At 64.2% G+C, this 111,200-nt stretch carries 115 protein-coding genes and 1 tRNA gene (2 of these 116 running past the window's edge); 55 read left to right on the top strand and 61 right to left on the bottom strand.

The genetic code is table 11. The features are described 5' to 3' along the window. The 6 genes from RX331_RS31225 to RX331_RS31200 form a co-directional block, all read right to left on the bottom strand. On the bottom strand, positions 1-1,985 hold the 5' portion of the coding sequence (locus RX331_RS31225; protein WP_317253436.1) for a TonB-dependent receptor. The gene continues 400 nt to the left of window position 1, outside the view; the window shows 1,985 of its 2,385 coding nt (coding positions 1-1,985); its start codon is at positions 1,983-1,985; its stop codon lies beyond the left edge, outside the window. 106 nt (positions 1,986-2,091) lie between these two features. Continuing rightward, positions 2,092-2,520, bottom strand: a complete 429-nt coding sequence (locus RX331_RS31220; RefSeq protein WP_317253435.1) for a DUF2946 family protein — start codon at positions 2,518-2,520, stop codon at positions 2,092-2,094. Between the two features lie 113 nt (positions 2,521-2,633). Further along, entirely contained in the window at positions 2,634-4,697 is a 2,064-nt protein-coding gene (locus RX331_RS31215) for a hypothetical protein (RefSeq protein WP_317253434.1), read from the bottom strand. A 3-nt stretch (positions 4,698-4,700) separates the two neighbouring features. Then, positions 4,701-7,511, bottom strand: a complete 2,811-nt coding sequence (locus RX331_RS31210) for a DUF4159 domain-containing protein (protein ID WP_317258278.1) — start codon at positions 7,509-7,511, stop codon at positions 4,701-4,703. After that, positions 7,511-8,455 carry a DUF58 domain-containing protein gene (locus RX331_RS31205; protein ID WP_317253433.1) on the bottom strand — a complete coding sequence of 315 codons (945 nt, stop codon included), beginning with the start codon at positions 8,453-8,455 and terminating at the stop codon, positions 7,511-7,513. Before RX331_RS31205 ends, RX331_RS31210 begins: the two co-directional genes overlap by 1 nt. Then, on the bottom strand, positions 8,455-9,456 hold the full coding sequence (locus RX331_RS31200; protein WP_317253432.1) for a MoxR family ATPase: 1,002 nt from the start codon (positions 9,454-9,456) through the stop codon (positions 8,455-8,457). Before RX331_RS31200 ends, RX331_RS31205 begins: the two co-directional genes overlap by 1 nt. A 306-nt stretch (positions 9,457-9,762) precedes the next feature. Between RX331_RS31200 and RX331_RS31195 the strand changes: the two genes are divergently transcribed. The 5 genes from RX331_RS31195 to RX331_RS31175 are packed head-to-tail and all read left to right on the top strand — an operon-like array spanning position 9,763 to position 13,328. Beyond that, complete coding sequence (locus RX331_RS31195) at positions 9,763-10,383, top strand: DUF1285 domain-containing protein (protein ID WP_317253431.1); 621 nt, start codon at positions 9,763-9,765, stop codon at positions 10,381-10,383. Between the two features lie 20 nt (positions 10,384-10,403). After that, a complete protein-coding gene (locus RX331_RS31190; protein WP_410708332.1) occupies positions 10,404-11,054 on the top strand; it encodes a CoA pyrophosphatase in 651 nt (216 codons plus the stop codon). After that, positions 11,051-11,314: a DUF6111 family protein gene (locus RX331_RS31185; protein ID WP_317253429.1), complete on the top strand. Its 264-nt coding sequence runs from the start codon at positions 11,051-11,053 to the stop codon at positions 11,312-11,314. The genes RX331_RS31190 and RX331_RS31185 overlap by 4 nt, the downstream gene beginning before the upstream one ends. Continuing rightward, complete coding sequence (locus RX331_RS31180) at positions 11,311-12,570, top strand: CCA tRNA nucleotidyltransferase (protein WP_317253428.1); 1,260 nt, start codon at positions 11,311-11,313, stop codon at positions 12,568-12,570. Before RX331_RS31185 ends, RX331_RS31180 begins: the two co-directional genes overlap by 4 nt. Beyond that, the gene (locus RX331_RS31175; protein ID WP_317253427.1) at positions 12,567-13,328 is read left to right on the top strand and encodes a sulfite exporter TauE/SafE family protein; all 762 of its coding nucleotides are present in this window, start codon (positions 12,567-12,569) and stop codon (positions 13,326-13,328) included. The genes RX331_RS31180 and RX331_RS31175 overlap by 4 nt, the downstream gene beginning before the upstream one ends. A 6-nt stretch (positions 13,329-13,334) precedes the next feature. Here RX331_RS31175 and RX331_RS31170 read toward each other — a convergent pair whose 3' ends face one another. From RX331_RS31170 to RX331_RS31140, 7 genes are all read right to left on the bottom strand, one after another. Continuing rightward, positions 13,335-14,288 carry a hypothetical protein gene (locus RX331_RS31170; RefSeq protein WP_317253426.1) on the bottom strand — a complete coding sequence of 318 codons (954 nt, stop codon included), beginning with the start codon at positions 14,286-14,288 and terminating at the stop codon, positions 13,335-13,337. Positions 14,289-14,541: 253 nt separating this feature from the next. After that, the gene (locus RX331_RS31165) at positions 14,542-15,270 is read right to left on the bottom strand and encodes an HAD family hydrolase (protein ID WP_317253425.1); all 729 of its coding nucleotides are present in this window, start codon (positions 15,268-15,270) and stop codon (positions 14,542-14,544) included. 175 nt (positions 15,271-15,445) lie between these two features. Continuing rightward, on the bottom strand, positions 15,446-15,664 hold the full coding sequence (locus RX331_RS31160) for a YodC family protein (protein WP_317253424.1): 219 nt from the start codon (positions 15,662-15,664) through the stop codon (positions 15,446-15,448). A gap of 66 nt (positions 15,665-15,730) precedes the next feature. Continuing rightward, positions 15,731-16,618, bottom strand: a complete 888-nt coding sequence (hemF, locus tag RX331_RS31155; RefSeq protein WP_317253423.1) for an oxygen-dependent coproporphyrinogen oxidase — start codon at positions 16,616-16,618, stop codon at positions 15,731-15,733. Positions 16,619-16,733: 115 nt separating this feature from the next. Next, positions 16,734-17,099, bottom strand: coding sequence for a 6-carboxytetrahydropterin synthase (locus tag RX331_RS31150; RefSeq protein WP_317253422.1), 366 nt, complete (start codon positions 17,097-17,099; stop codon positions 16,734-16,736). 15 nt (positions 17,100-17,114) lie between these two features. After that, positions 17,115-17,747, bottom strand: coding sequence for a 7-carboxy-7-deazaguanine synthase (gene queE / locus RX331_RS31145; RefSeq protein WP_317253421.1), 633 nt, complete (start codon positions 17,745-17,747; stop codon positions 17,115-17,117). Positions 17,748-17,756: 9 nt separating this feature from the next. After that, entirely contained in the window at positions 17,757-18,230 is a 474-nt protein-coding gene (locus tag RX331_RS31140; RefSeq protein WP_317253420.1) for a tRNA (cytidine(34)-2'-O)-methyltransferase, read from the bottom strand. A 277-nt stretch (positions 18,231-18,507) separates the two neighbouring features. Here RX331_RS31140 and petA point away from each other — a divergent pair, with 277 nt between their 5' ends. The 6 genes from petA to RX331_RS31110 all read left to right on the top strand — a co-directional run bounded on the left by petA (position 18,508) and on the right by RX331_RS31110 (position 23,717). Beyond that, complete coding sequence (petA, locus tag RX331_RS31135) at positions 18,508-19,038, top strand: ubiquinol-cytochrome c reductase iron-sulfur subunit (protein ID WP_283029675.1); 531 nt, start codon at positions 18,508-18,510, stop codon at positions 19,036-19,038. 67 nt (positions 19,039-19,105) lie between these two features. Then, positions 19,106-21,178, top strand: a complete 2,073-nt coding sequence (locus RX331_RS31130; RefSeq protein WP_317253419.1) for a cytochrome c1 — start codon at positions 19,106-19,108, stop codon at positions 21,176-21,178. Positions 21,179-21,476: 298 nt separating this feature from the next. Continuing rightward, positions 21,477-22,151, top strand: a complete 675-nt coding sequence (locus tag RX331_RS31125; protein ID WP_317253418.1) for a dienelactone hydrolase family protein — start codon at positions 21,477-21,479, stop codon at positions 22,149-22,151. Positions 22,152-22,190: 39 nt separating this feature from the next. Next, on the top strand, positions 22,191-23,093 hold the full coding sequence (locus tag RX331_RS31120) for an NAD-dependent epimerase/dehydratase family protein (RefSeq protein WP_317253417.1): 903 nt from the start codon (positions 22,191-22,193) through the stop codon (positions 23,091-23,093). A gap of 74 nt (positions 23,094-23,167) precedes the next feature. After that, positions 23,168-23,395 (top strand): hypothetical protein, encoded by a 228-nt coding sequence (locus RX331_RS31115; protein ID WP_317253416.1) that lies wholly within the window; start codon positions 23,168-23,170, stop codon positions 23,393-23,395. Further along, positions 23,346-23,717: a type II toxin-antitoxin system RelE/ParE family toxin gene (locus tag RX331_RS31110; RefSeq protein WP_317253415.1), complete on the top strand. Its 372-nt coding sequence runs from the start codon at positions 23,346-23,348 to the stop codon at positions 23,715-23,717. Before RX331_RS31115 ends, RX331_RS31110 begins: the two co-directional genes overlap by 50 nt. Here the strand turns inward: RX331_RS31110 and RX331_RS31105 are convergent. Next, positions 23,701-24,702, bottom strand: coding sequence for a VOC family protein (locus tag RX331_RS31105; protein WP_317253414.1), 1,002 nt, complete (start codon positions 24,700-24,702; stop codon positions 23,701-23,703). The genes RX331_RS31110 and RX331_RS31105 overlap by 17 nt on opposite strands. Positions 24,703-25,025: 323 nt before the next feature. On the opposite strand from RX331_RS31105, the gene RX331_RS31100 reads away from it, so the two are divergent. After that, complete coding sequence (locus RX331_RS31100; protein WP_317253413.1) at positions 25,026-27,182, top strand: anthranilate synthase component I; 2,157 nt, start codon at positions 25,026-25,028, stop codon at positions 27,180-27,182. Positions 27,183-27,317: 135 nt separating this feature from the next. Then, positions 27,318-27,857 (top strand): adenine phosphoribosyltransferase, encoded by a 540-nt coding sequence (locus tag RX331_RS31095; protein WP_317253412.1) that lies wholly within the window; start codon positions 27,318-27,320, stop codon positions 27,855-27,857. Positions 27,858-27,887: 30 nt separating this feature from the next. Here RX331_RS31095 and RX331_RS31090 read toward each other — a convergent pair whose 3' ends face one another. The 9 genes from RX331_RS31090 to RX331_RS31050 all read right to left on the bottom strand — a co-directional run bounded on the left by RX331_RS31090 (position 27,888) and on the right by RX331_RS31050 (position 38,230). Beyond that, a complete protein-coding gene (locus tag RX331_RS31090) occupies positions 27,888-28,220 on the bottom strand; it encodes a GIY-YIG nuclease family protein (RefSeq protein WP_317253411.1) in 333 nt (110 codons plus the stop codon). A gap of 96 nt (positions 28,221-28,316) precedes the next feature. Beyond that, positions 28,317-28,985: a hypothetical protein gene (locus tag RX331_RS31085; RefSeq protein WP_317253410.1), complete on the bottom strand. Its 669-nt coding sequence runs from the start codon at positions 28,983-28,985 to the stop codon at positions 28,317-28,319. A gap of 58 nt (positions 28,986-29,043) precedes the next feature. After that, the gene (locus tag RX331_RS31080; RefSeq protein ID WP_283029663.1) at positions 29,044-29,793 is read right to left on the bottom strand and encodes a hypothetical protein; all 750 of its coding nucleotides are present in this window, start codon (positions 29,791-29,793) and stop codon (positions 29,044-29,046) included. A gap of 161 nt (positions 29,794-29,954) precedes the next feature. Further along, complete coding sequence (locus tag RX331_RS31075; protein WP_317253409.1) at positions 29,955-31,142, bottom strand: M48 family metallopeptidase; 1,188 nt, start codon at positions 31,140-31,142, stop codon at positions 29,955-29,957. 144 nt (positions 31,143-31,286) lie between these two features. Continuing rightward, the gene (locus RX331_RS31070) at positions 31,287-31,847 is read right to left on the bottom strand and encodes a LemA family protein (RefSeq protein WP_317253408.1); all 561 of its coding nucleotides are present in this window, start codon (positions 31,845-31,847) and stop codon (positions 31,287-31,289) included. Between the two features lie 310 nt (positions 31,848-32,157). Next, positions 32,158-33,138, bottom strand: coding sequence for a small ribosomal subunit Rsm22 family protein (locus RX331_RS31065; RefSeq protein ID WP_317253407.1), 981 nt, complete (start codon positions 33,136-33,138; stop codon positions 32,158-32,160). Between the two features lie 136 nt (positions 33,139-33,274). After that, the gene (locus tag RX331_RS31060; protein ID WP_317253406.1) at positions 33,275-36,739 is read right to left on the bottom strand and encodes a chromosome segregation SMC family protein; all 3,465 of its coding nucleotides are present in this window, start codon (positions 36,737-36,739) and stop codon (positions 33,275-33,277) included. A 240-nt stretch (positions 36,740-36,979) separates the two neighbouring features. Next, the gene (locus RX331_RS31055) at positions 36,980-37,636 is read right to left on the bottom strand and encodes a DsbA family protein (RefSeq protein ID WP_317253405.1); all 657 of its coding nucleotides are present in this window, start codon (positions 37,634-37,636) and stop codon (positions 36,980-36,982) included. 114 nt (positions 37,637-37,750) lie between these two features. Beyond that, the gene (locus RX331_RS31050) at positions 37,751-38,230 is read right to left on the bottom strand and encodes a DUF721 domain-containing protein (protein ID WP_317253404.1); all 480 of its coding nucleotides are present in this window, start codon (positions 38,228-38,230) and stop codon (positions 37,751-37,753) included. Between the two features lie 136 nt (positions 38,231-38,366). Here RX331_RS31050 and mutY point away from each other — a divergent pair, with 136 nt between their 5' ends. Beyond that, positions 38,367-39,467: an A/G-specific adenine glycosylase gene (gene mutY / locus RX331_RS31045; protein WP_317253403.1), complete on the top strand. Its 1,101-nt coding sequence runs from the start codon at positions 38,367-38,369 to the stop codon at positions 39,465-39,467. A gap of 81 nt (positions 39,468-39,548) precedes the next feature. Here the strand turns inward: mutY and RX331_RS31040 are convergent, their stop codons facing one another. Together RX331_RS31040 and RX331_RS31035 are read right to left on the bottom strand one after the other, a co-directional pair. Next, entirely contained in the window at positions 39,549-39,929 is a 381-nt protein-coding gene (locus tag RX331_RS31040) for a hypothetical protein (protein ID WP_317253402.1), read from the bottom strand. Between the two features lie 313 nt (positions 39,930-40,242). Beyond that, complete coding sequence (locus tag RX331_RS31035; protein ID WP_317253401.1) at positions 40,243-40,512, bottom strand: DUF2798 domain-containing protein; 270 nt, start codon at positions 40,510-40,512, stop codon at positions 40,243-40,245. A 267-nt stretch (positions 40,513-40,779) separates the two neighbouring features. Between RX331_RS31035 and RX331_RS31030 the strand changes: the two genes are divergently transcribed. After that, positions 40,780-41,235, top strand: a complete 456-nt coding sequence (locus RX331_RS31030; RefSeq protein ID WP_317253400.1) for a PaaI family thioesterase — start codon at positions 40,780-40,782, stop codon at positions 41,233-41,235. On the opposite strand, the gene RX331_RS31025 is transcribed toward RX331_RS31030, so the two are convergent. Next, the gene (locus tag RX331_RS31025; RefSeq protein ID WP_317253399.1) at positions 41,204-42,490 is read right to left on the bottom strand and encodes a flavin-dependent oxidoreductase; all 1,287 of its coding nucleotides are present in this window, start codon (positions 42,488-42,490) and stop codon (positions 41,204-41,206) included. The genes RX331_RS31030 and RX331_RS31025 overlap by 32 nt on opposite strands. Positions 42,491-42,582: 92 nt before the next feature. After that, the gene (locus tag RX331_RS31020) at positions 42,583-42,957 is read right to left on the bottom strand and encodes a nuclear transport factor 2 family protein (protein WP_317253398.1); all 375 of its coding nucleotides are present in this window, start codon (positions 42,955-42,957) and stop codon (positions 42,583-42,585) included. A gap of 114 nt (positions 42,958-43,071) precedes the next feature. Here RX331_RS31020 and RX331_RS31015 point away from each other — a divergent pair, with 114 nt between their 5' ends. From RX331_RS31015 to RX331_RS31005, 3 genes are all read left to right on the top strand, one after another. Then, the gene (locus RX331_RS31015) at positions 43,072-43,893 is read left to right on the top strand and encodes a helix-turn-helix transcriptional regulator (RefSeq protein ID WP_317253397.1); all 822 of its coding nucleotides are present in this window, start codon (positions 43,072-43,074) and stop codon (positions 43,891-43,893) included. A gap of 19 nt (positions 43,894-43,912) precedes the next feature. Further along, the gene (locus RX331_RS31010) at positions 43,913-44,389 is read left to right on the top strand and encodes a nuclear transport factor 2 family protein (RefSeq protein WP_317253396.1); all 477 of its coding nucleotides are present in this window, start codon (positions 43,913-43,915) and stop codon (positions 44,387-44,389) included. 83 nt (positions 44,390-44,472) lie between these two features. Beyond that, positions 44,473-45,090: a glutathione S-transferase gene (locus RX331_RS31005; protein WP_317253395.1), complete on the top strand. Its 618-nt coding sequence runs from the start codon at positions 44,473-44,475 to the stop codon at positions 45,088-45,090. Between the two features lie 185 nt (positions 45,091-45,275). Here RX331_RS31005 and RX331_RS31000 read toward each other — a convergent pair whose 3' ends face one another. Then, entirely contained in the window at positions 45,276-46,199 is a 924-nt protein-coding gene (locus RX331_RS31000; protein WP_317253394.1) for a LysR family transcriptional regulator, read from the bottom strand. A 92-nt stretch (positions 46,200-46,291) separates the two neighbouring features. Between RX331_RS31000 and RX331_RS30995 the strand changes: the two genes are divergently transcribed. Together RX331_RS30995 and RX331_RS30990 are read left to right on the top strand one after the other, a co-directional pair. Further along, a complete protein-coding gene (locus tag RX331_RS30995) occupies positions 46,292-46,849 on the top strand; it encodes a carboxymuconolactone decarboxylase family protein (RefSeq protein WP_317253393.1) in 558 nt (185 codons plus the stop codon). Positions 46,850-46,902: 53 nt separating this feature from the next. Beyond that, entirely contained in the window at positions 46,903-47,334 is a 432-nt protein-coding gene (locus RX331_RS30990) for a nuclear transport factor 2 family protein (protein ID WP_317253392.1), read from the top strand. 210 nt (positions 47,335-47,544) lie between these two features. Here RX331_RS30990 and RX331_RS30985 read toward each other — a convergent pair whose 3' ends face one another. From RX331_RS30985 to RX331_RS30975, 3 genes are all read right to left on the bottom strand, one after another. Beyond that, complete coding sequence (locus RX331_RS30985) at positions 47,545-48,237, bottom strand: glutathione S-transferase family protein (protein WP_317253391.1); 693 nt, start codon at positions 48,235-48,237, stop codon at positions 47,545-47,547. Positions 48,238-48,391: 154 nt separating this feature from the next. Next, positions 48,392-48,718, bottom strand: coding sequence for a hypothetical protein (locus RX331_RS30980; RefSeq protein ID WP_317253390.1), 327 nt, complete (start codon positions 48,716-48,718; stop codon positions 48,392-48,394). A 241-nt stretch (positions 48,719-48,959) separates the two neighbouring features. Then, on the bottom strand, positions 48,960-50,093 hold the full coding sequence (locus RX331_RS30975; RefSeq protein ID WP_317253389.1) for a site-specific DNA-methyltransferase: 1,134 nt from the start codon (positions 50,091-50,093) through the stop codon (positions 48,960-48,962). A 279-nt stretch (positions 50,094-50,372) separates the two neighbouring features. On the opposite strand from RX331_RS30975, the gene RX331_RS30970 reads away from it, so the two are divergent. The 4 genes from RX331_RS30970 (at position 50,373) to moaB (ending at position 55,095) form a co-directional block, all read left to right on the top strand. Further along, complete coding sequence (locus tag RX331_RS30970) at positions 50,373-51,314, top strand: neutral zinc metallopeptidase (protein WP_317253388.1); 942 nt, start codon at positions 50,373-50,375, stop codon at positions 51,312-51,314. A gap of 251 nt (positions 51,315-51,565) precedes the next feature. Further along, on the top strand, positions 51,566-52,870 hold the full coding sequence (locus RX331_RS30965) for an adenylate/guanylate cyclase domain-containing protein (protein WP_317253387.1): 1,305 nt from the start codon (positions 51,566-51,568) through the stop codon (positions 52,868-52,870). Between the two features lie 53 nt (positions 52,871-52,923). Next, entirely contained in the window at positions 52,924-54,324 is a 1,401-nt protein-coding gene (locus tag RX331_RS30960; RefSeq protein WP_317253386.1) for a serine hydrolase, read from the top strand. A 207-nt stretch (positions 54,325-54,531) separates the two neighbouring features. Further along, positions 54,532-55,095 (top strand): molybdenum cofactor biosynthesis protein B, encoded by a 564-nt coding sequence (moaB, locus tag RX331_RS30955; RefSeq protein WP_317253385.1) that lies wholly within the window; start codon positions 54,532-54,534, stop codon positions 55,093-55,095. Here the strand turns inward: moaB and RX331_RS30950 are convergent. From RX331_RS30950 to RX331_RS30940, 3 genes are all read right to left on the bottom strand, one after another. Beyond that, complete coding sequence (locus RX331_RS30950) at positions 55,070-55,225, bottom strand: hypothetical protein (protein ID WP_317253384.1); 156 nt, start codon at positions 55,223-55,225, stop codon at positions 55,070-55,072. The two genes, moaB and RX331_RS30950, sit on opposite strands and share 26 nt — an antisense overlap. Further along, positions 55,222-56,151 (bottom strand): helix-turn-helix domain-containing GNAT family N-acetyltransferase, encoded by a 930-nt coding sequence (locus RX331_RS30945; RefSeq protein WP_317253383.1) that lies wholly within the window; start codon positions 56,149-56,151, stop codon positions 55,222-55,224. Before RX331_RS30945 ends, RX331_RS30950 begins: the two co-directional genes overlap by 4 nt. Before the next feature lie 142 nt (positions 56,152-56,293). Then, positions 56,294-56,866 carry a glycosyl transferase gene (locus RX331_RS30940; RefSeq protein ID WP_317258277.1) on the bottom strand — a complete coding sequence of 191 codons (573 nt, stop codon included), beginning with the start codon at positions 56,864-56,866 and terminating at the stop codon, positions 56,294-56,296. 189 nt (positions 56,867-57,055) lie between these two features. On the opposite strand from RX331_RS30940, the gene RX331_RS30935 reads away from it, so the two are divergent. From RX331_RS30935 to RX331_RS30920, 4 genes are all read left to right on the top strand, one after another. Further along, positions 57,056-58,216: a PA0069 family radical SAM protein gene (locus tag RX331_RS30935; RefSeq protein WP_317253382.1), complete on the top strand. Its 1,161-nt coding sequence runs from the start codon at positions 57,056-57,058 to the stop codon at positions 58,214-58,216. 45 nt (positions 58,217-58,261) lie between these two features. Next, positions 58,262-58,711, top strand: a complete 450-nt coding sequence (locus RX331_RS30930; protein ID WP_317253381.1) for a VOC family protein — start codon at positions 58,262-58,264, stop codon at positions 58,709-58,711. A gap of 81 nt (positions 58,712-58,792) precedes the next feature. Then, on the top strand, positions 58,793-59,578 hold the full coding sequence (locus RX331_RS30925) for a ribonuclease HII (RefSeq protein ID WP_317253380.1): 786 nt from the start codon (positions 58,793-58,795) through the stop codon (positions 59,576-59,578). An 81-nt stretch (positions 59,579-59,659) separates the two neighbouring features. Continuing rightward, positions 59,660-61,168: a glycosyltransferase family 39 protein gene (locus RX331_RS30920; RefSeq protein WP_317253379.1), complete on the top strand. Its 1,509-nt coding sequence runs from the start codon at positions 59,660-59,662 to the stop codon at positions 61,166-61,168. 70 nt (positions 61,169-61,238) lie between these two features. Here the strand turns inward: RX331_RS30920 and RX331_RS30915 are convergent, their stop codons facing one another. Both RX331_RS30915 and RX331_RS30910 read right to left on the bottom strand, forming a co-directional pair. Next, on the bottom strand, positions 61,239-61,988 hold the full coding sequence (locus RX331_RS30915; RefSeq protein WP_317253378.1) for a hypothetical protein: 750 nt from the start codon (positions 61,986-61,988) through the stop codon (positions 61,239-61,241). Then, positions 61,985-62,812: a uracil-DNA glycosylase gene (locus RX331_RS30910; protein ID WP_317258276.1), complete on the bottom strand. Its 828-nt coding sequence runs from the start codon at positions 62,810-62,812 to the stop codon at positions 61,985-61,987. The genes RX331_RS30915 and RX331_RS30910 overlap by 4 nt, the downstream gene beginning before the upstream one ends. Positions 62,813-62,946: 134 nt before the next feature. Here RX331_RS30910 and RX331_RS30905 point away from each other — a divergent pair, with 134 nt between their 5' ends. From RX331_RS30905 to RX331_RS30895, 3 genes are all read left to right on the top strand, one after another. Then, on the top strand, positions 62,947-64,605 hold the full coding sequence (locus RX331_RS30905; RefSeq protein ID WP_317253377.1) for an electron transfer flavoprotein-ubiquinone oxidoreductase: 1,659 nt from the start codon (positions 62,947-62,949) through the stop codon (positions 64,603-64,605). 291 nt (positions 64,606-64,896) lie between these two features. Next, positions 64,897-66,678: a tetratricopeptide repeat protein gene (locus RX331_RS30900; protein ID WP_317253376.1), complete on the top strand. Its 1,782-nt coding sequence runs from the start codon at positions 64,897-64,899 to the stop codon at positions 66,676-66,678. A 26-nt stretch (positions 66,679-66,704) separates the two neighbouring features. Then, positions 66,705-67,589, top strand: a complete 885-nt coding sequence (locus RX331_RS30895) for a 4-(cytidine 5'-diphospho)-2-C-methyl-D-erythritol kinase (protein ID WP_317253375.1) — start codon at positions 66,705-66,707, stop codon at positions 67,587-67,589. Positions 67,590-67,609: 20 nt separating this feature from the next. Here the strand turns inward: RX331_RS30895 and RX331_RS30890 are convergent, their stop codons facing one another. Together RX331_RS30890 and RX331_RS30885 are read right to left on the bottom strand one after the other, a co-directional pair. Beyond that, the gene (locus RX331_RS30890; RefSeq protein WP_317253374.1) at positions 67,610-68,239 is read right to left on the bottom strand and encodes a LysE family translocator; all 630 of its coding nucleotides are present in this window, start codon (positions 68,237-68,239) and stop codon (positions 67,610-67,612) included. 152 nt (positions 68,240-68,391) lie between these two features. After that, positions 68,392-69,402 carry a polyprenyl synthetase family protein gene (locus RX331_RS30885; RefSeq protein ID WP_317253373.1) on the bottom strand — a complete coding sequence of 337 codons (1,011 nt, stop codon included), beginning with the start codon at positions 69,400-69,402 and terminating at the stop codon, positions 68,392-68,394. A 133-nt stretch (positions 69,403-69,535) separates the two neighbouring features. Between RX331_RS30885 and RX331_RS30880 the strand changes: the two genes are divergently transcribed. From RX331_RS30880 to RX331_RS30850, 7 genes are all read left to right on the top strand, one after another. Continuing rightward, the gene (locus RX331_RS30880; protein ID WP_317253372.1) at positions 69,536-69,763 is read left to right on the top strand and encodes a DUF2007 domain-containing protein; all 228 of its coding nucleotides are present in this window, start codon (positions 69,536-69,538) and stop codon (positions 69,761-69,763) included. Then, positions 69,756-70,523 (top strand): tRNA1(Val) (adenine(37)-N6)-methyltransferase, encoded by a 768-nt coding sequence (locus tag RX331_RS30875; protein WP_317253371.1) that lies wholly within the window; start codon positions 69,756-69,758, stop codon positions 70,521-70,523. Before RX331_RS30880 ends, RX331_RS30875 begins: the two co-directional genes overlap by 8 nt. Positions 70,524-70,781: 258 nt before the next feature. Beyond that, positions 70,782-71,693 carry a S49 family peptidase gene (locus RX331_RS30870; protein WP_317253370.1) on the top strand — a complete coding sequence of 304 codons (912 nt, stop codon included), beginning with the start codon at positions 70,782-70,784 and terminating at the stop codon, positions 71,691-71,693. 109 nt (positions 71,694-71,802) lie between these two features. Further along, complete coding sequence (locus RX331_RS30865; protein ID WP_283034990.1) at positions 71,803-71,994, top strand: hypothetical protein; 192 nt, start codon at positions 71,803-71,805, stop codon at positions 71,992-71,994. Between the two features lie 217 nt (positions 71,995-72,211). Next, complete coding sequence (locus tag RX331_RS30860; RefSeq protein WP_317253369.1) at positions 72,212-73,147, top strand: glycine--tRNA ligase subunit alpha; 936 nt, start codon at positions 72,212-72,214, stop codon at positions 73,145-73,147. Then, positions 73,147-75,243, top strand: coding sequence for a glycine--tRNA ligase subunit beta (gene glyS, locus RX331_RS30855; protein WP_317253368.1), 2,097 nt, complete (start codon positions 73,147-73,149; stop codon positions 75,241-75,243). Before RX331_RS30860 ends, glyS begins: the two co-directional genes overlap by 1 nt. A 3-nt stretch (positions 75,244-75,246) precedes the next feature. Further along, positions 75,247-75,849, top strand: a complete 603-nt coding sequence (locus RX331_RS30850) for a class I SAM-dependent methyltransferase (RefSeq protein WP_317253367.1) — start codon at positions 75,247-75,249, stop codon at positions 75,847-75,849. 268 nt (positions 75,850-76,117) lie between these two features. On the opposite strand, the gene RX331_RS30845 is transcribed toward RX331_RS30850, so the two are convergent. Continuing rightward, complete coding sequence (locus RX331_RS30845; protein WP_317253366.1) at positions 76,118-76,480, bottom strand: DUF1236 domain-containing protein; 363 nt, start codon at positions 76,478-76,480, stop codon at positions 76,118-76,120. Positions 76,481-76,713: 233 nt separating this feature from the next. Between RX331_RS30845 and RX331_RS30840 the strand changes: the two genes are divergently transcribed. The 9 genes from RX331_RS30840 to RX331_RS30800 all read left to right on the top strand — a co-directional run bounded on the left by RX331_RS30840 (position 76,714) and on the right by RX331_RS30800 (position 87,364). Then, positions 76,714-76,869, top strand: a complete 156-nt coding sequence (locus RX331_RS30840) for a DUF3096 domain-containing protein (protein ID WP_082649707.1) — start codon at positions 76,714-76,716, stop codon at positions 76,867-76,869. A gap of 150 nt (positions 76,870-77,019) precedes the next feature. After that, on the top strand, positions 77,020-79,881 hold the full coding sequence (gene ppdK, locus RX331_RS30835; RefSeq protein WP_317253365.1) for a pyruvate, phosphate dikinase: 2,862 nt from the start codon (positions 77,020-77,022) through the stop codon (positions 79,879-79,881). 220 nt (positions 79,882-80,101) lie between these two features. After that, entirely contained in the window at positions 80,102-80,296 is a 195-nt protein-coding gene (locus RX331_RS30830) for a hypothetical protein (RefSeq protein WP_317253364.1), read from the top strand. A 34-nt stretch (positions 80,297-80,330) separates the two neighbouring features. Further along, positions 80,331-81,755, top strand: coding sequence for a cell wall hydrolase (locus tag RX331_RS30825; protein WP_317253363.1), 1,425 nt, complete (start codon positions 80,331-80,333; stop codon positions 81,753-81,755). 308 nt (positions 81,756-82,063) lie between these two features. Beyond that, the gene (locus tag RX331_RS30820; protein WP_317253362.1) at positions 82,064-83,329 is read left to right on the top strand and encodes an MFS transporter; all 1,266 of its coding nucleotides are present in this window, start codon (positions 82,064-82,066) and stop codon (positions 83,327-83,329) included. Positions 83,330-83,372: 43 nt separating this feature from the next. Further along, complete coding sequence (locus RX331_RS30815; RefSeq protein ID WP_317253361.1) at positions 83,373-84,359, top strand: MDR family oxidoreductase; 987 nt, start codon at positions 83,373-83,375, stop codon at positions 84,357-84,359. A 160-nt stretch (positions 84,360-84,519) separates the two neighbouring features. After that, on the top strand, positions 84,520-85,107 hold the full coding sequence (locus RX331_RS30810; RefSeq protein WP_317253360.1) for a hypothetical protein: 588 nt from the start codon (positions 84,520-84,522) through the stop codon (positions 85,105-85,107). A gap of 168 nt (positions 85,108-85,275) precedes the next feature. After that, positions 85,276-85,509 (top strand): DUF6894 family protein, encoded by a 234-nt coding sequence (locus RX331_RS30805; RefSeq protein WP_317253359.1) that lies wholly within the window; start codon positions 85,276-85,278, stop codon positions 85,507-85,509. Between the two features lie 166 nt (positions 85,510-85,675). Next, positions 85,676-87,364 carry a methyl-accepting chemotaxis protein gene (locus RX331_RS30800; RefSeq protein ID WP_317253358.1) on the top strand — a complete coding sequence of 563 codons (1,689 nt, stop codon included), beginning with the start codon at positions 85,676-85,678 and terminating at the stop codon, positions 87,362-87,364. A gap of 3 nt (positions 87,365-87,367) precedes the next feature. Here the strand turns inward: RX331_RS30800 and RX331_RS30795 are convergent, their stop codons facing one another. The 5 genes from RX331_RS30795 to RX331_RS30775 all read right to left on the bottom strand — a co-directional run bounded on the left by RX331_RS30795 (position 87,368) and on the right by RX331_RS30775 (position 92,972). Next, the gene (locus RX331_RS30795; protein WP_317253357.1) at positions 87,368-90,088 is read right to left on the bottom strand and encodes a DUF2339 domain-containing protein; all 2,721 of its coding nucleotides are present in this window, start codon (positions 90,086-90,088) and stop codon (positions 87,368-87,370) included. A 173-nt stretch (positions 90,089-90,261) separates the two neighbouring features. Continuing rightward, positions 90,262-90,768, bottom strand: coding sequence for a tyrosine phosphatase family protein (locus tag RX331_RS30790; RefSeq protein ID WP_317253356.1), 507 nt, complete (start codon positions 90,766-90,768; stop codon positions 90,262-90,264). Between the two features lie 91 nt (positions 90,769-90,859). After that, the gene (locus tag RX331_RS30785; RefSeq protein ID WP_317253355.1) at positions 90,860-91,471 is read right to left on the bottom strand and encodes an HD family hydrolase; all 612 of its coding nucleotides are present in this window, start codon (positions 91,469-91,471) and stop codon (positions 90,860-90,862) included. Continuing rightward, the gene (locus RX331_RS30780; RefSeq protein WP_317253354.1) at positions 91,468-92,094 is read right to left on the bottom strand and encodes a DNA-3-methyladenine glycosylase I; all 627 of its coding nucleotides are present in this window, start codon (positions 92,092-92,094) and stop codon (positions 91,468-91,470) included. The genes RX331_RS30785 and RX331_RS30780 overlap by 4 nt, the downstream gene beginning before the upstream one ends. Then, complete coding sequence (locus RX331_RS30775; RefSeq protein WP_317253353.1) at positions 92,091-92,972, bottom strand: folate-binding protein; 882 nt, start codon at positions 92,970-92,972, stop codon at positions 92,091-92,093. The genes RX331_RS30780 and RX331_RS30775 overlap by 4 nt, the downstream gene beginning before the upstream one ends. A gap of 138 nt (positions 92,973-93,110) precedes the next feature. Here RX331_RS30775 and RX331_RS30770 point away from each other — a divergent pair, with 138 nt between their 5' ends. Continuing rightward, the gene (locus tag RX331_RS30770) at positions 93,111-94,445 is read left to right on the top strand and encodes a dihydroorotase (RefSeq protein WP_317253352.1); all 1,335 of its coding nucleotides are present in this window, start codon (positions 93,111-93,113) and stop codon (positions 94,443-94,445) included. Positions 94,446-94,614: 169 nt separating this feature from the next. On the opposite strand, the gene RX331_RS30765 is transcribed toward RX331_RS30770, so the two are convergent. The 5 genes from RX331_RS30765 to RX331_RS30745 form a co-directional block, all read right to left on the bottom strand. Next, on the bottom strand, positions 94,615-94,881 hold the full coding sequence (locus RX331_RS30765) for a hypothetical protein (RefSeq protein ID WP_317253351.1): 267 nt from the start codon (positions 94,879-94,881) through the stop codon (positions 94,615-94,617). A 140-nt stretch (positions 94,882-95,021) separates the two neighbouring features. Continuing rightward, a complete protein-coding gene (locus RX331_RS30760) occupies positions 95,022-95,660 on the bottom strand; it encodes an HAD family hydrolase (protein ID WP_317253350.1) in 639 nt (212 codons plus the stop codon). A 6-nt stretch (positions 95,661-95,666) separates the two neighbouring features. Beyond that, positions 95,667-96,044 (bottom strand): TIGR02301 family protein, encoded by a 378-nt coding sequence (locus RX331_RS30755; RefSeq protein ID WP_283029594.1) that lies wholly within the window; start codon positions 96,042-96,044, stop codon positions 95,667-95,669. 52 nt (positions 96,045-96,096) lie between these two features. Beyond that, positions 96,097-96,516, bottom strand: coding sequence for an NUDIX hydrolase (locus tag RX331_RS30750; RefSeq protein WP_317253349.1), 420 nt, complete (start codon positions 96,514-96,516; stop codon positions 96,097-96,099). 95 nt (positions 96,517-96,611) lie between these two features. After that, the gene (locus RX331_RS30745) at positions 96,612-97,082 is read right to left on the bottom strand and encodes a hypothetical protein (RefSeq protein WP_317258275.1); all 471 of its coding nucleotides are present in this window, start codon (positions 97,080-97,082) and stop codon (positions 96,612-96,614) included. Positions 97,083-97,186: 104 nt separating this feature from the next. Between RX331_RS30745 and RX331_RS30740 the strand changes: the two genes are divergently transcribed. After that, entirely contained in the window at positions 97,187-97,948 is a 762-nt protein-coding gene (locus RX331_RS30740) for an SOS response-associated peptidase (protein ID WP_317253348.1), read from the top strand. Between the two features lie 148 nt (positions 97,949-98,096). On the opposite strand, the gene RX331_RS30735 is transcribed toward RX331_RS30740, so the two are convergent. Genes RX331_RS30735 through RX331_RS30720 form a run of 4 tightly spaced genes read right to left on the bottom strand, consistent with a single transcriptional unit; the run spans position 98,097 to position 101,589 of the window. Next, positions 98,097-98,678, bottom strand: a complete 582-nt coding sequence (locus tag RX331_RS30735; RefSeq protein ID WP_317253347.1) for a GDP-mannose pyrophosphatase — start codon at positions 98,676-98,678, stop codon at positions 98,097-98,099. Between the two features lie 8 nt (positions 98,679-98,686). Further along, positions 98,687-99,136, bottom strand: a complete 450-nt coding sequence (locus tag RX331_RS30730) for a GNAT family acetyltransferase (RefSeq protein WP_317253346.1) — start codon at positions 99,134-99,136, stop codon at positions 98,687-98,689. Between the two features lie 8 nt (positions 99,137-99,144). Further along, complete coding sequence (locus RX331_RS30725; RefSeq protein ID WP_317253345.1) at positions 99,145-100,572, bottom strand: FAD-binding oxidoreductase; 1,428 nt, start codon at positions 100,570-100,572, stop codon at positions 99,145-99,147. 24 nt (positions 100,573-100,596) lie between these two features. Continuing rightward, the gene (locus RX331_RS30720; RefSeq protein WP_317253344.1) at positions 100,597-101,589 is read right to left on the bottom strand and encodes an L-threonylcarbamoyladenylate synthase; all 993 of its coding nucleotides are present in this window, start codon (positions 101,587-101,589) and stop codon (positions 100,597-100,599) included. Between the two features lie 69 nt (positions 101,590-101,658). On the opposite strand from RX331_RS30720, the gene RX331_RS30715 reads away from it, so the two are divergent. Next, a tRNA-Pro gene (locus tag RX331_RS30715) sits at positions 101,659-101,735 on the top strand. A 263-nt stretch (positions 101,736-101,998) separates the two neighbouring features. Here RX331_RS30715 and RX331_RS30710 read toward each other — a convergent pair. Next, entirely contained in the window at positions 101,999-102,202 is a 204-nt protein-coding gene (locus RX331_RS30710; protein ID WP_317253343.1) for a hypothetical protein, read from the bottom strand. A gap of 344 nt (positions 102,203-102,546) precedes the next feature. On the opposite strand from RX331_RS30710, the gene RX331_RS39110 reads away from it, so the two are divergent. The 3 genes from RX331_RS39110 to RX331_RS30700 are packed head-to-tail and all read left to right on the top strand — an operon-like array spanning position 102,547 to position 104,353. Beyond that, positions 102,547-102,780 (top strand): DUF6894 family protein, encoded by a 234-nt coding sequence (locus tag RX331_RS39110; protein ID WP_410708028.1) that lies wholly within the window; start codon positions 102,547-102,549, stop codon positions 102,778-102,780. Beyond that, the gene (locus RX331_RS30705) at positions 102,780-103,025 is read left to right on the top strand and encodes a DUF6894 family protein (protein WP_317253342.1); all 246 of its coding nucleotides are present in this window, start codon (positions 102,780-102,782) and stop codon (positions 103,023-103,025) included. The genes RX331_RS39110 and RX331_RS30705 overlap by 1 nt, the downstream gene beginning before the upstream one ends. Next, a complete protein-coding gene (locus tag RX331_RS30700; protein ID WP_317253341.1) occupies positions 102,998-104,353 on the top strand; it encodes a hypothetical protein in 1,356 nt (451 codons plus the stop codon). The genes RX331_RS30705 and RX331_RS30700 overlap by 28 nt, the downstream gene beginning before the upstream one ends. Before the next feature lie 9 nt (positions 104,354-104,362). Here the strand turns inward: RX331_RS30700 and RX331_RS30695 are convergent, their stop codons facing one another. Then, a complete protein-coding gene (locus tag RX331_RS30695) occupies positions 104,363-105,103 on the bottom strand; it encodes a DUF3750 domain-containing protein (RefSeq protein ID WP_317253340.1) in 741 nt (246 codons plus the stop codon). Between the two features lie 273 nt (positions 105,104-105,376). Then, the gene (locus tag RX331_RS30690; RefSeq protein WP_317253339.1) at positions 105,377-105,682 is read right to left on the bottom strand and encodes a hypothetical protein; all 306 of its coding nucleotides are present in this window, start codon (positions 105,680-105,682) and stop codon (positions 105,377-105,379) included. 228 nt (positions 105,683-105,910) lie between these two features. Here RX331_RS30690 and RX331_RS30685 point away from each other — a divergent pair, with 228 nt between their 5' ends. Both RX331_RS30685 and RX331_RS30680 read left to right on the top strand, forming a co-directional pair. Continuing rightward, entirely contained in the window at positions 105,911-106,111 is a 201-nt protein-coding gene (locus RX331_RS30685; RefSeq protein ID WP_317253338.1) for a hypothetical protein, read from the top strand. 808 nt (positions 106,112-106,919) lie between these two features. Then, the gene (locus RX331_RS30680; protein WP_283029577.1) at positions 106,920-107,162 is read left to right on the top strand and encodes a hypothetical protein; all 243 of its coding nucleotides are present in this window, start codon (positions 106,920-106,922) and stop codon (positions 107,160-107,162) included. 159 nt (positions 107,163-107,321) lie between these two features. Here RX331_RS30680 and RX331_RS30675 read toward each other — a convergent pair whose 3' ends face one another. The 5 genes in view from RX331_RS30675 to RX331_RS30655 are tightly spaced (at most 22 nt apart) and all read right to left on the bottom strand, a layout consistent with a single transcriptional unit that may run on beyond the window. Beyond that, positions 107,322-108,290: a dipeptide ABC transporter ATP-binding protein gene (locus tag RX331_RS30675; protein WP_317253337.1), complete on the bottom strand. Its 969-nt coding sequence runs from the start codon at positions 108,288-108,290 to the stop codon at positions 107,322-107,324. Next, on the bottom strand, positions 108,287-109,279 hold the full coding sequence (locus tag RX331_RS30670) for an ABC transporter ATP-binding protein (protein WP_317253336.1): 993 nt from the start codon (positions 109,277-109,279) through the stop codon (positions 108,287-108,289). Before RX331_RS30670 ends, RX331_RS30675 begins: the two co-directional genes overlap by 4 nt. Next, positions 109,279-110,196, bottom strand: coding sequence for an ABC transporter permease (locus RX331_RS30665; RefSeq protein ID WP_317253335.1), 918 nt, complete (start codon positions 110,194-110,196; stop codon positions 109,279-109,281). Before RX331_RS30665 ends, RX331_RS30670 begins: the two co-directional genes overlap by 1 nt. Then, positions 110,162-111,121, bottom strand: a complete 960-nt coding sequence (locus tag RX331_RS30660; protein ID WP_317253334.1) for an ABC transporter permease — start codon at positions 111,119-111,121, stop codon at positions 110,162-110,164. Before RX331_RS30660 ends, RX331_RS30665 begins: the two co-directional genes overlap by 35 nt. Before the next feature lie 22 nt (positions 111,122-111,143). Next, on the bottom strand, positions 111,144-111,200 hold the 3' end of the coding sequence (locus RX331_RS30655; protein WP_317253333.1) for a peptide ABC transporter substrate-binding protein. Its footprint extends 1,740 nt past the window's final position; only the last 57 of its 1,797 coding nucleotides appear in the window; its start codon lies beyond the right edge, outside the window; the stop codon is at positions 111,144-111,146.

Genomic DNA, 111,200 nt, shown 5'->3' with positions numbered 1-111,200 from the left:
AGCGGACCAATGTCGAGCTGGCTCTGGAACTCGCCGCCGCGAAACGTGGCGTCGCGCTGCGAATAGATCGCCTGGTTCAGTTCGAGCGGACCCGCCGGATCGGCCGGGCCGACGCAGGCAACGTCCTCGCAGGTGTTGCCGGTGAGGCGGCGGTAAATGAAGCCGTTGAATTTCGTGTAGTAGGCGGTTGCTTCGAACCTGAACGGTCCCGTCGCCTTTCGCAGCCCGATCTCGACCGTCTTGGCGGTCTCTAAGCCGAGATTGGGATTGCCGATGTCGAAGGTGGCGGTGGCGTCATGCGCGCCGCGCGAAAACAATTCGGCGGGCTTTGGCGCGCGCTCGACGTACTGCGCGGTGAGGCTGGCGACCAGTTCGCCCGGCAGGTTCTGGATCAGGCCGATGCTCGCGCTCTTCGGCGTGAAGTTCAGGTTGCGCGCGACCGGCGGCCCGATGTCGCCGGGATTGGCGTTAAGGTCGAACAGATCAGGAATGAACGAGGGCGTCGTTCCGCTGAGGCTGACATGCTCGATGCGGCCGGCGATCTGCGCCTTCGTGGCGTCGCTGAACTTGAACTCGTTGAAGAGATAGCCGGCGACCTTCGTATTTCGGTTCGGGTCCCACAATCCATTGAGCGGGCTGCCGGGATCATCGGGGCTTGGCGCCGTCAGTTGCTGGTGGCTTGCCTGCAGGCCGAACGCCGTCGTGACAGCGGCAAAGCGGGCGTTGAACGGCGCCATCTGCACCTCGACGCGGCCTTCCTGCTCCTTGTTGGTAAAGGTCTGCCGCACGCCGGAGGATGAAAGGTCGGCAGGGTCCGCGAGTCCGATCTCGTTGTGCTTGTAGTCGGTCGCAGCGGCCCAGAACCTGATCGCATCGATCGCCGCCGCGTCCGGCCGGTATTCGCCCTTGGCGGAAAACTTGGTCTGGTGCGCATCGATGCGGGTCTGGTGATCGGCGCCGTCGATACCGGGGATGCGGTAAAGCGAATCGTTCTGCGTGATCGCAGCGCCGATGAATCCGCCATGGAAGATGTAGGAGCCGCCGATCGAGGCGCCATCGGCTTGCGCGGCCGAGTTCGGCTGCCTGCCGTTCACCGGCCGCGTCTGGTCGAACAGGTATGGGTAGCCGGGAATGCTGTAGTCGCCCGCCTTGCGGCCATAGGCGTCGGCATGAACGGCGAAATTGCCGCCGCCGGCATCGAGCAGGATGCCGCCTTCGACGCCGCGATCGACCGAACTGACCGCTGTCCGCGTCTCGACATTGATGCAGGATGCGGACTGCGCGGTCGCCAGCGGCGCTTTCGCCGGTAGCCCATAAGTCTGGAACGGTGCCGCCGGGCAGGACGGCAGGGCCTCCGGAATCCGATTGTTGGTGGCGCTGACGACGCCGCCGATCGAGGTCGAGCCGTAGCGCAGAGCGGCGGGCCCGCGCACGACCTCGACCTGGTTGGTGGCGAGAGGATCTATCGGCACGAAATGGTCCTCGCCGAGGTCGGAGACGCCGCCGCCTCCGGTACCGTTCTCGACAATGCCGACGCGGTTGACGTCCAGCCCCCTGATGATCGGCCGGCTCGAGGCGCCGGGCGCGAAGCTCGAGCCGGTGATGCCTGGTTTCGAGAACAGAAGATCGCCGAGCGTTGCGCCGCCGGAACGGCGGATTTCCTCGTTCGGCAGGACGGTGACGGTGGCGAACTGGTCGGTCACCACGGGCAGCACACCCTGCTGGGGCGCGGGCGCAGCGGGTGCTGCTTGTGGCTCCGGCGCAGGTTGCCGGTTCTGGCCGGACGTGGCGCGGGCGACGCGCGGCGGCGTCCGCGATGGTACCGGCTTGCGCCGCACGATCGGGCTTGGCGCCGTCACCGTGATTTCGGGCAGTTGCGTCGATGCCGGCGGCGTGGTCTGGGCAAGCGCCCCGTCGGCCGTCGCGCATAGCAACAGCCAGCTTGCTCCACCGAAATGGAACACTCGTTTCTTATTGAATGTCATTGTCCCGATCCTGATCCCGTCGATGTGCGACGGATCGATTCCGATTTCCCCTCGGCGGACTAGCCACGTGCCGCGGCGTTCCCCTTGGGAAGTGCATCAATCGAGGTCAGGAGACGGGAGGCGCGCGCGAACGGAACGATGGATGGAGTGAGCCAAGATGCGCGAACTCAGCGCCGGTGGTGAGGTGCAGAAGCTCGACGGCTTGCGGGAGCTCGAGCAGCGGTGGTGTGGCGAACAGAATATTCTTGGCTACCGACAGGACGACGCAGATCGCGCAGTCGGTGGCGTGCTGATCGCTGTCGGGCCCGGAAGGCTGCTGCGCTGCCTCTGACCGCGCCTCTTGCGCAGCGAACGTCGCAGCAATAGCGAGACGAGCATCGGATTGCCCAGCCTGAATGGCCGGCGCAGCGCGGGCGATCTCCGCATGGAAATGGCCGAACGACAGCGCGAACTGGATCGCGAGCGCAAACAGCGCCAGCCGCGAGCCGGTTTTCACGTGTTTTCGAAACCAGTTCATCCGGTCGTCGTCCCCCAATGTTATATTATAACATCGAAGGGTCCTGACGAAGTCAATCCCGGCCCGAGTGGACCGCAGCGAGAACGGCGCATGTTGTGTGATTGATGCAACAATCGGAGGCGAGGCAGCGCCTACCGCCCCTCGCGTATCCAGGTTGCCGCGAAAGCGCCGAGCAGCAGGAGCAGCCCGACCAGCCCGGCGAACATCGGGAGCACGCCGACGCCCTTGACGACGCTGGCGTCGCGCATCTTCACGCCCATCCAGCCGTCGCCGTGGAAGATGCCGGACGAGCGAACCGGCACCACGCGGGGCAGGTCGATGCTTCCGCCGTCGGCCACGCGGCGCGCGTCGCCGCCGGTCGCCTGCGCCAGCGGTTTCAGCATCTCGGTGGTGGAAGTGACTTCGGAAAATTCCTTCGGGTTGGTCGGTCCGACGTTGATCAGCGCTTTCAGCGCGCCATCGGTTGCCTGCCACAGCCCGAGCTCGTCGGCGGGCAGGGTGGAGCGCCAGGTGCCGGGTTCGCTTGCCGTCAGCGTGAGTTCTTTGGTCGCCCCGCTCGGCGAGGTCACGGTCACCGGCGGCACGTTGTCCGCCATGGTCTGGCGCAGCACCACCAGGTCCTTGCCCTGGATCTGCAGGCGCAGTGCTTCCTCGTCGAGGTCAGGCTGCTTCATCAGCCAGTGCGACATCCGCCGCAGAAGGTCCAGGTGCGGTCCGCCGCCTTCATAGCCGCGCGCCCACAGCCAGATATGATCCGTCAGCAGCAGCGCGACGCGGCCTTCGCCAAAGCGCGACAGCAGCAGCAGCGGCTTGCCGTCGGTGCCGGTCATGACAGGCGCGCCGATCGCATTGCGCGTATCGACGGTTCGAAAAAAGCGGCTCCAGTGCGGTGGCTCGCTCGCGGAGCCTTCGAGGCCGCGCGTCACAGGATGGCGCTTACCGGCGTCGCTCAAGTGTGCATAGAACGGTTTTTCGGTGACGCCGACGGGTTCTGCCGGCAGCACCGTATCCAGCGGCGTCCGCCAGATGCTGGTGGTGGAGGCGTAGTCGGGCCCGGCTGACACCAGCATCGCGCCGCCGCCGCGGACGTAGCGCGCGATATTGTCAAAATAGGCGATCGGCAGCACCCCCTGGCGGGCGTAACGGTCGAAGATGATCAACTGGAAATCGTTGATCCTCTGCTGGAACAGTTCGCGGGTCGGAAATGCGATCAGCGACAATTCGTTGATTGGCGTGCCGTCCTGTTTCTCCGGTGGCCGCAGGATCGTGAAATGCACGAGGTCGATGCTGGCGTCGGACTTCAACAGGTTGCGCCAGGTGCGCTCGCCGGCATGCGGCTCGCCCGAGACCAGGAGCACGCGCAGCCTGTCGCGGACACCCTCGATCGCGACCACCGCGCGGTTGTTGACCGGCGTCAGTTCGTTCTCGAGCGGCGAGGCTTCAATCTCGACGATGTTGGGGCCGGCATGCTTGATGTCGACGTCGACATTGGCGGTCTGGCCGCTGACCATATTGCGCTCACTGATCACCTCGCCGTCGCGGCGCACGACGATCTTGGCGCGCTGGTTGGTGACCCCTTGGTCGTCCAGCCGGTAGGTGATGGTCTGCGGCTGCCCGACAATGCCGAAACGCGGCGCAGCCGTGATCGCGATGCGGCGATCGCGCTCGTCCTTGCGGCCGGTGACGAGCGCGTGCACCGGCGCCTGGAAGCCGACGGCGGCGGCATTGGCGGGGATGTCATGAACGCGACCATCCGTGATCAGGAACGCGCCGGCGACGCGGTCGACCGGAACGTCCGACAGCACCGAGGACAGCGCGCCGAACAGCTTGGTGCCGTCGGTCTCGCCGTCGGCCTGCCCGGCCTCGACGACGCGGACCTCCAGTCCCTTGATCTTCTTCAGCGTGTCGACCAGCGCCTCCTGCGCCTTGGCCGTCTCTGCGTTGCGCGTGCCGAAATTCTGGCTCGGGCTCTTGTCGACCACGACGGCAGCGACCGAGGACAACGGCTCGCGGTCCTCGCGCGTGAAGGAGGGGTTGGCGAGCGCCAGGAGGATCAGCGCCAGTGCTGCGACGCGCACGGCGGCGCCGCGCGAGCGTCCAAGCAGCAGCAGCGCCGCGATGACGACGATCGCGGCAAGTGCGATCCAGAGCACGATGCTTGGAACGAGGGGAGTGAACGCGATGCCGTACTGCATGGTCTATTGCCCCAACCGCTCGATCAAAGCGGGCGCGTGCACCTGGTCGGCCTTGTAATTGCCGGTCAGGGTGTACATCACGATGTTGACGCCGGAGCGGAAGGCGAATTCGCGCTGGCGCGGTTCGCCCGGCGTCAGCGGCAGCATCGGCTGTCCGTCGGGGCGGTGCGCCCAGGCGCCGGCAAGATCGTTCGAGGTGATGATGATGGGTGAGACGCCGTCGCCACCGCGCGCCGGCCGCGAGGCCGCGTCGTCGTCATCCTCGCGCGGCAGGGTCTCGACCCAGGTCTGGCCAGTGTTGAAGCGGCCCGGGAAGTCGCGCAGCAGATAAAACGTCTTGGTCAGCACGTGCTCGCGCGGCACCGGCTCGAGCTCGGGCACGTCGAGGGAGGAGAGAATCTCGCGCAAGGTACGCATGCCCGGCGTCTGCGATGCGCCGTTCTCGCCTGGCGGCGCCTCGATCGCGTCGCGGGTATCGAACAGCACCGTGCCGCCCTGTTTCATGTAGGCGTCGATGCGGTTGATGGCGTCCTGCGGTGGCTTCGGCGCGCCCGGCACCACCGGCCAGTAGATCAGCGGAAAGAACGCCAGCTCGTCGCGCGCAGGATCGACGCCGACGGGATCGCCGGCCTCCAGCGCGGTGCGCTGCGCCAGGAACAGCGTCAGCCCGGCCATGCCGGCCTTGACGATGGAATCGACGTCGGCATTTCCGGTGACGACGTAAGCGAGGCGCGTCTGCGACACCGACTTGATGGCGAAATCGTCGTTGTTCTGTGCCCGCGTCGGCGATGGCGTGATTGTCGTCGCTGCGAGGATCAGCGCGAGCAGAGCCGCCGCCGTCGCTGTCCGGCGGCGCCAGAGTGCAGCAAGGCCGGCGCCCAGCATCGCGACCACGACGGCGTCGATCAGGAACAGCGCCAGCGACGACGACAGCAGGATGCCGCGCAGGTCACGCGGTTCGGCATTGGTGTAGCTGGCCCGTTGCGCGCGCAAGGATGACGTATCGAGCGGCGCGATGCGATCGGCCGCAGCCAGCGTGTTGACGGCGATCGGGCCGTCGGCGGGGCCATAGAAGCCCGGCGGATGTTCCGCGGTGCCGCGGTCGCGATAATCCGCCGGCATCGGCTTGGCGGTCGAGGGCGGCGGCCCGAAGGCGCCGGAACCATCGAGGGTGCGCAGCGGCGGCACGGTCTCGACATTCGCCGCTTCGCTCGCAACGCCCGCACCGGGTTTTGATGTGTAACCGGACATATCGACCAGCCGGCGCAGCATTTCGACAAAACTGCCGGACATCGGCAGATCCGACCAGCGCGAGTCGGCGCCGACATGGAACAGACTGACAATACCTCTGCCGCGATGTTCACCTGTTACCAGCGGCGTGCCGTCTTCCAGCGACGCCCAGGTCTTGGTGGCGAGCACGGCGTCCGGCTCGGCCAGCACCTGCCGGTTCACGGTGATGTCCTTCGGCACGGTGAGGCCCGCGAACGGGCCGTCGGCGGCAAACGACGACAGGTGCTGCGGCTTTTCCCAGGTCAGGCTGCCGCCGAGTACGCGGCCGCCACGGCGCAGCTTGACCGGCACCAGATCGTCATCGGCCTGCGCCAGACGCGGGCCGGCAAAGCGTACCAGCACGCCGCCCTGATCGATCCATGCATTCAGCCGGTCGCGGATTTCCGGCGACAGCGTGCCGACATCGGCGAGCACGATCATCGGCAGCCGCTGATCGAGGAACTGGGCGATCACCTGCTGCGGCGCGCCGCGGTCGCCGAGCCGCACGTCGGCAAAAGGTGAAAGGGCGCGGGTCAGATAGAAGGTCGATGCCAATAGCGGCTGGGCGGTATCGCTGGTCGCCCCGGTGACGACGCCGACGGCGCGCCGCCGCCATCGCTTGTCGAGCAGCTGCACCGCGCCGGCCGACCGTTCGCCTGATATTTCCAGCCGCGCAATGTCGTTGCGCAGTTCGACCGGCAGCTCGAATGATGCTTCGCTCTCACGGTCCTGCATGCCGAACGCATAGCGCGCCTCGCCGATCGGCGAGCCCTTGGCGTCGATCGCGCGAACCACGCCGGCGGCGACGCCGCCGGTGGTGCGCAGCACCTTGACCGTCATCTTCGCCGCGGCATTTTCAGCGGCGACCAGCGCCTGCGCCGGGGCCGCGCCGCCCTCGAACACCGTCAGCTTGCGGTCGCCGATGGTCTTGGCGAGATTTTCGACGAATTCGCTGCCGCGCCCGGTGTCGACACCGTCGGACAGCCAGGCAACCTCAGCATCGCCGGTGGACTTGAGGAAACGGTCGATCGCGCTGAGCGTGTCGACGCGGTCGACCGAATAAGGTTTTGGCGAAATCTGGCGCAGTGCGACGCGCGCCGTGCCGGCCGGCATCAGCGTGATGTCGCGCGCCGTCTCGGAGAGCGGAACCAGCGCCACGCCGCGGCGGTCATTGTCGGCGTCGGCGATCAACTCATCGGCGGCCTTGATCCGCGTCTCCCAGCTTGCGGCGGCGCTCCAGCCGTCGTCGAGCAAAATGACCAGCGGCGCATTGCTGCCGCCGACGCCGGTCTGCGGATTCCAGATCGGGCCTGCGGCGGCAAGAATGACCAGCGCCGCGGCGGCGAGCCGCAACAGGGTCAGCCACCACGGTGTCCGCGATGGGGTCTCTTCCTTCGGCCGGATGTCGAACAACAGCCGCGTTGGCGGGAACTCGATGCGCCGGGGCCGCGGCGGCATGACGCGGAGCAGCCACCACAATACCGGCAGGCTGAGCAGGCCGAGCAGGAGCAGTGGCTGCGCGAAGGTGAGGGGGATCCCTGCGATCATGCGCTACGCCCCGCCTTGACGGTTGATCCCCGCACGTTGCCCTTGGCTGCCATCATGCCTGAATGCAGGAACAGGAGCAGTTCGGCGGCGGAACGGCTGGTGGTGTGGGTCGAGAACAGCCAGTCGAGCCGGTTGGTCTCGGCGCGGATCTGGTCGCGATGCAGCGCGACGCGCTCGACGTAGTCGCTGGCCCAGCTTTCGGCGCGGCCGGCGGTGATGACGCCAAAGCCCTCCGGCTCGACGAATTCGACGCGGCCGGCATAGGGGAAGGTTTCTTCGGCGGGATCGACGATCTGAATCAGCGTGCCATGCGCGCCGGAGGCGGAGAGGCCAGCCAGCATCGTCGTGATTTCGCTCATCGGCGACCAGAAGTCGGACAGCACGACGATCTCGGCCAGCGCCGAGGGGACAAACGACGGCGGCAGGCTCGCGCGCACCGCATCGTCATGCAGCATCGCCTGCGCCATCTTGTCGATCACGCTGCGGCTGGCGGTCGGGTTCATCAGGCCGGGAATACCAACACGTTCGCCGCCCGACACCAGCAGTTCAGCGAGCGCGAAAGTCACGATCAGGCCGCGCTCCAGCTTGGAGTCGCGCGCGCCCTTGGAGGCAAACGCCATTGACGGCGAACGGTCGGGCCAAACCCACACCGTATGGGCGGCCTCCCACTCCTGCTCGCGGACATAGAGATGATCGTCCCGTGCCGAACGCCGCCAATCGACGTTCTGCGACGGCTCGCCGGAGACGAAGCGGCGGTATTGCCAAAAGCTCTCGCCGGCGCCGGCGCGGCGCCTGCCATGCAGGCCGTGGATGACGTTGGCGGCGATCCGGCGGGCTTCGAGCACGAGACGCGGCAGCGATGCGGCGAGCGTTCGGCTTTCGCCATCGGCACGTCGGATTGCTAGAATCTCCCTGGTCTCGTGGCTGGTCTCTGCGGCCATCAACCGATCCGGGTCTTCAACTGTCTGATCACATCGGGAATGGTGCGGCCCTCCGCGCGCGCCGAGAAGGTCAGCGCCATGCGGTGCTTGAGGATGGGCTCGGCGAGATCGAGCACGTCATCGACCGAGGGGGCGAGGCGGCCGTCGAGCAGCGCGCGGGCGCGGACCGCCAGCATCAGCGATTGGCTGGCGCGCGGGCCCGGCCCCCAGGCAATCAGCTTGTCGCTGCCGCCTTCGGAACTCGGGCGCGCGGCGCGCACCAGTGACAGGATCGCCTCGACGACGCTGTCGCCGACCGGCAGGCGGCGAACCAGCCGCTGCGCGGCGATCAGGATTTCAGCATTCATCGAGGCCTTGGCGAGCGTCTCGTCTGCGCCGGTCGTTTCGAACAGGATGCGGCGCTCGGCCTCGCGATCCGGATAATCGACGTCGATCTCCATCAGGAAGCGGTCGAGCTGCGCTTCGGGCAGCGGGTAGGTGCCTTCCTGCTCCAGCGGGTTTTGCGTGGCCAGCACGTGGAACGGCTTAGGCAGGTCATGCCGCGCGCCTGCAACGGTGATGTGCTGTTCCTGCATGGCTTGCAGCAGCGCCGATTGCGTGCGCGGGCTGGCGCGGTTGATTTCGTCGGCCATCAGGAGTTGCGCGAATACCGGCCCGGAGATGAAACGGAACGACCGCTTGCCGGATTGGCTTTCATCCAGCACCTCGGCGCCGAGAATGTCCGACGGCATCAGGTCCGGCGTGAACTGGATGCGCTTGGCGTCGAGCCCGAGCGTGATGCCCAGCGTTTCCACGAGCTTGGTCTTGGCGAGGCCGGGAACCCCGATCAGCAGCGCGTGGCCGCCGGACAGGATCGTCACCAGGGTGTTTTCGATCACCCGGTCCTGGCCGAAAATGACGGTGGAGATCGCTTCCTTCGCGGCGCGAATCTGGCCGGACACCTGCTCGGCGGACCGGACGATCGCGTCCTCGAGTTTTTCGACACCGTCTGCACTCGCCATGTCTTTCTCCTTCAACCACCTAAACCCTTCATGACACCGCTGGTTGCGTCGGGCCCGCGTCGTCATGCCACGAGCCTCATGCTAAACCCGTGCAAGAGGCATGTATTCGTTGAATTAAACTATCCCCACATTATCGGTGTTTCGGGGTATGAACGGCATCACGATATGGCGACCTGATCCGCATTATTACGGACCGAGTTCGTCAGGAACACATCGCGTTACCTATCGGTACATCAAGAGTTACCTATCGGTAATGTACAGGTGCACCTATCGTGCCAATCGAGGCGCCAAGAGTCAGGGCAAACAATGGCGAAGCAAGGGCAGACCAAGAATCTTGACGACAAGGGGCTCGAAGGTCTGACGGTGGCTGCGAGGGAGGCCGCGAATCGTGCCCCGGCCAGCAAGGGGCTGCCGCCGGTCCATCTGTGGAATCCGCCGTTCTGCGGCGATCTCGACATGCGAATCGCCAGCGATGGTACGTGGTTCTACTTGGGCACGCCAATCGGCCGGCCGGCGCTGGTGCGGCTGTTTTCGACGATTCTGAAGCGTGAGGACGGCAAGCACTTTCTCGTGACCCCCGTCGAGAAGGTTGGCATCCGCGTCGATGATGCGCCGTTTCTGGCGGTCGAGATGCAGAACGAAGCCGGTGAGCGCGGGCGGCTGCTGCGCTTTCGCACCAATGTCGACGACTGGGTGCCATGCGATTCCGACCATCGCCTGCGCTTCGAGATGGCCGCCGACGGCGGGCTGACGCCCTATCTGCACGTCCGCGCCGATCTCTGGGCAAAGGTGACCCGCGCGCTCTATTACGATCTGGTTGACATGGGGGAAGAGCGGGTGGTCGATGGTCAGCCGATGTTTGGAATCGAATCCGGCGGCGAGTTCTTTGCGATGGCGGACGCCGAGCAGGTGAGGGGCGCGGTTTGAACGAGCCGATACTGAAGAAGATGGAGGCGGCTCCGATCAGTGCGACGGAGTTCTTCGCGCGGAGCAAGACCCGGCTGAACTTCGACGTGCCGCCCGGCCTGATCGATCCCAATATCATTCCGAAGACAGGCGACTCCGGCAATGACCGCATGCTCGAAATCGTGGCGCGCGAGCAGCCAGTGCGCCCGGCAGCGGTGCTGATCCCGGTGGTCGATCACCGCGAGCCGACCGTGCTGCTCACCCAGCGCTCGCCGCATCTGTCGAGCCACGCCGGCCAGATCTCCTTTCCAGGCGGCAAGATCGACTCAACCGACGCGTCCCCGCTCGATGCCGCCCTGCGCGAGGCGGAGGAGGAAGTCGGCCTCAAGCGCGAGTTCATCGAGCCGATCGGCTATCTCGACCTCTACGGCACCGCCTTCGGGTTTCGCATCCTGCCGACCGTGGCGCGCGTGAAGCCCGGCTTCAAGCTTGCGATCAACGAGGGCGAGGTGGTCGATGCCTTTGAGGTGCCGCTGGCGTTTCTGATGAATCCCGAGAACCATCAGATCCACTCCAAGGATTTCCGCGGCATCGAGCGCTCCTATTACGCCATGCCGTTTGCCGAGCGTTACATCTGGGGCGCGACCGCGGGAATTCTGCGCGTGCTGTATGAGCGGATTTATCTCGCATGATCCGTCCGGTTCTGACCGAAATCGGAATTTTCCTGATCCCGTTTGCGGTCTATGCGCTGTTCCTGATTGCCACCCGTTCCGGTGTGCTGTCGTCCGCCTCGTGGCCGACGCATCTGGTGGCCAAGCTGGTGCTGGGATCGCTGCTGCTCGTCATCATCAGCTTCGTCATGCTCGCGCAGTTCTCCGGCGCGCCGCCGAATTCGACCTATGTTCCCGCCCATCTCGAAAACGGCAAGCTGGTCGACGGAGTTGAGAAATGAGCGAGGCACGCGTGCTGGCGGATGCGCCATGGCTCCGATCGGGTCCGGCCGCGCGCGTGCTTGCCCTGCTCAATGGCGATGGCGAGGAAGCCCGCGTGATCGGCGGCGCCGTGCGCAATGCCCTGCTGAAGATTCCGCTCGGCGACATCGATATCGCAACCACCGCGCTGCCTGACGAGGTGGTCCGCCGCGCCAAAGCGGCCGGCGTCAAATGCGTGCCGACGGGAATTGACCATGGCACGGTCACGCTGGTGGTGGAATCGCATCCGTACGAAGTCACAACGCTGCGCGAGGATACCGAGACCTTTGGCCGCAAGGCCAAGGTTGCGTTCGGGCGCGACTGGGTTCGCGACGCCGAACGGCGCGACTTCACCATCAACGGGCTTTCCGTCGACGCCGACGGCATCGTGCATGACCATGTCGGCGGTCTGGCCGATATCGCAGCCAGGCGCGTGCGCTTCATCGGTGATCCCACCCAACGCATCGCCGAGGATTATTTGCGCATCCTGCGCTTCTTCCGCATGCACGCCGCCTATGGCGCGGGCGAGCCGGATCGCGCCGGCTATCTCGCCTGCATCGCCGGACGCGCTGGATTTTCCGGACTTTCCGCCGAGCGCGTGCGGATGGAAATGCTCAAGCTGCTGATCGCCGATGGCGCTGTCGTCGCGGTGCAGGCGATGGCCGATGCCGGCTTCCTGCTGCTGATCTCCGGCGGCGTCGCCTACACAGGAACGTTCGCCGCGATGATCGCGGCCGAACGCGAGCTGGGGCTCGCGCCGAACGCCGTGCGCCGGCTTGCCGCGCTCACCGTCGCGGTCACCGAGGACGCAAAGCGCGTTGCGGCACGGCTTCGTCTCTCCAACGCGGAAGTCAAGGCGCTGGACTCGATGGGGCATCGCTGGTGGCGGTTCGCCAGCAAGGACGAGGCGCGGGCGCGGCAACTGCTCTACCGGCTCGGCGAGGATCCTTATCGAGACCGCCTGATGCTGGCATGGGCGCGCGCCGGCGGCGTCGGCAATGGCGCCACGCGCTGGCGCGATCTCGCAACCTTGCCGCAGCGCTGGAGCGCGCCGAAATTTCCGCTGAAGGCCGCCGACTTCATCTCGCGCGGCATCGCCCAGGGACCCGCGCTCGGTCACGTGCTGACGCTGGCGGAAGACGCGTGGCTGGCCGCGGATTTTCCGCTGGAGCCATCCGCGCTCGCGGCGATCGCCGACCAGGCCGCCGCGCGCTTCGTCCGAGATCACCGGTTGTGAATATTTTTGCCGGTTTCGCCGATGTCTCCCTCGCCCAACTCGTGCTGGTCGGAGGCATGGCGCTCTTGGCCTCCGTTATCGGCGGGCTCGCCGGCTATGGCACCGGTGCCTTGATGCCGCTGGTGCTGGTGCCGCTGGTTGGCGCCGAGCCGGTGGTGCCGATCATCGCGATCTCGGCCATCTTTACCAATATCAGCCGCTTCGTGGCCTATTTTCGCTATGCCGACCGCCGCCGCGCGCTGATCGTGGTCGGCGCGGCCATGCTGACCACGGCGCTCGGCGCCTATGGCTACACCCGGTTGACCAGCGCCGGCGCGGCGCTCGTCATCGGCGGCATGCTGATCCTGAGCGTGCCGCTGCGCCGCCTCGCCAGGCACCGCGAGATCAAGATCGGCGATACCGGCCTCGGCGTCAGCGCGGTGGGCTATGGCGTCCTGGTCGGCGGCACATCGGGCTCCGGCGTGATCCTGCTGTCGCTCTTGATGGCGTCTGGCCTGGAAGGGGCGGCGGTGATCGCCACCGATGCGGTGATCTCGGTCGCAACCGGCGTGATCAAGATTTCCGTGTTCGGCCTCGCCGGCGTCGTGACCGCGCAGGTGCTGGCGTTCGCGCTCCTGATCGGGGCCATCGCCATCCCCGGCGCGTTCCTCGCCAAAGCCTTCGTCGAACGGATGCCGGTGCATATCCACACCGCCATTCTCGACGCCGCCGTGATCACCGGTGGCCTCGTCATGATCACTTCAGCGCTGCGGCACTGATCAGCGTCAACGGGTGTAGTTCGTCGCCGTGCGGATCGGGAAACAATTCAAGCTTGATATGTTCCAGACAAACGGCACGTTGCACCAAAGCCGGGACGGGCGGTATTTCACGCGGATTTGCTCCATCTGATACAGCGCTAGGCTATTGAACGCGTTGATCCGGCCGGCCAGATCATCCAGCTTGTCGTTGATTTCCTTTTCTCCCAGGATACCGCTTTCCTCCGCGCCGTCGCGCGCGCTTCCGGAGGCCCATTGCCTAGCCGCCGCCAGACTGTCGTGCGCGGACTCAAGGCAATGGTGCATCGTCAGGACGTGGTGTTTGGCGCTGTACCAATAGATTCTCTTGGCCGCCTTGTCGTTGGGGCCGGCGCAGATTCGGATGGACGCATCCTTCGGTTTGGTCTTCTCGTCAATGCCGCGTTTTTCGGGTATCGCGCAATATTGGTCGTCAGTGACCTCCTTGGCCGGCGTGTCGTCGTCCGGCAGATTCACGTTTCCGAACGCCGGAAAATAGAACTTGCTGGAGCAGTCAAAATCGGAGTCGCGCAATACCCGCCGTGACAGCGGATCAGGGTCGACGTTGTGCTTTTTGGCCGGATCGCGATAGGGATCGCTGGGTCGGTCGATATAGATTTCGGCCTTTCGCGTCAGCAAGTCTATACTTTCGCGTAGTTCGTTTCGCGCTTTCTCATAACGCTCCGAAATCGCCTGTGCGTCCTTGGTGGCCAGCGCCTTGTCGCTTGCGCTAGATTTCTCGCTGAAGGCGCGCGCGAAATCGAAATACAGCGTTTGCTGCAGCGCTTGCATTTCAGAGAATGGGCGTGAGATTTCGGTGAAGGTTGCCGCCGCCAAGGTCATGTCCTCCTTGGCCTGGCTGCTCACCTTCTCCTGATAGGCGTTGAGATACTGGAAATAGCCAACCGCGAGACTGCTCACCACAGTAAACAGGCCGCTCAGCACGGTGAACAGCGATAACCCTTTGACGGTGGTCCAGAGCCACCTTCGCGCGACGGATTTCGGTGCAACGTCGTTCGCCTCTGGCGGCGGTTTGTGCGTGTCGTTGTTCGACATCGGTGAATTCCCCAGCCTGGACTTCAACCTTGGACCAACGTCGACACAATCTGGGATTGCTCGCTTCTGAGCTGTGAGGCACCTCACATTACACGTAATGGTGTATGATCCGCCGGCTCGCCCTGGGACTTCAGCCGCCCTGTCAGCGCTCGCCGGGCAGCAGTTCCGTCAGCGAGCGGATGATGCGGTCGGGCTTCACGGTGGTGTCAGGGGGCAGGCCGTCGCCATGCACGTCGATCCAGATGGCATAGATGCCGAGCCGTTGCGGCGCCACGACTTCCCATTCGAGATTGTCGCCGATCATCCAGGTCTCAGCGGCGGTGACGCCGAGCACCTGCATGGCGTGCAGATAGGCGCGCTCGTCCGGCTTGCCGAAGCCGTGCTCGCCCTCGATCTGGATGTGGTCGAAACGGTGCGACAGCGCAAAGCGTTCGACCTTGGCGCGCTGGGCGCCGGCAGCGCCGTTTGTCACCAGCGCGAGCTTGACGCCGCGCGCCTTCAATTCGTCGATGGCATCATGTGCGCCCGGAAAGACGAACATTTCCTCTTCGCGGTAGGCGGTAAAGCGGTTGGCGAGCCGTATCGCCAGATCGTCGGAGAGGACGTGGCCGGTGGTGGCGAGGGCGGCAAAACCGTTGCGCACGGTGATCTGGCGCGCTTCATCCAGCTTCAGCCGCCACTCGGCTTCCGCGACCGCCCAGAATTTTCGCGCCGAATCGAGCACGGCGGCGGCGACCTGTTGTGGGGTCAGCGGTCCGAGCTCGGCGGCGAATTCCGCCGTGACGTTGTTCCAGGCGATTTCGGGACGTCCGTAGGCCGACAGGATGGTGTCGTCCATGTCGATCAGCATCGCGCGGGGCAGTTCGGTCATCGGTTTCGCGGGTCTCGCCTCTGGCTGCGTCGGCCGCGAGAAGGTGCGGGCCGATTTCGCCCGCGAATACCAGATCGGCCGCACCGGGTCCAATCCCCGGGAAAACGACGCCGCCGGCCCGTCAAGGCGGGCGGCGCCAAAGATCCCCTTACGCAACCTTGTTGCGGCGGTCGTCTTATTCCTCGTCCTCGTCTTCCTCTTCGTCGTCCTCGTCTTCATCCTCATCGTCGTCGGCTTCGGCGAGTTCGAGGACGGCCAGCGGCAGCGTCTCGCGAAACAGATCGCCTTCAACGCCCATCCACACACACGCGACGTTGCCGTCCTTGACCTCCACCACCGTGAGCGGATGGCCGCCGGACTTGAGTAGGACGACGTCGCCTGGTTTTAGATCCATGATCTGCTCCTTGGATTGCATGACGAACCGCACCCTAGCGGCCCGTCATGACAACCAATCATGCGATCATGGCCATTTAACTTCCGGCGGCATCGACGAGAGGATGGAATCCACATTGCCGCCGGTTTTCAGCCCGAAGATCGTTCCGCGGTCGTAGAGCAGGTTGAACTCGACGTAGCGGCCGCGCCGGACGAGCTGCTCCTCGCGGTCGGCGGCATTCCAGGCCGTGGCGAAATTGCGCCGGACGAGCTCGGGATAGATCTTCAGGAAGGCGCGCCCGACTTCCTGGGTGAAGGCGAGATCCGCGTCCCAGTCGCCGGAATCGTGCCAGTCATAGAAGATGCCGCCGATGCCGCGTGCTTCCTTGCGATGCGGCAGATAGAAATATTCGTCGCACCATTTCTTGTATTTGTCGTAGTCGGCGACGCTGTTTGGCCCGCCGCAGGCTTCCTTCATCGCCTGATGGAAGGCCTGCGTATCACGGTCTTCCTGGGTGCGCCGGCGATCCAAGACCGGCGTAAGGTCGGCACCGCCGCCAAACCACGCCTTGGTGGTGACGACGAAGCGCGTGTTCATGTGCACCGCCGGGACGTGCGGATTGCGCATGTGGGCGATCAGCGAAATGCCCGAGGCCCAGAACCTGGGATCGTCGGCAGCGCCCGGAATCTGCGCGCGGAATTCAGGCGCGAACTCGCCATGCACGGTCGAGCAGTGCACGCCGACCTTCTCGAACAGCCGGCCGCGCATCATCGACATCACGCCGCCGCCGCCGGGTTTGCCGGTATGGTCGGTGCGGTCCCAGGGGGTGCGCACGAATCGGCCGGCCTCGCCGGAATAGAGGGCAGGGGGCGCGTCGTCCTCCAGCTGCTCGAAGGCCGCGCAGATGTCGTTGCGCAGGGTTTCGAACCAGGTTCTTGCCCGCGCCTTGCGATCTTCGATGACGGATACGTCCATCAGGAATTCCTCGACCTGTCTTCCGTCATTGCGAGCGGAGCGAAGCAATCCATCGTGCCACGAATGAAGTGTGGATTGCTTCGTCGCTTACGCTCCTCCAATGACGGCACCCTGCTTACCCTTGCGGCCCAAAATAGGTGCAGCTCTCGTTGCAGCTATCACGATGAACGCTGACGCGGGTGATCTTGCCGGCGTGCTGGACCCGCTCGAAGATGAAGCGGGAAATGTTCTCCAGCGTCGGCGTCCCCAGCGCCTCGATCTTGTTGAGAAACTTGTGGTCGAGCGTCTTGCGCACGTCTTCCATGCTGCGCTCGAGGAGGCCGAGGTCCAGCACCATGCCGGTTTCCGGATCGGGCGTGCCGCGCACGCTCACCTCGGCACGAAACGAGTGGCCGTGAATTTCCTCGCTGGCGGGGCCGAAGGTCGTGCCCTTCAGCGAATGCGCGGCTTCGAAGCGAAACGATTTTGTTAGTTCCCACATCTTGGGCGTCTGGTCCTATCTGATACCGAGTGTCTTGTGCGTCTGCAGGCTAAGCCGCCATTGCGGATGGCGCAGGCAGTACGCGACCGCGCGCGCGGTGTTTTCGATCACATTCGGCCCATCCATCGGCTGCAGCGAAAAGCGCTCGAAATCGAGCCCTGCAAAATCTTCCGGCGCGGCGCCGGCCTGCGGATAGACCAGCTTCAGCTCGTGGCCGCGGCGTACCACGAAGTCGGAGCCGGCCTTCGGGCTAACGCAGACCCAGTCCATCCCATCGGGCGGTTCGATCGTGCCGTTGGTCTCGATGCCGATCGAAAAGCCGCGCGCATGCAGCGCTTCGATGAAGGGGGGATCGACCTGCAGCAGCGGCTCGCCGCCGGTCAGGACCACATAGCGGTTGGTGTTGTCGCCGGTCCATTGCCCGGCGATGACGTCGGCTAGTTCGTCCGCCGAGGCGTAGCGGCCGCCGAGCGTGCCGTCGGTGCCGATGAAGTCGGTGTCGCAGAACTGGCAGGTGGCGGTGGCGCGGTCCTGCTCGCGGCCGCTCCAGAGGTTGCAGCCGGCAAAACGGCAAAACACCGCCGCGCGGCCGGCATGTGCGCCTTCGCCCTGCAAGGTCAGGAATATCTCTTTGACCGCGTAGCTCACACTTTCTCCTCAGGATCCGGTTTCGGCCGACACCTGATGACCCGTCTGCCGCAGCGCCTCTCCCAGTGCCATGGCGGCCGACATGGCCACATTGAGGGAGCGCAAGTTCGGCCTGATCGGGATCACCATCCTGGCATCGGCCGCGGCAACGACCTCGTCGGGTACCCCGGCGGATTCCCGTCCGAACAGCAGGATGTCGTCGCCTTGATAGCGGAAATCCAGGTAGGAACCGGCCGCCTTGGTCGTAAACAGCACCAACCGGAGACCCACCTCGTTACGCCACTCCTCGAATTTTGACCATGAGTCGTGCCGGGTGAGAACGACATGATCGAGGTAGTCCATTCCCGCCCGGCGGAAATGCCGGTCAGAGATCGGAAATCCGGCCGGCTCGATGATATGGGCCGAGACGCCCAGGCAGGCGCACAGGCGCAGAATCGTTCCGGTGTTTTGGGGAATGTCGGGCTGGAACAGGGCGATGTGCATGTGTCGAGGCTTCGGGGCGCGCGGGCGAATGACTGAATAATCACGGTCGGGCGCAGATTTAGTGCATTGCACGTTTGTGAGCCGATAGCGGGCTTGCGCTCTCACGGCAAGGGTGCCAATAGAACGATTCTGGACTGCTTGTTCCGCCGGAATGGGGGAGGAAAAGCGGTTTTTCTGCCGCCGCGGGGGCCGCGGGCGCCGGCAGCCTGTTCCGGGTCGCATTTGGGCGCCCCCCGGGGCGGTTCCGCTGGCTGCAGATAAGAAAGGGCTTTGAATCGTGACGACAGCGTCTTCGGCGGACCATCCGACACGCCGTGATTTCCTTTATGTTGCAACGGGAGCCGTCGCCGCCGTCGGCGCGGCCGCCACGGTCTGGCCGCTGGTCGCCCAGATGAATCCGGATGCCGCGACCGTCGCGGCTGGTGCACCGATCGAGGTCGATCTGACCCCGATCGCCGAAGGACAGGACATCAAGGTGTTCTGGCGCGGCAAGCCGATCTACATCAGCCATCGCACCAAAAAGCAGATAGAAGAGGCCCGCAAGGTGCCGGTCTCGAGCCTGCCCGATCCGCAGAGCGACGAGGCGCGGGTCAAGTCGGGCCATGACCAGTGGCTGGTGGTGGTCGGCATCTGCACGCATCTCGGCTGCATCCCGATCGCCCATGAGGGCGCTTACGACGGCTTCTTCTGTCCCTGCCACGGTTCGGTGTACGACACTTCGGGCCGCATCCGTCAGGGACCGGCGCCGGCCAATCTGCCGATCCCGCCCTATTCATTCGTTTCCGACACCAAAATCCAGATCGGCTAAGGGCTCGGGCGCCAGCCCGTGGACCCATTACGCCGTAGCGTCGTCTTACTTCCTCAGGATCGCATCAATGAGCGGACCATCCGATTTTCAGCCGACCAATCCCGCCTTGAAGTGGATCGAACGGCGCCTCCCGATCATGGGACTTATGCATTCCTCGTTCGTGGCGTATCCGACGCCGCGTAACCTGAACTACTGGTGGACCTTCGGCGCCATCCTTTCGATGATGCTCGGCGTGCAGATCCTGACCGGCGTAATCCTGGCGATGCACTACACGCCGCACGCCGATATGGCCTTCAAGTCGGTTGAGCTGATCGTCCGCGACGTCAACTATGGCTGGCTGCTGCGCAACATCCACGCCGCCGGCGCCTCGATGTTCTTCTTCGCCGTCTACATCCATATGTTCCGCGGCCTCTATTACGGGTCGTACAAGGAGCCGCGCGAGGTGCTGTGGATCCTCGGCGTTATTATCTACCTCCTGATGATGGCGACCGGCTTCATGGGCTACGTGCTGCCGTGGGGCCAGATGAGCTTCTGGGGTGCCACCGTCATCACCAACCTGTTCTCCGCCGTGCCCTATTTCGGCGAGAGCATCGTGACGCTGCTCTGGGGCGGCTATGCCGTCGGCAACCCGACGCTGAACCGCTTCTTCTCGCTGCACTACCTGCTGCCGTTTGTGATCGCGGGCGTCGTCGTGCTGCACATCTGGGCGCTGCATGTCGCGGGCCAGAACAACCCGGCCGGCGTTGAAGCCAAGACCGAAAAGGACACGGTGCCGTTTACGCCCTATGCGACCATCAAGGACATGTTCGGCGTCTCCTGCTTCATGCTGTTCTTCGCCTGGTTCATCTTCTACATGCCGAACTATCTCGGCGATGCCGACAACTACATCCCGGCCAACCCGGGCGTGACGCCCGCGCACATCGTGCCGGAATGGTATTACCTGCCATTCTACGCGATCCTGCGTTCGATCCCGAACAAGCTCGCCGGTGTCGTGGCGATGTTCGGTGCGATCATCGTCCTGGCGTTCCTGCCCTGGCTGGATAGCGCCAAGACGCGCTCGTCGAAGTATCGCCCGCTGGCCAAGCAGTTCTTCTGGATCTTCGTGATCGTCTGCATCGGCCTCGGCTACCTCGGCGCCCAGCCGCCGGAAGGCATCTACGTCATCATCGGCCGTATCCTGACCGTCCTCTACTTCGCCTACTTCCTGATCCTGCTGCCGCTGCTCTCGGTGATCGAGAGGCCGCGTCCGGTGCCGAATTCGATCGCCGATGACGTGTTGGCCAAGACCGGCCGCAAGTCGGCGCCGATGGTCTCGACCGTGATTGCGCTGATGGTGGCCGGTGGCCTCCTGGTGGGCGGCTCGCTGGATGCACGCGCCGAGGATCATGGCACCAAGCCGCCCGGCCAGAAGTGGTCGTTCTCCGGCCCGTTCGGCACGTTCGATCGCGGCGCGTTGCAACGCGGCCTCAAGGTCTACAAGGAGGTCTGTTCCTCCTGTCACGGCCTGTCCTATGTCGCGTTCCGCAACCTCGCCCAGGCCGGCGGCCCCGGCTATTCGGTGGCGCAGGCCCAGGCGTTCGCCTCCGACTACAAGATCAAGGACGGCCCGAACGACCAGGGCGAGATGTTCGAGCGGCCGGGCCGGCCCGCCGACTATTTCCCGTCGCCGTTCCCGAACGAGCAGGCGGCCCGCGCGGCCAATGGCGGCGCGGCCCCGCCGGATCTGTCGCTGATCACCAAGGCGCGTTCCTACAAGCGCGGCTTCCCGATGTTCGTGATCGACTTCTTCACCCAGTATCAGGAGCAGGGTCCGGACTACGTTGCCGCGCTGCTGCAGGGCTATGAGGAAAAGCCGCCCGCCGGCTTCAATCTGCCCGAAGGATCGTTCTACAACCATTATTTCCCCGGCCACGCCATCAAGATGCCGAAGCCGCTGAGCGATGGCCAGGTCACCTATGACGACGGTTCGCCGGCCACGGTTGCGCAATACGCCAAGGACGTCACCACGTTCCTGATGTGGGCCGCGGAGCCGCACATGGAGGCGCGCAAGGCGCTCGGCCTGCAGGTGTTCGTGTTCCTGATCCTGCTCACCGTGCTCCTGTACTTCACCAAGAAGAAGGTTTGGGCCAACGCCCACTGATCCCGGATACGTCGCGAATATCCCGCCTTCTTCATCGCCAATTCGGAAAAGCCCCTGTGGGGGCTTTTTTGTTGTTGGGCACAAGATTTCGTGTCCCGGACGCCGTGCAGCGCTTCTTTAGCGGTGCACGGCAGAGCCGGGACCCCGGCTTTCGTGCGGCCATGGGCCCCGGCTCTGCAGCGCATCGCTGTCGCGCTGCACAGCGTCCGGGGCACGAGAGATAGCAACCCGATTGCTTCCTAAACTCACTGCGGACAAAATACCGCCAACCAGCCCAACATCATTCGGGAGGAATTCCATGGGTACCAGCGTCACCTTCAAGCGGCCGGACGGCAAGGATGCGGCCGGCTATCTCGCCAACGCCGCGCGCGGCAATGCGCCGGGCGTGGTCGTGATCCAGGAATGGTGGGGCCTGCAGGACCAGATCAAGGGCATGTGCGACCGCTTCGCGCTGGCCGGCTTCGACGCGCTGGCGCCCGATCTCTACAGGGGCACGGTGGTGCCGTATCATGACACGGATGCGGCCGGCCGCGAGATGAACTCGCTGGATTTCATGGACGCCACCACGCAGACCGTGCGCGGCGCCGTGCAATATCTGTCGCGCAACGGCGCCAAGGTCGGGCTGACCGGCTTTTGCCTCGGCGGCGCGGTAACCATCATCGGCGCCACCAAGATTCCGGAACTCGCCGCCGGCGTCGTGTTCTACGGCATTCCACCGGAGCAGGCCGCCAAGCCGGCGGACGTCAAGATTCCGCTGCAGGCGCATTTCGCCAACAAGGACGATTGGTGCACGCCGCAGGTGGTCGACGCCTTCGAGCAAGGCATGAAGGCCGCCGGCAAGTCGCTCGAGCTGTTCCGCTATGACGCCGAGCACGCCTTCGTCAACGAGCAGCGGCAAACGGTGCATGACCGCCAGGCCGCCGAGCTCGCCTGGGGCAGGGCGATTGCGTTTTTCGCGAAGCATCTCGGATGAGATGCTCGTGCTTCCGCGCGACGACAGTGGAGGCGGTGAATGAAAATCTTCTGCACGGGCGCCTCGGGCTATATCGGCGGATCGGTTGCCGCGCATCTCGCGGCTGCCGGTCATCAGGTGACCGGCCTGGTTCGCTCGCCTGAAAAAGCTAAAGCCGTTCGCGCGCTCGGCATCGAGCCGGTGATGGGCACGCTCGACGACGGCGAAATCCTCGCACAGGCGGCGTGGGCCGCCGATCTCGTCGTCAACGCCGCAAGCGCCGACCACAAGGGCGCGGTCGTCGCGCTGCTCGATGCTGTCAGTGAAAGCGGCAAGGCCTTCATTCACACATCCGGATCGAGCATCGTCGGCAAGCGGTCCCGCGGCGAGCGCTCCGACGAGATCTTCGATGAGGATACGCCGGTCACGCCATCGCCCGCCCGCGCGGCGCGGGTTGCGCTGAACGAATTCATCCTCTCCCACCGCGACAAGGACTGCCGCCCCGTCATCATCTGCCCGAGCCTGATCTACGGCATCGGCCACGGGGCCGGGCGCGACAGCGTGCAGGTGCCGCTCTTGATCAAGCTCGCCAAAAAGCGCGGCAACGCGGCGCATGCCGGGCCGGGCGAGAACATCTGGTCCAACGTGCATATCGACGATCTCGTGACGCTCTACGCGCTCGCCATCGAGAAGGCGCCGGCCGGCAGCTTCTATTACGCCGAGAACGGCGAGAATTCGATGCGCGAGGCGTGCGAGGCGATCAACCGCATGCTGGGCTTTGTCGGGCGGCCGACGCCAATGTCGATGCAGGCGGGCGCCGCCGAATGGGGCGAGGGCACCGCCGAGGATACGATGGCCTCCAACAGCCGGGTGCGGGCGAAGCGCGCCCGGGAAGAACTGGGCTGGAGGCCGCAGGCGCGCGGCCTGATCGATGAGATCGAGCACGGGTGTTACCGGGAGTAACCGGATTTCACGTGTTCGCCAGCGCTGAGATGCTGCATCTCGCATTTGGCTTTAACTTGCGGTAGAATGCTCCGATGACCAAGGTTCTCGAAGACGCGATCGAAAAGGTGCGCAAGCTTCCCGAAGATAGGCAGGCTTATGCTGCGGAACTGCTCGAGCAGATCGCGGCTGCCGGCAGCGACGCGTTTGCAGTGCCGGAAGCCCACCGCGCAGCAGTGCTCGAAGGTCTCGGCCAGGCCCGGATCGGCGAGCTTGTCAGCGAGGGCGAGATGGCTGCCCTTTGGAAAAAGTGCGGCTTGTGAGATTACGGTTGTTGCGCCGCGCGCCCGCGCCGACATAGCCGAAATCCACGAATACATTTCACAACACAGTCCGCGTGCGGCCTCCGCGGTTGTCAATCAAATACGCATGACGGCGCGGCTGCTGGCTGCACATCCCGGACTTGGACGGGAGACGGATATTTCCGGTGTGCGCGTGCTTCCAACGGTCCGCTATCCGTTCCTGATCTACCACCACGTTCGCGGCGATGAGTTGATCATCATCCACGTCCGGCATGGCGCCGCGACGTGCCAGGCGTGGACGATTTCTAGTCTAGCGGCGCCCTCCATTATCGGCCCTGCCTGATCCCATCCCACCACGCGCACGTGCCCGACATCAGCTTGTAATTGCCCTCCATCACCTGCACCGGCGCGCGCAGGCCGGAGGCGGCGGCGTTGAGGCGCATCTGCCGCGCGACCTCGCGGTCTTCCGGCGGCAGCCAGACGCGCTCATGGCCCCACAGGCTCGGCCCGTCATGCATCTCGACCGGTTGCCAGGTCGCCGGATCGATCTCGCGGCCGCCCCAGCCGCATTCGATCATGACGGACGACGGCGACTTGCAATAAAAAGAGGTCATGAAATCGTTGGTGTGGCGGCCGAGCGTAACGCTGACGCGGCCTTCCTGGGTTTGCGCGATGTCGTAAGCCTGGCCGACATCGTCGAGCGAGAACAACTCGACCATCAGGTGATGCATGCCGTTCCGGCCGGTCTCGATCAGCGCGAGGCTGTGATGCCTGGCGTTGACGTGGAAGAAATAGGCGCGGAACGGCTTTGTGATGTAATCGGAGAGGCCGAAGCCGAGGACGCCGACATAGAATGCCATCATGGGCTCGATGTTCTCGACCGTCAGCACCGCGTGTCCGAGGCCGAGCGGGCCGGTACGAAAGCCGGAGATCGAACGTCCGGGGACGAATGGCGTCCCGTCGATCTCGGCGCCATGAAACGCCTCGAGCCGGTTGCCGGCCGGATCGTGGAACGAGATCAGGCCGCGGACGCGCCTTGCATCGGCCAGCGCCTGCGGTTCGGCCACGACAGGCACACCGGCCGCTTCCAGCCGCGCCGCCAGCGCATCGAGCGCCGCAGCGTCCTGAACCTCCCAGCCGAAGAAACGCGTGCCTTCGCCCATGGCGCGGTCGATCACGATGCGCTGCTTGCGGTCGTCCATGCGGAACGACAGCAGCGCGTTACCGCGCTCCACCGCCTGGAAGCCCACGAGGTCGGTCCCGAACTGCCGCCAGTCGTCGAGGTTGTCTGATCCGAAGCCGGCATATCCGAGACCCAGCAATGCCATCGCTGCCTCCCTCATTGCAATCTTGACGCGCCGAAAGCGCCGCTGCTTGCTCAAATCCTACGCAAGTTTTCCGCTTTCCGACAGCCCAGGATGGCCCGGGCAGGCGCTCCCCGGCCGTCCCTCCCTTGACATCACCGGCGGCGGATGGTGTTTAGGGCCCATGAGCACCCTCGTTACCCCATCCCGTCTGTGGTGGCGCACCTCCTAAGAGGTGGCCGGTGCGATTTCATTTTCTCAAATCGTCGAAGGTCGCCATCGCAGCGCGACGGTCCCTTCGTTTGTCCTGTGTGGCGCTCCCTGGCGAAGTTTCGTAAGAGGATCACATGAACAGGACAGCCTTCTCCCTGCCTGAGCACAGCGGATACCGGACCGGCGGCGGCCTGGTAATTTCGCGCGTCGTCGAGCAGTTCACCGGCAAGGCCAAGCGCCTCGACGACCTGATCGAGATGCTCGACCGCCGCCGCGGCGTCGTGCTGTCTTCCGGCACCACCGTGCCGGGCCGCTACGAGAGCTTTGATCTCGGCTTTGCCGATCCGCCGCTGGTGCTGGAAACCGCGGGCTCCAACTTTTCGCTGTCGGCACTGAATGCGCGGGGCGAGGTGCTGATCGCGTTTCTGGGCGATGTGCTGCGCGAACCCTGCGTGGTCATTTCGGAGAAGAGCCCGACACGGCTCGCCGGCCACATCATCCGCGGCGCGGCACCGGTCGAGGAAGACCAGCGCACCCGCCGCGCCAGCGTGATGTCGCTGGTGCGCGATCTCATCGCCGCGCTATCAGCCAATGATGATCCGCTGCTCGGCCTCTACGGCGCCTTCGCCTACGACCTCGTGTTTCAGATCGAGGACCTCGTGCAGAAGCGCGCGCGCGAGGCCGACCAGCGCGACATCGTGCTCTACGTGCCCGATCGCCTGCTCGCCTATGACCGTGCCACCGGCCGCGGCGTATCGTTGAGCTATGATTTCGCCTGGCAGGGCAAATCCACCCAAGGTCTGCCGCGCGACACCGCCGCGAGCGTTTACGCCAAAACGCCGCGGCAGGGCTTTGCCGATCACGCGCCCGGCGAATATCAGGCCACGGTGGAAGTCGCGCGTGCCGCGTTCGCGCGCGGTGACCTGTTCGAAGCGGTGCCGGGGCAGCTCTTTGCCGAGCCCTGCGAGCGCTCGCCCGCCGAAGTGTTCCAGCGGCTCTGCCGCATCAACCCGTCCCCCTATGGCGCGCTGATGAATCTCGGCGACGGCGAATTCCTGGTCTCGGCCTCGCCCGAAATGTTCGTGCGCTCCGATGGCCGCCGAGTCGAGACCTGCCCGATCTCGGGCACCATCGCGCGCGGCGTCGATGCGATCGGCGATGCCGAGCAGATCAGGCAGCTCCTGAACTCCGAGAAGGACGAGTTCGAGCTCAACATGTGCACCGACGTCGACCGCAACGACAAGGCGCGCGTTTGCATCCCCGGCACCATCAAGGTGCTGGCGCGGCGGCAGATCGAGACCTATTCAAAACTGTTTCACACGGTCGACCATGTCGAGGGCATGCTGCGGCCCGGCTTCGATGCGCTCGACGCCTTTCTCACCCATGCCTGGGCAGTCACCGTGACGGGTGCACCGAAACTGTGGGCGATGCAGTTCGTCGAGGACAATGAGCGCTCGTCGCGGCGTTGGTATGCCGGCGCGATCGGTGCGGTGAATTTCGACGGCAGCATCAATACCGGGCTGACCATCCGCACCATCCGGATGAAGGATGGCCTCGCCGAGCTGCGCGTCGGCGCCACCTGTCTGTTTGACTCCGATCCCGCCGCCGAAGACCGCGAATGCCAGGTCAAGGCGGCCGCGCTGTTCCAGGCGCTGCGCGGCGATGCGCCAAAGCCGCTGTCGGCCTTTGCGCCCGACGCGACCGGCTCGGGCCGCAAGGTGCTCTTGATCGATCACGACGACAGTTTTGTACATATGCTGGCGGACTATTTCCGCCAGGTCGGTGCCAGTGTGACCGTGGTCCGCCACGTGCATGCGCAGGAGATGCTGAAGAAGAACTGGGATCTCCTGGTACTGTCGCCGGGGCCGGGCCGGCCGGAGGATTTTGGGATTTCGAAAACCATCGGCACCGCGCTCGAGCGAAAGCTGCCGATCTTCGGCGTCTGCCTCGGCGTGCAGGCGATCGGCGAATACTTTGGCGGCCAGCTCGGCCAGCTCGGTCAGCCCGCGCACGGCCGCCCGTCGCGGATCCAGGTGCGCGGCGGGCGCCTGATGCAGAACCTGCCGAACGAGATCGTGATCGGCCGCTATCATTCGCTCTATGTCGAGCGCGACAGCGTGCCTGATGTTCTCGAAGTCACCGCGACCACCGAGGACGGCGTCGCGATGGCGATCGAACACAAGACCCTGCCAGTCGGCGGTGTGCAGTTCCACCCGGAGTCGCTGATGTCGCTCGGCGGCGAGGTGGGATTGCGCATCGTGGAGAACGCGTTCCGGCTGAATGGGAATTGATTTGAGTACGTCATTCCGGGGCGCACGAAGGGCGAACTATGGTGCGCAATTGGGCACCTGAGAATCTCGAGATTCCGGGTCTGGTCCTTCGGACCATCCCGGAATGACGGCGGTTTGGTTTGGAGAAAGACACCGATGACATTCGATCACGATCTGAAGGCCACCGTCCGCACCATTCCGGATTACCCGAAGAAGGGCATCCTGTTTCGCGACATCACGACGCTCTTGGCAGATGCACGCGCCTTCCGCCGCGCCGTCGACGAGCTGGTGCAGCCGTGGGCGGGCTTGAAGATCGACAAGGTCGCCGGCATCGAGGCGAGGGGCTTTATCCTCGGTGGCGCAGTGGCGCATCAGGTCTCGGCCGGCTTCGTGCCGATCCGCAAGAAGGGCAAGCTGCCGCACACCACGGTGCGGATCGCCTATTCGCTGGAGTACGGCATCGACGAGATGGAGATGCATGTCGACGCGATCCAGGAGGGTGAGCGCGTGATCCTGGTCGACGATCTCATCGCCACCGGCGGCACCGCCGAAGGCGCGGTGAAGCTGCTGCGGCAGATCGGCGCCAACGTGGTCGCCGCCTGCTTCATCATCGACCTGCCGGACCTCGGCGGCGCCGCCAAGCTGCGCGCGATGGACGTGCCGGTCCGCACGTTGATGTCGTTCGAGGGGCATTGAGCTTTTGCGATCGCTGATCGAGCTCGATGGTTACACCGCCCCAGCGCCGAGTTGCTTCCGCCAATGCAGCGCGCGTTCTTTCAAGAGCGCATCGCGCACATAGGCGCTGTCTTCCTCTTCCAGCCGTTCGCATGCTTCGAACGCAAAACTGTCCGGGCCATGCGTCGTCCACGCGGCCTGCAGGCTGCGGCAGGGGTGGCTGCCCTGGCGCAGGGTGAACCAGATCCGGTTCTGGATTTTCTCGAGATCAGGGGTCTGCCCGACCCATACCCCGGCCGAGGCCGTGCACCGGATCGCGAAGATACCGGCCGCGGACTTCCGCTCCTTGTAGGCGGCGATGGCTGCCTTTCTCGCTGATGTCATGGGGATGCCTCTCGCACGCCGCTGGGTCGGGCGAGGCGAATAGCAGGCCAGCGGCTTGGCGTCAATATTACCCGGATAATATTATCTGTCCGGCCGTCACGGCCGCTGCGGCAGCAGATTGAGCTCGAGCTCGCGCAGCACGGTGTAATTCCTGCGGATCCACTGGTGCAGCTCGGTCGAGGAATCCCGCTCGTTGCGCAGGTAGTCGGTGAAGGAAAAGCTCACGCGGTCGACATAGGTCTTCAGGAACGAGGGCAGGGCCGGTATCCGCAACACCTGTCCCATGGCCATCCCGGCCGGCAGCTCGCCGCGCACCACATATTCATTGTCGATCGTGATCAACGCCTTCGGCGGGATCTGCTCCTGCAACGCCGGGTAGCTGCGCGCGGAAACGCGGTCGGTGTCGGCGACGAACAGGATGGCCGGCGCGATGCGGCGCCGGAGCGCCTCCTTCATGAAGCCGATCTCATGGGTCATCTTGAAGAATTCGTCGAAGGCATGGAAGCCTAGGTCGACAACCTTGGAGATCCCGTCATTGACGATCAGACGATCCATCAGCTGCATCTTGCCGTAGGTGTCCATCACGTCGGCGGTCTCGGTGATGCGCGGCAGGTATTCGAGCAGCGACGGTTCCTTCAGGTTGATGTCGAAGCAGGCGACCGAGCCGTCCTTCAGCAGCAGAAACTCGCCCAAGAGACGCGCGAGCAGCGTCTTGCCGACCAGCGGCCGGGGCGAGCAGATGATGTAGACAGGCGTGGAGCTCATCGCCTGTATATCAAAGGATTTTTTCGGCTAATCCAGTCCCTTCGCCGCGGGCTTGCGACTATTTTTCGCCGCCGCGCGTGGTCGACTTCGCGCCGACGAGATCGGTCAGCTTGATGCGGTCGAACTCGCTCCAGACGTTGGCGAGCCAGTGCCGGACATAGCCGCGCAGCACGAACGAATAGTTCGCAGCCTCGTCGTCCTTGCCCTTGTTGGCGACGAATTTGAGGAACGGCACCGAGGAGACCTCGACCTGCTCATAGGCCATCTCGTTCAGCTTGGGGATGGTGAGGTCGGTGGCATCCTTGATGCGGTGGAAGTAGGAGTTGTAGGTCGACTGGTCCCACTGGAAGAACTGGGTGTCGTTGATGAAGTTCTTCACCAGGTAATATTTGGCGCCCTGCATGAAGTTCGCGGTCTCGGCGATCTCGTCCAGCGAGGCGATCGAGGGGCCCAGTATATGGAACACGGCAAAGGTGATCTGGCCGGCCTTGGCCGCGTCGAGGAAACCGATATCGCGGAGCGAGGCCAGCGCGGGGGACAACAGTCCGGCGCGGACGTCGATCACGGTGACCGAGGGCCCCGCGCTCAGCGTATCGAAGATCTTCATCTGATCCGCCGTCGTCGTCATGTCGACGATCTCGGTGATGTCGGGGTGGAACCGCTTCAGGGTGCCGCGCGGCGATTCGGTGTCGAAGGCCCGGGTCGGCACGTTGTTGGCACTGAAGTAATCCAGGAGCGTTCGCGACACGGTGGTCTTGCCGACCCCGCCCTTGTCCGCACCCACCACAATCACGACTGGCTTTGCCATGGAATTCCCTTGAATTGCAGTTCCGACCGGAGGGAGCGGCCGGTATGCCCCATTCCCTGCTTTGGGCGCGAACATGGCAGAAACAAGGGATAATTCAATTCCTTAGACAGCCATCGCCACTATTCATACCGAATTCCTTAATCGGGGCGGTGGGGAGCTGCCTAGCGGTGCGGGCCCCACGGGCCGTCCAAGGGGCCGGGAGGGGCGGCGGGGGCGCCGGCGGGCGTGCCGGCATTGTTCGAGGGGCCGCGGGGCGCCGGGGATGCTGGCTGCTCGGCGGCTGATTCTTCCGGCTCGTCCGTTTCGTTCGATGCCTCGGACGGCAGGGCGAGCGGGCCGGGATCATGCCCCCCGGCAAACTGCACCAGCGCCTTGACCCGCGAATCGACCGACGGATGGGTCGCAAACAGGTCGGCAAACCCTTCGCGTGGATTGTCGACGCAGAGCTCCATGACGGCCGAGGTCGCGCCTTCCAGCTCGCCGCGGTTCTCGATCTTGCGCAGCGCCGTGATCATGGCGTCCGGATTCTTGGTCAGCTCGACCGATCCGGCGTCGGCCAGGAGCTCGCGGGAGCGCGACAGCGCCAGCTTGACCACCTGCGACAACAGCCAGGCCAGCAGAATCAGAACCACCGCGATGATGATTGCCAAAATGGCGCCGCCGCCGCCCTTGCTGTCGCGATCGGATGACGAAGACGAGGAACGGGATGACGAGGACGACCAGCCGCTGCCGCTCGAATTCCACGACAGGTTGGTGAACATGCGAAAGAACAGTTCGCCGAAGAAGCCGACTGCGCCAGCGATGATCACCGCGACCACCATCAGCTGCACGTCGCCATTGCGGATATGGGTGAGCTCGTGGCCGAGCACGGCCTCGACCTCCTGGTCGTTCAGCGCCTGCAGAAGCCCCGTGGTGACAGTGATGGAATATTGCCGGCGGTTGAGGCCGGCGGCGAAGGCGTTAAGCGCGGGGCTATCCATCACCTTCAGCTTCGGCATCGGGATGCCGCGCGAGATGCAGAGATTTTCGAGGAGATTATAGAGCCGCGGCTCTTGCTGCCGCGTCACGCTCGCGCCGCCGGTGACGGCGTCGATCATGTTCTGGTGGAAGAAATAGGCGATCACGATCCACAGCGCGGCGGCGATCGTAGCGTAGGGAAACGCCGAGACCAGGTCGCGTGAGGCGTGCGTCAGGTAATAGTTGAGTGGCCTGTCGCTATGGAAGAACACTTCGCCGACCAGCGCGCCGGCGAACACCAGCACATAGATCAGCAGGAACAGGCCGGCGAGCAGCAGCATCGAGCGCATCTTGTTCGATGCGATATGCGTGTAGAGACCGTACGCGGCCATATTTGCCTTCCGCTAACCACCGTCATTCCGGGGCGTCGCAAGGCGACGAACCCAGAATCCAGAGGTTTGTGCGCTAAACGAGATTCCGGGTTCGATGCTTTGCATCGCCCCGGAATGACGGAGAAAGAGAGACGCCACCTCGCACTAGAACTTCACGCTCGGCACCGTCTCGACCTCGGTGCGGCTGGTGCCGAGGTCGAAGAATTCCTTGCGGGTGAAGCCGAACATGCCGGCGAACAGCGCGGCGGGAAGCTGCTGGATGCCGGTGTTGTATTCCTGGACGGCGTTGTTGAAGAAGCGGCGGCTGGCCGCGATCTTGTTTTCGAGGTCGGACAGTTCGCTGGCGAGCTGCTGGAAATTGGCGTTGGCCTTGAGGTCCGGATAGGCCTCCGACAGCGCGATCAGGCGGCCGAGCGCGCCGGAGAGCTGGTTCTCGGCGGCGGACACCTGCGCCGGGCCTTGCGCCGACATCGCCGAATTGCGGGCCTTGATGACGTCGTCGAGCGTGCCGCGCTCGTGGCTGGCGTAGCCCTTCACGGTCTCGACCAGGTTCGGTATCAGGTCGTGGCGCTGCTTGAGCTGGACGTCGATATCGGCAAAGGCCTGCCCGACGCGCTGGCTGAGCGCGACCAGGCGGTTATAGGCGCCGAACGCAAACAGCACGATGATGACGATGACGCCGAGAACGATCCAGCCGGTCGACATGAGGGAGAGCTCCTGAAGGGGACGAGACAAAGAAATTAGACGAAAACCGGGGCGTGTGGCAGCCCGCCCGGAAGGTGGGAGGAGACTTGGGGCTTGGCTTTAGTCGGCAGCGGGGTGGGATAAGTTCAAGCCAGCTTCGTGAAGGGCCGTGTCCCGGACGCGGTGCAGCGTCTCTTGACGATGCACCGCAGAGCCGGGACCCACCGCCGGCGGAATGGGAAGTGGAAAGATGGGCCCCGGCTCTGCAGCGCATCACGCCGCAGGGGCGGCGCGCTGCGCAGCGTCCGGGGCACGGAGATCGCGGTGTGGATCAGCTCTCCTCGATCACCGCATCGCCCCACCGCCAGCGGCGGGCGCTGGCGTAATCCGCTTTGGCGCGGCGGGGGACTTTGGTGAAGCTCAGTCCCAGCGGCGTGCACAGCTTTGCCGTGATCGCGCCCTTGCCGACATCAGGTTGCGCCAGCACACGGGAATGGCGCCGGCCGTCGACAGGTGCACGCGTCACTGCCACATAAGAGAACCTCTCATCCTCGAACGGCACCTCCGCGCCCTTGACCTGCATGTGCGCGCGCGAGCGCTGCAGGCGCTGGCTGAAATGGCACCAGTCGGGCGGTTGAAGCGGGCACTGACCGTCATGCGGGCAGGGGGCGGCGACATGCGCGCCGAGGGAGATGAGGCGCGCGCGCAGCGCGATGATCCGCGCGTAGCCCGCGGGCGTTCCGGGCTCGACCACGAGCAGTGTGTCGCGGGTCTTTTCCCACATCAGTTCGGCGAGTGCGCGTTGTTCGGCCTCGCCGATCTCGTTGACCATATAGCTCGCCACCACAAGATCGGCGGCATCCGCCTTCGCCAGCGCGGTGCGGGCTTCGCCGCGTTCGTAGCTGATGGCGTGCAGTCTGGTGCAATCCCGCGCGAGATCGAGCGCCAGCGTGCGCAGCGCGTCATTGGCGTCGAGCAGGGAGAAATGTTGCAGGCAGGAGAAAGCTTCGGCGGCCGCCCACGTCGCGGTGCCCGGCCCGGCGCCGATGTCGAGCAAGGTCTTCGGAGCCAGGTCAGGCCTGATCTCGATCAGTGCATTCAAGCTCGCGGTCACCGCGGCGTAGGTCGCGGGCATCCGCGCCAGCGCGTAGGTAAGGGCATCGGCCTCGGTGCGGATTGTGCCGGAATTGCCGCCGGCTCGATAAGTTTTCGAAATCGACGCGGCGCGGCTGGCGGCGTCGCTGCGCGAAAAGCCGCGCAGCTTGCCGTCGAGCGCTGCTTTCAGTTCAGCGGGGAGGTCGGGTGAGGTCATCTCGTCTTGTCATGCCCGCGAAGGCGGGCATCCAGTACGCCGGGGCGGTTTGTGACCACCACGGGCGGCGCGGCGTACTGGATCATCCGCTTTCGCGGATGATGACATCATTGTTTGCGGCAACGAAAGCGTAATCTCACGCCACGTGCTGATCGAGGATCTTCACGGCGTCGTCGAGGCCGACCGAGACCAGTTGCGAGACGCCGCGTTCGGCCATGGTGACGCCGAACAGCCGGTTCATCCGCGCCATCGTGATCGGATTATGCGTGATGATGATGAAGCGGGTTTCGGTCGACGCGGTCATCTCGTGCAGCAGATTGCAGAACCGCTCGACGTTATGGTCGTCGAGCGGCGCGTCGACTTCGTCCAGCACGCAGATCGGCGAGGGGTTGGTGAGGAACACCGCGAAGATCAGCGCCAGCGCGGTCAGCGCCTGCTCGCCGCCCGAGAGCAGCGACAGCGTCTGCGGCTTCTTGCCCGGCGGCTTGGCGATGATCTCGAGGCCGGCTTCCAGCGGATCGTCGCTTTCAATCAGGTGCAGCGCCGCTTCGCCGCCGCCGAACAGTTCGACGAACAGCCGCTTGAAATGCGCGTTGACGGTCTCGAACGAGATGAGCAGCCGCTCGCGGGCTTCCTTGTTGAGGCTCTGGATGCCCTGGCGCAGTCGCTTGATGGCCTCGACGAGATCGTCGCGCTCGGTGGTGAGCGCGGTGTGCTGGGTCTCGACCTCTTTCAGCTCTTCTTCGGCGCGCAAATTGACGGCGCCCAGCCGCTCGCGGTCGCGGCGCAGCTTGTCGAGGTTTTCCTCGATCTCGCCGACCGGCGGCAGCTCCGCGCCCGGCTCGATCTCGGCGAGGCCGGCCACAGCATGTGGCTCGACCTCGAGCATGTCGTGGATTTCGCGCTCGATGTCGGCAAGTCGGCGCTTCGTGCCCTCCATGCGCTCCTCGGCGCGGGCGCAGGCCTCGCGGGCGGAGGAGAGCGCTTCGAGCGACGCCTTGGCCTCGCGGTCGGTCTGCGCCATCAGGCCTTCGGCGGCGGCCAGCGCGTCGGCGGCGACGCGGCGGGCGCCTTCGGCGGCCTCGATCTCGCCGATCAGCGCGCGGCGCTTTTCGGCGAACACGACGGGCGCATTGTCGAGGTCGGCGCGTTCGGCGGTGACTTCCGTGATGCGCGCTTCGACGGTCGAGACCTGTGAGGCCGCGCTCTGCTTGCGGTTCTGCCATTCCGTGCGCTCGGCGGTGATCGCTTGAACGCGCTTGTCGGCGAGTTCCGCCTCGCGCGCCAGCGCCTGGGCTTCGGCGCGCACTTGCGCGGCGAAGCGGCGGTGGCCGTCGATCCCGGTCCTGACGGCGCTGAGCTTTGCCTCCGTCTCGTCCGTCGGGGCCAGCTCTTCCAGCGCGGCGCCAGCGCTCTCATGCGCCGCCTCGGCCTCGCTGCGATCGGCGGCGAGGCGGGTGTAGGCTTCGGTTAGCGCCGACTTGCGCGCGGCGTGGCGGCTGATCTCGCGCTCGGTGGTGGCATGGCGCTCGCGCGCGGCATCGGCCTCGCGCTGCGCGGCACGCCAGGCCTCGCGGGCAGCGGTTTCGGCCGATGAGGCCGCCTTCAGCTCGGCCTCGGCGTCTTCCAGCGCCTGGCGCTTGGTGGTGGCATCGATGCGGGCCTGCTCCAGCTCGTGCTCGATGTCGACGAGGCGGGCGCGCTCGGCGAGACGCCGTGCGGCGCCGGTCGGCGCATGCGCGGCGGCAACAAAGCCGTCCCAGCGCCAGACGTCGCCTTCGAGCGACACCAGCCGCTGGCCGGTCTTTAACTGCGAGACCAGCTCCGCGCCACGCTCCTTCGGCACGACGCCGATCTGCGCCAGGCGTCGCCGCAGTTCCGGCGGCGCCTCGACATGCCCCGCCAGCGGTTCAACGCCATCAGGCAGCGAGGGATCGTCGAACGTCGCGCCCGCATTGGTCCAGCGCATCGGCGCGGAGGGGTCGACCGGCGCGTCGAGATCGTCGCCGAGCACGGCACCGATCGCCTTTTCATAACCCTTCGCAACCGTGACGCCGTCGATGATCGGCGGCCACAAATTCTTGGTTTCGGCGTTGACGAGCTTTGAAATCGTGCGCGCTTCGGTCTCCAGCCGCTGCACGCGCTTTTCGGCTTCTGTCAGCGGCGCGCGCGAAGCTTCGAGCTTCTGCCGGGCGGCGATGTGGCCGGTCTCGCTGGCCTGCGCGGCGGCTTCGGACGCGGCGAGCGTCTCCTGCGCGGTTTCCATGGTGGCGGCGAGTGCGTCGAGATCGCCGAGACCACCGGTTTCCGCAAGGAGATTCTGCTCGTCGGCCTGGACTTTTGCGATTTCCTGATCGAGCCGGGCGAGGCGGTCGCGATGGGTGCGGACGCCGGCTTCCAACTGGTTGCGTTTCGCGGTGAGGTCGGCGAGGGCGGCGGTCAGCTCGCCGAACATGCGCTCGGCGCCGGCCAGCGTCGCTTCGGCTTCCGCGACGCGCTCATCGACGCCGGAGCGTTTTTCCACGCGCGACTTGATCTCTTCCTTCAGCTCGGCGTCTTCGGTGTCGAGCCGCTGCAGCGCGGCCTCGGCATCGATCATCTGCTGCTGCTCGCGGGCGATGTCGCCGGCGAACTGCGACAGCCGGCGGTCGAGCTCGGCGACGCGCTCCTTGGCGCGCTCTTCCTCGCGGTCGAGCTGTTCGCGCGCGTTGGTGAGGCGCTGCAGTCCGGCTGCGGCGCGGGCTTCGCCTTCGCGGAGCGCCGGCAGTTCGGAGGCGCGGATCGCCTGGATGCGCGCGGCTTCGGCCTGCTCGCGGGTGCGCTCGGCCATCTCGCGGACGTTGATGTCATGGGTGTGCGCGGCCTCGGCGACGTCGGCATTGGCCCCGATCCATCGCAGATGGAACAGCGTGGCCTCGGCCTTGCGCACCTTGGCGGCGACTTCGCGAAAACGGATGGCCTGACGCGCCTGCTTCTTCAGGCCTTCCATCTGGCCGGTGAGCTGGCCGATCACGTCCTCGACGCGGGTGAGGTTGGTTTCGGCCGCCTTCAGCCGCAGCTCGGCCTCGTGGCGGCGGGCGTGCAGGCCGGCGACGCCGGCAGCGTCTTCCAGCACGCGGCGGCGCTGTTCCGGCTTGGCCTGGATGATCTCGCCGATCTTGCCCTGGTGGACCAGCGCCGGCGAACGCGCGCCGGTGGCGGCATCGGCAAACAGGATCTGCACGTCGCGGGCGCGGACGTCGCGGCCGTTGATGCGGTAGACGGAACCGGCCTCGCGCTCGATGCGGCGTGAGATTTCCAGCACCTGGCTGTCATTGACGGCGGCCGGCGCGGTGCGATCGGCATTGTCGATCGTCATGGTGACTTCGGCGTGGTTGCGCGCCGGGCGATTGCCGGAACCGGCGAAGATCACCGCATCCATGTCGGCGGCGCGCAGCGATTTGTGCGAGGTCTCGCCCATCGCCCAGCGCAGCGCCTCGACCAGATTCGACTTGCCGCAGCCGTTCGGACCGACCACGCCGGTGAGGCCGGGTTCGATCACAAAATCAGTGGGTTCGACGAATGACTTGAAACCGTGGAGGCGGAGGCGCGTGAGTTTCATGAACACAAATCTCTGTTGGCTGGGCGCGAATCTCCCTGCCGTGACAATACCATAGAAGGCAATGTCGGTGTGTGGGCGAACCGCCCGCTGCGGCTCTTATGGCCCGCGACAATGGCGAGGCCGGGGCCGGAGGGCAACGGCCGCAAGGGGCATTTAAGGGGCTTTTCCCAAGGGATTTGAGGCGCTTGGGTGGCGTCTTTTACTGGACTTATCGGCGCGGATGAATCCGCGGGCGCCGAATCAGCTCTTCAGCAGCGCGTTGATGCGCTTGGAGAACTCCTCGAAGCTCTGCTCGCCCTTCACCTTCTCGCCGTTGATGAAGAAGGTCGGCGTCGAATCCACCTTCAGCACCTCGGCGGCGTATTTCTGGTCGGCCGCGATCTTGTCGAGCAGCGCCTGATCCTTCAGGCAGTCCTCGACCTGGGCCTGGGTGAGGCCGGCCTGCTTGCCGATCCGGGTCAGCGTCTCGGTGGTGTTCTTCGCCACCCAGTCGTTCTGCTGCTTGAACAGGAGGTCGATGACGGCGAAATATTTCGGCGCGTCGTCCTTGGCGATGCAGCGCGCCAGCATCGAGCCGGCCGCCGCTTTGATATCGAGCGGGAATTCGCGGAAGATGAAGCGGATCTTGCCGGTGTCGATGAATTCCGACTTGATCTTCGGGAACACCTTTTCAGTGAACGCCGCGCAATGCGGGCAGGTCATTGAGGCAAACTCGGTGATGGTGACCGCGGCGTTCTGCGGGCCGATCGCCATGTCGGGCAGCGACACAGGCTTGGCGACGTCAGTGGCCGACTGCGCCATCGCGTCCGTGATCAGCTTGAGCGGCGAGAAGCCGGCGAAGAGGCCAAGCCCGGTCAGCGAAAGAGCGGCGGTGAAGGCGCGGCGCGTGATCATCAAGGTCGGCTCCCGAATGGCGCGTTCACGCCCGAAAGTTACGAAAACACGCCTTCGCTAGCTTGAAACGGTGGTTGTGGCAATGGCGCGTTGCCGCGGCCTGCCTGCGCAAAAGGCTCAATTTCGCTTGATCGCGGCGCCAAGCCGCGCCAGCGCGGCGCGCAGCTCCTCGTCCTCTATCCCCGACAGCGTTTCGGCAACTTTCGCGACGGCTTTCGGGTCCGGCGCCTGCCGGCGTGCGGGGCCTTTGCGGCGTGACAGCGGGGCCTGCCGCAGCGCCAGCCGGCCGACCGCGCTCCAGCCGAAGAAGCGGTTGACCCGCTGCAGGATGACGTCGGAGGAATGCTGGATCTCCAGCGCCATCGGCCCTTCCACCCGCAGTACCAGCGTCGCCGGTTCCTGCGGCTGCCCCTCCACCGGCCGCGGCCATTGCATCTTCATCGGCTCGGAATAGGCGGCGATTTCAGGCCCAGCAATATCGGCCCAGCGCGTCACCAATTCGCGCGCGGCGAATCCCTGCTTCGCATAGGCGTCGGTAAAAACGTCGCTGAGCAGGACGGAGAGGGGCTTTGCGGTGACCGGGCCGGGCTTGGACATGGGGTGCTTGTATCACTTTGTCTGATGGGAACGTAACCTTCCTCGGCGTCATGGGACGAGGAAGAAAGACGTGGATGCCCGGGACAAGCCCGGGCATGACGTGGAGAGATTGGCGTTCTGCTACTAGAATATCGTGATGGGTTCCTCCGCCGCCGCCAGAATCAAACGACAATCAGCATCCGCCGAAAGCGCCGCAGATCGTCCCGCGCTGCTGCTCGACTGGTATGACCGCCATCGCCGGCGGCTGCCGTGGCGCGCACCGGCGGGCGAGCGGGCGGATCCGTACCGGGTCTGGCTGTCCGAGATCATGCTGCAGCAGACCGGCGTGAAGACGGTCGGGCCGTATTTCGAAAAATTTCTGGCGCGCTGGCCGGACGTCGCTGCGCTCGGCCGCGCCTCGCTGGACGACGTGCTGCGGATGTGGGCCGGGCTCGGCTATTACTCGCGCGCACGCAATCTCCACGCCTGCGCCGTCGCGGTGCTGCGCGACCATGGCGGGGTTTTTCCGGACACCGAGGAAAGCCTGCGCAACCTGCCGGGGATCGGCCCCTACACGGCGGCGGCGATCGGCGCGATCGCCTTCGACCTCAAAACCATGCCGGTCGATGGCAATATCGAGCGCGTGACCTCGCGGCTTTATGCGGTGGAAGAGCCGTTGCCGCAGGCCAAGCCGCGCATCCAGGAGTTGGCCGCGACGTTGCTCGGAGAATCGCGCGCCGGCGACAGCGCACAGGCTCTGATGGATCTCGGCTCCTCGATCTGCACGCCGAAGAAACCCGCCTGCGCGCTGTGTCCACTGAACGAGGATTGCGCCGCGCGCCTGCGCGGCGATCAGGAGACGTTTCCGCGCAAGGCGCCGAAGAAGTCGGGCGACCTGCGCCGCGGCGTCGCCTTCGTGGTGACGCGCGGCGATGAGCTTCTGGTGCGCACGCGGCCCGAAAAGGGCCTGCTCGGCGGCATGACGGAAGTACCCGGCTCGGAGTGGCGCGCCGGACAGGATGACAAGGCGGCGCTGAAGCAGGCGCCGGCGCTCAAGACGGTCTCGCGCTGGCACCGCAACGCCGGCGTCGTCACCCACGTGTTCACGCATTTCCCGCTTGAACTCGTCGTCTATACCGCGACCGTGCCGCCGCGCACGCGCGCGCCGGAAGGCATGCGCTGGGTGCCGGTCGCAACGCTGGCCGATGAGGCGTTGCCCAACGTGATGCGCAAGGTCATCGCGCACGCGTTGGGCTGAGCTTGGGGCGCGCACGCATAATAATGCGTCCGTTTGCCGCCGGAAGCGGACACCGTCAGTTACGTCACACCCACGAGACAGCTATAGATACATCGCGCCATCTTTGAACCTTTCACTAGCTCGGCGAGCGACGATGCAGTCGATGTCACTGGGGGGCAGGCCGATATCCTTCAGATGTCTGTCACTCAGGTCGTGCAAACTGGCTGGCGCCCCCTTTGGGCACCGCTTTCGAAGCGCTCCCCAATATTCCTGCACCAAACTCAAGAGGCCCCGTGTCGATGCGACCGGTGGTCCGGCCGCTTCCTTTTCCGACAAAGTGTCTCTGAGCGCGGCGATGGACGCATCGGGGCGTGCCTCGGCCAAAGCGTTGCCCGTGGCATCTTTCACCAAAGCGGCGGCGAGATGGAGCCGTGCAGCGTCGCGCCCGGTCTCGGATGTGAAGTTTGTCTGTTGGGGTGGCATCGGATGCTCCTGCTGTTGTGCCGGCAGGGAGCGTGGCCAAACAAAAGGCCCCATCCGATGCCGGCGGGGCCTGGTGGAAAGATCGCGTCGTCGAATTCTAGCGCACGACTCCCTCCACGGCCCAGCGAGAGCGGGTCACGTGTTTACGGTTCGAGATGCGTACGACGTTGATCATGAAGCGTAGCTACCACGGAGACTACGTAAAATCAAGGGCTGTGCCGGCGCTACGCACATCCTGCAGGCGAGCTCCTCTGATCTGACGCGAAGTCTCCGCGGGCAAAACGAACTGCCAAGATATTTGCGAGGCTGCGGCCTAGCTGGAGCTTGGCGTCTCAACGGCGAACGCCACGATCCTGCGCACCAGCGGCAGCAGCGCGAGCCGGGTCGGAAACGCCACCAGCCACGATATCGCCCATGCGGCCGGCCAGGTCGCCACGAAGGCAGGTGTCGGACCGAGGCTTCGCAAGGTCGAGATCGCCGAGACGACGAAGGTCATCAGCACCGACAACACCAGCGGCATGACGATCGCCGCATCGCGCGCCGGCAATTTTCCGCGCGGACGCGGGACAGGAGAGGATATCATATGTCAATCCAGGAATTTCGGTCGGTCAATCACGAACGGCATGCATGGTGCATTCCACCTCGGTCGAACCGACCGGTTGAATGCGTTGCCTGACGTGAGACGCTTACGGTGCGCGATGGCGCAGCAGGCGTCTTCTAACCGGGACACGACGCAGGCGCCAGCCTCGAACTTTTGGAAATGATCAAAATTGAAGCCGGCGGGAACGTGGATTGCTGACACCATGCTGGCAGCAGCGCTGCATTAGGAGGGCAGTCCAAGGAGATTCCCATGATCGCAACGGCCCTCGATAGACTGACCCCGCCGCCATCTTCCAGGCTGCTCGGCTGGCATGTGCTCGATGCCCGTCCGGCCGAGGGCTGGATCCGCATCGGCTTCGACGGCAAGCAGGATTTCTGCAATCCGGCTGGCTTCGTGCAGGGCGGCATCCTCTCGGCGATGCTCGATGATACGATGGGACCGGCCGTCTTCGCCATGACCGAGGGCAGGCTTTACACGGCGACTATCACCATGACCGTTAATTTTCTGGCGCCGGCAAGGCCCGGGCCGATCACTGGCGAGGCGAAGGTCACCCAGCTCGGCAAGACCGTCGCCTTCGTGGAAGGGCGGCTGACCGCCGAGGACGGCACGCTGCTGGCGACCGCGACGACCAGCGCGCGGCTGGTCGAGACGGCAAAAGCGATCGCTCCTGCTGTCAGCCCGCGGCCCGCGGCGCTTCCTGCGTGAACTGGACGATCGGCGGCTTGGCGTTGAGCCCCTCGACCTGGAAGCCGGCGACGCGCTTGTAATTGGCGGCGATGTCTTCCAGCTCCTGCTGTGAGAGCACGTCGGTGACGACGGCAAATCCATTGGGCGCACGCTCTTCGACCATCTGCATCACCTGCTCGGGACCGTTGCGGCGGTTGAGCATCACGAGGTCAGTCGTCGCCGGCCGCCGCTCGGCTTCATAAGCCATAAGCGCGGCGTTGGTCGTGCCCTTGGCGAGAATTTCGCGGGTGATGACGCGCGCGTCCAGAATGGCCTGCGAGGCACCGTTGGAGCCGATCGGGTACATCGGATGGGCGGCGTCGCCCATCAGCGTGACGCGGCCGAAGGTCCATTGCGGGATCGGATTGCGGTCGACCAGGGGATATTCATAGGCGTGCGGGCAGTTCTCGATCAGGCCGGGGACGTCGAGCCAGTCGAACTTCCAGTCCTTGAACCAGGGCAGAAACTCTTCGAGTTTTGCGGTCCGGTTATAATCCTCGCGCCGCCACTGATAGGTCGGCGGCATGTGCCGCTCGGCCACCCAGTTGATCCTGAACTTGCCGGCGCTGTCGGCCTGTTTCGAGATCGGGTAGCAGACAAATTTCAGGATCTCGTGGCCGGCCATGATCATGGTGCGGCCGGACAGGAAGGCGTCGCTGTCGGTGATGCCGCGCCACAGGATGCGACCGTTCCAGATCGGCGGGCCTTCCGCAGGGTAGAGCTTGTCGCGCACCGCCGAATGGATGCCGTCGGCCGCGATCAGCAGCGTGCCCTCGTAATGGCCTTTTGACTGGCCGGTCACCTTGTCGATGAACTCGGCGCGGACGCCGTCTTCGGTTTCAGTCCAGCCGGTGAGATGGTGGCTGGTCAGGATGTTTTCCTTGCCCAGCCGTTCGATCGCGGCATCGAGCAGGATCTGCTGCAGCGTGCCGCGGTGGATCGAGAACTGCGGCCATTTGTACCCGGCCTCGATGCCGCGCGGCTCGCTCCAGATCGGCTTGCCGTGCTTGGAGAAATAGGCGAGCTCCTTGGTGCGCACCGCGGCCGCGTCGAGTACATCATGCAGGCCGAGCTCGATGAGTTCGCGCACCGCATGCGGCAGCACGTTGATACCGACGCCGAGCGGCCGCAGCTCCGGCACGCTTTCGAACACCTTGGCCTTGACGCCGATCTGGTGCAGGCTGAGCGCCAGCGTCAACCCGCCGATGCCGCCGCCCGCGATGAGAACCGTCATGATACGCCCCTGTTACTTCCCCGGCGTCATGGCATGAGGCGCGGCAGGGGGCAACTGCGAAGGCGGCTGGAATCCCTGGCAGCCCCGGTGGTTTACGGAAGCGGCGGCGGTGCGCCGAAGAAGCCGACGATCCTGACCAGCCGGCCGTCGGGACCGACCTCGCCGAAATCGATCGAGGTGTCGCCGCTGGTTCCGTCGGCGCGTACGAGGCGCCAGAGGAAGCGAACCATGTTGTGATGGATATCGATGCCGCTCATGAATTCCAGCCGCGCGCGGGGCCGGCTCGCCATGACCTCGCCGATCTTCGTCGCCAGCGCGTCGCGCCCAGCCAGCGAGACGTTGGGATCGAGATAGACGCCTTCCTCGCTCCAGCATTGCGCGAGCAGGGCGCGCCTCGCCGTATCGTCTACCTCGTTCCACGCCGCCATGTACTGCGTCACGGTCTTGATGATTGCGCTCTTGTCCATCCAACTGGTCCCTGAACCTCTGTCTCTATCACCTTCATTCTGCAGGGAATTGCGCGGCTCGTCACTTACATCGGAGGTAATTGCTGATCCGATGCGATGGTCTAGATTGTCGGTATGGCTGCTTCAGACACCAACTCGCACGAAATTACGGCCGGGCAATTCAGCCGGCTCTTGAAGCATTGGCGCGGCGTGCGCCGCCTGACCCAGATCGAGCTGGCGGTGGACGCCAACGTGTCGGCCCGGCATCTGTGCTTTCTGGAAACCGGCCGCTCGCAGCCGAGCCGCGAGATGGTGCAGCTGCTCGGCAGCGCGCTCGACCTGCCGCTCGAGGAGCGCAATGCCCTGCATGTCGCGGCCGGTTTTGTGCCACCCTATGGCGACAAGGGGCTGGCCGCCGAGAACCTGCAGCCGGTGCGACAGGCGCTCGATTTCATGTTGAGGCAGCAGGAGCCCTATCCGGGGATCGTGATCGACGGGCATTGGGACGTTCGGATGCGCAACCAGGGTTCGGCGCGCCTGCTCAAGCCCTTCAGAGATTCCTACGAGATGGAAAACGGCCTTGCCGACAATGCCATGCATGTCGTGTTTCATCCAAAGGGCTTGCGGCAGTTCATGCTGAATTGGGACGAATTCGCGCGACAACTGATCCAGATATTGCACCGCGACGTCGCGCAGGGCAGCCGCGCGGCGGCAGCGCTGCTCGATGAAATCATGGCCTATCCTGGGCTGTCGGCCGAGTGGCGGCTGCCGCGCCATCCGCCGTCTTCGCCCGTGATGACGATGCAGCTGGTGAAGGGCGACTATCGCCTTTGCTTCTTCTCCACCTTCACGACGCTGGCGATGCCGACGGATGCTGCCCTGCAGCAGATCAAGATCGAGTGCTTCTTTCCGGCCGATGGCGCGACCGCCGAAACGGCGCGCCTGATGGCCCAATGACAATCCGGAGGAGTTCGAGATGCAAACCGCCTTGCGCAATCATCAATCGGCTGCCGTGATGGACGAGCTGCGCGCGCTAAATGCCCGCTTCATCCATAATTTCGTGACCAGCGACGTGGCGTCGCACGACGCCATTCTGCACCCCGACTTCATCAACATCTGGCCGACGGGCCAGCGCTGGGACCGCGCGACCTATCTGAAATACTGGGCGACCGCCTTCGACCCCGAGGTCATCATCTACTGGGACGTCCGTGACGAACTCATTACCGTGATCGGCGATGTTGCGCTCGTCCGCTCCACCAACAAATGCACCCGCCGCCGCGACGGTGCTGAAGTGACCGGTATGACGACTTACACGGACACCTATCTGTTCGAGAACGGCGCCTGGAAGTGCATCCAGGCCCAGATCACGGCAGTGGCGCCCGAGCATTATCCGTCCGACGACACGATCGTCAGCGTCTATGTTGAGGGCAGGCTGCAGCCGCGGCCGAGTTGAACCGCGATCGGATGTTCCACCCACTGGGGGTGGACGGGCCGGGGGCATGCCGGTAACGTCCGGCTTTCCCAATGAGGACCGCCATGTTCAAGCTTTACACCGCCCCCGGCACCTGCGCGCTGGCTTCGCATATCGCCCTCGAAGAGGCCGGTGCGCCCTACAGCGCCGAACGGCTCGACTTCAAGAACAGCCAGCAGACCACGGCAGAATATCTTGCGATCAATCCGAAAGGGCGGGTGCCGGCGCTGGTGACGGAGCAGGGCACGCTGACCGAGACGCCGGCGATCCTCGCCTTCATTGCGAGCAGCTTTCCGAAAGCGAAGCTGGCGCCTGAAGATTCCTTCGCGTTTGCTCAGGCGCAGTCGTTCAACAGCTATCTCTGCTCGACGGTGCACATCAATCATGCGCACAAGATGCGCGGCTATCGCTGGGCGGTCGACGAAACCTCTTTTGCCGACATGAAGCGCAAGGTGCCGGAAACCATGGCCGCCAGCTTCGCGCTGATCGAGCGCGACATGCTGAAGGGGCCCTGGGTGATGGGCGAGCAGTACACGATCTGCGATCCCTATCTCTACACCATCTCCGGCTGGCTCGAAGGCGACGGCGTCGATCTCGCCGCGCTGCCGAAGGTGGCGGCTCACCGCAGGAGGATGGAAGAGCGGCCGGCCGCGCAGAAGGTGCTGGCGGATCTGAAGCGCTGATGCTGTAGGTGCTGTATGGGGCAAGGCGAAGCGTGCCCCCTCTAATGCTGTCGTCCCGGCCAAGCGAAGCGCGAGCCGGGATCCATAACCACCGTCGTTGGTTATTGGAAAGAGCTGGAGCTCCAACTCGGCATGCAACAGCGCCCTGTGGTTATGGGTTCCTGCGTTCGCAGGGACGACAGTTATTACGAGGCACGAATTTTGCCCCGCTCCATCTCGCGGCCGATGCCGAGCATGATGTTGCGCAGCCAGATCGAGCCGGGGTCCATCTGGGCGCGGGTCGGGTAGAACATATGCTGCTCGTCGATCCCGGGATCTTGCGGCGGCATCACCGTCGCCAGCGACAATTGCTTCGACAGCGCTGATATCAGGCGGCGCGGCACGAAGGCGACGAGGTCGGTGCGCGCGGCGACATGCAGCGCCTCGAGATAACCCGGCACGACGAGGGCGATTCGCCGCTCGATGCCTTTTGGGCGCAACCACATGTCAATCAGGTCGTCGCTCTGGCCGCGGATCACCACCGCGACGTGGCGCGCGTCGAGAAATGTCTCGATCCGTTTCAGCTTCGCCCCGACGGGATGGCCGCGGCGGACGGCGAGGGCATCGCTATCGGTGTAGAGGCGCTGGCGGTGGAAGCCGGTGAAGGCGTTGCCGATCGAGATCACGAGATCGATGGTGCGGGCGAATTCGGCGGTGAAGATGGCCGGGCCCCGCCACGGCACCACGTCGATCCGCACGTTCGGCGCCAGTTTTGTGATCTTCGCCATCAGCGGCGGCATCAGAAGCTCGACCGCCAGGTCCGGCATCATCAGGCGAAACTGCCGCTCGCTTCGCGCCGCGTCGAAATCGTCGGGGACGAACAGCGAGCGCACCTGATCCAGCGTCTGCGCCAGTGGTGCGCGCAGCGCCTGCGCCCGCGGTGTCAGCTCCATCCGCGCGCCGGTCCGCACCAGCAAGGGATCGCCGATCAGGTCGCGCAGCCGCTGCAGCGCATGGCTCGTCGCCGGCTGCGACAGCCCGATCCGCATCGCGGCGCGGCTGACATTGGCTTCGCGAAGCAGCGCGTCGAGTGCGACCAGGAGATTGAGGTCAAGCGAATTCAAATTCATAGGACGAATATATACTATACCCTCTATCGATTGGAAGAATGGTGAGATCCGGCTGAAGATCGCGGGCATCCGAAACATCGAGACAAGCCCGCATGACTGCACGACTGGCGCCGGCCACGGCGCCCTATCCCGACAAGGTCCAGGCCGCCTTCGATCGCATGCCGCGGTCCTGGATGCCGCCGTTTCGCCTGTTCACCACGCTGGCGCGCCATCCGGAGCTGTTCGAGCGCTTCATTCGTGGCGCACCAAGCTACATGCCCGGAATGAAGCTCAGCCTCCGGCAGCGTGAGGTGCTGCTGCATCGGGTGACCGCGCGCTGCGGCTGCCAATATGAATGGGGCATGCGCGTCCACTATTTTGCGGATGAAGCCGGGCTGACCGAGGAGCAGATCAACGCGACGGTGCACGGCGACGCCGGCAGCGCCTGCTGGGAAGCCAATGATGCGCTTCTGATCCGCCTCGCCGACGAGCTGCATGACCGCTGCGACATCAGCGACGAATTGTGGCCCGCCTTGCAGGCGGCATTCGCCGATGAAGCCATCCTCGAACTGCTGATGCTCGCCGGCTACTACCGGACCGTCGGCTATCTCGCCAACGGCCTGCGCCTGCCGCCCGAGCCCGAAATCTGCCGGCCGTTTCCGGCCGCCTGACGTCCACCGGCCGCGGGGAGCGCGGTCGCCTTCTTCAACAACGGAGACAATCGATGAGTGCAGCCAACAACAAGAGACTGGTGCAGCAGATCTACGCGGATTCAGCGAACGGCAGTGGAACGACCTTCGTCGACAATCTCGCCGAGGATGCCGCCTGGATCGTCACCGGCGAATATTCCTGGTCGGGCACATTCAAGGGCCGCGACGCCATCAATAACGCCCTGCTGGGGCATCTGCGCTCGCAGCTCGCCGCGGCGCGGCCGCGGACGCACGCGTTCAATTTCATCGCGGAGGGCGATTATGTCGTGGTTGAAGCGCGCGGCGACAACGTCACCAAGCAAGGCGAGCGCTACAATAATCAGTATTGCATGATCTGGCGGATCGAGAACGGCAAGATCAAGGAAATCAAGGAATATTGCGATTCCGCGCTGGTTGAGCGTGTGCTCGGCCCGTTCCCGGCCGAGCGGAAGGTTGTAGCGGCTTAAGGAGTAGGCACGCCACGCCTTCCCCTGGAGGGGTCCGAGACGAGCGAAGCTCGCTCGTGGATCGGTTCGCATCTCATGCGAACCGAGGTAGGGTGAAGGTCTCTCCACATCCGACAGTGTCTGTGTTGAAACATTGTCACCCCGCCCCGGCTCACATGGCGCTGCGCTCCATGTGAGCCGATCCGCCCCATCAAGGGGCGGGTGAAGAAATCAGGCCGCCTTCACCTTCATGTGCTTGAACATGTTGCTGCGGGCTTCGTCGTCCATCTCGGCCTTGAACTTGAAATTATCCTTCAGCGCGATCGCCTTGGCCGCCGCAGGGCGGGCCGAGATCTCGTCGACCAGCCGCTTGACGTTGGGATATTTTGCCGCGACGTCCTCGCCCATCACGAACGCGGCCATCCGCGCCCAGCCCCACAAGGCCATGTCGACGATGCTGTAGCTGTCGCCCACCATGTATTTGCGGCCGGCGAGGTGATCGTTGAGGATCGCATAGTGGCGCTGCGCCTCGAACTGGTAGCGGTTATGGGCGTAATCGTGGTTCTGGTCCTTCGGCGCAAAATGCTTGAAGTGTACCGCCTGTCCCGAATACGGCCCGATGCCGGTTGCCACGAACATCAGCCAGGACAGCGTCTGCGCGCGAGTTTCCGGCGTGTTGGCGGGCAGGAACTTGCCGGTCTTTTCGGCGAGATAGAGCAGGATGGCGTTGCTATCGAACACCTTGACGCCCTCGTCATCGATCGCGGGCACCTTGGCGTTCGGATTGATCGCGAGATATTCCGGCTTGAACTGGTCGCCCTTGCGGGTGTCCACGGCGACCGGCTCATAGGCGAGGCCAGCTTCTTCGAGGAACAGCGCGACCTTGGTCGGATTCGGCGATCCGTTGAAATAGAATTTGAGCATCTGGTATTTTCCCCCATTGCTTCTGGCAGGCAGGTTTGTTGTCGGACTTCGGACGCGGGCGGCAAAGGCCGCCGCACGCCCAGTCCATGCTCAAATTTTCAGGGGATGCGCAAGCGACGAGTTCGTGAAAAGCCGAACTCGTGCGACAAAGCCCTTACGACAAAGCGAGGCCGCCAACGCCGGCGACCGCAAGGGCGCCGCCGCCGGCAATCATCAGCGCCGCAAAGCGCCTTTCGGCACGTAGCGCGGTGCGCTGTCCGGCGCGCTCCGATCCGCGCGCATAACCGTGCACGATGATCTGCTCGCTGAACGTGGTGTTGGCATCGAGAATGTCGGTCAGACCGGCGCAGGCGACGAGAATGCCGAGAATGATCAGTCCGGCAGGACCCAGCAGGCTGAGCAGCAACATCGGAAACACGCCGATCAGGAAAACCGGCAGCAGCGGCAGCACGATGAAGGACTCGGAGCCTCGGGTGCGCATCGGAGCAATCTCTTTGGAAAAATCAACGCGAGCAGTATGCCTCCAAATAGGGGCGGAAGGCGGCTTTTCTACTTGCGTGGATCACACGGCTGCTATGTTCCCCGATCACGCGCGTTGCGCGAAGCCACGGCAAACCGAATTTCGCGGCATTCACACGTCGTCAACCATATGCACGGTGCCGCGCTTTGGCGCGGGCCATCTGATGGCCGCACCGGACATTCCGTCAGCGGAATCAAGGGGCTTACCCGGCTGCCATCTCGGAGCGGATTTCGGCGCGGAGCTCGTCGATCAGCTTGAGGCCGTTCTTGGTCTCGACGTGCCAGAAGGTCCAGCCGTTGCAGGCGGGCGCGCCCTGGGCGACCGCGCCGATCCGGTGGATCGAGCCGACCTTGTCGCCGAGCATGATGGCGCCGTCGGCGCGAACCAGGGCGCCGTGCCGCTTCTTGGAATCGACGAGCTTGGTGCCGGGCGGGATCATGCCGCGCTCGATCAGCTCGGAGAACGCCACGCGCGGCGCTTCGCGGGCGGTCATGAACGGCGCCAGCGTCGCCTCGGGCAGCGGTTCGACGGCTGCGATGCGCGCTTCGGCGGCTTCCGCATAGGTCTTGTCGCGCTCGAAGCCGATGTAGCGGCGGCCGAGACGTTTTGCCACGGCGCCGGTGGTGCCGGTGCCGTTGAAGGGATCGATCACGAGATCGCCGGGCTTTGACGACGACAGCAGCACGCGCGCCAAAAGGCCCTCAGGCTTCTGGGTCGGATGCACCTTCTTGCCGTCGGCACCCTTGAGGCGCTCTTCGCCGGTGCAGAGCGGGATCAGCCAGTCGGAACGTGCCTGCACGTCCTCATTGGCGGCCTTCAGCGCTTCATAATTAAAGGTGTAACCCTTGGCCTTCTCGTCGCGCGCTGCCCAGATCATGGTTTCATGGGCATTGGTGAAGCGGCGGCCGCGGAAATTCGGCATCGGATTGGATTTGCGCCACACGATATCATTGAGGACCCAGAAGCCGAGGTCCTGCATGATCGCGCCGACGCGAAAGATGTTGTGATAGGAACCGATCACCCACAGCGTGGCTGATGGTTTCATCACGCGGCGGCAGGCGAGCAGCCAGGCGCGGGTGAAATCGTCATAGGCCGCGAACGACGAAAACTTGTCCCAGTCGTTGTCGACGGCATCGACATGGGATTCGTCGGGGCGCTTGAGCTCGCCCTTGAGCTGCAGATTATAGGGAGGGTCTGCGAAAACCAGATCGACCGAACCGGCCGGGAGCTTCGACATCTCGGCGACGCAATCGCCGACGACGATGCGAGCGCTGGAGCAAGACTCAAATTTAGTGCGGGGCGCCCTTACAGACGCCCCGCGACGCGACACTACCATGACTCAATTACTCTGACTCAGGCGACGCTGTCGGCGACGCGGGACTAAACAACCGACTGGCGATACATTGACCCGGCAAAGTAAAAATCGACTTAACTGCGCCGGCGATGATCAGAGAATGCGCAGAGATATCATCGGCAAGAATGCCAGCAGAGATTGCGCGCTCTTAGCGCACTAGGCAATTTTTGCCGGGCGGGTTATTGATTAATGAAATGGAAATTTTACGTGACTGCAGCGTTGGTATTTTGCAAGCAGCCCCGGGGATGAGGACATAGCGCCATGCGTTACGATGACTTCCGCCGCAGCGACGATATTGATGACCGTCGCGACGATGGCGGCGGAATGGGAGGCGGTGGCGGCGGCTTCGGCATGCCGATGGGCGGTGGCGGCCTGGGCATCGGCACCATCATCATCCTCGGCCTTGTCGGCTATGCCTTCGGCATCGATCCGCGCATTCTGATCGGCGGCGCCGAAATTCTGACCGGCGGCAACCAGGCGCCGAGCTACCAGACCGACCGCCGCTCGGGACCGGCCAAGACCGGCGCGCCGAAGGACGAAGTCGGCAGCATGATCTCCGGTATCCTCGGCGAGATCGATGATCGCTGGACTGAGATCTTCCAGTCGAGCGGGCAGAACTATACGGGTCCACGCATCGTGCTGTTCCGCAACGCCACCAATGGCGGCCGCTGCGGCATGGCGCAGTCGGCGATGGGACCGTTCTATTGTCCGCCGGACAAGCAGATCTTCCTCGACACCGCTTTCTTCCGCGAAGTCGAGACGCGCTTCCGCGGCTGCTCGGGGAAATCCGCCTGCAACTTTACGACAGCCTACATCATCGCGCATGAAGCCGGGCACCACATCCAGAACCTCCTCGGCATCCTGCCGCGCGTGACGCGGCTGCAGCAGCAGGCCGGCAGCAAAGCCGAAGCCAATGCGCTGCAGGTCAAGGTCGAGCTGCAGGCGGATTGTCTGTCCGGCGTCTGGGTCAACCGGGAGGAAAAGAAGCGTCCCGGCTTCATCGAGCCCGGCGATATCGACGCGGCGCTGAAGACGGCAACCGCGATCGGCGATGATACGCTGCAGCGGCAGTCGACGGGCAGGGTGGTGCCTGACAGCTTCACCCACGGCTCCGCCGCACAGCGCAAGCAATGGTTCATGACCGGCTACCAGCAGGGCACGGTGCAGGCCTGCAACACGTTTGCGCCGGGGGCGGTGAATTGAATCAGGAAGTATTTTGCCGTGATGGCCGGGCGAAAGCGCGAAGCGGGTGTTTGCGCTAGGGTGTGTACTTATAAACAGGCCCTCCCGACGCAGCACAGGTGATGTCCGGTTAGCCCCCGAAATCGGACATCAGGCGCAGACGAAGGAATGTCCGCTAAGGCCAAATGGGGGACATTGAGCCGTTCCCGACAATCCAGGCTGCTGCTATAATTCCGGTCGGCCGGAAATCCCGGCAAGCGTGGGGCTCGTCAATGCAGCCAGACACCCGGTATGCCAAGAGCGGCGACGTTCACATCGCCTATCAGGTGTTCGGCGAGGGCCCGCTCAACGTTGTCTTCGCTCCGCCGGCCTTTACCAACGTCGAGCACTGGTGGGACGAACCGGAGGTGAGCCGTTGGCTGCTGCGCTTGGCGAGTTACGCCCGGGTGGTGATGTTTGACAAGCGCGGTACGGGGTTGTCGGATCGGGTCGCTGACTTCCCGGGCCTGGACCAGCGAATGGACGACCTGCGCGCGGTCATGGACGCCATCGGCATAGAACAGGCGGCGCTTCTCGGCATTTCTGAAGGCGGCACGATGTCGGCGCTGTTCGCCGCGACCCATCCCAGTCGCTGCCGCGCACTGGTGCTGTGCAACGCCTTTCCGGCATCGAGATTTACTCAGTCGACGCTGGAGCAAGCTCTCGACTATATCGAGCGTGACTGGGGCACCGGCGGCAGCGTGGCAAGGTATGCGCCTTCCCGCATGACCGACGCGGCGTTCAAACGCTGGTGGGGCAAGAACGAGCGAGTATCCAATAGCCCCGCCGGCGCTGCCGCGTACGCGCGCATGAACCGTCAGATTGACATCAGCGACATCATCTCGACAATCCGGGTGCCCACCCTCGTCATCAACCGGACGGAAGACAGGGTCGTCAGCGTCGAGGGCGGCCGGTTTCTCGCCAAGCAAATTCCAGGCTCACGCTATCTCGAATTCCCAGGGATCGACCACCTTCCCTTCGTCGGCGACAATGCCGGCGATATCGCCGATGCGATAGAGGAGTTTCTGACCGGCTCGCGTGCGCCCGTAGCGGTCGACCGCGTGCTTGCCACGGTGCTCTTCACCGACATCGTCGGTTCGACCGAGAAAGCCGCTGCACTCGGAGACCATTGCTGGCGCGACCTACTGGACATTCATCACACCGCGATACGGCGTACCCTTTCACGCTTCCGTGGCCACGTAATCAAGACGGCTGGCGACGGCGTTCTGGCTACTTTCGACGGTCCGGCGCGCGGCGTGCGCTGCGCTTGCGCCATCGCCGACGAAATCAGGCGGCTGGGCATTGAAGTCCGCGCCGGCCTTCATACCGGCGAGTGTGAAATGATCGGCGATGATATCGGCGGCATTGCCGTTCACATCGGAGCGCGCGTGGCGGCTCTCGCCGGCGCGAGCGAAGTGTTGGTGTCGGGCACGGTCAAGGACCTGGTGGCGGGTTCCGGCTTGCGTTTTAATGACCGCGGCAATCATTCGCTCAAAGGTGTTCCAGGCGATTGGCGCATCTTTGCAGTCGAACGGTGAATACGCAGCTCTAACCAATTCGGATTGACGCTGCTCGCTTCTCCCGCGCGCAAATGTCTCTTGCGGGTCAAAAAGGCGACATACTCCTTGAAGTTCTCACCCAATTTGATCTCTACTTACGGGAATCTTTGGGGGACGTCGTGTCGGCGCCGCAATATTCCCGTCGCAAGGCTGTGTCATCGCTGGCTGCTACAGTCGCTTGTGCGTTTGCCGGTCCCATTCCGGCAACCGCAGAACCAGTTTCCCCCGGCGAGACGCAAGACTGCGCCGGTCCGATTTTCTCCACAACAGGTCCAAACGCCGAGCTTTACGGCGCCAAAGATGGTTATCCTCTTCCTGACATTGCGGAGGCGCGGAGGCAAGGCGACCCTTGGGAGCCAAAATATCGTGTCGGCGCATTCACCCATATCGATCACATCTATCCAACGCGGCTCATCAGGCGAGCTGTGACGCCCTGGAAGTTCAAGTGCTCGAGGGCGGACGTTTACTACAATTTTCAGGGAAGCAAGTTTCCGCCCCGTGACTACATGTCGCGCAATCCGACCACTGGCCTGCTGATCGCCAAGGACGACCAGATTATCTTCGAGGGCTATCAGTACGCGCGAACTGATCAAGATCGGTTCGTATCCCAGTCGATGGTCAAGACGATAACCGGACTGTTGATCGGGATCGCCATCTCGGAGGGGGCGATTAAGTCGGTCGATGATATCCCCGAAAGTTATGTACCGGGTTTTATGGGTAGCGAGTACGGCAGGACGCCAATTCGCGATCTGCTGCACATGTCCTCAGGCGTCGATTTCGGTGAAACAAGAGACGGAGGACGTGACCTCAATCGCCTGTGGAACGGCATGGGGATCGCGTCCCCGGACTCAAAGTTGGGCACGGTTAAGAGCATTGTGCAATTCAATCAGCGTGTCGCCCCGGTGGGAACGAGATTTTACTACGCGAGCATAGAAGCCGACGTGCTCGGCATGGTGCTTCACGGTGCTGTCAACAAGTCAGCATCTGACTATCTGCGCGAGAAAGTATGGGAACCGATCGGCGCGGAAGCGGATGCCAATTGGCTGGTAGACGCAGAAGGATTCGAACTGGGGCACTTTGGCTTCAATGCCGTTCTGCGCGATTACGCCCGGCTAGGACGTTTGCTGGCGCATGATGGCGCATGGGATGGCAAGCAGATCGTTCCGACGCAATGGATGATCGATGCGACCACCGTTCGAGCTTCGGATGACTATCTGCGACCGGTCGCGGCGACGAAGAGATTTGGCTACGGTTATCTCTTGTGGCTGTTTCCCGGTGAGAGGCGGCAGTTCGCGTTGTTAGGATTCAAGGGCCAGTACATTTGCGTTGATCCGACCTCTAAGGTCGTCATGGTGCACACTGCAATTGAGGACCCGGTACATCGAGGCGAACCATGGGCTCTATGGTCGGCACTGGTCGATCAGCTTGGCTGATAATAGCTCGGGACAAGCTCGACATCGACCGCTTCGGGTCATCTGCAGCCGTCCCCGGCCGGTCAGGGCCATGTCTGCCCCGGCAAGCGGACAATCGCGGATTTATGAGTACACGCCCTAGCTCCCGGCCATCCACTTCTATACTTTTGAGATAGTTTGAAGACGTGGATGCCCGCACAAGATCGGGCATGACGGAAAGAGGCGATGATGTCCTCCATCGACGAGACAAAACAATTCGTGCCGCTCAACATCGCGGTGCTGACCATCTCGGACACGCGCTCGCTGGCCGATGACAAATCGGGCGCCACGCTGGCCGACCGCCTCACCGCGGCAGGCCATCATCTTGCCGCACGCCAGATCGTTACCGACGACGTGGAGGCGATCCGGGCCATCGCCAGGCGATGGATCGCCGATGCCGGCATTGACGCGATCATCACCACCGGCGGCACCGGCTTCACCGGCCGCGACGTCACACCGGAGGCGATCGAGCCGCTGTTCGAAAAGCGGATGGATGGCTTTTCCATCGCCTTCCACATGCTGAGCCATGCCAAGATCGGCGCCTCGACGGTGCAGAGCCGCGCCACCGCGGGCGTTGCCGGTGCGACCTTCATCTTCTGCCTGCCGGGGTCGCCGGGCGCCTGCCGCGATGCCTGGGACGGCATTTTGGGTGCCCAGCTCGACTACCGCACGCGGCCCTGCAATTTCGTCGAAATCATGCCGCGGCTGGACGAGCATCTGCGCCGGCCTAAAGCACAAGGCGCTTCAGCCTGATCAAGAGCGCCCATAGCGCACCGGCGATGTCGCCATAGGCCTCCGTGCGCAACTGATGGGCGCGCGCGATGTGGAAGTCGATGATGGCTGGCGTCACGCGCCGCGGGCTGTCGCGACGCGCCGGCTTCACAGCTTCATTTCCCAGGTCTCGCCGACCAGATCGACGCCGAAGCTATGGTGCGGCTCTTCCTTGACGCGATGGAAGCCCGCCGCCTGATAGATGCCGCGCGCGGCGACAAGGATGCTTTGCGTCCACAGCGTCATTTCCTTGTAGCCCTTTTCGCGCGCTCCGCGGATGCACTGCTCGACCAGCGCGCGGCCGACGCCAAGCCCGCGCGCTTTTTTCTCTACCAAGAGCAGCCGCAGCTTGGCGACCTCATCGCTGCCCTTCACCAGGAAGATCGAACCGAGCGGCTCACCGCCGGCTTCGGCGATCCAGCAATGCTCGCGCGCAGGATCAAAGTTCCTGATGAACTGCGCGCAGATCTCGGCGACCAGCGCCTCGTAGCTGATGTCCCAGCCATATTCTTCGGCATAGGCCCTTGCCTGGCTCGAGATCACCCAGCCGATGTCGCCGGGCCGATGGCTGCGCAAGAGAAAGGCGGCTGGCTTCCCCGTCGGGCGCTCCAGCGTCTGTTCGATAGTCGTCATGGCGCGGACGATGGCGGCGCGCTGATCGCTGTCCAGCGCGGTGAGCAGGCTTCCAACTTCCTCGTTTGTCAGGCGCTCGAGCTCGGCCTGGGCGGAGCGGCCCTTCGCGGTCAAGGAGAGCTCGTTGACGCGGCCGTCGTCCTTCGAGGGCTTTCGCGCCACGATCTGGCGGCGCTGCAGCCCCTGCAGCGTGCGGCTCAGGAAGCCGGGATCGAGGCCGAGGTCGCGGGTAAGGTCGGTGGCGGTGCAGGCCGGGCGATGCCTGATCTCGTACATGATGCGCGCTTCCTGCAGCGTGAACGGGCTGTGCAGCAGCTTCGGCTCGATGATGCCGAGCTTGCGGGTGTAGAAGCGGTTGAAGGCGCGAACGGCCGCGATTTCTTGTTCGGAATTTTTCTGCAACATCGGGTACCTCGATATTTGCCATTGTCAAGGATATATTTGACTTTGGCAAGTATATTCGCGAGGCAAAGGCGCGCCGGGCATGCCGTTCTACTGTGTATGGGGTTGTTTTCGATATTTGGGTCCGGGACCTGCGGCCGCCGCTTCAGGCGACGACCATGATCCGGCTACGCAGCTGGGTGCGTGAAGCGCGGCCGAGCTGGCGGAGCAGCCGCGTCTCGGGGCGGCGGGAGTTGACGCCATGGCCGCCAAGCCGCTCATAGTGATCGCGTGCGATCAAGAGCCCCTGTTCCGCCGACGGTCCCGCGATCATCCGGCCGACGAATTTGAAGGCGTCGCGAATCCCTGTGTTGGTGTAGGGCGAGCGGGCATAGCGAAAGACGCCCGCGCGCGGCCGGCCGCTGAGTGAGACGTTCTGGATGAATTGCGTGGTCTCGTCGATCCAGCCGCTGTCGAGCACCGCGCCGGGATGCAGGAACATCAGCCACGGCGCGCGCGCCGCCCGCGCCCCAGCGGCCAGCGCCGCAGCGCGTGTTCCCTCGAAGCTTAGGAAGCGGCAGCCGGCAACGTCGGCCACCCGCTCGATCACGCCATTGCCGGCCCGGTCGACCAGCAGCACTTCGGAGATGACGCCGGCGGCAGCTCCCGGCACCAGCGCCGCCAGTGTTGCAACGGCGGTCTGCTCTACCCCATCGGTCGGAATGATTACGCTCAACATCATTGAGGCTTCGATGGCTCAAACGGAGAAACCTGCGCACTGTTATCACCTTGTCACAATCAAAACAGCCGTTTGCGTGCAGCTTTTTGCGGCAGATGGGGCAGGCCGTCTTCTCGGAGCGACCGTTTCGGTGTGAACTGCCTTCTATGATGTTCTTGATTTGTTCTGATTGCGTGCTATCTTTGGAACATGAGCCGAGCATCCTCTCATGCCCTCAAGCGCCCGCCGGTTACCCCGCCCTCCGAACCGGCGGGCGCGACACCCTTTCCCGAGCTTGCGGTCGCGATCGACCGTCAGCGGCGGCGCGGCCGCGGCGCGCAATCCAATGCGAGCGGCCGGTTCGAGGCCGAAGCCCGCGTCGCCTTCGACGATGGCTGGCAGAGTCTCGACGAACTGCCGCCGTTCAAGACGACGGTGTCGCTGGACACCTCGCGCAAGGTCATCACCCGCAACGACTCGCCCGATATCGGCTTCGACCGGTCGATCAATCCGTATCGCGGCTGTGAGCATGGCTGCGTCTATTGCTTCGCGCGGCCGACCCACGCCTTCCTCGGACTGTCGCCCGGGCTGGATTTCGAATCCAAGCTGCTTGCCAAGCCGGACGCACCCGAACTTCTGGAGAAGGAGCTGGCGGCGCCCGGCTACGAGCCACGGATGATCGCGATCGGCACCAACACCGATCCCTATCAGCCGATCGAGCGCGAATACAAGATCATGCGCGGCATTCTCGAAGTGCTGGATAAAGCCGGCCATCCCGTCGGCATCGTGACGAAGTCGGCGCTGGTGACGCGCGATATCGACATTCTGCAGCGAATGGCGAAGCGCAATCTGGCCAAGGTCGCGATCTCGGTGACGACGCTCGATCCCAAGCTGGCGCGCACCATGGAGCCGCGCGCCTCGACGCCGCCAAAGCGGCTGGAGGCGCTCAGGCAATTGTCGGCGGCCGGCATCCCCGCGACCGTGATGGTCGCGCCCGTAATCCCTGCGCTGAATGATTCCGAGATCGAGCGGATTCTCGATGCCGCGGCCCATGCCGGCGTGAAAGAGGCAAGCTACGTGCTGCTGCGGCTGCCGCTGGAAGTGCGCGACCTCTTCCGCGAGTGGCTGATGGCGAACTATCCGGACCGCTACCGCCACGTCTTCACGCTGATCCGCGACATGCGCGGTGGGCGCGACTACGACTCGCAATGGGGAACGCGGATGAAGGGCACCGGGCCGATGGCCTGGATGATCGGGAGGCGGTTCGAGATCGCCTGCGAAAAGCTTGGGCTCAACAAGCGGCGCTCGAAACTGACGACCGATCACTTCATCAAGCCCAAGCGCAGCGGGCAGCAACTGAGTTTGTTCTAGGGCGTTGTCGCCATTGCTCCCTGCAATGACGGATGGAGAGTAAGCATGAGTCCAGGCAGGCCAACCCCGCGCTTCACGGTCATCACGCTCGGTGTCAGCGATATCCGCGCCAGCATCGCCTTTTATGAAGCGCTCGGCTTTGTCAGAAAGATGCGCGCCACCGGGGAGGCCGTGGCCTTCTTCGATACCGGCGGCACGGTGATCGCGCTGTTCCCGTGGGACCAACTCGCTGCCGACGCCAGGCTGCCGGACCAGCCCCGGCCGACGACGTTTCGCGGCTCGACGCTCGCCTGGAATTGCAGTTCGACCCAGGAGGTCGACGCTGTTCTCGACTTCGCCGTCTCCTGCGGCGCGACGCTGCTGAAGCCCGCACACAAGACCGACTACGGCGGCTACTCCGGCTACTTTGGCGATCCCGACAATCATCCTTGGGAAGTCGTGGTCGCGCCGGGCATTGAAGTCGGCGACGACCGGCGGGTTCATCTGGCGGATTGAGCGACGGACAAGACTGAATAACGGGAATTACGCCGAGTTCCCGGTTGCGCGCGGCGGCGCGCTGGCGCACGAATCCCGGCCATGATTCGGGACAAGTCCGCCAAGAAAACCGACGGAAAATCAGGCAAGCAGGCCGGCAAGGAGAAGGCCGATCTGCCGAAGGGCGTGATCGCGGTCGCGCCGCCGAGCTTCCGCCGCGAACGGGCGCTGATCAAGCGCGGCGTCTGGCCGATCGCCGGCTGCGACGAGGCCGGGCGCGGTCCGCTGGCCGGGCCCGTGGTGGCGGCCGCCGTCATCCTTGATCCGAAACGAGTCCCCAAGGGCATCGACGATTCCAAGCGGCTCACCGCCGAGCGCCGCGAGGAACTGTTCGAGGAGATCTGCGCCACCTCGTCCTTTGCCGTCGCCTTTGCCTCGCCGGCGCGGATCGACCGCGACAATATCTTGCGCGCTTCGCTCTGGGCGCTGGCGCGCTCGGTGCGCGCCTTACCGGAAATGCCCAAGCACGTGTTCGTCGACGGCCGCGACAAGATCGATGCGCCGTGCGACTGCGAGGCGGTGATCGGTGGCGATGGCATTGTCATGTCGATCGCCGCCGCCTCGATCATCGCCAAGGTGACGCGCGACCGCCTGATGAGCGCGCTGGCGCTGGATTGCCCGGGCTACGGCTTTGAAACCCACAAGGGCTACGCGGTGCCGGAACATCGCGAGGCGCTGGACCGACTAGGCCCCAGCGTCCACCACCGCCGCTTCTTCGCGCCTGTCATCGCCGCGCGGCTGAAGCATTTCCCTGAAGCGGTCGAGGTCGAGCCTGATCTCTTCACGGTGGATGCGGAGAGCGCTTCCGATATCTCCGCCACGATCTAAGAGCGGTTGCCTCCGCGGCGCCTGCGCTCTATCAAACGTGTTGGGGGATAGGGCCGCCAGGCCCGGGCATTCGGACGGTTCATGCGTTTCACCTCGCTCGTTGTCGAATTGATCCGCGCCCGGCCGCGGCTGGTGGTCTGGATTGTGGTGCTGGTGCAGGCGGCATTGTGGCTGGTCCTGCCGATGCTGCTGTATCGCAGCCCGCCCGGCGATCTCGCGACCGTGCTGGCCTTCGGCCGTGAATACCAGGTCGGGACCTGGCTCGGACCACCGCTGGCGTTCTGGCTCGCCGACATCGCCTACCGCGCCGCCGGCAACACCATGTTCGGTGTCTACCTGCTCGCGCAGGTTTGCGCCGTCGTCACCTTCTGGGTCTACTACCAGCTTGCCCGCGCCATCGTCGGCGGGCAGCAGGCGGTGCTCGCCGTCCTGCTCTCGATGACGATCGTGGCGTTCAGTTCGCCCGGCGTCGAATTCGGTCCCTTGGTGCTGGCGCGTCCGCTCTGGGCGCTGCTGCTGCTGCATTCCTGGCAATTGATCGGCCAGAACCGGCGCAACGCGTGGTTCGCCTGGTCGATCGAGGCCGGGCTGCTGTTGCTGACCACGCCCGCCGCCATCGGCCTGTTGCTGCTCCTCGTGGGATTTGCCGCCGCGACCGAACGGGGTCGGCGCGTGCTGATGTCGCTCGATCCGCTCTATGCGCTCCTGGTCATCGTCGTCCTGGTGCTGCCCTATTTGATCTGGCTGCTTCGCGCCGACGCATTGGCGATGCCGCCGTGGCCCGCTCTCGCCGATCTTGCCGCGCGCGCCATGCAGTGGGGCTGGCTGCTCGGCGGTCTCGTGCTGGCGATGGCGGCGATCGTGCTCTTGGTGATCCTCAATTCCGGCTTCTTCGCCGGTAGCGCCGGGGAAGCGCCGATCATCTACCGGCCGCCGGTCGACCCCTTGGCGCGCGACTTCGTCTTCTTCTTCGCACTCGCGCCGGCGCTGTTCGGCAGCCTGATCGCGGGGTTCTTCAATTTCGATCGTATTGTCGGCGGTGCCGGCGTCGCCTTGCTGATGTCCGGGCTTGCCGTGATCGTTGCGACCGGCGACCTGATCCATTTGCGGCGCCAGCGTCTACTGCGGACAGTGTGGGCGGTCGCCATTATCGCGCCCGCCGTGGTTATGATCGCGGCGACGGCATTCCTGCCGTGGACCGGCGCTAACGAAGTCTCGACGTCGCTGCCGGCCAAGGCGATCGCGCAATTCTTTGGTGACAATTTCGAACGGCGGACCAATCAGCGGCTGCGCGCGGTGGCCGGCGATCCGCAACTCGCCAGCTTCATTGCGATGAGCCGCGGCCGCCCGCATCTATTGCTCGATGCCACGCCGGAACGGACGCCCTGGCTGTCGGTTGCGAAATTCAACGAGACCGGCGGCGTCGTGGTCTGGCGCGCCTCCGATACGTCAGGCGCGCCGCCGCCCGAAATCGCGCAGCGCTTTCCGGGCCTCGTGCCGGAAGTGCCGCGCGCCTTCGAATGGCTGGTGAACGGCCGTCAGCCGCTGCTGCGCATCGGCTGGGCCATCGTGCGGCCGAAGGCGCAATAGGCTCATCCCCTCGCGGGGATGAGGAAGAACCTGGTTGTGCCGAGATCTTCGCGATGGTGCTTCTCTAAAATCAGATTCCATATTTGGCGTAGAAAGCATCGATCGGTGCGCTCACGCGAAAGGCGGGAAGTGGGAAGGCCTCCCAAAGCCTGTTTGCATTCAGCCGATCGAGGTTGCGAAACAGGGCCTGCCGCAGTGGCGGCTTTACATTGCCATCGCGATCCAGAAATTGTCCCCACCATGCCATGCCCTGAAATCGGGCCGCGCCTTCTATCACCTCGCGTGATTGGACGTAATCTTCCGGATATAGCCGCCGGTAGGCTTCCGTGCCGTAAAGCCACGAGCGGCCTTCGACATGCCTCGCCGCCGGAAAGCGTTGCTTGATGTAGGCGAACATGGCTCCAAGCTCGCGCCGCCGTGTTTCGATTCTGGTCCTGCTCAGGGATCCCCGGGTATCGCGATTGTAAAAGTGAGGACGTACGATCCCGGTTTCGTCGTCGGCCTCGAACTCGAAGCAACCGAAGACGTGTTCCTGAGGCCCGGCTCGCTCGTCGGGGGACTGCGTGTAGAATGTCTGCGTCCAGCCCGCGCGCTGGTCATGTGTCCCGAGTTTGGCGAGCCTGTGCGCGTAGTCGTTCCATGCCGGGCTCACCCCATCCCGGCTGACGTCGCCAAGGCCAAAGCGGCGATGAAAGTTGGTGTAGAGCAGTACGGCATCGGCAACAGGCGTCGATGTTTGCTCGGCGACCGCTTCGGCGAAGCGAAGCTGCAGGCGGAAAAAATCGCGATAGCGCTCGGCCTTGTTCGTGCTGCCGATCATCGCGACGAACTATTCTCCAGCGCCTTCGCGATGGCGCGCAGGTCCTGCCACGACATCCGCTTGTAGGACGGCGAGCGGAGCAGATAGGCCGGGTGGAAGGTCGCCATGGCGCGGATCGTGCGCGTGCCGGTGTCGTAGTCGATCCATTTGCCGCGCGTGCGCATGATGCCTTCGCGCGTCTGCAGCAGCGTTTGCGTGGAAGGGTTGCCGAGCGTCACCAGCACGTCCGGGTTCACGAGCTCGATCTGGCGCTGGATGAACGGCAGGCAGATTTGCGTCTCCTGCGGCGTCGGCGTGCGGTTGCCGGGCGGCCGCCAGGGGATCACGTTGGCGATATAGGCCTTGCTGCGGTCGAGCCCGATCGCCGCGATCATCCGGTCGAGCAGCTTGCCGGAACGCCCGACAAAGGGCAGGCCCGCGATGTCCTCGTCGCGGCCGGGCGCTTCGCCGACGAACATGATGCGGGCCTCGGGATTGCCGTCGGCGAACACCAGGCGCGTCGCGGTGTTGCGCAGCGCGCAGCCTTCGAATTTTTCCAATAGCGCGCGCAGCGCGTCCAGCGTCGGCGCCGTGCGCGCCGCCTCGCGCGCCATCGCGATCGCCGCTTCCGGGGCCGGCGCTGTTTCGCTGCGCGGAACCGCCGGCATCGCGGCCGGCATTTCCCTGATGGGGCTCGGGGCAACCTCGCGGACCGGGGCCGGCGCTGGCGGGCTTTCCGGCTCGCTCAGCCGGTCGACGGGCTCCTCCATCAGCGCGCAATCGACCCCGGCTTCCAGATAAAAAGCCAGCAATTGCCTGAGATTAGGTGCAGGTTCGGGGATCAAATCCATTATGCCAATCTAATATGGATCCGGCAGGCGTGAAACGCCCCGCAGTTGCATTTCCATGGTTGTCCTCTCCGCAAAAATCGTAAACAAGAGCGCTTTAGAGCCGTTCTCAATCGGGCTGAGACAAGATCATGAGTGCAGAAGAACTTCCTCCCCGCGAATCCATGGAATTCGACGTCGTGATCGTCGGTGCCGGGCCGTCGGGCCTCGCCGCGGCAATCCGGCTGAAGCAGCTCAATGCCGATCTCAGCATCGTTGTGGTGGAGAAGGGTTCCGAGGTCGGCGCGCATATCCTGTCGGGCGCGGTGATCGATCCGGTCTCCCTCGACAGACTGATCCCCGATTGGCGCGACGATGCGGACTGTCCGCTGAAGACGCAGGTGAAGAAGGACCGCTTCTACTGGACCACCGAGGTCGGTGCGATCCGTCTGCCGAATTTCATGATGCCGCCGCTGATGAACAACCATCACTGCTATGTCGGCTCGCTCGGCGATGTCTGCCGCTGGCTGGCGCCGAAGGCGGAGGCGCTCGGCGTCGAAATCTATCCGGGCTTTGCCGCGGTCGAGGTGCTTTATGACGACAACGGCGCGGTGCGCGGCATCGCGACCGGCGACATGGGCATCGCCCGCGACGGCAGTCTCAAGGATTCCTTTACGCGCGGCATGGAGCTGCTCGGCAAATACACGCTGTTCGCCGAAGGCGCGCGCGGCAGCCTGAGCAAGCAGCTGATCGCGAAATATTCGCTCGACGCCAAGAGCGAGCCGCCGAAATTCGGCATCGGGCTCAAGGAAGTCTGGGAGATCGATCCCGCCAAGCACCAGAAGGGCCTGATCCAGCATTCGTTCGGCTGGCCGCTGAACAACAGGACCGGCGGCGGCTCATTCCTCTATCACTACGACGACAACAAGGTCGCGGTCGGCTTCGTCGTGCATCTCAACTACGACGATCCGTATCTGTCACCGTTCGACGAATTCCAGCGCTTCAAGACTCATCCCTCGATCAGCTCCGTGTTCGAGGGCGGCAAGCGGATTTCCTATGGCGCGCGCGCCATCACCGAGGGCGGCTACCAGTCGGTGCCGCGCCTGAGTTTCCCGGGCGGCGCGCTGATCGGCTGCGCGGCAGGTTTTGTGAACGTGCCGCGCATCAAGGGCGTGCATAACGCGATGGGCAGTGGCATGCTTGCTGCCGAGCATGTCGCCACAGCGCTTGGCGCCGGCCGCGCCAATGACGAACTGGCCGAATACGAAAACGCCTGGCGGGATTCCGCCGTCGGCAAGGACCTGCACCGGGTCCGCAACGTCAAGCCGCTATGGTCGAAGTTCGGCACCGTCATCGGCGTCGCGCTCGGCGGCTTCGACATGTGGTGCAACACGCTCGGCTTCTCGCTGTTCGGCACCCAATCGCACTCAAAGCCCGACCGCAAGACACTGGATGCGGCGAAGTCGCACACCCCGATCGCCTATCCCAAGCCGGACGGCAAGCTCACCTTCGACAAGCTGTCCTCGGTGTTCCTCTCCAACACCAACCATGAAGAGGACCAGCCGATCCATCTCAAGGTCGCCGACATGAACCTGCAGAAGACGTCGGAACATGACGTCTTCGCCGGCCCCTCGAACCGCTATTGCCCGGCCGGCGTTTATGAGTGGGTCGAGGAGGCCTCCGGTCCGCGCTTCCAGATCAACGCCCAGAACTGCGTCCACTGCAAAACCTGCGACGTGAAGGACCCGAACGGTAACATCACCTGGGTTCCTCCCGAGGGCGGCGGCGGGCCGAACTACCAGGGTATGTAACGCGGCCGTAACAACCACGATTGCGTGAGCCGGGGCAGGGTGATACCGCCTTCGGCCACGATACCGCCATAGAAGAAGCGTTTCCCGGTTGGGCTGGCCAAATCGGAGGCCTAAGGGCCTAATCTGCCAACCGATTCGCCACGACTTGTCCTTGGCGTATCCTTGCGGTTGAGGGCCAAAAGCGGCATTGTCGCTGATTGAGATGCCGCCGCTTGGGTTTGCATTAAAGACCGATCGTAAAACACCGATCGTACCGATCCCGCCGAACATCCTGGAGCTATGCGAACCGTGATGCTTTCCACTCGTATGAATCGTTGGACCATCGCCGCCATCACCGCAGCCAGCCTGACCACGCCTGGTTTGGTTTGGGCCCAGACCCCCGACCATCCGGCCGACAACGCCGCGCAGTTCCCCTCCAAGGCCGATCTGAAATCGCTGACCACGGCGGGCAGCTATCTCGCCGCGCGCCATGCCAGCGTCGAGCGCGACGCGAATTCCGCCGCGGCCTTCTACCGCTCCGCGCTACGCACCGATCCGAAGAACAACGAGCTGCTCGACCGCGCCTTCATTTCCTCGCTCGCCGACGGCGACATCGATGAAGCGGTCAAGCTTGCCGATCGCATCCTGACCATGGACAAGGCCAACCGCGTCGCGCGACTGGTGGTCGGCGTGCGCGATCTCAAGCAGAAGAAATACGCCGCCGCGCAGGTCAACATCAACCAGTCGATTCGCGGCCCGATCACCGATCTGGTGGCGACGCTGCTGTCGGGATGGGCAAGCTACGGCGCCGGCGATGCCAAGACCGCGGTTGCCAATATCGACAAGCTGACTGGCCCCGAGTGGTATCCGATCTTCAAGGACCTCCACACCGGCATGATTCTGGAGTCCTCCAACAAGGACAAGGACGCCGGCCCCCGGTTCGAGCGTGCCTATAAGCTCGACGATTCGATGCTGCGCGTGGTTGACGCCCATGCGCGCTGGCTGTCGCGCAACAAGGACGGCGCAGCGGCGGCCGCCATTTACGAGGCCTTTGACAAGAAGGTGCCGCGGCATCCGCTGGTGCAGGAAGGCCTGCGGGAGGCCAAGGCCGGCAAGAAGCTGCCCCCGCTGGTCGATTCGGCACAGGCGGGTGCGGCCGAGGCGCTCTACGGCATCGGCGCCACGCTGACCCGCCGTGGCGGCGAGGATCTGGCGCTGGTCTATCTGCAGCTCGCGCTCTATTTGCAGCCCAGTCATCCGCTGGCGCTGCTCTCGCTGGCCGATCTCTACGAATCCGTGAAGAAGCCGCAGATGGCGATCAAGGTCTACGAGCGCATGCCGGCGAGTTCGCCGCTCAAGCGCAACGCGCAGATTCAGCTCGCCACTAATCTGGACGCCGCCGACCGCAGCGAGGAAGCGATCAAGATCCTGAAGGGCGTCATCACCGAGGCGCCAAAGGACATCGAGGCCATCATGGCGCTCGGCAACATCGAGCGCGGCCGCAAGAAATTCGCTGATTGCGCCACGACCTATTCGCTGGCGATCGACGCGACGCCCGGCGTGAGCGACAAGAATACCTGGGTCACCTATTACTATCGCGGCATTTGCCTGGAGCGTTCCAAGCAGTGGAGCAAGGCCGAGGCCGACATGCGCAAGGCGCTGGAGCTGCAGCCCGAGCAGCCGCATGTCCTCAACTATCTTGGCTATTCCTGGATCGACCAGGGCGTTAATCTCGACGAGGGCATGAAGATGATCCGCCGCGCCGTCGACCAGCGGCCTGACGACGGCTACATCGTGGATTCGCTGGGTTGGGCGTTCTACCGGATCGGCAATTTCGAGGACGCGGTGAAGAACCTGGAGCGCGCGATCGATCTCAAGCCAGAGGATCCGACCATCAACGACCATCTCGGCGATGCCTATTGGCGCGTCGGGCGGACGCTGGAAGCCAAGTTCCAGTGGGCCCATGCGCGCGACCTCAAGCCCGAGGCGGAAGAACTGCCGAAGATCGAGGCGAAGATCGCCAATGGCCTGCCCGAGGACACCTCCTCTGCGGCTTCCGCCGACAAGAAGAAAGAAGACGGCAAGGGTGGCTGACAGAAGACTTTGGGAGCTGTTCGGCAATGCCCATGCTGAGTGACGAGGCGCGCGCCAAGGTCAATCTGTCCTTGCGGGTGAATGGCCGTCGCGCGGACGGATATCACGATCTCGAAAGCGTGGTCGCGTTTGCCGACTGCGCTGACCGCCTGACGCTGATACCAGGTGCGGATCTGGATCTGAAAATGTCCGGACCGCTGGCGCAGGCGTGCGGTGATACCTCGGACAATCTGGTGCTCAAGGCTGCCCGCCTGCTGGCGGAGCGTGTACCCGGTATGAAAGCCGGCAGCTTCACGCTCGACAAGGTGTTGCCTGTCGCAGCCGGGATCGGCGGCGGCTCGGCCGACGCCGCGGCGGCGCTGCGCCTGCTCGCACAATTGAACGGCCTTGCGCTCGACGATCCTCGCATCATCGAGGTCGCGCAACTGACCGGCGCCGACGTGCCGGTCTGCGTCAACTCCCGCGGCTGCATCATGACCGGCGTCGGCGAAGCGCTGCAGACGCTGACCCTGCCGAAAATGCCCTGCGTGATGGTCAATCCCGGCGTTCCCGTCGCCACCCGCGACGTCTTCAACGCGCTCGGCCTGCGCAACGGCGAATTATTGGTCGGTGTCACCGACGTGCTGCTGCGCGATCGCTGGCCCGATGACAAGGCATCGCTGGAAGAGTGGGTCGAAGCGCTCGCCGCCAATTCCAACGACCTGGAACCGCCGGCGCTGCGCGTACAGCCGGTCATTGGCGACGTCATCGCGGCGCTCAACGCCACCAACGGCGCGTGGCTGGCGCGGATGTCCGGATCGGGCGCCACCTGCTTTGCGATCTACGAGAACACCGCCGATGCGCACCGCGCGGCCGAGCAGATCCGGCGCGATCACCCGACATGGTGGGTGCACGCGGGAACGCTGAGCTGAGATTCTCTTCGTAGTATAGGCTATGACCCAGGCCGCCGGGCCAGCGCCAGCGAAATACCCAAGCCCGCGATGAACAGCCCCGAGCCCTGCCGCAACCGCTGCAGCAGGGTTGGATGCCGCGTCAGACCGGCGCGTGCACTGGTCGCCATCATCACCGCGACGACATCGGCGAACGTGTTTAGCGCGACCGAGATAAGGCCGAGCGTGACGAACTGCAGCGCGACCGAGCCGGCGAAGGGATCGACGAATTGCGGAATGAAGGCCAGAAAGAACGCCGCGGTCTTCGGGTTCAGCGCTTCGACCAGCACGCCTTCGCGGAAGACATGTTGTGTACCGGCCGCGACGATCGGTTGCGCGAGTACATCGCGCGCCTCGCGAAAGGTCTTGATGCCGAGCCAGACCAGATAGAGCGCGCCGGCGAATTTGAGCGCGGTGAACAAATCGGCGCTTGCAAGGATGATCGCGGAGACGCCAAGCGCGCCGCCGATCACGTGCACGAGCCCGCCGAACGCCGTCCCGAACGTCGAGGCGTAACCCGCGCTTTTGCCGCCGGACAGCGTCCGTGCCGCGACATAGAAGATGCCGGGACCGGGCACGGCGGCGACGATGAGCGCAGCCAGCAGAAACGGGAGGAAATTGGCGCCGGTCAATGCGATGTCTCGTACGATGGGTTGAGTGAGGCGCGCTCGCTGTCATCCTCCGCGAAGGCGGGGGATCCAGTATTCCAGAGGCTTTCATTGATGTATTGAGAGGCCGCGGCGTACTGGATACCCCGCCTTCGCGGGATATGACGGCGGTGGAATCAATGCGACCTTGCCAGGCAGAACGCCACGACCTGTTCGAGCGCGCTCTTCATCGGCGAGGCCGGGAATAGCGCCAGCGCATCCACCGCCATCGCGCCATAATGCTGGGCGCGGCTGATCGTGTCTTCCAGCGCGCGGTGCTTGGTCATCAGCCCGATCGCATGATCGAGGTCGCTATCGCCGATATCGCCGCGCTCGAGCGCCTTGATCCAGAACTTGCGCTCAGAGTCATTGCCGCGGCGGAATGCCAGCACCACCGGCAGCGTGATCTTGCCCTCGCGGAAATCGTCGCCGATGTTCTTGCCGAGCTTGGCTGCTTTGCCGCCATAGTCCAGCACGTCGTCGACGAGCTGGAAGGCGATGCCGAGATTCATGCCGACCGATCGGCAGGCGGTCTGCTCCGCCTTCGGCCGGTTGGCGATGACGGGGCCGACCTCGCAGGCGGCGGCGAACAGTTCGGCCGTCTTGCCGCGGATAACCGCGAGATATTCGTCCTCGGTGGTCGCGGTATTCTTGGCCGCTGCGAGCTGCATCACCTCGCCCTCGGCGATGGTGGCGGCGGCGGAGGAGAGGATGTCGAGCGCGCGCAACGAGCCGACCTCGACCATCATGCGAAAGGCCTGGCCGAGCAGGAAGTCGCCGACCAGAACGCTCGCCTCATTGCCCCACAGCATCCGCGCCGACAGCTTGCCGCGGCGCAGTTCGCTTTCGTCGACCACGTCGTCATGCAGCAACGTCGCGGTGTGCATGAACTCGACGGAGGCGGCGAGCTTGATATGGCCGTCGCCGGAATAGCCGGTGAGGCTCGCCATGGCGAGCGTCAGCATCGGGCGCAGGCGCTTGCCGCCGGAGGAGATCAAATGATTGGCCACTTCCGGGATCATCGTGACTTCCGACCCCGTCCGCGACAGGATCGTGGCGTTGACCCGCTCCATGTCGGCGGCGACGAGTCCGACCAGCGCATCGATCGAGGCGTTGGACGGACTTTCGAAGGGTACAATAACCGCCACGCGGGTCTCCAATTTTGGCCAATTCGCATTATCCTTGTTCTACAATAGAAAGTGACGGCTATGGCGGCAAGGGCAGCTAGCGGTTGACAGGCCGCGCGCCGCGGTCGCACTTGGGCGAAAAGGAGAACATCCGTTGCGGGAATTGGTCAGAACCAACGATATCGTGCTGGTTTCCGCAATCGGCGCGCTGCTCGACGGCGCCAATATCCATCATCTGGTGCTGGACCAGAACATGAGTGTGATCGAGGGATCACTCGGCATCCTGCCGCGCCGTATTCTGGTGCACGAAGACGATATTCGCGCGGCCCGGCAATTGCTCGCCGAGGCGGGCCTGGCTCACGAATTGCGCTCCGATGAGTGACCCCGTTCTTGAACTCACCGAGGATGCGTTTCTCGGCGGGCAATTGCATCTGAAGCAACTGAAATCGGGACATCGCGCCGGCCACGACGCGGTGCTGCTGGCGGCGGCAACGGCCGCCCGCTCGGGGGACCGCGTCGCCGATCTCGGCGCCGGCGTCGGCGTTGCCGGCCTGGCAGTCGCCAAGCGCGTCCCCGGCATCGATCTGGTTCTGGTCGAGATCGATGCGGCGCTGGCAGGCCTTGCACGCGCCAATGCGGATGCGAATGCGATCAAGGCCGATGTGGCCGTGCTCGACGTGGAGGCGGATGCGGCCAGCTTTGCCGCCGCCGGGCTCGGTCCCGACAGCATCGATGCGGTGCTGATGAATCCGCCGTTCAACGATCCGGCGCGGCACCGCGCCTCGCCGGATACGGCACGCGGCATTGCGCATATGGCGACCGCGACGACGCTGTTGAAATGGGTTCACGCCGGCCGGCGGATTCTCAGGTCACGAGGAACGATGACGCTGATCTGGCGCGCGGACGGCATTGCCGAAGTGCTCGCCGCGCTCGATCACGGTTTTGGGAGCCTGCAGATCCTGCCCGTCCACGGCGACGCGCAGGCGCCCGCCAACCGCATCCTGGTTCGCGCCGCCAAAGGCGGCAGGGCGCTGACGCAAATCCATCCTGCCCTGATGCTCAATGACGAGCCGGGCGTGCCCAACCGGAAGGTGCAGGAGATTTTGGCCGGGCAGGGGAGCCTGCCGCTCGGTAACGCCTGAGCGCGGTGCGCACGGCGATCAGGGAACCAGGACGCTATTGCGGAAGCGTCTCTGACTGTTGCTTGGGCGCCGATGTAAAGTGGATCGCGGCCAGAAGGCTGCCGATGAGCATTATCAGCAGGTAGATTTTCATGTCAGTCTCCGCTGCGCCATTGCAGCTTTAACATCTGCAATGCAAAAGGCGTTCCCGGCCCGAAAGGCATTCCGCCTTTGCAATGACAGTGGTGGGATAAAAAATGGTTAATTCGAGGTAACGGCATGAGTGAACAATTAAGTGATCGTACAGGACTGCCGAACCTCGTTGACAGGGTGAAGCAACTCATTCCGGCGAAATTCCGGCGCGACGTTCCTGTCGTTCCGGTGGTGCGCCTGTCGGGCGTCATCGGCGCGGTGACGCCGCTGCGGCCGGGCCTGACGCTCGCCGGCATCGCCAAAACGCTGGAGCGTGCATTTGCCACCCGGCACGCCAAGGCGGTCGCGCTGGTGATCAATTCGCCCGGCGGCTCGCCGGTGCAATCGCGCCAAATCTATCTGCGGATCAGGCAGCTTGCCGAGGAAAAGAAGCTGCCGGTGCTGGTATTCGTCGAGGACGTCGCGGCCTCCGGCGGTTACATGATCGCCTGCGCAGGCGACGAGATCTTCTGCGATCCGTCCTCGATCCTCGGCTCGATCGGGGTGGTGGGCGGCAGTTTTGGGTTTCAGGATCTGCTCAAGCGGATTGGCGTCGAGCGGCGGCTTTACACGGCCGGCGAGCACAAGGCGATGCTCGATCCGTTCCTTCCCGAGGACCCCGATGACGTGGCGCGGCTGAAGGCGCTCCAGCGCGAGATCCACGGCATCTTCATCGCTCTGGTCAAGGCAAGCCGCGGCGCGCGCCTCAATGGCAATGATGACGTTTTGTTTACCGGCGAATACTGGGCCGGCGAGAAGTCGGTGTCGCTCGGCCTCGCCGACGCGGTTGGCGATCTCAGGTCGACGCTGCGCGCGCGCTTCGGCGAGAAGGTGCTGACGCCGGTCATCGCGCCCGCCAGCGGCATGCTGTCCGGACTGCTCGGCCGGCGCTCACCGGGGGCGGGCTCGCTGGCAGTGCTTGATGGTATCGGGGGATTGCCGGATGAACTGATTTCGGCCGTCGAGACCCGGGCGATTTGGGCCAAATTTGGATTCTAACGGGCAAGTGAGCGCACCATTTAGCCCCAAAAGCCCGATTGCGGCGCAGCCCGGCTTAAGCGAGAATGTCTTTATTGGGGGCTGACACGTGAACGACAAGGATCGACCGATGCCGCCGCTGATCGCATTCGCGGGTGCCCTGGGAGGGCTCGCCGTGGTCCGCTGGGCCTACAAGACTGCCGTCCGCATCAACCGGGAATTGGAAGAGGCGCGTCTGGCACGCGTCGCCGAGGCCGCCCAGACGGCTGAAATTCCAACGCTGCGCCGTGACCCGGTCACCGGGGCCTACCGGCCGGGTTAAGCTTAAGTTCGTCGCACCCTAAGTTCGTCATGCCCGGCTTGTCCTGGACATCCACGACTTGGCTCGTGGACGAGAGAAGAACTTGGATGGCCGGGACGAGCCCGGCCATGCCGGTTAGAGAGGCACAAATCCTTCCCTTCCATCGCCTTGATTCCCCGCCTGCACGCCGATACGGTCCCGCGCGCTCAAAACCCCCCTTGCGAGACCGATTCTGCCGATGGACGCCCTTCCTGCCCATATGCGCCCGGAACGTTCGTTCCAGGGCTTCATCCTTGCTCTGCAACGGTTCTGGGCCGAGCAGGGCTGCGTGATCCTGCAGCCCTACGACATGGAAATGGGCGCCGGCACCTTCCATCCCGCGACCACGCTGCGCGCGCTCGGGCCGAAGCGCTGGAACGCGGCCTATGTGCAGCCCTCGCGGCGGCCCAAGGACGGCCGCTACGGCGAAAATCCCAACCGGCTGCAGCACTACTACCAGTTCCAGGTAATCATGAAGCCGTCACCGCCCAACTTGCAGGACCTGTACCTGAAGTCGCTGGCCGCAATCGGCATCGATTCCGCCGTCCATGACATCCGCTTCGTCGAGGACGATTGGGAGAGTCCGACGCTGGGCGCCTGGGGGCTCGGCTGGGAATGCTGGTGCGACGGCATGGAAGTCAGCCAGTTCACCTACTTTCAGCAGGTCGCGGGCGTCGAATGCGCGCCGGTTGCCGGCGAACTGACCTACGGGCTCGAGCGCCTGGCGATGTATGTACAGGGCGTCGACCGCGTCTACGATCTCAACTTCAACGGCCGCGAAGGTGCCGAGAAGGTCACCTATGGCGACGTCTTCCTGCAGGCCGAGCAGGAATACTCCCGACACAATTTCGAATATGCCGACACCGCGATGCTGTTCGAGCAGTTCAAGATGGCCGAAGAGGCCTGCCGGAATTATCTCGCGGCGGGCTGGAAAAAAGGCGGCAATCAGAAAGAGCATCTGATGGCGCTGCCGGCCTATGACCAGTGCATCAAGGCGAGCCACGTCTTCAACCTCTTGGATGCACGCGGTGTGATCTCGGTCACCGAGCGGCAGAGCTACATCATGCGGGTGCGCGAGCTGGCCAAGGCCTGCGGCGAGGCCTGGATTCACACCGAAACGGGCAGGGCGGCCTGATGCCTGATCTTCTCCTCGAACTCTTTTCCGAAGAGATCCCCGCCCGCATGCAGGCCAAGGCGGCGGACGATCTGCGCCGCATGGTCACCGACAAGCTCGTCGCCGAGGGTCTGGTCTATGAAGGCGCCAAGGCGTTCGCGACGCCGCGACGCCTGGCGCTTACCGTGCACGGCATTCCCCAGCGGCAGCCCGACCTGAAGACGGAGCGCCGCGGGCCGAAGATCGGCGCTCCCGATGCCGCCGTGCAGGGCTTTTTGAAAGCGGCCGGCCTCAAATCGCTGGATGAGGCGACGATCCAACGCGACCCGAAGGGCGATTTCTACGTTGCGCTGATCGAAAAGCCGGGCCGCGCCACGCTCGACGTGCTGGCCGAGATTCTGCCCGTCATCATCAGGACCTTCCCGTGGCCGAAATCGATGCGCTGGGGCGAGCGTTCGGCGAAATCAGGCGCGCTGTCCTGGGTGCGCCCGCTGCATTCGATCATCGCGACCTTCGGGCCTGAGACCGAAGAGCCGGATGTCGTGAAATTCTCCGTCGACGGCATCGAGACGGGGCAGACCACTCACGGCCACCGCTTCATGGCGCCTAATGCAATCAAGGTGCGCCGCTTCGAGGATTATGAGGCCAAGCTAAAAGCCGCCAAGGTCGTGCTCGACCCGCAGGCGCGCAAGGACATCATTCTTGAGGATGCCAAGGAATTGGCCTTCGCGCAGGGCTTTGAGTTGGTGGAAGACCAGGCACTGGCCGATGAAGTGGCCGGCCTCGTCGAATGGCCGGTCGCGCTGATGGGATCGTTCGACGCGGAATTCCTGTCGATCCCAGACGAGGTGATCCGCGCCACCATCCGAAACAACCAGAAATGCTTCGTGGTGCGCGACCCCAAGACGGGCAAGCTCGCCAACAAGTTCATCCTGACGGCCAATATCGATGCCGCCGACGGGGGCAAGGTGATTGTTGCCGGCAACGAGCGCGTGATCCGCGCGCGGCTGTCTGACGCGAAATTCTTCTACGAGACCGACCTCAAGACCAAGCTCGAGAGCCGACTGCCGAAATTCGAGCAGATCGTGTTCCACGAGAAGCTTGGCACGCAGGCGGAGCGGATCAAGCGCATCGAGCGGCTGGCGGCTGAGATTGCGCCGCTGGTCGGCGCCAATGTCGAAAAGGCCAAGCGCGCGACGCATCTGGCGAAGGCCGATCTGCTCACCGAAGTCGTTGGCGAATTCCCCGAGCTGCAGGGCCTGATGGGGAAATACTACGCGCTGGCGCAGGGCGAGGACGCCTCGGTCGCCGCGGCGAGCGAGGAGCATTACAAGCCGCAAGGGCCCGCCGACCGCGTGCCAGGCGATCCCGTGAGCGTCGCGGTCGCGCTGGCCGACAAGATCGATACCCTGGTTGGCTTCTGGGCGATCGACGAGAAGCCGACCGGCAGCAAAGACCCCTATGCGCTCCGGCGAGCGGCGCTCGGTGTGATCAGGCTCATCGTTGACAATACGCTGCGACTGCCAATCCTGAACGTCGCGAAGTCGGCGATCGGTGGATTGACCGCAAAGGGCGATGGTCAGAATCTTTCGAGCGACCTTCTCTCCTTCTTCGCCGACCGCCTGAAAGTCCAGCTTCGCGACCAGGGCGCGCGGCACGATCTCGTCGATGCCGTGTTCTCGCTCGGCGGCCAGGACGACTTGCTGCTCGTGGTGCGCCGCGTCGAGGCGCTCGGCAAGTTCCTCGATACGGAGGACGGCAAGAACCTGCTTGCAGGGACCAAGCGCGCGAGTAACATCCTCGCCATCGAGGAGAAGAAGGACAAGCGCACGTATGGCGGCGCGCCGGATGCCGCGCTCCTGCAGTTGCCGGAGGAGAAGGCGCTGGCGAAGGCGATCGACCAGGTCAAGCGCGAGGCCTCCAGTGCAGTTGCAAAGGAAGATTTTGCCACCGCGATGATCGCGATGGCCAAGTTGCGTCCCGCTGTCGATGCATTCTTCGACAAGGTCAAGGTCAATGCCGATGAACCCGATGTGCGCGAGAATCGACTAAAGCTACTGAATGAAATCCGCGCGGCCACCCGCGCGGTGGCGGACTTTTCAAAGATCGAAGGCTAGATCATGGATCGACAGACGCTCGCCGCTTACGACCTCGGTGCGGCGGCGTTCGCGAGCGACTGGCTCGGTCAGCCCGCCCCCGTCGACCTGCAGGAAATCGTCGAGCGGTTCTTCGTGCGCGGCGGCAATTCCGCCGATATCGGCTGTGGCTGCGGCCGTGAGGTCGCCTGGCTGCACGCGAATGGTTTTGCGGCGGTCGGCTTCGATGCCTCCGAGGGCCTGCTCAACGAGGCGCGCCGGCGCTATCCCTCCTACAAGTTCGCGCATGCCGAGCTGCCTGATCTGAACGGCATTGGCACGTTCGACAACGTGCTGTGCGAAACCGTGATCATGCATCTCGACCACAAGGAGATCGCATCCTCGGTTCGTCGTCTGCTCGATGTCGTCAAGCCGAGCGGCATTCTCTATCTGAGCTGGCGCGTCACCGAGGGCGAGGACCAGCGCGATCCGCAGGGGCGTCTCTACGCCGCGTTCGATCCCGCGGTGGTGCGCACCGAGCTGCAGGACACAACGGTTCTGCTCGACGAAGAGGTCGTCAGCGCGTCGTCAGGAAAGAAGATTCACCGGTTGGTCGTGAAGAAGCCGGGGCTGGAGATCAGGGAATAACGCTCTCGTGCCCCGGACGCTGCGCAGCAAGAAGTGCTGCGCTGCTGAGCCGGGGCCCATAAGTCACCGGGTGAGAAAGGTCCCGGCTCTGCGGAGCAGCGTTTCACGCTGCACCGCGTCCGGGACACGAGAGAGAGCCATCCGTGACACGAGAAAGCAAAAGAAAAACCCCGCCCGGAGGGGACGCCGAGCGGGGTTTCTGTCCGGTCGTATCTCGCGCACATCCGCTTGCGCGGCGCCCGGACCAGATCGTTCAGGCTACTGAGGTCTAATCGACCACCTGAACGATGCGACGCGAACGTGGTTCGACCAGCACCGTCTGGCCGTTCACCACGGTGTAGCGATAGGGCGTGACGCCGAAGGTTTGCGGCACGTCGTAAATGGTCACGCCGGTTTCCGGCAGCACGCCGCCGACCACGACGCGTTCGGAGATCGTATAATTCGGCACGCGCTCACGCACGATATATTCACGGAAGGCCGGCCGCTGATCGGCAACGATGCCTTCGTGTTCGCCGATGACGACCGTGCCGCCGCCGGCCACGCCGGTCGTAATCGTGGTCTGCGCCTGCGCCGCGATCGGGGCCGCCATCGCGCCCGCGATCGCCGCAATGGCAAATAGTCTGTTCCGCATGATGAACTCCTTCGCGAGAAGAGACGCCGGCCTCCGCCAGCGCACAATGCGGTCCAATTCATTCGCGCCCCGCATTGTTCCGGCAAAGCGCGGCCATATCCGGGGCATTTCTGGGGAATTGTTGCGGAGGCTGGAACCCATTGAAGCGTCGGGCGTCTTGCTATTCCCGAACCGCGCCAGCGGTTAAGTTGCAGCCCTCGATTCGATTCCCCATCCCTCAGCCGGAGATCTCAATGACCATCACCGCTGCGCACATTTCCCCGATCGTCGCCCTGATCGCGGGAGTCCTGATTCTGATCATGCCGCGGTTTCTGAATTTCATCGTCGCGATCTACTTGATCGTGGTCGGTCTCGCCGGCCTTGGCGTATTCAAGATGCTCCGGTTCTAGATTGCTGTTTTTGACGCGTTTTCTTCGCGCGAACCGGTACCCGCGTCGCTCCAAAACACTATAGGAAAGCAGGGTTTCGCGGCTTGCGCGGAACCCCTCAAAATGGTGTAAGGCGCGCATCTTTCTCCCTTTTTCGGATAGTTGGAATCCATGGCCAAAGCCGTCGCGAAGTCCAAGAAGGCTGCAGCGAAATCTGCAGCGAAATCAAAGCCATCGGCCCGAAAGGTCGCGGCTGCCCCCGCCGCCCGCAAGGCGCTGAAGAAGGCCCCGGCCACCAAGGCCAAGCCGGCCAAGAAGCCGGCGGTCAGCAAGCCGGCTGTGGAAGCGGTAAAATCCGGCAAGTGGGTTTATACCTTCGGCGATGGCAAGGCGGAGGGCAAAGCGGGCCTGCGCGATCTCTTGGGCGGCAAGGGCGCCAACCTCGCCGAAATGGCCAATCTCGGCCTGCCGGTGCCTCCTGGCTTCACCATTCCGACCTCGGTCTGCACCTATTTTTACGCGCACGACAAATCCTATCCGCCGGCGCTGAAGCCGCAGGTCGAGAAGGCGCTCGACTATGTCGGCAAGCTGACCGGCAAGGCGTTCGGGGATGCGAAGAATCCGCTGCTGGTGTCGGTTCGCTCCGGCGGCCGCGCCTCGATGCCGGGCATGATGGACACCGTGCTCAACCTCGGCCTCAACGACAAGACTGTCGAGGCGCTCGCCGAACTCTCCGGCGACCGCCGCTTCGCCTATGACAGCTATCGCCGCTTCATCACGATGTATTCGGACGTGGTGCTCGGCTTCGAGCATCATCATTTCGAGGACATCCTCGACACCTTCAAGGACAGCCAGGGCTATACGCTCGACACCGATCTCTCCGGCGACGACTGGGTCGAACTGGTCGGAAAGTACAAGGAAGCGGTGGCGCGCGAGACTGGCAAGGACTTCCCGCAGGACCCACATGAGCAATTGTGGGGTGCGATCGGCGCAGTGTTTTCATCCTGGATGAATGCGCGTGCGGTCACCTATCGCAAGCTGCACGACATTCCGGAGTCCTGGGGCACCGCCGTCAATGTGCAGGCGATGGTGTTCGGCAACATGGGCGAGACGTCGGCGACCGGCGTTGCCTTCACGCGCAATCCCTCGACCGGCGAGAGCAAGCTCTACGGCGAATTCCTGATCAACGCGCAGGGCGAAGACGTCGTGGCGGGCATCCGCACCCCGCAGGACATTACCGAAGCCGCGCGCCAGGAATCCGGCTCCGACAAGCCGTCGATGGAAACGGCGATGCCGGATGCGTTCAAGGAGCTGACGCGCATCTACACAATGCTCGAGAAGCACTACCGCGACATGCAGGACATGGAGTTCACGGTAGAGCAGGGCAAATTGTGGATGCTGCAGACCCGCGGCGGCAAGCGCACCGCAAAGGCGGCGCTGCGCATCGCGGTCGAGCTCGCCAATGAGGGCCTGATCTCGAAAAAGGACGCGGTGATGCGGATCGATCCGGCCTCGCTGGACCAGTTGCTGCACCCGACCATCGATCCGCAGGCCAAGCGCGATGTGATCGCCACCGGCCTGCCGGCTTCACCCGGCGCCGCTTCCGGCGAGATCGTGTTCTCGTCGGATGAGGCTGCAAAACTTCAGGCCGACGGCCGCAGCGTCATCCTGGTGCGCATCGAGACCAGCCCGGAAGACATTCACGGCATGCATGCGGCCGAAGGCATCCTGACCACCCGCGGTGGCATGACCTCGCACGCTGCGGTGGTCGCGCGCGGCATGGGCAAGCCCTGCGTTTCCGGCTGCGGCGCCATCCGCGTCGACTACGGCCGCGGCACGATGAGCATCGGCTCGCGCACCTTCAAGACCGGCGACGTCATCACCATCGACGGCTCGCTCGGCCAGGTGCTGGCCGGCAAGATGCCGATGATCGAGCCGAAGCTGTCAGGCGAATTCGGCACGCTGATGGGCTGGGCCGACGACGTGCGCAAGCTCGGCGTCCGCGTCAACGGCGATACGCCCGACGATGCGCGCACCGCCGTAAAGTTCGGTGCCGAAGGCATCGGCCTGTGCCGCACCGAGCACATGTTCTTCGAGGAAACCCGCATCCGCACCGTGCGCGAGATGATCCTCTCCGAAGATGAGCAGTCGCGCCGCGCAGCGCTCTCAAAACTGCTGCCGATGCAGCGCGCCGACTTCGTCGAGCTGTTCGAGATCATGAAGGGGCTGCCCGTCACGATCCGTCTGCTCGATCCGCCCTTGCACGAGTTCCTGCCGCACACCCAGGCCGAGATCGAGGAAGTCGCGCGCGCGATGAACACCGATCCGCGCAAGCTCGCCGACCGCGCCCGCGATCTGGCCGAATTCAATCCGATGCTCGGCTTCCGCGGCTGCCGTCTTGCGATCGCCTATCCCGAGATCGCCGAGATGCAGGCACGTGCGATCTTCGAAGCCGCGGTCGAAGCCGAAAAGCGCACCAGCAAGGCCGTCGGCCTCGAGGTGATGGTGCCGCTGATCGCGACCAAGGCCGAGTTCGACCTCGTCAAGGCGCGCATCGACGCCACCGCGCAGTCGGTGATGAAGGAGACCGGCAAGAAGCTCGCGTACCAGGTTGGTACGATGATCGAGCTGCCGCGCGCGTGTCTGATGGCCGGCGACGTGGCGCAGACCGCGGAGTTCTTCTCGTTCGGCACCAACGACCTGACGCAGACGACCTACGGCATCAGCCGCGACGACGCGGCCAGCTTCCTCGGCACCTATGTCAGCAAGGGGATTTTGGAAATCGATCCGTTCATCTCCGTCGATCGCGACGGCGTCGGCGAGCTCGTGAAGATCGGCGTCACCCGCGGCCGCAAGACGCGGCCGAGCCTGAAGGTCGGCATTTGCGGCGAGCATGGCGGCGATCCGGCATCGGTGGCGTTCTGCCACGAGATCGGGCTCGACTATGTCTCGTGCTCGCCCTACCGCGTGCCGATCGCGCGCCTCGCTGCCGCGCAGGCCGCGCTCGGCAAGAAGATCGAGAGCCAGGCGTAGGCGTTCTTCAGATTTATATATAACGACAATGATGCCCGGGCTCGTCCCGGGCATTTTGTTTTGCGCGCATGGGAGATCCGTCATTGCGAGCGCAGCGAAGCTCATCGCGCGGCATAACGATAGATTGCTTCGTCGCTACGCTTCTCGCAATGACGGCGGAGGTACTTCAGCACGATAAAGTGCATTGGAACCTGGGGCTCAACATTCGGCTCGCCCACGCGTGAAAAATTTCTTCATCATCCTCGTTGACGGGATGTTTACCACTTTCATCGCGCGCCTGTTTACCAACACTTCCGATGCATTAAGCGAATTCCGCGGCGATCGCTTGCGTGTAACACGCGCGCCACGCCGATTAACTCCCCGGCAACCTAAATTCGATACCAACAAAAAAGATCGAATTGCACGGATGTACTGACGTTCGATCCCAGTAAGCGTTGCGTGAGCGTACAATGTTTGTGTTGCGTAACCAGCCGAAGGGCGCGCGGTTCGCGTCCTTCGGTCTCGGTCTCTGCATCTTCGCATTGATGCCGACCGAGATCGGATATCAGGATATCGCTTCGCTGCTGGCCCGCCAGCCCGGCATCGCCGAGCGTTGGCAGAAGCGGGTGTTCGGCTCGGCCAACACCATCCAGGTCGCAACCTTCTCCTTTGGCCGTCCGATCGGAACGTCTTCGCCGCAAACCGCGACCTATCGGCTCGCCAGTCTCGATACCCAGGGCCTCGACATCACAGGATCGGTGACGCGCAGTCCGCTGGTTGCGCCGCCGCCGCGTTATCAGGCCGCTGATTTTCCCAAGGTCGACCGCACGCTGAAGGGCGATCGTCTCGTGGTGAGGCAGCCCGCACCTGCGGAGACCACTGTCCCCACCGAGCGCGCGCCGGCGATCGAGGATCCCGCGACTTCAAATGCATTGGTCAAGGGCGCCAAGACCGCCGAGGCGCCGCCGGTCGAGCGCGCGCCGCTTGATCCCGAGCTGCAGGCCGCGCTGCGCGCGCCGCCGCTCGACATGTCGCTGTCGGTGGAGAGCAAGCCGCAGGACGATATCAAGGTCGCGCCGAAACTAGCGGAGCCGCGGCGCGATAGTTTTTCCGTCAAGACCTCAAGCCTGTTCTTCGGCTCCTCGCTTGGCTCGCCCGAGAGCATTGAGCGTTGGCAGCCCGGCGAAGAGCCTGTGATCGTGATGCCGGGCGCGCGGCCTGATCCCGACATGAAGGTGATGTCCTCGCTGCCGGTCGATGCCGACGGCCCGGTGCGCGCCGGGGAGATGGGCGAGAGCGTCGCGCCGAAGGGCGAGGTCAACGCCGACAATCAGCGCGCCAAGACGCCGGCCGAACGTCTCGGCCTGTTCGACGAGAAATCGCGCGCCAAGTCGGAAAAATGTCTCGCCGAAGCGGTCTATTTCGAGGCCCGCGGCGAGGCGGTGCGCGGACAGATCGCGGTGGCGCAGGTGGTGCTGAACCGCGCCTTCTCCGGCAAGTATCCGGAGACGGTGTGCGGCGTGGTCTACCAGAACAAGCACCGCCATCTGGCGTGCCAGTTCACCTTTGCCTGCGACAACAACAAGGACGTGATCCGCGAGCCCGACATGTGGGAGCGCGCGAAGAAGATCGCGAAGGCGATGCTCGACGGCCAGCTCTGGTTGCCCGAGGTCGACAAGTCGACGCACTACCACGCCTATTGGGTGCGCCCGTCCTGGGTCAGTGAAATGCGAAAGATGTACAAGACCGGCGTGCACACCTTCTACCGGCCGCGGGCCTGGGGCAACGGCAGCGATGCGCCGAGCTGGGGCACGGCCGCCGAGACGGCGGCGATCTCCGCAAAACTCGCCGAAGCCGCGCAAAGCTCGGCCGAGCAGGCGAGCACCAAACGATAAGTCTCTCCGTCGCCCCTGCGGACGCAGCGGCCCATAACCACCGGCGGAGATTGGTGAACAAAATCGAACGGCGCGCACTTCCTCACATCGCATGGCAGCGGCGTATGGTCCCTGCGTTCATATGCGTTCACAGGGACGACAGCGAGGCACGGGTCCGCAGAATTGCTCTCATTGTCCTCGCCAATTTTGCAGGTCTGCCCTGCGGTGGAAAATTTTCTCTTCAGCCCCTTGGCTTTCCATGCAGTTGCATTAACTCACGGTAACCTTCGCCCGGCATTTTCCGGGCGCGGAATGTCCAGGGGAAACACATGGCGGCAGCGAACGGCGACCTTCACCCATCTTCTGGCCACCCGTCTTCCGCCCTTGGCACCTGGCGGACCCCACTGGTGATCATGATCTGCGGCTGCCTGATTGCGCTGCTCAGCTTCGGGCCGCGCTCCAGCCTCGGCTTTTTCGTTCAGCCGATGAGCCGCGAGTTCGCCTGGGGACGCGACGTGTTCGGTCTGGCGGTCGCGCTGCAGAACTTGCTGTGGGGTCTCGGCCAGCCGATCGCCGGCGCCATCGCCGATCGCTTCGGCATCCTGCGGGTGATGGTCGTCGGCGCGCTGCTCTATGCCGCCGGACTTCTGTTGATGCGCTATTCCACGACGCCGCTCTCGCTCGATATCGGCGCCGGCGTCCTGATCGGCTTCGGCCTGTCGGGCTGTTCGTTCAACCTGGTGCTATCGGCCTTCAGCAAGCTGTTGCCGCCGGAGCGGCGCGGGATCGCGCTCGGCTTCGGCACCGCGGCCGGATCCTTCGGGCAATTCCTGTTCGCGCCGTTCGGCGTCGCGATGATCGACAATTTCGGCTGGCAGGCGGCGCTGACGGTGTTCGCGCTGCTGATGCTGCTGATCGTGCCGCTGTCGCTTGCGATCGCAACGCCCCCGTCGGCGCCGTCCAGCGAACGTGCCGGGGATGAGCAATCGTTCAAGACCGCGCTCGCGGAAGCGTTCGGACATCGCTCCTACGTTCTCCTGGTGCTCGGCTTCTTCACCTGCGGCTTCCAGCTCGCCTTCATCACCGTGCATCTGCCGGCCTATCTCGCCGATCGCGGCGTATCCGCGCAGACCGGCGGCTGGGTCGTTGCGGCGATCGGTCTTTTCAACATCATCGGCTCGCTCGGGGTCGGCTGGCTGCAGAACAAATATCCGAAGCGCTACATCCTCTCGCTGATCTATTTTGCTCGCGCGCTGTCGATCATGGCGTTCATCTCGTTTCCGATCTCGAGCCTTTCGGCGATCGTGTTCGGTGCCGCGACCGGCCTGACCTGGCTGTCGACGGTGCCGCCGACCTCGGCGCTGGTGGCGCTCATGTTCGGCACCAGATGGTTCGCCACGCTGTACGGCTTTGCCTTCGTCAGCCATCAGGTCGGCGGCTTCCTCGGCGTCTGGCTCGGCGGCGTCGTGTTCGAGCAGTTCGGCTCCTACACGCCGATCTGGTGGCTCTCTATCCTGTTTGGCGTGCTGTCGGCACTGATCAACCTGCCGATCGTCGAACGGCCGGTGGCGCGGGCGGTTGCACAACCCGCGTGATGCGGTAAACACTCCCGACAAAGGACAGTCCGGGGAGGTTGCCGTGGGAACGTTCAAGGCCATCAGGATCGACAAGGCGGAGAAGGGCACCACCGCCGCGCTGACGCAGTTCGACGAAGCCGAGTTGATGGACGGTGACGTCACGGTCGCGGTCGAATGGTCGACACTGAATTACAAGGATGGCCTTGCCGTCACCGGCAAGGCGCCGGTGGTGCGGCGCTTCCCGATGATCGCCGGCATCGATTTCGCCGGCACCGTCGCGCAATCCTCGCATCCGGACTGGAAGGCCGGCGACAAGGTCGTCTGCAACGGCTGGGGCATGGGTGAAACCCATCTCGGCGCCTATGCCGAGAAGGCCCGGGTCAAAGGCGACTGGCTGGTGCGGCTACCCGATGGCATGTCCACCCGTGAGGCGATGGCGATCGGTACCGCCGGCTACACCGCGATGCTCTCGGTGCTGGCGCTGGAGAAGCACGGCCTGACGCCGAAAAGTGGTTCGGTCGTTGTAACCGGCGCCGCGGGCGGCGTCGGCTCGGTCGCCACCGCCGTGCTGTCGAAACTTGGCTATCACGTCATCGCATCGACCGGGCGGATGTCGGAGGCCGATTACCTCAAGGGGCTCGGTGCAGCCGAAGTGATTGACCGCGCCGAGCTCTCGGGGGCCGCCAAGCCGCTGGCGAAGGAGCGCTGGGCGGGCGGCATCGACAGCGTCGGCTCGACCACGCTCGCCAACGTACTCTCGATGACGAAGTATGGCGGCGCCGTCGCTGCGTGCGGCCTTGCCGGCGGTATGGATTTGCCGTCGTCCGTCGCACCGTTCATTTTGCGCGGGGTGTGCCTTCTCGGCATCGATTCCGTGATGTGTCCGCTAACCCAGCGCAAGCTCGCCTGGAACCGTCTCGCGAGCGACTTGGATAAGAACAAACTTGCTGATATTACTCAGGAAATTAAACTTGACCAAGTCATTGGAACCGGCGCACAAATCCTGGCGGGCCAGGTCCGCGGTCGAATCGTGGTAAAAATTGTCTAACGCCGTTCAGACTTTACCAACCAACGTGCTTCAATGTCGCCACGGTTGGTATGGTAAGCAGCGGGTAAAGGCCTGCAGACTGAGTCCGGTACGTTGGGGTCCCGGTTTCATGCTCACGCCGAAGCGGGCGCCCGCGCTCTTGTAAAGTTGGAGTAGCTGCATGCTTGCGCGTTTGGTTCTGGGGGCCGTCACGGCTGTCGCGACAATCGTTCCTGCCGTGGCCGGGATGATGAACGCCGACGAGGCGCGCAGGTTCGTCAGCGGCAAGGTTTTCGCCTTCACCTGTTTCGACGGCACCCGTGGCGCGGGCCGCATTCTTGATGATCTCGGCGCCGCCGGTTCGATTCAGTTCAGCGGCTCGGGCCCGATCCGCCATGTGCGCCTGCCCGGCAACACGCTGCAGATTCGTGGCCAGGCCGTCTGCGCCTCCATCAAGGGCCTGCCGTTCGAGCCGTGCTTCAATCTCGACAAGCGTGACGACCGCTCGTTCCGCGGCTCCGTCTCGGGCATGGGCTTCGCCTATTGCGATTTCCGCCACCAGGGCGCCTCGCAGATGTTGATGGCGCGCTCGGTTTCGCGGCCGCGCTCTTTGCATCGCCGGGAGGAGTCGCGCGCTTCGGCCGACGCGCGTGCCGAGGTGACGGCGCGGGTCGAGACGCCGGCGGTCGAGAGTGCCAAGCTCGAGCCGGTGAAGGCCGAACCGGCCAAGACCGAGGGCGCGCCGGAGTTGCGCCGGTCGACCGACTGATTACTGTGACCGGTGGCGTCCGGCCGCCGAATTTCCGTCATTCCACCGCTGCCCGCGATGCGCGAGCCCGTAGTCATACGGGCCGGCGCATTCACGCCATGGTAGCGAATCTCGTTCGAACTGACCGGCATAGAAGGCCGGGAGGCGGCCCAACACAGAGATAAAGCTATGCCGCTGTATTTTTTTCGGATCAGCCACGGCCGATACGCCGGCGCGTCCGATCAGGGCTCCGAATTCGAAAGCCGCGAGGCCGCCTGGGCCGAGATGACCAAGGTCTGCGGTAACCTTTTAGGCAGTATTTCCCGCAGCCTGAAACAGAACGCCGAATGGCAGATGGAGCTGCTGGACGAAGCCAAGCAGCCGGTGTTCAGGATTCGCCTGATCGCGGAATCCGTCACCTAGCGCATCCAATGGACGTTCTGAGTAATATTACGGAGTCCATAATTAACAAATGCTTGGAAGCTGACGCCTAGGGTTGCCGAATATTCCCGGCGCATCGAAGCTTGACGGCGGTTCCGCAGAATTCATGGCGCCATCCTTATTCTGCAGCCAGCTGCGAGGTTCAGCCATGTCCGCTCTTTCCATCCGCGCCAAAGTCATCGCCGTGATCGCATTCATGCTGATCGCAATGTCCGGCATGGGCCTGCTGGCGATCCGCAGCATGCAGATGATCAATGCCCACACGGTGGAGATCGCCGATAGCTGGCTGCCGAGCGTCCGCGTGCTGGGTGAGTTGCGCACGGACATCAACCTGTTCCGCATTGCGCTCCGCGCCCATGTCATGGCGGAAACGCTGGAGGCGAAGGCCGCCAACGACAAGCGGCTGGCCGGCATCCTCGAGAGGATCGCGAAAGACCGCAAGGCTTACGAGCCGATGATCAACTCTGCCGAGGAGCGCGCCATCTACGAGAACTGGTCGCGCGCCTGGGACAAATACATCACGGGCGTGCAGGAAGTCATCGAGCTGTCGCGGGCGAGCATTGGCCGCATCCCGCATGAGGCGAGCGAGGCCATCTCCAAGAAGGTCGCCGTCATCGCCGCGGAATCCGATGCGTTCCTGGAAAAATCCATCGACCTGAACAACAAGGGCGCTGATACCGCGACCAGGCAGGCTGCGGAAGGCTATAATTTGGCGTTCTGGACCGTGCTGGGCATTGTCGCCGCCGTCATCATCTGCGGTATCGGCGTCGGGCTCTATCTCGTCCGCGACCTCTCGCGCGGCATTGCTTCCATCGTGAAGCCGATGCAGGCGCTCGGAAGCGGCGATCTGTCCGCCGAAGTGGCGCGCCGCGGCGAGAAGACCGAGATCGGCGCGATGGCGGATGCCCTGCAGGTCTTCAAGGATGCGCTGATTGCCAAGAAGGCCGCCGACGAGGCGGCAGCCCGCGATGCCGAAGCCAAGATCGAGCGCGGCCGCCGCGTCGATACCATCACACGCGACTTCGAAGCCATGATCGGCCAGATCGTCGAAACCGTTTCCTCGGCCTCGACCGAGCTCGAGGCGTCTGCGGGCACGCTGACCTCGACCGCCGAGCGCGCGCAGGAACTCGCCACCACCGTCGCCTCGGCTTCGGAGGAAGCTTCCACCAACGTGCAGTCGGTCGCGTCGGCCACCGAGGAAATGGCGTCCTCGGTCACCGAGATCAGCCGGCAGGTGCAAGAATCCGCGCGAATGGCCAGCGACGCCGTCGAGCAGGCCGCGCGAACCAATGACCGCGTCAGCGAATTGTCGAAGGCGGCCGCGCGCATCGGCGACGTGATCGAACTGATCAACAACATCGCCGGCCAGACCAATCTGCTCGCGCTCAATGCGACCATCGAGGCCGCGCGCGCCGGCGAGGCCGGCCGCGGCTTTGCGGTCGTCGCATCAGAGGTGAAGGCGCTGGCCGAACAGACCGCGAAGGCGACCGGCGAGATCGGTCAGCAGATCACCGGCATCCAGGCCGCGACCGGGGATTCGGTTTCTGCCATCCAGGAGATCTCAGGTACGATCGGAAAGCTCTCCGAAATTTCCTCGGCGATTGCGGCTGCGGTGGAGGAGCAGGGCGCGGCGACGCAGGAAATCTCGCGCAACGTGCAGCAGGCCGCGGCCGGAACTCAGATGGTCTCCGCCAACATCACCGACGTGCAGCGCGGCGCGACCGAGACGGAGACCGCTTCCTCGCACGTCCTCTCCGCGGCGCAGCTGCTGTCGGGAGACAGCAACCGCCTCAAGGTCGAGGTCGCCAAATTCCTCGAGTCGGTGCGCGCCGCGTAAGTATCACTCTCCTGCCGATGTGACCGATGCAACCGGCCCCGCCGCCTGCCTGCGGAACAGGATTCGCTGATACAGCCACCCGATCGCCACCAGCACCAGGCCGAGGCCCATGAAGGACAGCGCACGGTAGACACCCGTGAGCGTCGACATGTCGATCAGGAAGGCCTTCAGGATCGTCAGCCCTATCACCACAGCAGACGCCAGCCGTGCGCGCTGCGAGTTGACGACAATGCCGATCCCGAGCAGCGCCACGCCGAACGCGAGATAGGCGATCGAGTAGGTGTATTGTTCGGCGCCGCTGGTCGCGCCGGACGAGATGACCGGGCCGTGATAGATTCGCCTGATCTCGAACGTCACATAGGCCAGCGCGAGAACCAGCGCAGCTCCTGCGATCGTGTTGGCGTAGGCGACCGGACGGTGACCGGCCACGGCATAGGACAACAGCAGCGCGAGCACCGCGGGCAGGGCGTAACCGAGCAGCAGTAGGTTGATCACGGTGCCGCCGACATCGATCCAGCCAAGCATCGGGTTCTCCAGCACTAGCAGCCCGAACAAGGTTGCGAGGCCGCCGAAGGCCGTCAGCAGGATCGCGCCGGCGTTGTGAATGACGCTGCCGGTACGGAGGCGCAGCCGCTCCAGCCCGATCGCCATGGCGAGCGCGACGCAGACCTGCAGCGCGACTTCGGTGAGGCCGGCGCTCGCGCGATAGACGTCGCCATGGTTGACGGCATGGCGGATTTCCATGAAGGCCAGCAGCACCGTGAACAGGATCGCGGCCGACTCCACCGTGCGCAACGGCGCATCATCGCCTCCGCGGCGCAAGAGGATGCTGCCGGCCCAGAACGAGGCGGCAGGAATGCCATAGCCCCACAACAGCCAGTTGAAGATCGGCGTGGTGCCGACGGCCTGGCCGACGATGCGCGGCTCGTAGCCGATGCGCAGCACGACGATGCCGGCGAGGACGGCGGCGAGCGTGCGCAGGAAGGGAATCGGCCGCTGGGTCGAGATCCAGGCGGTGCCTACCGACATCAAGGCCAATGCAATTGTCAGCCAGCCCTTTTCCAGCGCAAAGGTCAGCGCCAGTGCCAGCGCCGCGAGGGTGCCGGTCGCAAATAGCGCGATCGCGGCGTGCAAGCCTGGACGGTCCCCGCGCTTGGACAGGATCTCGGTCGCGGCGGCATTGGCCGCGGCCAGCAGCACCGCAAGGATTGCAAACGGGATCGAGCGGTCGAGAAGCGCGATGCGGGCATAGAGCGCGACCAGCAGCGCCAGCGGCGTGAATACGGCCGCCGCCGACCAGATCACCGGTATGATCGGCCCGGTGGAGCGGCCTTGCGCCAGGAAGCCAGCGATCCCAAAGCCCGCGGCGAAGATCGCGGCCGATATCAAATGCAGCGACACCGAGCCGTCGGTGGCGCTCGGTCCGATGCCCTGCAGCGGCCCGCCGGGCAGCACCAGCATGTCGGGGTTGGCGCGAACGGCCCACTCGGCAAACACGACGAAGACCAGCGCCGCAGCGGCGCCGACGGCGCCGGCGGCGGCATCGTTGCGCCAGGCGACCAGGAGACTGCCGGCCACCAGCAGGCCGAATACGACCATCGCCGTATCGGCATGAAAGCTATTCAGCACGATCAAGGTGGCGCCGAGCAGATAGGCCGCCAGCGAACCGGACGAGATCGGCTCGACTTCGCCGGCATCGGCGGGCGGGCCGAACATGAAGCCGCAAACCACCAGCAGCGCGGCGAGAATGAAGCCGACGAGCACGTGGAACGCATGCGGGCCAACCATCGAGGGACCGCATTGCAGGCAGGGGAATGTCCACAATAGCGCAAACGCGATCGTGGTAACCGCGAGCCAGCGCCACAGCCTCACGCGTGCCAGACCAAAGGCTGCCGCGGTGACGATGGCGAGATAGATGTACAGCGCCCAGAAGTCGGGCTTGCCCGATGAGACCAGCACCGGCGTCGCGAACGCGCCGACGACGCCGAGACCGGCGAGTGCCGGCCCGTGCAGCAGCGCCGCGGCCAGCGTGCCAAGCGCGACCAGCCCGAGCAGGATGAACGCGGTTGCGGGCACCAGGAGGCCGTACAGCGCATAGGCGGCATACACTGTCGCGAACGCCACCGCCGTTCCGGCCGCGGTCAGGATGGCCGGAATATTGGCGATAGGCAGCGCTGCGATCGAAGACAGGCTCTCCTTGCGGCGCATCCATTCGCCGGTGAGCAGCAACGCCAGTGCAAACAGGCCGCCAAGGGCGACGCGAACCTCGGGACTGAGCAGGTCGGCCTCGATCGAGTATTTGACCATGAAGAATCCGCCGAGGGCGAGCGTCAGGCCGCCGACCCATACGACCCAGCGCGTGCCGATGGTCTCCTCGAAGCCGCGGTTGGGCTGCGGCGGCGGGGGAGGCGGTGGCGATGTCGCGCCGCCTGCGGCTTGCTCGGGGATTTCCGGGGGTACAACGGGCGGAGCTGATTCGACTTCGGGAAGAATAGGCGGCGGTGTTGGCGTGGCGGCCGCGGGCGAAGCGGGCGGCAGGCTCTGTTCGAATTGTTCAAACGGCGTGAGTGGAGGCGGAACGGGCGCCGCGGCGACCGCCGGCGCAGCCTGGATCGCCTCCAGGCGCTGGCGCAGCTCCGCCACCTGGTTCATGGCCTTCCGCGCGAAAATCAGCGCGACAATTGCGATCACGAGCGCGAAGAAAACGAAGGGGTCTTCGAACATCAGGCCTCCCGGCGGACGCGTCAGGGCGCTAACCGGCCACGTCGGCGGCACGGCTGCAATCCTCTGTGGGGCTTTGTCCGCTAAAAGTTCAAATCAAGCCCGGGGGCAATGTCGCACGCTTGGCTGCAAAGGGTACGGTCTTTCGCGCCATACGCGCAGGCAGCACACAGGTTCTATTCCAGATCGAGCTGGAAGGGCCGGCCCTCGACGGTCATGCTGCCGGGGCCCATTTCATCGAGCGCGCGCAGCATCCGCCCTTCGCGTCCCAGCGCTTTGTCGGCGAGGCTGACGATCAGCCGATTGGGCGAGGCGATCGGTGAGCGGGCCCGGATTTGCCGGGCGATCTCGATCTCGTCGCGGTGCGGATTTAGCGCGCAGGCGGCGGCGAACGCACTCGCCGTCGAGCGGCTGATGCCGGCATAGCAATGCACCACCATCGGCGCGCTGCGGTCCCAGCCGCGGACGAAATTGAGCACCCGCTCGATATGCTCGACCGATGGCGCCACGAAGCCGTCCATCTGCTCGATAATATCGTCCATCGACACCTTGAGGTGGTTGGCCTCGAGCACGGAAGCCGGACGCTGTACCTGGTCGACATTGGCCATCACGGTCAGAATGTGGCTGGCGCCGGTGGCCCGCACGGTCTCGGGAAGTGCGGCAAGCGAGCAGACGTGAAGCATGATGATTCCTAAAGACGTTCCCTGAATAGGCTTTTGCCAGCGATTATAGGCCCGGTGACCGGGCGGTGAAAGCAGCTTCGCGGGGGGCCAATCAACCAAGCAGCAGGTTGAATCGCGCCAAAAATTGCTTCTCGGCCCGGGCCGCGGTCCAGGGCGTCAGGTAGTTGCTCACCGTACCCTCGGGTAGGCCCGGGTCCCTGCCGAACAGGCGCTTGGCTTCGCTTTCTGAAAATCCGGCCAGATGGGTGGCTTCGAGATAGGCCGCGCCGCGATCGGCGGCCTTGATCGCCTTGGTGATCTCGTCGGCCAGAACCGGCGGCAGGCCGAAGCGGATATGGATCGCCGCAAGCAGGCGTTTCTCCACCACCTTGTAGTCGCCGCCGAGCACCGCCTTGAACGGCGAGATCATGTCGCCGATGACATATTCCGGCGCGTCGTGCAGGAGCGCCGCGAGGCGGAAGCGGAGGTCGACGCGCGGGAGCTGCTCGCGCATCACGATCTCCACCAGCAGCGTGTGCTGCGCCACCGAAAAGATATGCGCGCCGCTGGTCTGACCGTTCCAGCGCGCGACGCGCGCCAGGCCATGGGCGATGTCGACGATCTCGATGTCGAGCGGGGAGGGGTCGAGCAGATCGAGCCGCCGCCCCGACAGCATCCGCTGCCAGGCGCGGGTCGCGACGGTTGACGAGTTTCGCGGCGTCATTTGGCCTTGAGGCGGGGCTTGCGAAGTTTGCCGCTGCAGCTTTCGTGGCAGAAGCAGGTGACCAGGTGGTCATTGACCATGCCGGTCGCCTGCATGAAGGCGTAGACGATGGTCGGGCCGACGAACTTGAAGCCGCGCGCGCCGAGCTCCTTCGAAATCTTGACTGACACCGGCGTCGAGGCCGGCACGCTCGCCGTGGTCTTGAACTGGTTGACGATGGGTTTGCCGTCGACGAAGTCCCACAGGAATTTCGAGAAGCCCGGGCCTTCTTCCATGATCTTCAGGTAGGCCTTCGCACTGTTGACGGTGCCCTCGATCTTGGCGCGGTTGCGTACGATGCCGGCATCGTTCATCAGCGCATGGACCTTCTGAGCGTTGTAGCGTGCGATCTTCTCCGGCTGGAAATCGTCGAAGGCTTTGCGGAAGTTGTCGCGCTTGCGCAAAATCGTGATCCAGGACAGTCCGGCCTGGAAACCGTCGAGGATCAGCTTTTCATAGAGCGCGCGGTCGTCATATTCGGGAACGCCCCATTCGGTGTCGTGATAGGCGACATAAAACGGGTCTTCGCCCGGCCACGGGCACCGCATCTTGCCGTCGGGGTGCAGGCGCGCAGATCTGCTCATGCGACGGTCTGCTTTGGCGGGGTGCGCACGTCGTTCGGGTCGGTCAGGCGGATCGCAAGGCCGCCGGCCGTGAGCGAAAGGCCAGCATCGAGCGCATCGGCCACGCGGTCGATCCGGACCAGCGCCAGGCCGTGGCCGCCGGCGGTCGAGCCCATCGTGCCGACCTGCTTGTCGCCGCCGAGCACGGCAACGCCGGTCTCGGGCGAAAAATCTTCGAGCGTGACGCGCACGATCCGCGTGCGCGCGGTGCCGCGATGCTGCATCCGCGACACCACCTCCTGGCCGACATAGCAGCCCTTGTCGAAATCGACCCCGTGCAGGCGGTCCATGTTGGTCTCGTGCGGGAACGCGTCGCTATACATGAAATCGAGCCCGCCGCGCGGCACGCCCGCGGCGATGCGATGGACCTCGTAAGCCTCGCTGTCCACGAGTTCGGCACCGATCAGATCGGCCACCTTCGCTTTGAGATCCTCGGATACGAGAATGCGCCAGCCCAGGCTTTCATGCCGCGGATCGGCGAACGCCAGATCGGGCTTCATCGCGGGCTCGCCGTCCCACGCCGCCAGTACGCCCATGCTGTCGGAGATATTCTCCACCGCGACCTTGGCGCGCAGCTTGTAGAAGCCGAGCTTGTCGGCGAGGTTCTGCGCCAGCACGCGCGGCGCATCGATCAGGAAGCCGCCGCCATGGCCGGCCGGAGCCTCGGTGATCAGGAAGTCGGTCGTGATCTTGCCCTGCGGCGTCAGCAGCGCGCCGAACCGGCCCAGCCCGGGCGCTAGCAGCGTGATGTCTGTGGTGACAAGGCCGTTGAGGAAGTTGCGGGCGTCCTCACCCGTCACCTTCACCACGCCCCGATCAGGAAGAAACGCTGCTTTCATAAGCTAAATCGGCCTCTTTTGACGGTCTTTTGAAGTTCCTGGGAAAACACGGTTGATGGATATCCCATGCGAAGTTAAGGCGCTAAGGTGCCGCCAACAAGCCCTGTGCGGAAGCCCTGAAGCAGGCCTCGAGGACCGATGAATCAACGATTTGATACCATTCTAAAATCCGGCACCGTGGTCAATCAGGACGGCGAGGGCGTCCGCGACATCGGCATTTCCAACGGCCGGATCGTGGCGATCGGCGGGCTCGGACAGGCTTCCGCCGCCGAGACGATCGACTGCAGGGGTCTGCATATCCTGCCCGGCGTGATGGATACGCAGGTGCATTTCCGCGAGCCCGGGCTGACGCATAAGGAAGATTTGGAGACGGGTTCGCGCAGCGCCGTGATGGGCGGCGTCACCGCTGTCTTCGAGATGCCGAACACTAACCCGCTCACGGTCACCGAGGAGACGTTCACCGCCAAGATCAAGGCCGGCCACCATCGCATGCATTGCGATTTTGCGTTCTTCATCGGCGGCACGCGCGAGAACGTTAATCATTTGCCTGAGCTCGAACGCGCGCCGGGCTGCGCCGGCGTAAAAGTGTTCATCGGTTCTTCCACCGGTGCGCTGCTGGTCGAGGATGATGAGAGCCTGCGCCGCATCTTCCAGGTGATCCGCCGCCGCGCCGCCTTCCATGCCGAGGACGAGTACCGCCTCAACGAACGCAAGCCGATCCGCGTCGAGGGTGATCCGCGCTCGCATCCGGTCTGGCGCGACGAGACGGCGGCGCTGATGGCGACGCAGCGGCTGGTCAACCTCGCGCGCGAGACGGGAAAACGCATCCACGTGCTGCACATCTCGACCAAGGAAGAGATCCTGTATCTGCGCGACCACAAGGACGTCGCCTCCTGCGAGGCAACGCCGCATCACCTCACCATGGCCGCGCCCGAATGCTACGAGCGGCTCGGCACGCTCGCCCAGATGAACCCCCCGGTGCGCTCGGCCGATCACCGCGAGGGCATCTGGTTCGGCATCGAGCAGGGCATCATCGACGTGCTCGGCTCCGACCATGCGCCGCACACGCTGGAAGAAAAGCAGAAGACCTATCCGGCCTCGCCGTCGGGCATGACGGGGGTGCAGACGCTGGTGCCGTTGATGCTCGACCACGTCAATGCGGGGCGGCTGTCGCTGCAGCGCTTCGTCGATCTGACCAGCGCCGGTCCCGCGCGGCTCTACAACATCGCCTGCAAGGGCCGTATTGCGGCCGGCTATGACGCCGACTTCACCATCGTCGATCTCAAGCGCAGCGAGACCATCACCAACAAATGGGTGGCCTCAAAGGCAGGGTGGACGCCCTATGACGGCGTCCGCGTCACCGGCTGGCCGGTCGGCACCTTCGTGCGCGGCAAGCGCGTGATGTGGCAGGGCGAGGTGACGACGCCGTCAACCGGCGAACCGGTGCGGTTCCTGGAGACGTTGAAGGCGTAGTTCTCTACGTTGTCCCATCCATCGATGTCGTCACCCGCCTTGTGCGCAATTTGCGCACTGGGGCGGGTGATCCAGCATTCCAGAGAGGGAAGTGATTTAATCGAGGAGCCGCGGCGTACGCGGCGTACTGGGTCACCCCCTGCGCGGGTGACGACAGCAGCATGTGCAACTACTGCTTCGCGAGCGTCAGCGAGAACTCGCCGTTGCGCACGCGGGTCGAGAGCCCGTCTGCGAATTTCGCGACCGCGTCCTCGCCATAGGTCGAGACCAGTTCGGCCAGCGCCGTGAACAGGCTCGCCTGCGCAAGGCAGTCGCCATCGACGCCGTCGTGCCGGGCTTCCGCCCAGGCTTCGCTCAGATAGCTGAGCGCCGTCTGCTTCTGTTCGAGATCGGGAAGCGGGTCGTGGTCGATCGAGAAGGCGGCTGGACGGCTCATGAACTCAACGAAATTTGCGGGCGAACCAGGACGGAACGCATCTAACGCAACAAGCTGTAGCACGCGGGGCGCGCCAGCCTAGCTACATCTTTAGGAAAGGTTAACAGCGCTGCACGAATTTCGGGCGGGGGTCCGGCCGCTCAGGAAATGCAGCCCAAAATCGCGGCCGGCGTCGCGCAGACATGGTGTGCGCCGGCGCCGAGCAGTTCGTCCCGGCTGCCATAGCCGTACAGCACGCCGATGCCCTTCATGCCGTTGTTTTTCGCGCCGACCATGTCGTGGCTGCGGTCGCCGATCATCAGGGTTTTGGCCGGATCGACCAAAACTTCCTTCAGCGCGTATTCGAGCAGATGCGATTTATCCACACGGGTGCCGTCGAGTTCGGAGCCGAACACGCGCTCGAAGTGGCCACGCAGGCCGAAATGATCGATGATTCGTTCGGCGAAGACGTGCGGCTTGCTGGTGGCAACGAATAGCCGGTGACCGGAGGCGCACAGCGCAGTCAGCACGTCGCTGATGCCGTCATAAACGCCGTTCTCGTAGAGGCCGACATCGGAAAACCGCTCGCGGTAGAGCGTCACCGCGCGGTCCGCGGCGTGATCGGCGCCGAGCAGCCTCACGAAGCTGGCCCGCAGCGGCGGGCCGATGCACCAGGTCAGTTCGTCCTCGGTGGGGATCGTGTGGTGATCGAGCCGTTGCAGCGCATATTGGATCGAGCGGGTGATGCCCGGCTTGGGGTCGGTCAGCGTGCCGTCGAGGTCGAAATAGATCGCGTCCATTTTTCTTCAGTTGGCATAGCGCGCGGTGAGGTCGCGCGAAATCTTCGAGCCTTCCTCGATATACCTGCGGATCGCGACCGAGGCCGCGGGGGTGCAGGTCCGATAGGTCTGCTGAAAGCCATTATAGCCGCGGTTGAAGCCGGCGATCATGCGAGCGCGGCGGTCGCCCGAGGGGGTCTCGGCGTCGATCAGGGCCTGCATCTCGTTCCGCCACTTCGCCCCCTCATTGGCGCCGCAGATGCCCCGGAGGTAGTGCAGGGTGCCGAGAATTTCGGCCAGCCGCTGCAGATCGCCGTCGAACGGCGCGGCGGCATCCTGGGCCCGCGCGGGGGCCAGATGGCAGGCCGAAACCAGGATGAGGGCGGCGAGGGCGTGCTTGAGCATTTGAGGGCCATATGCCCCCTTAAGGGCCCCGAAGCAAGGCTGGCGGGGACGCCTAGACCAGCTTCCGGGCGGCCTCGATGACCTCCGCAAGGCCACCGGTAACCTTGAGATCGCCGATTTGATCCGGCGCCAGCCATTTGAAGTCGTCGTGCTCGTCGTTCAGGACCGGCTCCCGCGCCGTCCAGCGCGCCGCAAACGACATGATCACGTAATGCCCGCCGCCGGAGGCCCCGGGCAGCACCTCGCGCCAGCCGGCAAGGCCCAAAATCTCGACTCTCAGGCCCGTCTCCTCGTCGACCTCGCGGTGGAGCGCGGTGTGCAGGGATTCGCCGAATTCGACCCGGCCGCCGGGGAGGGAGTAGAAGCCCTTGCCCGGCGAGCGGGCACGGCGGACCAGCAGGACCTCGCCATCGCGAAAAATCGCGCCGCTGACGGCAAGCTGGGGACGGGTCGGCTGAACAAGGGAGGTCACGGGGTGATCCGGCAACTGGGGAACGCGCTTGTGCGGGAGCGATCATGCCCGATCAATCCGCGCAGGTCTAACGCGACGGGGCAGCCGCGCGGCGGCTAATTCGACATCGCCGCTTCGATGTTCGTTTCCGAACTGCCATTGATGACGCCGCCGGCCAGCGCCACCAGCGGCTTGACCCAGGCGGTGGCCTGCTCGGCCAGCGTCGCACGCGTCCGGTCCTGCTGGGCGTCGCGCATCGCCTTGCCGACCGCGGTCAGGATCGAGGTCATGGTCGTGGTGAGATGGTCGAAATCCGCGCGGACCTTCGGGTCGGCGCATTCATAGGCCTCGATCGCGAGATCGCGCGCCTTGAAATTGGAGGCCCAGAAATGCTCGGCATAGGACAGCGGGGTCCAGGTGAGAAAATCCTCCGCGCACTCCGGCATGTCCGGAACCATTTCAAGCAGCATGATGGCTTCGTTGAAATGATTCAGGTAGTCGGTGGCGAGCCCGGTGCGCGGGTTGATGTTGGCCGCGCGCAACTGCGCCGCGCGGGCCTCGTCAATATGGCCCGATGGTGGCGGCATCGGGCGATCGGATCGCAAATCGTTGGCGGCCATGGAATTCATCGGGCCCACTGTTAAGGGCCTGGGTTAACACCCATTAAACGGAAGCTTATGTTAGTCAGATAATGTGCGGACGCTTCGTAATTACATCGCCCCCGGCGGCGCTTCGGCAAATTTTCGGCTATATTGAGCAGCCGAATTTTCCGCCCAGATACAATATTGCGCCAACCCAGCCGGTTCCGGTGGTCATGCTGGAGAACGGCGGCCGCCATTTCCAGTTGATGCGCTGGGGGCTGGTGCCGGCATGGGTCAAGGACCCCCGCAAATTTACGCTGCTGATCAATGCGCGTTCCGAGACGGTGCGCGAGAAGCCGGCGTTCAAGAATGCGATCAAGCGGCGGCGCTGTCTTATTCCGGCGGACGGTTATTACGAGTGGCAGGATGCTGGCGGTCGCACGCGGCCCTTCTTCATCCACCGCCGCGACGGAAAGCCCGTCGGCTTTGCGGCACTGGCGGAGACCTGGATGGGGCCGAATGGCGAGGAGACCGACGGCGTCGCCATCGTCACCGCACCGGCGAGCCGCGACCTATCCGTGTTGCATAACCGGGTGCCCGTGACGATTGCACCGGAGGAATTCGAGCGCTGGCTCGACAGCCGCGCCTACGACGTCGACGAGATCATGCCGCTGCTGCGCGGACCGGCCGAGGGCGAGTTCGCCTGGCACGAGATTTCCACGCGCGTCAACAAAGTTGTCAATGACGATGCGCAGTTGCTGCTGCCGATCACGGAGGAGCAGCGAGCGGCGGAGGAGCCGAAGCCGCCAAAGAAGGCCGCGCCGCGCAAGGCGTCCGTGCCGGAGGACGACGGGCAGGGGTCGTTATTTTGAGCATCGTGCTTTCTCCGTCGTCCCCGCGAACGCGGGGACCCATAACCACCGATCTGAAATGTTGAAAAACGCTGGGGCCACTTTCCCATTCACAATCGACATTTGGGGGTATGGGTCCCTGCGTCCGCAGGGACGACGATAGTGCGAGCTATTTAAAAATATTCAGCGCCGCATACTGCAGCAGCATGATGGTCTTGGCGTCGATGATGCGGCCGTCGGATATCATCGCGAGCGCCTGATCGATCGGCAGCTCCAGCACCTCGATATCCTCGCCTTCTTCCTCCAAGCCGCCGCCATCGCCGACGCGCATCGCGGCATCGTATTCGGCGACGAAGAAGTGGATTTTCTCCGTAACCGAGCCCGGGCTCATGAAGGCTTCGAACACTTTTTGCACATGGTGCAGGCGGTAGCCGATTTCCTCTTCCGCTTCGGCGCGAATCCGCTTCTCCGGCGTTGCGTCGTCGAGCATGCCGGCGGCGGCCTCGATCATGAGATCGTCGTGGCCGGCCAGATAGGCCGGCAGGCGGAACTGGCGCGCCAGCACAACGGTGCGTTTCGCGAGGTTGTACGGCAGCAGCGTCGCGGCGTGACCGCGGTCGAACACCTCCCGCTTCTGCGTCTGCCACTCGCCATTGCCGCGGCGATAGTCGAACTCGACTTCGTCTAGCCGATAGCGCCGGTCAGACAGGATCTCGACATTCTTGACGCGGACGCGGTCGGAGATGGTCATGGCAATCCTCAGCGCGGCGGCTCGCGGCCATCGAGCCATTTGGCGAGCATGACGGTCTGGGCCTCTTCGTAGCCGAGCGACTGATAGAACGCGGCGACGCCGGCGTTTTCGCGCCGAACCAGCAATTGCAGCTTCGCCATGCCGGCGGCGCGCAGCCAGTCCTCGGCCGCATTCATGATGGCGCGGCCATAGCCTTTGCCGCGGCGGTTGGGATCGCTGGCGACGTAATAGACCCAGCCGCGGTGGCCGTCATGGCCGACCATCGCGGTCGCCACGATCGCATTGCCCTCGCGGCCGACCAGCACGGTCGAATTCCGCTCGCGCCGGGCCAGCGCGATGTCGCTTGAAGGATCGTTCCACGGCCGCGTCAGGCCGCAGGCCTGCCACAACGCGATCACGGCGGCGATATCGGCATCGGCGATATCCGAGACGGCGAGCGCGGGAACAGGCTTCGTCACAGATACGGTCACAGCACCTTGCCCGGATTCATGATGCCCAGGGGATCGAGCATCGCCTTGATGCCGCGCATCAGCTCGATCGCGACCTTGTCCTTGACGTCGGGCAGTTCGTCGCGCTTGAGCACGCCGATGCCGTGCTCGGCCGAAATCGATCCGCCCATCCGCAGCACGATTTCGAACACCACGTCGTTGACCTCATGCCAGCGCGACATGAAGTCGGCGGTGTTGCCGCCGATCGGCTGGCTGACATTGTAGTGGATGTTACCGTCGCCGAGATGGCCGAACGGCACCGGCCGCGAGCCCGGAATGAGTTTGACCACGGCGGCATTGGCCTCCTCGATGAAGGCGGGCACCGCCGCAACCGGCACCGAGATATCATGCTTGATCGAGCCGCCTTCCGGCTTCTGCGCCGCCGACATTTCGTCGCGCAGCTTCCAGAAGCCGGCGCGCTGCGTGAGGTTGGCTGCGATCACGGCATCGTCGACGATGCCTTGCTCCATGCCTTCAGCGAGAATCGATTCCAGCGCGGCGCGGGCGTCGTCGCGCGAGGACGACAGCTCCATCAGCACGTACCAGGGATGCTTTGATGTCAGGGGATCGCGAACGTCGATGCCGTGACGCAGGCTGAAATCGACGGCGATATCGGCCAGCAGTTCGAAGCTGGTGAGGCTCCCTGCCGCCTGGTTCTGCGAGATCGAGAGCAGCTTTAGCGCCTGTGCCGGCGAGGCAAGACCGACATAGGCGGTTTCCACCGCGCGCGGCTTCGGAAACAGCTTCAGCGTTGCAGCCGTGATGATGCCGAGTGTGCCCTCAGCGCCGATGAAGAGGTTGCGCAAATCGTAGCCGGTGTTGTCCTTTTTCAGCTTCGACAGCCCGTTCAATATCCGCCCGTCGGCCAGCACGACCTCCAGCCCGAGCGCCATTTCGCGCGCCACGCCAAAGGCCAGTGCCGCAGTGCCGCCGGCATTGGTCGAAAGATTGCCGCCAATGGTGCAGCTTCCTTCCGCACCGAGCGACAGCGGAAACAGCCGATCGACTTCCGCCGCGCGCTGTTGCGCGATCTGCAGGATCACGCCGGCCTCGCAGGTCATGGTGTTGGAGGCGGGATCGATGTCGCGGATCTTGTCGAGCCGCCGCAGCGACACGACGACCTCGCCATTGTGTGGCGTCTGGCCGCCGACGAGACCGGTGTTGCCGCCCTGCGGCACCAGCGCGATCTTGTGCTCGCTGGCGAGCTTGCAGATTGCCGACACTTCCGCGGTTGAGCCGGGGCGCAGCACCAGTGGCGAGCGGCCATGAAACAGGTCACGTTCTTCGGTAACGTAAGGCGCGATATCGGCCGCATCAGTCACCGCATATTTATCGCCGACGATGGCGCGAAACTTTGCGATGAGTTCAGTGGGAAGAGGGGGCATGGCGCCCTGGACGATATTCATCTTCTTCTCTTTCATTCCCGCCCGTTATTCTCGCTCGACGGCAGCGCGGCGCAACCGGTCGTTGATGGCTTCGCCCAATCCGTCGTTCGGTACGGGCATCACGGCAATGCTGCGCACGCCCTTGGCATCGAGCGCGCGCAAGAAGCCGAACAGATTGGCCGCAGCCTCGTTGAGATCGCCGCGCTCCGACAGATTCATCACCGCGGCGGCGGCGTCAATTCCCGAAATTGCTCCGAGGCCGAACGCGAGCAATGCCTCGCCCGGCTCGATCGCGGCGGCATTGAGCCGCACGCGCGCGCGGGGTGCGTAATGCGAGGCCAGCATGCCCGGCGCCAGCGGCTGCGCGCTGTCGCTTTCCGCATCTTTCGGCGGTTGCTCCAAAGCGCGGCCGAGCACGCGCTCGATTTCGGCGCGCGGCAGGCCGCCGGGGCGCAGCAGGACCGGTGCCTCAAAGCAGCCGACGATGGTGGATTCGACACCGACCTCGACCGCGCCGCCGTCGACAATCAGGTCGATCTTCCCGGCGAGATCGCTGTGCACATGGGCCGCCGTGGTCGGCGAAACGTGGCCCGAAATGTTCGCCGACGGCGCCACCACAGAACCGCCGAATACGCGCAGGATGTCGCGCGCGATCGCGTGCGCCGGGATGCGGACCGCGACCGTATCGAGGCCGGCGGTCGCGAGATCGGCGACGTTGCAGCCGTCCGTCTTCGGCAGCACCAGCGTCAGCGGGCCGGGCCAGAACGCCTCGCCGAGCGTGGTTGCAGCCGCATCAAAGCGCGCGATCTTCAGCGCCGCCGCAATGTCGCCGACATGGGCGATCAGCGGATTGAAGGCCGGTCGGCCTTTGGCCTGGTAGAGACGGGCGATCGCAGCCGGATTGGTGGCGTCGGCGCCGAGGCCGTAGACCGTTTCGGTCGGGAACGCGACCAGCCCGCCATCGGCAAGGGTCCGGGCCGCCGCCGTCACGGCGGTCGCGCCGGCAGGCAAAATCTGGGTGTTCAGGCCAACATTCACTGTGAATAATTTCCTTAAATGGGCTGCTTGCGGTCGCCGAAACCCAAGGCTATAAGCCGCCATCCAAGTCGGAGTGTGGCTCAGCCCGGTAGAGCACTGCGTTCGGGACGCAGGGGTCGCAGGTTCGAATCCTGCCACTCCGACCATTTACACTTGCTATTCATATTTCAGGGCTTTTTCTGATTGCTGGCGGTTCCCGAGTCAACCGCCGATCCCCTTTAAAAACCCGAATACAGGCTATGTTCCCGCGGGCATGGCGCTGGGATTTTGGCAAATCACATCCTCAATACCGAAGCGAGCATGGAGGCCGGGTGCGTGCCGAACCGCTTTCAGCAGCGATCTATCTATGATTGTGTCAATATAACGTGGCATCCAGTGCCTGCATCTTAGGCCGCGACGATGCGCACCTTCAGGCCTGCTCGATCGTCCTCGCCGCTTGCGAAGCTCTTTCCTTCGGCGCTTCCACCTTTTCAATCTGCGCTTCTTCTTCAATCCTGACTTCGAACCACCCCAGATCGGTCAGCTCGCGCGCTTTCTTCTCCGCGGCGTCGCGGTTGTCGCGCTTCAAAACGATGCGACTCGTACCGTCGCGGGCAAAAATGAAATAGGTCATCTGGGTTCCCTATTTTTCATTTGCAGCGAGTGCAAGAGGGCGCGGTACATTTTCCGCATCCCGGTCCCGCCGGGCCTTAAGAACAATTCAGTGATGAAAACGCTCGATCCGCCGATCAGGAGCCATGGATACTGATCCAGGCCGCGCCCGCCGTGGAGTCCTAATTGCTGTTCCGGCTCAGGAACGAGGCCGATGTTGTAACCATGTGACACGAGCTGCGCGGAAGCCATGCAGGAGGCGTGCGACTTTCATCATCCATACCGTGTCCCGCCACATGTTGGCGACCTGCAATCAGGCTGCCTGCGCGGCGAGGAACTCCCGACAATGACCGGCGTTTGCAGGGCATGAAGAGATATTATTTCGACCTGATCGGGGAGATCTCAGCCCGGGATTTTCTCGGGCATCAATGCAAATCCCGCAAGGAGGCGAGGGAGCATGCCAGCTTTGTCGCTCACCGCATCGGGAGTGAGCACCCTCACTTTGTGAAACCTGGAAATCAGATAGCGGTGCGGGAAGAGGGCGGGACGGCCTTCTATCAAGCACCTATCGCTTTGACGAGCCTTACGGGTTCTCACTGATGCCTTTCTATTATTTTGACCTGATGGTTGATGGTCGGCCGAACAATCAGGGCGGCATGATCCTGGAGGATCTTGCCGTCGCATCCGATCGCGCGGATGCGCTGGCGAGCGAGCTGCGCCGCCTCAAGCCGGAGCTTCGCTCGGCGGATTGCTTCGTCCGGGTGATGGACGAGAACGACAATGAAATCTACCGCACACCGCTGGAGCCAATCCCGAGATGGTCGGTGCGTTCGTCCCAGAAGTAACGCCTGACGCAGGCGGGCACGGTCGCCCCACGAAGATTTGCGTCGAAGACGTCAAAGCATATCTGGATCGCAAGCACAGAGAACTCAGACTGATCAATGATTGCCTGCACCACCCTCTACCGCTCAGCTGTCCGCGCTCGGTAACTGACGTCATCAGGCACAAGTTTCAGCTCACCGCTGCCCTCAAGGCCGAGCACGCGCTTCATGATTGGACGGTCACCGAGACGGCCTGGGCACATCCGGGGCAGCGGCGCATCGGTCCCTTCGAATTCAGCTACGACTACCAGCGCGCCGATCTCGATGTGCGCGGCCCCTCGTTTTACGAACTTCAGTGCGGCGTAATCGACACCGTCTACACGGCGTCCGGCATGGCGGCGATCTCGGCGCTGTTGCTTGCACTGGCGCGCGTGATTGGAAAGGCGGACATCGTGGTCTTGCCGGGCGCTTATGGCGAGACGCAGGAGTTCATTGAGGGCTACGCCGAACGCTTCCGCATGATCACGCTGAACTGCGCGGGTGAAGCGGCGGTCATTCCGAAATCGGCTTCGCGGCGAATCCTGCTGCTGGATTCCTCCGCCTCAGTGCCGGCATTCCACGCCGGGCTGCATCAGATGGATGCGGCGCCCGATCTCCTGATTTTCGATACCACCTGCTTCTCCGGCGGGTCGGGCCGCATCCGGCGCGTACTGGCGCGTGCGCGCGAATTTTCCATCCCTGTCGTCATGGCGCGTAGCCATACGAAACTGGATTCGCTCGGGGCCGAGTACGGCCGGCTTGGCTCGATGACTTTCGTCGACTGGGGAAAGAGCGTTCCTTGCGGATCAAACCTCGCGGAGATTCCGGCTGAAGCGCGAAATGCGGTTCGGCTGCTTGGTGGCGCTGCGCTGCCGGCGCATTTTCCGCCTTACATTGGCACACCCTTATATCGCGAACTGACGAACAAGCGGATCGCGGCGATTTTACGCAACGGCCGCCGCGCCGGCCGGTATTTCGCGAGGGCGCTCCGAGGCCTCACCGCCGAACTGCATTACGTTCACGGTCTTTATGTCACGCTCACTGGCCGGCAGAAGCTGGATGAGGCGTCAGCCCGACGCGCAGCTGCAGAAATGAGCCGCGATCTGGCAGAAGCGGGTTTGCCGATCCAGCACGCGGGGAGCTTCGGCTTTGATTTTGCCGCGACGGAGTGGTTCCGCAATCCTACAACAGACCGCTACAGCGTGCGCATTGCCGTGCCCGATCTTCCGGCCGCGATCTGGGACGATCTTGTCGCCGCGATTGCGAAGTGGTGGTCGGCGCACCAATGGCAAGTGGCGGCTTCCTCTGGCTAGATCCCGGGGCTAGATCCCGGCCGTCATCCCCAGCCGGCCAAGCCCCGGCAGCTTGAGCGCTGGGCGGCGAATGTCGAAGCCCAGCACGGCGCCGAGGAAGTTGATCTCGAAACCTTCAACCCATCCGACGATGAGACCGAAATAGCCGCCGAGGGAGGCGTACACACCAGTGCCTGATGGGGTCACGCCGAACCACTCGCCGCGATAAGGAAAATCCTTTCCGACGGCGGTCGGCGGCAGGACAACCCTGATTTCGGGAACGGCGTCGAGGGCGGCCTGGACAAAGGTGTTGGAGTTCGGTCCCGGCCACGCATTGTAGTCGCCATAGGCGCTGAATTTGTAGTTCTCGATGACGTGGCGGATCTTGGGGATCAGGCGGCTGGCTTCGGGGCCATCGACCGCCGCGATGGTTTCGGGAACGGCGCCAAACCACCGCGCATCGGCGGCGAAGCCGTTGGTGCGGACAGGCGCGCCCCAAGCCGTGTAGTCGTAACGGGTATAGGTCGGCGCGTTCTCTTCCTTGACGACGATCCAGGTGTGGATCGCGAATATCGCCTTCCATCGAACGGTGCGCGCGCCGTAGACGCGGATAATCGCGCCAGGATGCTGGGACGGCAGCGGCAGAAGGCCGGCGCTGGAGCGGTCCGCGGTCTGCCAATTGCCCCTGTTTTCGGCGAGCCAGTACCGTCCGGCCGAAACACCGACCGGGAAGAGGATCAACAACAGGAAGATGGCTGTCGGTTTGAGCAATGGAAACGTGGGAGCATGCTATGGTGATGGCAGCCCTGATATAGTTCGCTTCGAGAATACCGCCAGTGGCGAGCGGATTCGCGGACCGCGCCTGTCCACCCCAACCCATCGCGCGCCGCCGGCTCCTGCCGGGATTTCGCCCGGCTCCGAGGCGCCGCCGCAGTAATGCTGCGGCCGAAGCCGGGTAAAACCTATGTTGCCGATTTCGGCCCGTTCGGCAGCGTCACGGCGACCTGCGCCTGATCCGCCGCCGGGCTGCGGCGAGCCGCGATCTCAGGCGCTCTGCTTGGGAAGATCGCCGAGCAGGTTCGACAGCTTGACCGCAAGCTGCCGAAGCTTGGTGTTCTCTTCGCGCAGACGCCGGAAATTGCGAACGTCCTGAAGCTGGGCCTGATTTGCGCGCAGGCCATCGACCTCATCGAGCAGCGGCGACAACGCCGCGAGCAGCTTGTCGTCCACGTGATCCGCCTGACGCGGCTGACCGGCTTCATGCAGCCGCACGACATTGCTGGCGTGCTGGACGTGGCGATACGCGATGACGCGGGCCTGTCCGTGATACGGCGGATGTTCGATACTCATGACAAGTTCCTGCTCGCAAGGTGGCCCGATTGTGGGTTCGATGCCGAGCTTTCCATTGAGTCGTGGGCAAATTTGCGTCGGAAAGGCAACGGCGAGATGGCCTGACGAAGAAGCCACAGGTCCCGCCCGTCACACGGCAGATCGGATTGGGCCAAATTTTTGACGTATGGCCGGACTTTCTGACGTTTGCGCGGGCTGGGGGAGCCAAGCCATTTCTAGGGGCGATCAATGACGGATTTCCTGACCAATGCGGACCACTGGCGCAAGCGCGCGGAACTGACGAGGGCTCTGGCTGCGACGGCGGCCAAGGACCAGGGGCGCCTGCTCAAGGTAGCGGAAGAGTACGACCGCCTGGCGGTGCTCGCCGAAGGGCGGCGAAGCGCCTTGGTGCCGAACGGCTCCTACGTTTCGGCGAATCGGCCAGAATAGAATCGGTTTCTGGGGCAAAGCGCCGGAAGGGCGTGCATTTCCGCTTCGACAGGCAGCATGGGAATGCCGTCGGGGGCGGAAGACGCGCCGGTGCACCAGATGTGTGACCTGCAAAACACAACCACCATGCAACATTCAAAGCATTGTGATCGCGCGATTGCAGTCGAATCAACGAATCGCCTAGACCGTTAGCGGGGCTGGGAAGCGGAGAGTTAGTATGAGAGTCGCTTCCTTAGAAAGTGTACTGACGGCGGCTACGCTGGTATTGGCCATCGTCATCGTGCTGTGGGGAATCAAGATTTTCCACGGTGTGTGAACAGGGCGAGCTGGCGTCGAACAAGAGGCCTCCGGTCAAGAGAGGTTCGCGACAAAAGCACACTTCCGCGGCGGCGGAGGCCTTTTCATTTCGAGTTGCCGACGCATGGTTCGCCGGAGGCTTGTCCTTCGGCGCGTATCGACTTTGGTTCACGGTCTGGGCGCAGTTGCGAACGGGCCGCAAGGGGATTTGGTTCAAGTCTTTCAATGCATTTCGGCTATTACCTGATGATCGCAGCCCTCGTGCTGATGGGCCTGGAAGTCCTTTACCGACTCTACCAATTGGCAACATTTCTTTGAAATCGCTGGCCTAACCCGCAACGTTGCGGACGCTGGCACAGGGATTCGCCGCAATCACGCCGCTTTAGCGCCGGGGTCGTCTTCGCGCGATTCTCAATTTAGTCGCAAAATTGCCTGCCGACTCACCTCATTCTCCGCGCGCGACAGGCGAAACTGGGGGCACGTTCCGCTTTTTAAAATTGGAGTATCAATCATGCGAGTAGACCATCCGCAGCTTAATAAGCGAGATCGCCGCGCTGAACCTTCATTTTGGGTTGAGGAACCGACCGACGACGCACTTTCACTGCTTGAGAACGCCCTTCGCGGAGATGAGCCCGCCGTTCGCCGCGACGAGCATGCCGACGAGACCAACGCGCTGATCGAGGAGAATGCAAGGCTCCGCGAGCTGCTCTCCCAGCTTTCGGACCTGATCCGCAAGAACGGTATTTCGCGCTAATATCACGAACGATTTCGGCCCCGCCCCGGCAAGAGTGGTTGAACCGCTGCCGGGGCGGTGCCGCGCTTAGAGCACCACAATCGCCATTGGCCGGGCCGCCTATGCCCGGCCATTTGCGTTTTACGGAGACGAATACGTGCGGCAAAATTGGCGCTGCGGTCAGGCCAGATGGCAGGCCACGAAATGCCCGTCGCTGCCTTGCTTCAGTTCGGGCGGGCTCTCCCGGCAGCGCGCTTCCGCGATGGGGCAGCGGGTATGAAAGTGACAGCCGCGCGGCGGGTTCATCGGGCTCGGCACATCGCCCTGCAGGCGAATGCGTTTGCGCTTCACCTTGGGGTCGGCCACCGGTACGGCGGAGAGCAGGGCCTGCGTATAGGGATGACGGGGATTGCGGTAGAGGTCGCTTGCGCTCGCGAGCTCGACGATGCGGCCGAGATACATCACCGCCACGCGGTCGGAAATATGCTCCACCACGGAGAGATCGTGGGCGACGAACAGATAGGTGAGGTGGAGCTCGGCCTGCAGATCCTCCAAGAGGTTGATCACCTGCGCCTGGATCGACACGTCGAGCGCGGAAACCGGCTCGTCGCAGACGATGAATTTCGGCTCGACCGCCAGCGCCCGCGCGATCACAATGCGCTGGCGCTGGCCGCCCGAGAATTCATGCGGGTAGCGGCGCATGTGGTCGGCCTTCAGCCCGACCTTGACGAGCAGGCTCGCCACGCGGTCCTCGCGCTCGCTGGCCGAGGCAGCGAGGTCGTGGATGGTGAAGGCTTCGCCGAGGATCGCGCCGACGGTCATGCGCGGATTGAGCGAGGCAAACGGGTCCTGGAAGATGATCTGCATGTTGCGCCGCATGGCGCGCAGGTCGCCGCCGGAAAGGCCGCGCACGTCGTGGCCGTCGAAGATGATCTCGCCCTCGCTGGGCTCGAGCAGGCGCAGCACGCAGCGCGCCGTCGTCGACTTGCCGCATCCGGACTCGCCGACCAGGCCGAGCGTTTCGCCGCGATCCACCGTAAACGAGACGCCGTCCACCGCATGGACGCGCGCGACCTCGCGCGACAATAGTCCGCCCTTGACGGGAAAATGCTTCTTCAGGCCGCTGACGCGGAGCAGGGGTTCGCTCATGATGCTGCTCCTTGCGTGTCGCCGAGGTGACAGGCCATGCGATGGCGCGGCGCGACCTCGCGCAGCACCGGCTCCTCTACGGCGCAGCGGGCAAAGGCGTGGCGGCAGCGCGGCGCGAAGCGGCAGCCCGGCGCTGGATTGATCAGGATCGGCACCGAGCCGCCGATCGCCTCCAGCCGCGTCTTGTGCGCAGCGTCGAGATCGATGCGCGGGATCGAGCGGATCAGACCTTGGGTGTAGGGATGGCTCGGACTCTCGAACAGGTTTTCGACATCGGCCTCTTCCACCACCTTGCCGGCATACATCACCACCACCCGCTGCGCGGTTTCCGCCACCACGCCCATGGCGTGGGTAATCAGCATGACCGCCATGCCGAAGCGGTCCTTCATGTCCTGCAAGAGGTCGAGGATTTGCGCCTGGATGGTGACGTCGAGCGCGGTGGTCGGTTCGTCGGCAATCACCAGCTTGGGCTTGCAGGCCAGCGCCATCGCGATCATGACGCGCTGGCGCATGCCGCCCGAGAACTGGTGCGGATAGTCGTGCACGCGCGCTGCGGCGTTGGGGATCTGCACCAGCTTGAACATCTCGACCGTGCGGGCGAGCGCGTCCTTCTGCGAAAGGCCCTCGTGGCGGCGCAGGCTTTCGGCGACCTGTTCGCCGACGGTCAGGACCGGGTTCAGCGAGGTCATCGGCTCCTGGAAGATGAAGCCGATATCCTTGGCCCTGATGTCGTCGAGCTCGCGGCTCGAGAGCGGCACGAGGTCGCGGCCCTCGAACAGGATTTCACCCTGGACGATGCGCCCCGGTGGCATGGCGATCAGCTTGAGGATCGACATCGCGGTAACGGTCTTGCCGCAGCCGGATTCGCCGACCACGCACAGCGTCTCGCCCTTGTTGAGCGCGATGTCGACGCCATCGACGGCCTGCAGGATGCCGTCATCGGTGGCGAAGTGGGTCTTCAGACCCTTGATCTCGAGAAGCGGCGCCATCAGATCACCCGCCGTGCATCGAGCGCATCGCGCAGGCCGTCGCCGATGAAATTGATCGACACGACCGCGATGAAGATGGCGCCGCCGGGAAACAGCGCCCAATGCGGACCGATGTCGAGAAAATCCTTGGCATCAAACAGGATGCGGCCCCAGGTCGGGGTATCCGGCGGGAAGCCGAGGCCGAGAAACGACAGCGTCGATTCCGCGATGATCGCAGCCGCCACGTCGATGGTGCCGGCGATGATGACAGGCCCGACGGCGTTGGGCAGGATGTGGCGCACCACCTGCCGCAGCGGGCTGGCGCCGAGTGCACGCGCCGCCTCGACGAATTCCTTCTCGCGCAACGACAGGAATTGCGCGCGCACCAGGCGGGCGACCGGCATCCAGCGCAGGCCGCCGATGACGAGCACGATCAGGATGAAGATGCCGCCTTCGGGACCGAAAGTCGCCTTGAGCCCGTCGCGGAACAGATAGATCAGCAGCAGCAAAAGCGGCAGTTGCGGCAGCGACAGGAAGAGGTCGGTAAGCCACATCAATCCGTAGCCGAGCGCGCCCCGCGACATGCCGGCGAGCGCGCCGACCAGCGTGCCGACGATGACGGACACCATCATTGCGGCGAGGCCGACGGCGAGCGAGATGCGTCCGCCATAGATCATGCGGGCGAGAATATCCTGCCCGAGATCGTCGGTGCCGAAGGGATGGGCGAGGGAAGGGCCCTGCATGCCGGCGACAACATCGATCTCATTGATCGGAATGCGCCAGACGAACGGGCCGATCACGACGGCCACGATCAGAACCAGCAGCAGCACCGCGCTCACGGTCGCCGGCCGATGCCGGCGATAGCGCCGCCACGCCTCGCGCCAGGGCGAATAGGCCCGCCGCTCAGCGGAAGGAAATGCGAGGGTCGAGCCAGCCATAAAGGACATCCGCGATCAGGTTGAACAGCACCACAAGACAGGCGAAAACAAACGCCACGGCCATCACGACCGGTGTGTCATTGGAGAGAATGGAGGAGATCAGGAGCGAACCGATACCCGGAATGCGAAAAATCTGCTCGGTGACGATGGCGCCGCCGAACACGGCGGGCATCTGCAGCGCGATCAGCGTGACCACCGGGATCATGGCGTTGCGCATGGCGTGCTTGACGATCACCTTGGCCTGGCCGAGCCCCTTGGCGCGGGCGGTGGTGACGTAATCGAGCCTGATGACATCGAGCATCGCCGAGCGCACGAAGCGCGTCATCGAGGCCGCCTGGAACAGGCCGAGCACCATCACCGGCATGATCGCCTGCCGGATCTGCTCGACGAACCAGCGGAAGCCGGTCGCCTTGATGTCACCCGAATAAACGAAGGGCAGCCAGTCCAGCGTCACCGAAAAGACCAGGATGAACAATAGCCCGGTGAAGAAAGTCGGCAGCGAAAAGCCGATGAAGGCAAAGGTGTTGGCGATCTGGTCGAAGACCGAATAGGGCCTCGTCGCGGCGTAGACGCCGACGGGAATCGCGATCAACAGCGCCAGGATCTGCGACGAGCCGATCACGTAGAGCGTGGCCGGCAGGCGTTGCAGGATCAGCGTATCGACGTTCATCCGGCTGACAAAGGAGAAGCCCCAGTCGCCCTGCACCATCGCGGCGAGCCAGCGCAGATAGCGGATATGGATTGGATCGTCGAGGCCGAACTTGGCCCGCAGCGCCGCCGCCACTTCGGGCGGCACGTTCGGGTTGGTCGCAAGTTCGCTGAAGGGATCGCCTGGCGCGAGCGCCAGGACGATGAAAAGGATGAGCGAAATGCCGAGCAGGCTCGGGACGGCGATGAGAAGGCGACGCAGGACATACTGGCTCATGGGGGAATGATCCCGCTCGAGATTATCCCGTCGCCTCCCGGTACCAGTCGAACAGATTGTCGGTTTCGTTGGCCCAGCC

Origin of the sequence: Bradyrhizobium sp. BWA-3-5 (assembly GCF_032917985.1) — a bacterium.
Taxonomy (GTDB): Bacteria; Pseudomonadota; Alphaproteobacteria; order Rhizobiales; family Xanthobacteraceae; genus Bradyrhizobium.
This window is presented reverse-complemented; position numbering and strand designations above follow the sequence as displayed.

Bases quoted from the DNA above. Each gene is read 5' to 3' on its own strand.
- RX331_RS31000 (WP_317253394.1), bottom strand. From the start codon at position 46,199: ATGAATTTGAATTCGCTTGACCTCAATCTCCTGGTCGCACTCGACGCG.
- RX331_RS30925 (WP_317253380.1), top strand. From the start codon at position 58,793: ATGATTCGGGACAAGTCCGCCAAGAAAACCGACGGAAAATCAGGCAAG.
- RX331_RS30895 (WP_317253375.1), top strand. From the start codon at position 66,705: ATGCCCATGCTGAGTGACGAGGCGCGCGCCAAGGTCAATCTGTCCTTG.
- RX331_RS31140 (WP_317253420.1), bottom strand. From the start codon at position 18,230: ATGCACATCGCCCTGTTCCAGCCCGACATTCCCCAAAACACCGGAACG.
- RX331_RS30690 (WP_317253339.1), bottom strand. From the start codon at position 105,682: ATGAGTATCGAACATCCGCCGTATCACGGACAGGCCCGCGTCATCGCG.
- RX331_RS31195 (WP_317253431.1), top strand. From the start codon at position 9,763: ATGGCGAAGCAAGGGCAGACCAAGAATCTTGACGACAAGGGGCTCGAA.
- RX331_RS30795 (WP_317253357.1), bottom strand. From the start codon at position 90,088: ATGTTCGAAGACCCCTTCGTTTTCTTCGCGCTCGTGATCGCAATTGTC.
- RX331_RS30705 (WP_317253342.1), top strand. From the start codon at position 102,780: ATGCCTTTCTATTATTTTGACCTGATGGTTGATGGTCGGCCGAACAAT.
- RX331_RS31035 (WP_317253401.1), bottom strand. From the start codon at position 40,512: ATGATATCCTCTCCTGTCCCGCGTCCGCGCGGAAAATTGCCGGCGCGC.
- RX331_RS30960 (WP_317253386.1), top strand. From the start codon at position 52,924: ATGTCTCTTGCGGGTCAAAAAGGCGACATACTCCTTGAAGTTCTCACC.
- RX331_RS31150 (WP_317253422.1), bottom strand. From the start codon at position 17,099: ATGTGGGAACTAACAAAATCGTTTCGCTTCGAAGCCGCGCATTCGCTG.
- RX331_RS30935 (WP_317253382.1), top strand. From the start codon at position 57,056: ATGAGCCGAGCATCCTCTCATGCCCTCAAGCGCCCGCCGGTTACCCCG.
- RX331_RS30870 (WP_317253370.1), top strand. From the start codon at position 70,782: ATGAGTGAACAATTAAGTGATCGTACAGGACTGCCGAACCTCGTTGAC.
- RX331_RS31160 (WP_317253424.1), bottom strand. From the start codon at position 15,664: ATGGATCTAAAACCAGGCGACGTCGTCCTACTCAAGTCCGGCGGCCAT.
- RX331_RS30790 (WP_317253356.1), bottom strand. From the start codon at position 90,768: ATGCTTCACGTCTGCTCGCTTGCCGCACTTCCCGAGACCGTGCGGGCC.
- RX331_RS30805 (WP_317253359.1), top strand. From the start codon at position 85,276: ATGCCGCTGTATTTTTTTCGGATCAGCCACGGCCGATACGCCGGCGCG.
- RX331_RS31100 (WP_317253413.1), top strand. From the start codon at position 25,026: ATGAACAGGACAGCCTTCTCCCTGCCTGAGCACAGCGGATACCGGACC.
- RX331_RS30760 (WP_317253350.1), bottom strand. From the start codon at position 95,660: ATGGACGCGATCTATTTCGACCTCGACGGCACGCTGACCGACCCCAAG.
- RX331_RS30920 (WP_317253379.1), top strand. From the start codon at position 59,660: ATGCGTTTCACCTCGCTCGTTGTCGAATTGATCCGCGCCCGGCCGCGG.
- RX331_RS30660 (WP_317253334.1), bottom strand. From the start codon at position 111,121: ATGAGCCAGTATGTCCTGCGTCGCCTTCTCATCGCCGTCCCGAGCCTG.
- RX331_RS30770 (WP_317253352.1), top strand. From the start codon at position 93,111: ATGAATCAACGATTTGATACCATTCTAAAATCCGGCACCGTGGTCAAT.
- RX331_RS30905 (WP_317253377.1), top strand. From the start codon at position 62,947: ATGAGTGCAGAAGAACTTCCTCCCCGCGAATCCATGGAATTCGACGTC.
- RX331_RS31090 (WP_317253411.1), bottom strand. From the start codon at position 28,220: ATGACATCAGCGAGAAAGGCAGCCATCGCCGCCTACAAGGAGCGGAAG.
- RX331_RS30740 (WP_317253348.1), top strand. From the start codon at position 97,187: ATGTGCGGACGCTTCGTAATTACATCGCCCCCGGCGGCGCTTCGGCAA.
- RX331_RS30875 (WP_317253371.1), top strand. From the start codon at position 69,756: ATGAGTGACCCCGTTCTTGAACTCACCGAGGATGCGTTTCTCGGCGGG.
- RX331_RS30780 (WP_317253354.1), bottom strand. From the start codon at position 92,094: ATGAGCAGATCTGCGCGCCTGCACCCCGACGGCAAGATGCGGTGCCCG.
- RX331_RS30945 (WP_317253383.1), bottom strand. From the start codon at position 56,151: ATGTTGCAGAAAAATTCCGAACAAGAAATCGCGGCCGTTCGCGCCTTC.
- RX331_RS30825 (WP_317253363.1), top strand. From the start codon at position 80,331: ATGTTTGTGTTGCGTAACCAGCCGAAGGGCGCGCGGTTCGCGTCCTTC.
- RX331_RS31010 (WP_317253396.1), top strand. From the start codon at position 43,913: ATGCAAACCGCCTTGCGCAATCATCAATCGGCTGCCGTGATGGACGAG.
- RX331_RS31200 (WP_317253432.1), bottom strand. From the start codon at position 9,456: ATGGCGAGTGCAGACGGTGTCGAAAAACTCGAGGACGCGATCGTCCGG.
- RX331_RS30800 (WP_317253358.1), top strand. From the start codon at position 85,676: ATGTCCGCTCTTTCCATCCGCGCCAAAGTCATCGCCGTGATCGCATTC.
- RX331_RS31085 (WP_317253410.1), bottom strand. From the start codon at position 28,985: ATGAGCTCCACGCCTGTCTACATCATCTGCTCGCCCCGGCCGCTGGTC.
- RX331_RS30685 (WP_317253338.1), top strand. From the start codon at position 105,911: ATGACGGATTTCCTGACCAATGCGGACCACTGGCGCAAGCGCGCGGAA.
- RX331_RS30665 (WP_317253335.1), bottom strand. From the start codon at position 110,196: ATGGCTGGCTCGACCCTCGCATTTCCTTCCGCTGAGCGGCGGGCCTAT.
- RX331_RS31125 (WP_317253418.1), top strand. From the start codon at position 21,477: ATGGGTACCAGCGTCACCTTCAAGCGGCCGGACGGCAAGGATGCGGCC.
- RX331_RS31115 (WP_317253416.1), top strand. From the start codon at position 23,168: ATGACCAAGGTTCTCGAAGACGCGATCGAAAAGGTGCGCAAGCTTCCC.
- RX331_RS30710 (WP_317253343.1), bottom strand. From the start codon at position 102,202: ATGACCTATTTCATTTTTGCCCGCGACGGTACGAGTCGCATCGTTTTG.
- RX331_RS30670 (WP_317253336.1), bottom strand. From the start codon at position 109,279: ATGGCGCCGCTTCTCGAGATCAAGGGTCTGAAGACCCACTTCGCCACC.
- RX331_RS30845 (WP_317253366.1), bottom strand. From the start codon at position 76,480: ATGCGGAACAGACTATTTGCCATTGCGGCGATCGCGGGCGCGATGGCG.
- RX331_RS31120 (WP_317253417.1), top strand. From the start codon at position 22,191: ATGAAAATCTTCTGCACGGGCGCCTCGGGCTATATCGGCGGATCGGTT.
- RX331_RS30970 (WP_317253388.1), top strand. From the start codon at position 50,373: ATGCGTTACGATGACTTCCGCCGCAGCGACGATATTGATGACCGTCGC.
- RX331_RS30865 (WP_283034990.1), top strand. From the start codon at position 71,803: ATGCCGCCGCTGATCGCATTCGCGGGTGCCCTGGGAGGGCTCGCCGTG.
- RX331_RS31075 (WP_317253409.1), bottom strand. From the start codon at position 31,142: ATGGCCGCGTACGGTCTCTACACGCATATCGCATCGAACAAGATGCGC.
- RX331_RS31215 (WP_317253434.1), bottom strand. From the start codon at position 4,697: ATGCAGTACGGCATCGCGTTCACTCCCCTCGTTCCAAGCATCGTGCTC.
- RX331_RS30915 (WP_317253378.1), bottom strand. From the start codon at position 61,988: ATGATCGGCAGCACGAACAAGGCCGAGCGCTATCGCGATTTTTTCCGC.
- RX331_RS31095 (WP_317253412.1), top strand. From the start codon at position 27,318: ATGACATTCGATCACGATCTGAAGGCCACCGTCCGCACCATTCCGGAT.
- moaB (WP_317253385.1), top strand. From the start codon at position 54,532: ATGTCCTCCATCGACGAGACAAAACAATTCGTGCCGCTCAACATCGCG.
- RX331_RS31025 (WP_317253399.1), bottom strand. From the start codon at position 42,490: ATGACGGTTCTCATCGCGGGCGGCGGCATCGGCGGGTTGACGCTGGCG.
- RX331_RS30775 (WP_317253353.1), bottom strand. From the start codon at position 92,972: ATGAAAGCAGCGTTTCTTCCTGATCGGGGCGTGGTGAAGGTGACGGGT.
- RX331_RS30745 (WP_317258275.1), bottom strand. From the start codon at position 97,082: ATGCCGCCACCATCGGGCCATATTGACGAGGCCCGCGCGGCGCAGTTG.
- RX331_RS31130 (WP_317253419.1), top strand. From the start codon at position 19,106: ATGAGCGGACCATCCGATTTTCAGCCGACCAATCCCGCCTTGAAGTGG.
- RX331_RS30755 (WP_283029594.1), bottom strand. From the start codon at position 96,044: ATGCTCAAGCACGCCCTCGCCGCCCTCATCCTGGTTTCGGCCTGCCAT.
- RX331_RS30930 (WP_317253381.1), top strand. From the start codon at position 58,262: ATGAGTCCAGGCAGGCCAACCCCGCGCTTCACGGTCATCACGCTCGGT.
- glyS (WP_317253368.1), top strand. From the start codon at position 73,147: ATGCCTGATCTTCTCCTCGAACTCTTTTCCGAAGAGATCCCCGCCCGC.
- RX331_RS31060 (WP_317253406.1), bottom strand. From the start codon at position 36,739: ATGAAACTCACGCGCCTCCGCCTCCACGGTTTCAAGTCATTCGTCGAA.
- RX331_RS30810 (WP_317253360.1), top strand. From the start codon at position 84,520: ATGCTTGCGCGTTTGGTTCTGGGGGCCGTCACGGCTGTCGCGACAATC.
- ppdK (WP_317253365.1), top strand. From the start codon at position 77,020: ATGGCCAAAGCCGTCGCGAAGTCCAAGAAGGCTGCAGCGAAATCTGCA.
- RX331_RS31165 (WP_317253425.1), bottom strand. From the start codon at position 15,270: ATGACCGAACTGCCCCGCGCGATGCTGATCGACATGGACGACACCATC.
- RX331_RS31015 (WP_317253397.1), top strand. From the start codon at position 43,072: ATGGCTGCTTCAGACACCAACTCGCACGAAATTACGGCCGGGCAATTC.
- RX331_RS30940 (WP_317258277.1), bottom strand. From the start codon at position 56,866: ATGTTGAGCGTAATCATTCCGACCGATGGGGTAGAGCAGACCGCCGTT.
- RX331_RS30680 (WP_283029577.1), top strand. From the start codon at position 106,920: ATGCGAGTAGACCATCCGCAGCTTAATAAGCGAGATCGCCGCGCTGAA.
- RX331_RS31105 (WP_317253414.1), bottom strand. From the start codon at position 24,702: ATGGCATTGCTGGGTCTCGGATATGCCGGCTTCGGATCAGACAACCTC.
- hemF (WP_317253423.1), bottom strand. From the start codon at position 16,618: ATGGACGTATCCGTCATCGAAGATCGCAAGGCGCGGGCAAGAACCTGG.
- RX331_RS30995 (WP_317253393.1), top strand. From the start codon at position 46,292: ATGACTGCACGACTGGCGCCGGCCACGGCGCCCTATCCCGACAAGGTC.
- RX331_RS39110 (WP_410708028.1), top strand. From the start codon at position 102,547: ATGAAGAGATATTATTTCGACCTGATCGGGGAGATCTCAGCCCGGGAT.
- RX331_RS30985 (WP_317253391.1), bottom strand. From the start codon at position 48,237: ATGCTCAAATTCTATTTCAACGGATCGCCGAATCCGACCAAGGTCGCG.
- RX331_RS30990 (WP_317253392.1), top strand. From the start codon at position 46,903: ATGAGTGCAGCCAACAACAAGAGACTGGTGCAGCAGATCTACGCGGAT.
- mutY (WP_317253403.1), top strand. From the start codon at position 38,367: ATGGGTTCCTCCGCCGCCGCCAGAATCAAACGACAATCAGCATCCGCC.
- RX331_RS30840 (WP_082649707.1), top strand. From the start codon at position 76,714: ATGACCATCACCGCTGCGCACATTTCCCCGATCGTCGCCCTGATCGCG.
- RX331_RS30820 (WP_317253362.1), top strand. From the start codon at position 82,064: ATGGCGGCAGCGAACGGCGACCTTCACCCATCTTCTGGCCACCCGTCT.
- RX331_RS30700 (WP_317253341.1), top strand. From the start codon at position 102,998: ATGGTCGGTGCGTTCGTCCCAGAAGTAACGCCTGACGCAGGCGGGCAC.
- RX331_RS30975 (WP_317253389.1), bottom strand. From the start codon at position 50,093: ATGGTAGTGTCGCGTCGCGGGGCGTCTGTAAGGGCGCCCCGCACTAAA.
- RX331_RS30980 (WP_317253390.1), bottom strand. From the start codon at position 48,718: ATGCGCACCCGAGGCTCCGAGTCCTTCATCGTGCTGCCGCTGCTGCCG.
- RX331_RS30785 (WP_317253355.1), bottom strand. From the start codon at position 91,471: ATGACGCCGCGAAACTCGTCAACCGTCGCGACCCGCGCCTGGCAGCGG.
- RX331_RS31030 (WP_317253400.1), top strand. From the start codon at position 40,780: ATGATCGCAACGGCCCTCGATAGACTGACCCCGCCGCCATCTTCCAGG.
- RX331_RS30965 (WP_317253387.1), top strand. From the start codon at position 51,566: ATGCAGCCAGACACCCGGTATGCCAAGAGCGGCGACGTTCACATCGCC.
- RX331_RS30850 (WP_317253367.1), top strand. From the start codon at position 75,247: ATGGATCGACAGACGCTCGCCGCTTACGACCTCGGTGCGGCGGCGTTC.
- RX331_RS30900 (WP_317253376.1), top strand. From the start codon at position 64,897: ATGCTTTCCACTCGTATGAATCGTTGGACCATCGCCGCCATCACCGCA.
- RX331_RS30860 (WP_317253369.1), top strand. From the start codon at position 72,212: ATGGACGCCCTTCCTGCCCATATGCGCCCGGAACGTTCGTTCCAGGGC.
- RX331_RS31020 (WP_317253398.1), bottom strand. From the start codon at position 42,957: ATGGACAAGAGCGCAATCATCAAGACCGTGACGCAGTACATGGCGGCG.
- RX331_RS30735 (WP_317253347.1), bottom strand. From the start codon at position 98,678: ATGACCATCTCCGACCGCGTCCGCGTCAAGAATGTCGAGATCCTGTCT.
- RX331_RS31205 (WP_317253433.1), bottom strand. From the start codon at position 8,455: ATGGCCGCAGAGACCAGCCACGAGACCAGGGAGATTCTAGCAATCCGA.
- RX331_RS31185 (WP_317253429.1), top strand. From the start codon at position 11,051: ATGATCCGTCCGGTTCTGACCGAAATCGGAATTTTCCTGATCCCGTTT.
- RX331_RS31180 (WP_317253428.1), top strand. From the start codon at position 11,311: ATGAGCGAGGCACGCGTGCTGGCGGATGCGCCATGGCTCCGATCGGGT.
- RX331_RS30725 (WP_317253345.1), bottom strand. From the start codon at position 100,572: ATGAATATCGTCCAGGGCGCCATGCCCCCTCTTCCCACTGAACTCATC.
- RX331_RS31050 (WP_317253404.1), bottom strand. From the start codon at position 38,230: ATGTCCAAGCCCGGCCCGGTCACCGCAAAGCCCCTCTCCGTCCTGCTC.
- RX331_RS31065 (WP_317253407.1), bottom strand. From the start codon at position 33,138: ATGACCTCACCCGACCTCCCCGCTGAACTGAAAGCAGCGCTCGACGGC.
- RX331_RS31040 (WP_317253402.1), bottom strand. From the start codon at position 39,929: ATGCCACCCCAACAGACAAACTTCACATCCGAGACCGGGCGCGACGCT.
- RX331_RS31190 (WP_410708332.1), top strand. From the start codon at position 10,404: ATGGAGGCGGCTCCGATCAGTGCGACGGAGTTCTTCGCGCGGAGCAAG.
- RX331_RS31005 (WP_317253395.1), top strand. From the start codon at position 44,473: ATGTTCAAGCTTTACACCGCCCCCGGCACCTGCGCGCTGGCTTCGCAT.
- RX331_RS30765 (WP_317253351.1), bottom strand. From the start codon at position 94,881: ATGAGCCGTCCAGCCGCCTTCTCGATCGACCACGACCCGCTTCCCGAT.
- RX331_RS30675 (WP_317253337.1), bottom strand. From the start codon at position 108,290: ATGAGCGAACCCCTGCTCCGCGTCAGCGGCCTGAAGAAGCATTTTCCC.
- RX331_RS31080 (WP_283029663.1), bottom strand. From the start codon at position 29,793: ATGGCAAAGCCAGTCGTGATTGTGGTGGGTGCGGACAAGGGCGGGGTC.
- RX331_RS31070 (WP_317253408.1), bottom strand. From the start codon at position 31,847: ATGTCGACCGGCTGGATCGTTCTCGGCGTCATCGTCATCATCGTGCTG.